The organism is Allobosea sp. P4_E12 (assembly GCF_056401655.1).
The window spans coordinates 1-112,764 of the sequence record NZ_JBFUIY010000007.1; the positions used below are offsets into that span (position 1 = coordinate 1).

Genomic DNA, 112,764 nt, shown 5'->3' on the forward strand with positions numbered 1-112,764 from the left:
GCGGCGACCGTGCCGGCATGGCCGACAATGACGCTCCCGACCGTGCCGGAACCGCCGAGCGCACCGCCGGCCAGGGTAATCGCGGAGCCCGTCAGCGAGCCGTTGACCGTGAGCAGACCCGACAGCACCGAGGTCGCCCCGGTATAGCTGCTGTTCCCCGTCAGAATGAGCCGGCCGGAACCCTGCTTGGTCAGCGTCCCCGTGCCCGAGATGTTTGCCGCAAGGATGGAGACATCGACAAAATTGGCGAGGATCTCGCCGTCATTGACGATCGCCGGTGTAACGATCGTGCCGGCAAGCCCGCCGGCGCCGATCGCGAGCGTGCCAAGGTGGCCGATCTGCAGGCCTGCGCCGGCATTGACGGTGCCGCCGTCAGCCGCAGTGAGAGCACCGGTGTAATCGCCGCAGCCACAGCCGGGATAGCCGACGAGCAGGCCGCCATTCGCGTTCAGCACGGAACCGGCGCCTGTTACGCTGACGCTGGCGCGGGCAAATCCGAGCGACGGATCCGGGTCCGAGCCGATCCAGAGCGGCCCGGAGGAGTTGACGGTGCCTCCGGCCGAGATGGTCAAGGCACCAGTGCCGCCGAAGGAAAAGCCGCCGACGAACAGAGTGCGGCCGACCGTCCAGCTCGAGCCGGGCCCTGTCACCGTGACGGTCGTCGACGCCCCGATGCCTTCGATAGCGGCCTCGGCCCTGCTCTCCATGGCGGCGCCGGCGCTGATCGAAAGGCCGACGTTGCTCGGGCCACCGATCCCCGTGAAACCTTCCACGGTCACCAGGGAATTCGGGCCGGAAACCTCCATGTTCGACTGCATGGCGAGAAGCCCGGACGGATCGACCATATGCAGCCTGCCGCCATTGACGACCCGCAAGGTGCCGCCGGCCACAGCGACGCTACCGAAGCCCCCCGCCGGATCGCCGACGCTCAGCGACCCGCCATTGATTTCGAGTGTCGGGTTCGAGCAGCCGCAAAGGAGAAGCAGTCCCTCGATGCTGTTGTTCGAGCCGGTCAACGACAGCGTGCCAGGCCCATCAAGGGAGAGAGAGCCCGGACCGGAGATCTGGCCGGAGAAGATAGTTGCGAGGGGCTTGGCGCCGATGCTCAGCATGGTGCCACTGCCGATGACGACATTGCCCGCTCCCGACAGCGCACCCACCGTGGCGCCGAACCCGGCAGCGCTTGCAATCTCCATCGTCGCCCCAGCCGCGACCCCGTAATGTGAGTTCGCCGAGAACGCGGTCGAAGAGTCGGCGACCAGGCGCCCACCCAGGATACTTGTTGCGCCCGTGTAGTCGTTGTTGCCGGAAAGGGTGACCGTGCCGGAGCCGGTCTTGGCGAGTGCGCCCGTGCCGGTCACCGCGTTGGCGATGGTGATGTCGACGCCGTTGCTCTGGTCGAGCGTCAACGTGCCGGCGCCGAGAGCGATGTTGCCGGTGAGATTGGCGGTGCCGGCCGTCGCGACCGTCAGGCTACTGTTGCCGGATAGCGCGAGAGCGTTTCCACGGGCGCCGCCCCCATCCAGACCGCCGGAGATCGAGCCGCTCGCGCCCAGCGTGATGCTCAGGCTTTGACCGGAGATGCCGGCTCCTGCCTGGCCGGTCGAGCCCGGGACGATGCCGGAGCCGCCGGCGCCGCCGTCTCCACCACGCACCGCGCCATTGACCACGAAGCTGGTACCAGTGGAACCGATCAGGCCGACGCCGCCAGAGCCGCCGCTTCCGCCAGTCGCGCCGGTGCTGTTCCCTCCAGCTCCGCCGTCGCCGCCCCTGACACCGGCACCGATCGTGAGCGACGTGCCGGCTGCGCCGGTCACTGCCAAGCCGATGCCGCCGCTGCCGGCATTGCCGGCCTCCGAGTGACCGCTGCCACCATTGCCGCCATTGCCGCCCGTCGTTGTCGACGTGAGCAAGCCGAGCGCACCGGTGCCGGATATCACCGCGCCATATCCGCCGGCGCCGCCACCGCCGCCGCTTCCCGCGAGGCCATCGCCGCCATTGCCGCCATTGCCGCCTGAGACGCTGCCGGTGGGAGCCGCCACATCCACGCTGCCATGGGCGCCACCGCCGCCACCGCCAGCGCCGTTGGAATCCTGCCCGTCCTGTCCCGCAGCTCCCGCGGTGGCTCCTCCGATTCCGCCGGTGCCGCCGATACCGGCGTTGCCTCTGCCGCCTGAGCCGCCGGTTATGCCGGAGCCGCCCCCGCCGCCGCCCCCGCCGCTACCGCCGACGTTCCCGCTGTCACCGGGAAGGGTGAGATTGTCGCCACCGCCTGCGCCGTCCCCTCCGCCGCCAGCTCCGCCATCGGCCAGAGCCGGCGCAGCCAGTGCGAAGGTGAGAAGGGCGAGCATGGCAGGACGTGACCGCGCAACACAAGGTCGCCGCAGCGCGACGCCTCGCGACACCTCATCCAGTCCCGCTGCTGATGACACGCAATTGCCCCCCGGCCGAGTCCGCACCATAGCCTCTGGTGTGAGGCAGGCAACGAACCACCGTTCATCGCCGATTAACTCTGCGGAACGTTGCATTCCAGGCACAGTTCAAAGGGGCGGATTTCCAGGCCGGATTCTCGCGAGCGGCGCATCAGCTTCGCGCAAGGAGGCACCCGGCAAGGACCGCTCCGCTAATCCAGCTCGAATACTCTCTGTGGTGGCCGCGGTGCTGCTCGGCGCCAGTGGGTGGGCTGCCAGCCGAGTGGGGTGCCATCATCGGCCAGCCAAGCGGCCTCCGCTTCGCGCGTCGGGCCGCGACCATCCCGGAAGCGGGCATGCTGCGTGCGGTTGCCGTCCGTCACTTCGACCTGTGCGCTGAGCCCCCTCCGTGTGGGGGGAGTCCCGAGTGTCCAACAATTCGCCATCGCAACCATGCTTCACGTCGCGGCGACGTCCTGCTCATGCTGTTTCGCGCCTCGCATCTCACCGTGGTTCAGCAGTAACACTCCAACCTGAATCGACGATTTCCTTGTTTTGGTTCGAGCCCAGTAAAGTAGAGCATTAAATATTCAATCAGAGCGTGGCGTGAGCATATTGTGTTCTTTGTCTCGCCCTGAATGGAGAAAATAATCAGATTGATCCCTCATATTCATGCCTCAGTCACGAAAGTTGGAATGTGATCGCATCCGGAAGAGAGCTGCTTGTCTCCTAAGTTCCGATATTCTTCTTCCGCCCTCTCGGTGAGAGCTCTATTCACAGCAGAACGTAGCAAGCCGCCGATAACGCCCGTCGACCATCGAAGCAGCCAGCGATGCCAACATCCAAGCGACTACTGAGTTCGCCCGACATGCGGCTCCGGGTGATCGAGGACAAGTTCAGCATTGGAACCTGGAGCTGGGATCTCGACACATCCGAGGTCACCTGGTCGACCGGACTGTTCAGGATCCTCGGCCTGGACGCCGCGGCGGTGGTGCCAACGATCGATCTCTATCAGTCCCTGGTGCATCCGGACGACCAGCTGGACTTCAGCAATGCCATCGGGCTCGCGGCAGACAAGCGGCTCCAGGACCGGACGTTTCGGATCATTCGCCCTGATGGCAGCCTGAGATGGTTGCGCAGCAAGGGGCAGGCTCATTTCGATCGAAACGGCCGCCCTGTCGCGATGTTCGGCGTCATTACGGACGTCACCGATGTTCAGGAACTCATGACGACGCTCGATCTCGAGACGATGTGGCGGCAGGCGCTCTCTCGCCTGCTGGCTGATCACGTCTGGCGCGCCTATCCGAATGGAAAGCTGGTCGAGACGACGGAGTGGTCGAAGCTCACGGGGCAGTCACCGGCGGAAGCCAGGAACTGGGATGAACTGGCGGCCATTCACCCGGATGATCGAAGGACCTTCCTCGAAGCCTGGAAGTCTGCGGTCGCGACGGAGAAGGAATATCAGGCCACGATCAGGGTCCGGACCGTGAAAGGGGATTATGTCACCCTCACCGGACGAGCGCTCCCGGTGCGCGGACCCAGCGGGGAGATCCGGGAGTGGATTGGCTGCACGACCTATGAACACGACGCCCGTCCGCAACCGCGGCAGACGGCACCGCTGCACGCCGCGCAGGTGCGGGCGGCGCGCGCGCTCCTGAACTGGTCGGCGCCTACGCTTGCCAGGGAAGCGCAGGTTTCCTTCTCCACCATTCGCCGCATGGAAACTTCAACGGCGGGCGTCCGGTCGGAAAATCTGCGGAAGGTCCGGGACGTGTTCGAGCGCAATGGCATTCGCCTCTTCCATGACGGCGAAGGGCGGGCCTGCCTCGGCCTGGCCGAAAGGGGCGCTTCGTAGCGGGCCGATGGGCTGTCCCGGAGAGCGGGCCGGCGAGCAGCTGATCGCCAGGGCAACGCAGGCCGGGGGAGCAGAGCGCAGGCGTGCTTTCCATTGATTTGCCCTTCCGTTAGGGCATTCAATTTGCCGCGATGCTCCTGTGGCGGCTCGTTGCCGGAGCAGAAGCGATCTGCTGGAAACTCTGCCTGGACCGTACAGGCAGCAACGCACCCCAATGACCGGGAGAACCTGCCGTGAATATCTGGGCCTCGATGATCCTCATGGACGGCAGCGACCCTGCCATCGATCGTATCGTGCGGGAAACGGCCTCGGAGCGCCTGACGATCGTCTTCGTGCCGACGCCCGAAGCGGCCCCTGACGTTGCTCTGTCCCTGATCGCCGAGGGCGTCGAACTGATCGAGCTCTGCGGAGGCTTCGGCGTCGAGCCGGGTGCCGCGGTCGTCAGGGCTGTCGCAGGCCGCGCCGCGGTCGGCCTGGTCAGCTTCGGCATCGATTCCCTGACCCAGGCGGCTGCCTACAAGGCCAAGTTCGAGGCCGGCGGCTGAACGCCGCGGGGCGCCCAGGGGCGCGGCCCGGCCCGTCGCGCCCGGTTTCAACATACCAGGATATCAGGCGGACAATTTCCTCGGACCTCGGCCGGGAGGGCGCTCCGTGACGGTCTCGTTGAGACGAGTTCCTGCCGCTGATCCGGCACGCTGGTTGCTTGTTCCCAATCATGGACATGCGGTGGCGGGGCCTTCGGCCTGTGTCATCCACAAATTCCTTCGTGCCCGCCATGCTTGTGCCCCACCTGCATGGAACGGACTGGCGAAGGGGAGGAGAGGCCTGTAAATTCTCTTGCGGCGCATTATCTGCGGTGAAGCGTCAGGACGATAGCTTTGAAGACAGCGGCGACCATGGGAAGCGGAACGGAAGCGGGGCCTCGGGGCGACGGCGAAGACCTGCGCGCGCCGCTCTCAATGGCCGATCGGCCGAAACGCCCAAGTTCTCCCGTCGATGGCGGTGGCCGCGAAGGGGCCGGCACCGCCGTGCTGACGCGGACCAGGACACGCAAGCCCAATCTCTATCGCGTGCTCCTGCTCAACGACGACTACACCCCGATGGAATTCGTGGTGCATGTGCTCGAGCGGTTCTTCAACAAGGACCGCGCCGAAGCGACCCAGATCATGATGCATGTGCATCAGAACGGCGTCGGCGAATGCGGGATCTTCACCTACGAGGTCGCCGAGACAAAGGTCACCTTGGTGATGGACCTGGCGCGCAAGCACATGCATCCTCTGCAATGCGTGATGGAGAAGAAGTAGTCTTGGATTCGATCATCCTCCTGAAAGCGGAATAGGAGCGCATCAGTGCCGAGTTTCTCGCGCAGTCTCGAACAGGCGCTTCACCGGGCTCTGGCGCTCGCCAATGAGCGTCATCACGAATACGCCACGCTGGAGCATCTGCTGCTCGCCCTGGTCGATGATCAGGACGCTGCCGCCGTCATGCGCGCCTGCAGCGTCGATCTCGACATGCTGAGGCGCAATCTCGTCGATTATATCGATGCCGAGCTGAGCAATCTCGTCACCGATGGCCGCGACGATTCCAAGCCGACAGCCGGGTTCCAGCGCGTGATCCAGCGCGCGGTCATCCATGTCCAGTCCTCCGGTCGCGAAGAGGTGACCGGCGCCAATGTGCTGGTCGCGATGTTCGCCGAGCGCGAGAGCCATGCCGCCTATTTCCTGCAGGAGCAGGACATGACCCGTTACGACGCGGTCAATTACATCAGCCATGGCATCGCCAAGCGCCCCGGCGCGAGCGAGAGCCGGCCGGTGCGCGGCAGCGAGGAAGAGCCCGAGCAGCAGCAGCGCGAGTCGCGGGCCGACCAGGGCAACGATGCCGACAAGGACAAGAAGAAGAAGGAAAGCGCGCTCGAGGCCTATTGCGTCAACCTCAACCGCAAGGCGCGTGACGGGCGCATCGACCCGCTGATCGGCCGCGAGGCCGAGGTGCAGCGCACCATCCAGATCCTTTGCCGCCGGCAGAAGAACAATCCGCTGCTGGTCGGTGACCCCGGCGTCGGCAAGACCGCGATCGCCGAAGGGCTCGCGTTGAAGATCATCCGCGGAGAGGTGCCGGAGGTTCTCGAGGACGCGACGGTGTTCTCGCTCGACATGGGCACGCTGCTGGCCGGCACGCGCTATCGCGGCGATTTCGAAGAGCGCCTCAAGCAGGTGATCAAGGAGATCGAGGCCCATCCCAAGGCGATCATGTTCATCGACGAGATCCATACGGTGATCGGCGCTGGCGCGACCTCGGGTGGGGCGATGGATGCCTCCAACCTGCTGAAGCCGGCGCTGGCTTCGGGTACGCTGCGCTGCATCGGCTCGACGACCTACAAGGAATACCGTCAGTATTTCGAGAAGGATCGGGCGCTGGTGCGTCGCTTCCAGAAGATCGACGTCAACGAGCCGTCGGTGCCGGACACGATCGAGATCCTGAAGGGGCTGAAGCCCTATTTCGAGGAGTTCCACAAGCTCCGCTACACCAATGACGCCATCAAGGCGGCGGTGGAGCTGTCGGCGCGCTACATCCATGACCGCAAGCTTCCGGACAAGGCGATCGACGTGATCGACGAGACCGGCGCCTCGCAGATGCTGCTGACCGAGAGCAAGCGCAAGAAGACCATTGGCGTGAAGGAGATCGAGGCTGCGGTCGCGGTCATGGCGCGTATCCCGGCCAAGACCGTCTCCAAGGACGACGCCGAGGTTCTGCGCAATCTCGAGAACACGTTGAAGCGCACGGTCTACGGCCAGGAGAAGGCGATCGAGGCGCTGTCGTCCTCGATCAAGCTGGCGCGTGCCGGCCTGCGTGATGGCGAAAAGCCTATCGGCTGCTACCTGTTTGCCGGCCCGACGGGCGTCGGCAAGACCGAAGTGGCGCGCCAGCTCGCCGCGTCGCTCGGCGTCGAGCTGATCCGCTTCGACATGTCGGAATATATGGAGCGCCACACGGTTTCGCGGTTGATCGGCGCACCTCCCGGCTATGTCGGCTTCGATCAGGGCGGGCTTCTGACCGATCAGGTCGACCAGCATCCGCATTCGGTGCTGCTGCTCGACGAGATCGAGAAGGCCCATCCCGACCTGTTCAACATCCTGTTGCAGGTGATGGATCACGGCAAGCTGACCGACAATAACGGCAAGCAGGTCGATTTCAGGAACGTCATCCTGATCATGACGACCAATGCCGGAGCCGCCGACATGGCACGCGCAGCCTATGGTTTCACGCGGGCCAAGCGCGAGGGGGACGATACCGAGGCGGTGAACCGCCTGTTCGCGCCGGAGTTCCGCAACCGGCTGGATTCGGTAATTTCCTTCAGCCATCTGCCGAAGACGGTGGTGGCGCGTGTCGTCGACAAGTTCGTGCTCCAGCTCGAAGCTCAGCTCGCCGATCGCAATGTCACGATCGAGCTCACCGACGAAGCGCGCGAGTGGCTGGTCGAGAACGGTTACGACGAGGCGATGGGGGCGAGGCCGATGGCTCGCCTGATCCAGCAGACGATCAAGACACCGCTCGCCGACGAGGTCCTGTTCGGGCGCCTGAAGGGTGGTGGGGCGGTCAAGGTCGTCGTCGTTCAGTCCGAGACCGGCATCAAGGTGCTGGGGCTCGAATTCCCCGACGGGCCGGTCAAGCCCAAGCCGGAGAAGGACGTGGCGGCGGCGGCCGAGAAGCGCACGCCGCGGGCAAAGGCGAAGGGCTCAGCGAAGCCGGGCACGCCCGGCACACGCCGGGCGCCGAAGGGCGGCGGAGACGGCAAGGGCGGTGGCCCGGCCGAGCCGCCCAAGGCGGCGCAACGCGCCATTCGTACCGTGCCGAAGGTCCCGCTGACGAAGGCCTGAGACCGTGTTCTTTCGACGCAAGACCCAAGCTGCCGCGCTCCAGACCAGCGGCGAAGCCCCGGTACAGCCTGCCAAGGAAAAACTTGGCTGGTTCGAGAAGCGTGCGCGCCGCCGCCGGCGGCGCGTGCTGTTCGAGGAAATCCTCGGCTGGATCCTCGTGCCGGCCTTCGGCTATCTGATCTATCTCGGTATCAAGTCGGTTGGCGGCGTGCCGAAGGAAATCATCGATTTCGGCAACGAGCTGATCGGCATCGTGATGAAGGGTGGCACCTGAGAGCCACCCCTTGCCTTTGCAGGCTGTGCAAGGGTGACCGCGCGATGCCGGATGTCGGCTTCCCGCGCGCGAGCGTTTAGAACGGGTCCCGCCCGGCCATCTCAGGCCGGTGCGGCTTTTCGAGTGACCGACCCGTCAGGCGTGCAGAATCTCTCATGAGCGTATCGGCCGACTGGAGCTGGCAGCGCACCGCGCTGGCCGGGATACGCGATGCGCTGTCGCTGCCGGCCTGGGTTGTCGGCTTTGGACTCGTCGGTGTCGGCTCGCTGGCGCGCGATGTCGGCTATCCCGTCGATGTCGCTGTGCTCTCGACCATGCTGGTCTGGGCCGGGCCGTCGCAGGTGATCTTCTTCGCATCGATCGCGGCGGGGGCTGCGTGGAGCGCGATCGCGCTTGCGATCGGCTTTGCCTCGCTGCGCTTCCTGCCGATGACGGTGGCGATCCTGCCGCTGCTGCGCCGGCCGGGGCAAGGCATCGCGATGCAGCTGCTGCTCGCGCATTACGTTGCCGTTACCGCCTGGACCGAGGGCCTGCGCCGCCTGCCGGGGATCGCGCCGCACCAGCGCGTGGCCTATTTCCTCGGCTTCGCCAATGCCTGCATGATGGTGAGCGCAGCGGGCACCTATGCAGGCTATTACCTCGTTGGAGCGCTTCCGCTTCCGCTTGCTGCCGGGCTGCTCTGCCTGACCCCGATCTTCTTCCTCGCATCGATCGCTGCCGGTATCCGCCACCGCGGGGACTTCATCGCGATGGGGCTTGGCCTTGCGCTGGCGCCGATCTTCGACCGTCTGATGGGCAGCGGCTTCGACCTGATCGTCTCCGGCCTGATCGGCGGCAGCATCGCCTTTGCCGTGCGGCGCATCGGGGCGCGGCGCGCATGACACAGCCGATCCCGCTGCTCGACGGCCCATTCTGGCCCTATCTCGCGCTGCTGCTCTTCGCTTTCCTGCCGACCGAGATCTGGCGCTGGCTCGCAGTCGCCTTCGCGCGGCGCATCAACGCCGATTCGCCCGCATTGGAATGGGTGAGGGCGGTGGCGACGGCGTTGCTCGCCGGGGTCGTCGCCAAGTTGATCATCGCGCCGCCAGGCGCGCTCGCGGCCTTGCCGCTCTCCTTGCGCGTCGGAGCGTTGGCGGCGACGCTGGCCATCGTCCTGTTCGACCGACGGCGCGTTTTTCTCGCCGTCATTGTCGGCGAGGCGGTGCTGATCGGCGGCGGCTGGATGCTGAGCCAGGCGGCCTGACAGGTCCCTCAGGGACCAGGCTGCTGAAGATGGCGCAGCTTGTCGGGATTGCGGACCACGTAGATGGCGTGGATCAGCCCGTCGCGGATGTCGAGCGCCGTTGCCTGCAGGGTCTGGCCGTTCTCCAGGCTGACATAGCCGGGCAGGCCATTGACCAGTACAGGTTCATAGCTGGTCGTCGAGACGTTGCGCTGGGTCAGTGCGTGGGAGAGGCGCGCAAAGAAACGAGCGACCTTGTCCGCGCCGAAGATCAGCTTGAACACGGCCTGGACCTTGCCGCCGCCATCGCTGTGCAGGACGACATCCTCGGCGAGCAGACGCTGCAACATCGTCGGGTCGGATTGATGTGACGCCTTGAAAAAGGCCTCGGCGAAGCGCGCGGCCTCCTCCCGGGAAACCTTGTTGCGCGGCGGCGTGTCGAGCCGGACATGGTCGCGTGCGCGCTTGGCGAGCTGACGGCAGGCGGCCTCGCTGCGCTCCAGCATTGCGGCGATCTCAGTGAAGTCCATGTCGAAGATGTCGTGCAGAAGGAAAGCCGCCCGCTCCAGTGGAGACAGGCGTTCGAGAGCCAGCATCAGGGCGATGGGGGCATCGAGCTCGTCATCGGCGACCTCGGCGCTGCCGAGTCTTTCGACGAGCGGTTCCGGTAGCCAGGTCCCGACATAGAATTCGCGGCGGCTGCGGGCCGATTTCATCTGATCGAGGCAGAGCCGCGTCACTACCTGGGCGAGATAGGCGCGAGGGTTCGAGATTTCGTCGCGACTGGCCTCGTGCCAGCGCAGCCAGGCATCCTGGACGATATCCTCGGCGTCGCTGACGGAGCCCAGCATTCGATACGCAAGTCGGGTCAGGAAGCGCCGATGCTGTTCGAACGCGGTCTGCAGGGTCATGAATGCCATCTCGCAGGTGAGCGAGAGCCCGCGACAGCGGACTCTCGGATTTCTTGCGCAGGATCCCTGCGCGAGGCGGCCTCAGGCAGCCGCGGACCGTTGGCGATCCTGCGGGTGCCGGGCTCGGAAGCCGGCATTGATGCGGTTCCAGGTGTTGATTGCTCCGATCGCGACCGAAAGATTGACCGCTTCGGCTTCGCTGAAATGCTCGCGCAATTCGGAGAAGGCCTCGTCGCTCGCACTGGCTTCGGACAAGCGCGTCAACGCCTCGGCCCAGCGCAGGGCAGCGCGCTCGCGCGGGGTGTAGAGTTCCGACTCGTGCCAGGCGCTCAGCAGATAGAGCCGCGCTTCGGTCTCGCCGGCCTTGCGCGCATCGGCCGAGTGCATGTGCAGGCAATAGGCACAGCCGTTGATCTGCGATGCGCGCATCTTCACCAGTTCGAGCAGGCTGTGCTCCAGCCCGCACTCTTCGACATAGTTCTGCATTCCCAGGACGGCGTTGACCGCGGCCGGAGCAACCTGGAAGACATTGAGGCGTTGGGGCATGAACTTCTCCATCTGTGTCTGATGGAAGCAAGACGAGGCAGGCCCGACGCCTGTGACATGCCTTCAGATATTTTTTAGCGCGGCCCGGATTTTTTCGGCGTTCGCAGCAAGCACGTCATTCGCCTCCATCGCACCCGTATGGGGGCGAAGCGCAACGCCGTCCCAGCGCGGCATGACATGGACATGCAGGTGGAACACGACCTGGCCGCCAGCCGGCTCGTTGAACTGCTGGATGGTGATGCCGTCGGCTGCGCAGGCGCTCTTCACGGCATGGGCGAGCTTCTGGGTCGTCAGCGCCACTGCCTTGAGCGCGTCCGGCGGCGCATCGAACACATTGCGGCAGGCGGCCTTGGGGAGGACAAGGACGTGCCCGTCGGCACGGGGCATGATGTCCATGATGGCGACGGTCTCGTCGTCCTCATAGACCTTGTGGCTGGGCAGCTCGCCGCGCAGGATCTTGGCGAAGACATTGGCAGAATCATAGGCGGTCATCGTTGGCCGGTCCGTTCTACGGGAAAGATACTGTCAGGGTGAGGTGCGCTGCCGCCCAGCGTCAAGAGACAGCGTCTCGATGATTGCGGCATCCAGCACGAGATCGTCGCGCGCGCCAAGYAGCCAGAGGTCGCGCGCCTCGAAACGCAGGAGCGGGCGATGCCACCAGCGCTCCACGATACCGGCGAGCGCGGCGGCCTCGGCGGGGGAAAGGTCGTCGGTCAGATTGTAGAGGCCGACGACATAGAGATCGGTCTGCTGCCGACCGAGCGCAGATTGAATGGCATGAAAGACGTTCTGGCCGTCGCGCTGCTCCGGATAGGCGCGCAGATAGAGCCGGCCACGATTGACGTTTCCGGAGAACAGGCCGCGCAGTTCGACGGTGAGGCGACCGAGATCGCCGAGCGCTGCTCGAGCAGCGGGATCGATGGACGGCGGAACGTCCGTGCCAAGCGAGCCGCAGAGGGTGGCGTGCAGGCGCTCGGCGCGCCTCGGCAGGATATCCCAGGCGATCTTTGCGGCGAATGGCGCGGTCTTCAGCTCGGATTCCATGGCGATGAACGCGGGCGAGGCACGCAGCGCGGCATCGTCGACCGGCAGCACGAGCGAGAAGACCGACGGGTGCCGTCCCATGTCGTAGAAGCGCCCCGGCAGATTTGCGATCACGCCCGGGTGATGCGGGGCAACCAGCGGCAAGTGGGCGAGGCGATAGGCGTCGTCGAGCAGCAGCGGCTCCCCGGACGCGAAGGCGGTGCGGCTACGATCATAGCTGAGCACTGCGTCGTCGCAGAATGTGACCTCTCGCGCAGGATGGGCGCCGCCGCTGTCACGCTTCATCTGTGCGTCCATCCCTGCGGAACGGGCTCTCAGCCGCGAGCGCCGCGCAGGCGGCTGCAATATGCTCGCGCTCGGTCCCGAGATAGGCCGAAACCGCGCGGCGCAGACCGGGATCGGCGAGGTGATGGGCCGAGCGCGTGATGACGGGGCGATAGCCGCGCGCGATCTTGTGTTCGCCCTGGGCGCCGGCTTCGACGCGGGCGAGCCCATGTGCGATCGCGTAGTCGATCGCCTGGTGGTAGCAGAGCTCGAAATGAAGGAAGGGGTGGTCCTCGATGCAGCCCCAGTTGCGGCCATAGAGCGTGTTCGCTCCGCGGAAATTGATGGCGCCTGCGATATAGCGCCCGGCGCGGCGGGCCATGACCAGCACGATGCGCTCGCCCAGTGCTTGCCCGACCAGTGAAAAGAAGCGCCGGTTCAGATAGGGCCGGCCCCATTTGCGCGAGCCGGTATCCTGATAGAAGGCGAAGAAATCATCCCAGACCGCCTCGGTCAGGCCGGAGCCGCTGAGAACCTCCACCGTGATGCCGACCGAAAGCGCCTCACGCCGCTCGCGTTTCAGCGCCTTGCGCTTGCGCGAGGCAAGGGTGGCGAGGAAATCGTCATAGGTCGCGAAACCGTCATTGCCCCAGTGGAACTGGAGATCGTGGCGCTCGAGATAGCCCGCCTCGATCAGTGCACCGAGATCGGGCTCCTGCGCAAAGGTGACGTGGATCGAGGAGGAGCGTGTCTGGTCGCGCAGTGCCTCCAGCCCGGCGATCAGGCCGGCGCGTGCTTCGCCGGTGCGCGGCCCGTCCGCCGCGAGCAGGCGGGGACCCGTTGCGGGGGTGAAAGGCGCGGCCACCTGGAGCTTGGGATAATAATGCCCGCCGGCCCGTTCATAGGCGTCGGCCCAGGCATGATCGAAGACATATTCGCCCTGGCTGTGACCCTTCACGAAACTCGGTGCCGCCGCGAGCAGCCGGTCGTCGCCGTCCTCGACGAGGAGATAGGCGGGAGACCAGCCGGAGCGGCCGCCGACGCAGCCGCTTTCTTCCAGGGCTCTCAAGAAGGCGTGAGAGACGAAGGGGTTATCTGTGTCGTGTTGAGAAAGTGAATCGGTTGCTTCGCAGCTTGATTCAAGTCGTGCAGGCGAAGGCACGCTGGCCGCATGCGGGTTGGCGCAGGCGTCCCAGGCTTCCGCCGGCACGGATTTCAACGAGGTCGCGACCCGGACCCGCAGGTCGTTGCGGTCGCGACCTGCACTCAAGGGCGGAACCCTTCGAAGACCATCTGGTCGGCGTGAGCGCGGGCTGTTTCCCGATCCTCGGGGGTGCGCACCGTCCAGCTCATCAGCGGCAGGCCAAGTGCCTTGTTGCAGAGGAACGGGGCGGCACTTGGCAGATCCGAGACCTTCCAGGACAGGAAATCGGGGCGGCTTTCCTCGAAATGCAGCAGGTTCGCGAGCGCGTGCTTCTGGCGCGCGTCGAGCCGGTCATAGTCGGAATAGGCATATTCGTTCATGGCCACGATGCCGCGCGGGATCGCCGGAGCGAGCTCGCGCAGGGCAGTGACGATCGTCGGATCGAAGGACTTGAAGACGATCGGCTGACCGGAGCGCCTGGCGACGATTTCGGCTGCGCGTCGCGTCAGCGCGAGATCGCCGTCGAAGCGGCTCTTGACCTCGATCACCAGCGGCACGCGGCCGGCGATCCGATCAAGAAACGCGTCGAGGGTCGGAATCCTGTCGCTGCTGCCCTTCAATGAAATCGCGGCAAGCGCATCCGCCGTCCTGGCATTGACATTGCCGGTCTCAGCCGTCAGCCGATCGAGCACGAAATCGTGAAACACCATGGCTTGGCCATCGGCGCTGAGCTGGATGTCGCATTCGATGCCGAAGGTGCCGGCAATGGCGGCGTCTGCCGCCGAGATGCTGTTCTCGATCAGGCCGGCGGCGAGGTCGTGCAGGCCGCGATGCGCGATCGGCCGCGCGACCAGCCAGTCGAGGGAAGGACGCGCGCTCATCAGGCGATCTCGAACATCGCCTCGACCTCGACAGCGGCATCTGCCGGCAGTTCGGCGACGCCGACGGTCGAGCGGGCATGGCGGCCGCGATCGCCGAGAACCTGGACCATCAGGTCGGACGCGCCGTTCATGATCGCGGGAAGCGCCGAGAAATGCGGGGTCGCGTTGATGAATCCGCCAAGCCGGACGCAGCGTTTGATGCGCTCGAGATCGCCGCCAAGCGCGGCTTTGGCCTGCGCCAGCACGTTGATCGCGCAGAGACGCGCGGCCTCGAGCCCGGCTTCGTTGAAGATCTCGGCGCCGAGCTTGCCCTTGTGCTTGTCGGAGAGCTTGCCGTCGAGGCCAAAGCAGATCTGCCCGGAGATCACCAGCAGGTTGCCGGTGATGACATAGGGCACATAGTTCGCCACGGGCGCAGCGGGAGCGGGCAGGGTGATGCCCAGTGCAGCGAGGTTGGCTTCGATTTCGCTCATCGGGTCAGGCTCCTGGCGCTCGGTCGAGTCGGATCATCTGCGCGGTGGCCCGCCTGGGCCTCGGCCCAGAGCTGCGGCGACGCAGGATTCCTACATGGCCGATGGCCGGGTAAGCCGCAAGCGCGGGGCCTGCCAAGCGGGGTTGTGCCATGGGCGTAGCTCGCCGCGATATGCGCCTTGTTTGCGCCATTGCCGCATTGCACTAGACTCAGCGATCAGGTGCAGCAAGGCGGCGGGCAAATGAACAGAATCGGTTTCGGTCTCCTGGGCTCGGCGGGCGCTGCGACGCTCCTGCTGATGGCATTGCCAACGGCCGCTCTGGCGCAGGCCAAACCAGGGGATCGCGTCGTCCTGGTGCCGCACCGCGCAGTCTACGATCTCGTGCTCGACGATGGGAAACCGGCCAAGAACATCGAGGCGGCTCGCGGGCGCATTGCATTCGACTTCACCGGCGATGCCTGCGAGGGTTATGCACTCTCCTTCCGGCAGGTGACCCAGCTCACCAGTGAGGGCGGGCCGCGCACGATCGATGCCCGGACGACGAGCTTCGAAGCAGGAGACGGCCAGAGCTACCGCTTTAAGACCGAGAGTTCCGCAAGTGGCGCGCCGACCGAAGTCGTCGACGGCACTGCGAAGAAGTCGGGAGCCGACGGCTATGAGGTCAAGCTGACCGCTCCCAAGGCGGAGACGCATCGTGAGGCCGGCGACGCGTTGTTCCCCAATGCGCAGATGAAAGCGCTGATCCTGGCGGCGCGAGCGGGCCAGAACACCTTTAGCGTGCGGCTCTATGACGGCGCCAATAGTGGCAAGGAGGTCTATGACACGCTCTCCGTCATCGGCAAGCACATCGAAACGCCGCCGAGCGAGGCGCCCTTGAGGCGCCCGGAATTCGAGAAACTGACACGCTGGCCGGTCACCGTATCCTATTACAAGGTCGGTTCAGGCGAGGTCACGCCGGCCTATTCGATCTCGTTCGAACTGTATGAGAATGGTGTCACCGGCGCGGTCCGGATGGACTATGGCAGTTTCGCGTTGCGCGGCACGCTCACGCGTCTGGATTTTCTGCCTCATCAGGATTGTGCGAAGTAGACTTGGTCCCCGATGGCGGTCGGTCCGGGCTGCGCAGGCTCAGGCCTTTTCCGATCGCATCATCGCCGAAGCGGGCGCGGAGCTTGTCGAGCGCGCCCTCCATGGCCTTGAGACGCGGCGTGGCAACGTCGGCGAGGTCGCCATGGTCGGCCTCCTCGGGGCCGGTGAGATCGCTCGCGCCGATGCCGATCAGCCGGTAGCGCTGCCCGGTGCATTCGCGCTTCAGCAGTTCGCGTCCGGCCGCAAAGAGGCGCCCGGCGAGCTGCGTTGGTTCGGGCAGGCGGCTCGCACGCGTGATCGAATGAAACTCTGCCGTCTTCAGCTTCAAGGTGACGGTTCGCCCGGCAAGCTCCTGGGCCTTGAGGCGCTTCGAGGTCTTCTCGCACAGCCGCCAGAGAATCGGCTCCAGCTCGTCGAACCGGGAGAGGTCGACATCAAGCGTGGTTTCGCTGGAGACGCTCTTGGTCTCGTGATCCGGCGTCACCTTGCGGGCGTCGATGCCATTGGCGAGGTTCTTCAGCCGCGGTCCGTCCTTGCCGGCGAGCCGGAACAGCGCCTGTGTCGGCGCGTCCCGCAAATCGCCGATCAGACGAAAGCCGGATTCGGCCAGCTTGGCTGCGCTTGCCTTGCCGATGCCCGGGATCAGGCTGACGGGTTTGTCCGCGAGAAAGGCGACGGCTTCACCGCGGCCGATGATGGAAAAGCCGCGCGGCTTGTCGAGGTCGGAGGCGACCTTGGCCAGGAACTTGGCGTAGGACAGGCCGACGGAAATGGTGATGCCGATCTCGTCTTCGATCCGCCTGGCGAAGCGCGCCAGCGTGATGGCCGGGCTGGCGTGATGCAGCCGCTCGGTGCCCGAGAGATCAAGGAAGGCCTCGTCGATCGATAACGGTTCGACCAGAGGGGTCAGTTCCCGCATCAGCTGCCTGACCTCGCGCCCGACAGCGACATATTTCGCCATGTTGGGCTTCACCACGACGGCTTCCGGGCAGGCCTTCAAGGCCTGGAACATCGGCATGGCGGAACGCACACCGTATGTGCGGGCAATATAGCAGGCCGTGGAGACGACGCCGCGCTTGCGGCCGCCGATGATCACCGGCTTGTCGAGCAGGGACGGATCGTCCCGCTTCTCGACCGCGGCGTAGAAGGCGTCACAGTCGATATGAGCGAGGCTCAGGCTGTCCCGTTCGGGGTGGCAGATCAGGCGCGGCGAGCCGCAGGCGCGACAGCGGCGTGAGGCTCCCGCCGCGCCGTCGTTGTCAGTGAGGCAATCGCGGCAGAACGCAGGCGCTTGGCGCGGACGGTCACGCTCTTCTGTCAAGCATCGTCACCGTGATGGGGGCCAGCGAGGGTTTCCCGCGCCTGCCCAATGATTTCCGGATTCAGGCTTAAATTTCCGACAAATTCGAGCAGGAGCGATTCGTTGCCGAGAAGGTGATCGAGCACTGCGACCAGGAAGCCGGGCTCGCCGGCTGCTGCACGCAATGTCTCCGGCCCAAGCCCTGTTGCGGCCAGAAATAGCGCGATTCGCGCGGAATCGGCAGCGAGGAAGCCCAATGCGCGCAGGGCAAGGGTTTCAGCATCGGGTGAAGCGATCGAGCGTGGCATGGTCGGTTGTCGGGTCCAGGATCAGGTTTGCGTTTCGTCAACGGCTGGCGTGCTAGGATGATCATCGAACGGAGCTGTCGGCTTGGAAAGCCTGGAATAGACCGACGCCTTCCGAGGCGAAACAGGGGAACGGCATGACGAAGACGGTCCTGATCGTCGAGGACAACGAGCTCAACATGAAGCTCTTCAACGATCTTCTCGAGGCGCATGGCTATGCGACGCTGAAGACGGCCGATGGCATCGAGGCTATCGAGCTGGCGCGCGCCCATCATCCCGATCTGATCCTGATGGATATCCAGCTTCCCGAAGTCTCGGGTCTGGAGGTCACGAAGTGGATCAAGGAAGACGACACGCTCAAATCCATTCCCGTGATCGCGGTGACCGCCTTCGCAATGAAGGGAGATGAGGAGCGGATCCGGGAGGGCGGCTGCGAGGCCTATCTCTCGAAGCCGATCTCGGTTGCCAAGTTCCTGGAAACGGTACGCGCCTATGCCGGCGCGGCCTGAGCGGCGGGAGCGGCTCCATGTCTGCGCGTGTCCTGGTCGTCGATGACATCCTCACAAATGTGAAGCTGCTCGAGGCCAAGCTGTCGGCGGAATATTTTGACGTGACGACGGCCCTCAACGGGGTCGACGCCCTGGCGATCTGCGAGCGCGGCGAGGCGGATATCGTGCTGCTCGACGTCATGATGCCGGGCTTGAACGGGTTCGAGGTCTGCCGGCGGCTGAAGAACAGCCCGACCACCGCCCATATCCCCGTCGTGATGGTGACCGCACTCGACCAGCCGAGCGACCGGCTGAAGGGGCTCGATGCCGGAGCCGATGATTTCCTGACCAAGCCGATCGACGATGCCGCGCTCTTCGCCCGGGTGCGCAGCCTGGTGCGTCTGAAGTCGGTCACCGACGAATTGCGCCACCGGGCAATTGCATCGCGGCGTCTCGGTATCGCCGACCCGCTGGCTGCAGCGGCGTCCGAGACCGGGCTGAACGGCCGCGTCCTGCTGATCGAAGATCGTCCCACGGCTTCCGAGCGGCTCTCCAGCGCGCTGTCGACGTTTCACAGCGTCGAGGTCGAGGCAGACCCGAACCTGGCTCTCGCCAAGGCGGCCGAGGGCGATTTCGAAGCCATCCTTGTCAGTCTCGACCTGCAGAACCATGACGGCCTCAGGCTGTGCAGCCAACTGCGCTCATTGGAGCGGACCCGCAACGTCTCGGTGCTGCTGCTCGGCGAGGCCGAGGACCGCGCTCGCATCCTGCGCGGGCTGGAGATCGGTGCACATGATTTCCTGATGCGTCCGGTCGACCGTAACGAGCTGTTGGCGCGGGTGCGCACGCAGATTCGCCGCAAGCGCTTCACCGAGCGCCTGCGCGACAGTGTCCAGTCCTCCATGGAAATGGCGGTGATGGATCAGCTCACCGGGCTGCATAATCGGCGCTATCTCGACAGCCGCCTCAGCACCCTTTTCGACGAATCGGCACTCAGAGCCCGGTCGCTTGCCATGCTCGTCCTCGATGTCGACCGCTTCAAGGTCGTCAACGACAGTTGGGGGCATGACGCCGGCGACGAGGTGCTGCGCGAGTTCGCGGACCGGGTGCGCGCCTGCACGCGCGGCATCGATCTCGTCGCCCGCCTGGGGGGCGAGGAGGTCGTCGTCGTACTGCCGGATACGACATTGGATGCGGCCTTCGCCGTGGCCGAGCGAATCCGGGAGAAGGTCGAGGTCGAGCCCTTCACCATCCAGCGCAACTCACGGACGATCGGCGTCACCGTTTCAATCGGCGTCGCCAGCCGGCGCGCCGGCGATTTCTCGCCGGCCGAGATGATGAAGCGGGCGGATGATGCGCTTTACCGCGCCAAGGAAAGCGGCCGGAACCGCGTGATCGTCGCCAGTGCGGCGTAAACCAACCCTGTAAACCTTTCCAGGTAGGGTTAACCATCGATGAAGATTCGAGAATCGATCTGATTCAATTGCAATCGAAAGGCGGGTGCGTAGGGTCATTTCCAACGCAGCCCGCCCTGGGCTGCCCGATATGCCCCTCGGGAGCTCAGGTCCGCCGCATCTCCTGGGAATCCGATGGGCTCGGTCGGTCGGCCGCGGGACATCTGGCCTCATCAGAACCGCAGCCGGCCGGCCACCACTCCCCCCAGTCGCGCGATCAGAGATAGTGCGACAGCCCGGCCGCGACGGCGTAGCCGAACAGGCCGAAAGCCGCGAGCAGGCCAAGCAGCATCAGCCCAGCCTTGATTCTGCTCGACGCGAAGCGCGAGGAATCGAGTTCGACGATCAGCTTCAGGAATTCACGCACCGCTCCGTGCGGCCTGGCGGGACGTGCCGCCTTCTTGTCACCGCTGCTCACACGAAACTCCGCATCGCGACTGGAGATTGTCCGCGTCGAAAATGGGGGGAGCGGAGCCATTCGGCAAGCCCCGAAGGTCGGCGGAAGACTTGGGCGCGGGGCGGCCCGAGCCGCAATTCCTGCCAGTGAAGCTCGCTGGAATGTGTTTATGCTGCGATGCAGCATGCGCATCCCCGTCCGCGCCAGTTCGTGATAGTCTCTTGCAGATTCGACTCCGGTGGGACCCGGGGCAGAAGAGGCTGGCCTGAGATCCTCAAACGGGGAGCGACCCATGCGTATTCTCGCATTGGCGCTCTGCCTCGCGGCGTTTCTGCCGGGCGGAGGGCTTGTCCATGCACATAGCTGGTATCCATACGATTGTTGCAGCGACCAAGACTGCTGGCCCATGGGCCAGGATGTCGACGCGCGCGAGCCGGATCCCCGGATCGTGCCCGGCGGCTACCTGACCTATGACGGCTATTTCATCCCTGAGGGGGCGACGCGTGCGTCCCAGGATGGCCGCTTTCATATTTGCCGGCGGGGTGGAACCCTGACCGGTAGCGTGATTGCTCCGTCGCAGAAGCCGTTCTGCCTGTTCGTGCCCAGACAGGTGTTCTGAACAGGACCGAATCGTAGGCAAAAAAGAACCGCCCGGATCACGGGCGGTTCCTTGAACTTTGGTTATGCCGAAAAGGCGACCAGGATCACTTGATCTTGGTTTCCTTGAACTCGACGTGCTTGCGCGCGACCGGGTCGTACTTCTTCTTCGACATCTTTTCGGTCATCGTGCGGGAGTTCTTCTTCGTCACGTAGAAGAAGCCGGTATCCGCCGTCGACAGCAGCTTGATCTTGATGGTCACGGCCTTGGCCATGGGTTCCGTCCTCGAGCCTGGCGGGCCGCGGTCTGGCCCTCATAAAACAAAATGGCCGGGGGAACCCGGCAAACCGTTCCCGGGGAGATGCCGCAAGCCAGTGGCGAAGTCAAGAAAGAATGCCCGGACGGAGCGAACAGTTTGCCTCAGGGGCAACCTGTCAGAGTTCCTCGCGCACGAAATTCAGGTTTTTCTCCCAGAAATAGGGCACCGGGAGATAAGGGCTGAAGCCGGCTGCTATCCTGGCCTCGACTTCCTTGATGATGACCTGGGTAATCGTCGGCAGGTCGAGCTGCCTCGCTTCATCAAAATTGACCCAGACCAGTTCGATCAGCTCGGAATCAGGGCCGGTGACGCCCTCGACGCTGCCGCCGAGCGCATCGTAGTCGACGACGAAGAAACGCGTGTCGAAGCGCTTCGGGCGCCGCGGCGGTGTGACGGCACGCGCGACGAAGGTTACGGCGCTGAGATCGGGATAGACGCCATGGCTGGCGAATTCGGTCCAGGTGCCTTCCGGGGGATTCTCGGGCACTCCGAACTCATCCGAGCCGAAGAGCAGGCCGGTCTCCTCAAAGGTCTCGCGGATGGCGGCCATGGCCAGCGCTCGGGCCTTGTTCGGGCTGGGGCGCACCGTGCGCTTGGCCAACCGGTCCTCGCAGATCTGCGGAATCGCGCCGGTTGCTGCCATGCGCCGATCGCCGGCGTCGACGCGTCCGCCCGGGAAGACGAATTTGCCAGGCATGAACTTGTGTCCGAGGTGGCGTTTGCCCATCAGCACCCGGGGGGCTGCGCCGCTCCGATCGAGGATCAACATCGTCGCAGCGTCATGCGGCCGGGTGTTGGTCGCGGTCCGGCTGCGCTCTGCCTGAGTCAGGATGACGGCGTTGTCGTTCATTGCCGGGATGCCATGGATGTGCCGGGCTGGCGCTCGGGCAGGGGAGGTGCGTTGTCGAAGCCATGCATGCGCATGGCCCATTGCAGGCCGATGACCCCGCCCTTGACCGGTTGCATCAGCACGAGCGACAGGAACAGTGTCAGCGGCAGCCAGACCGCCATATGCAACCACATCGGCCATTCCGCATATTTCTCGACCAGGACCAGGCCGCCGACGATGACGTGGCCGACAATGGTGATAACGATATAGGGCGGCAGATCATCGGCACGCTGGTGGTGCAGCGCCTCGCCACAGGCCTCGCAGCGGTCGACCGACTTCAGGAAGCCCCGGAACAGCCGGCCTTCGCCGCAATGGGGGCAGCGGCACATCAGGCCGCGGCGGATCGCCAAACGCCAGTCGCGCTCGACCGGCTGGTCGATGGAACTGTGAACCTGAACCGACATCATCGCCTCTTGCCCGGCTTCGCCTTGCCGAAGGGGGGCTTGCCCTTGGCTCGGCCGGACAATGGTCGCCTCGGGCCGCTTTTGCCAGAGTGGCCCGATGTCACACGCCGACCCTCGGAGAGCAATTCGAAGCGTAGCGCGCCGGCGACGGGGGCGGCTTCGACGAGGCGGACATGGACACGATCGCCGAGGCGCCAGCTCTCGCCTGTGCGCTCGCCTGTCAGAGCATGCGCCGCTTCGTCGTAGCGATAATAGTCTCCGCCCAGCGTCGAGGCCGGGATGAAACCGTCTGCTCCGGTGCCGTCGAGCTTCACGAACAGGCCGGCCCGGTTCACGCCGCCGATGCGTCCGTCGAAGCTCGAGCCGATCTGGTCCGCAAGGAAATGGGCGATCAACCTGTCGGTGGTCTCGCGTTCGGCCGCCATGGCGCGGCGCTCGGCGGCCGAGATCCGGGTCGCGATCTCGCGCAGTTCGGCGAGCGTGGTCGCTTTGGGCAGTCCGTCATCGCCGAGTTTCAAGGCTGAGATCAGGCCACGATGCACGATGAGGTCGGCATAGCGCCGGATCGGCGAGGTGAAATGGGCATATCGGCGCAGGTTGAGCCCGAAATGTCCGTAGTTCTCGGCGACATATTCGGCCTGTGCCTGGGTGCGCAGGATCACCTCGTTCAGGAAGAGCTCGTTCTCCGAGCCCTTGATCATGGCGAGGATGCGGTTGAACAGCACGGGGCGCAGTGCGCCATCCTTCGGCAGCTTGATGCCGACCGAGGCCAGCACTTCGCCGAGTGCCCGCATCTTCTCGAGCGACGGCTCGTCATGGCAGCGATAGATCAGCAGACTGCCAGCCTTCTCCAATGTCTCGGCGGCGGCGACATTGGCGAGGATCATGAACTCCTCGATCAGCCGGTGCGCGGCCAGCCGCTCGGGCGCGATGACACGGTCGACGGAGCCGTCGGGCTTGAGGATCAGCTTGCGCTCGGGCAGATCGAGGTCGAGCGGCTGGCGTTGATCGCGGGCGCGGGAGGCGACGCCATAGGCCGCCCAGAGCGGCATCAGGACGCTTTCGCGGATCGGGCCGGTCAGGTCGTCCGGCTTGCCGTCGATGGCGGCCTGAACCTGCTGATACGAGAGCTTCGCCGCCGAGCGCATCAGGATGCGGTGGAAGCTATGGCTCTTCTTCGAGCCGTCGGCCTTCAGGATGAGGCGGACGGCGAGTGCCGGCCTGTCCTCGCCGCCGCGCAGTGAGCAGAGATCGTTGGAGATGCGCTCGGGCAGCATCGGCACGACGCGGTCGGGGAAATAGACCGAGTTGCCCCGCTCCAGCGCCTCGCGGTCGAGCGCGGAACCCGGGCGGACGTAAGATGCGACATCGGCGATCGCGACCGTGACGACATACCCGCCTTCATTGGCCGGGTCGGTGTCGGGCGCAGCATGGACTGCGTCGTCATGGTCCTTGGCGTCGGCGGGATCGATGGTGATCAGCGGCAGCGCGCGCCAATCCTCGCGGCCAGCTGTGCTGGCGTGCGGGGCGGCTTCTGCCTCCACCAATGTCGCAGGGGAGAACTCGTTGGGAATACCGTGGGTATGGATTGCGATCAGGCTGACGGCGCGCTCGGATTTCAGCGAGCCCAGCCGTTCGCGCACCCGCGCTTCCGGCGGGCCGAAGCGGCCTTCGCGCCGCAGCGAAACCGAGACAAGGTCCCCGTCCTGAGCATCGCCGGTCTGCCCTTTGGGGATCAGCGCCTCGCGGCCCTGGGCCTTCTTGTCGACCGGGATCAGCCGGCCCGAGCCGTCGGGCAGGGCGCGGAAGATGCCGAGCACCTGCGCCTTGCCCTTGCCCATGATCTTGAGCACGCGGCCGGAATAGGCGAAGCCGTCCATGCCCCGGAGGCGGGTGAGCTTGAGCAGGACCTGATCGCCGACCCCGGCAGCGGCGGAGGCGAGCTTGCGCGAGCGGATTTCGCGCGGGCGTTCCACCAGGATCCTGGGCGGAGCGCCTTCATCGGCCTCGTTCCATTCGAGCGGGGCGGCAACAAGGTCGCCGTCACGATCCCGGGCCTTGATCTCGCATAGCAGCACGGGGGGCAGGGCGCCGCGCGGATGAACCGGCCTGTCCTTGCCGTCGCCGCCGAGTTCGCCTTCCTCGGCGAGATCCTTGAGCATGCGCTTCAGCCAGATCTTGCCTCCGCCCGAAAGGCCAAAAGCCTTGGCGATCTCGCGGCGGCCGACTTCGCGGCCGGCAAGGCGCTCGCTCTCGATGAAGTCGAGAATCGCCTCGCGGCTCGGTTCAGGCGCGAGCGATGACACGGGCTAAACTCGTCTGATGGGAATGAGAATGAAGAAACACGTGGCCTCTGTGCCACGTCCGGAGCTGCTGCGCCAGAACCGGGACTGCAGGGCTGCTCCCGGAAACGAGAAGGGCCGCCCTTTCGGGCAGCCCTTCCATTGTCGAACCGCGGCCCGGCGAACCGGACCTGAAGGTGCGAAAACTCACGCGGAACAAGACTCCCACAGGGAATGAGTCCAGGTCCGCCCGCCTTGCACCAGCGGTTGATGACAATGAGACACTGGATCACCTCCTTTCAGTTGTTACCGACAAGAGAAAGGCTAAGGCGATTCTCCTTACTTCGTAAATGCTAAAATTTACGCTGTCCCCTTCGTCGAAACCACTGCGTTTCCGGGCTCGACTGTGCGGGCGTGCGGGCTGCAAAAAGGGCAGGCACGGTTTCTGTCTAAAAAATGAGCAGTYCCTTCGCGATTGCAGCATCGTTGCGTGCGGCGCGAGATGATTGGCAGAAATTGTCTTCGATTTCGTCCTGATGACACGGATTTGCGTGCTTTCCCCGGTTGGCACGTCGCTTGCGAACCTTCCTGAACAGGCCGGCAAGGCCAGTCAGCGCTCGAGGGGAGCGCGCCAACAAAAGTGTTCGGGAGATCAGGCCGTGAATACTACTCGTCGCGTCGTATTGGGCGCCGCACTGGCGGGCGCAACATTCCTGGGGTCGTTCCTGCCGGTCGCTGCGCAGGAGACCATCAAGGTCGGCATCCTCCACTCTCTCTCGGGCACGATGGCGATCTCCGAGACGACGTTGAAGGACGTCATGCTCATGCTCATCGAGGAGCAGAACAAGAAGGGCGGCGTGCTCGGCAAGAAGCTCGAGGCCGTCGTGGTCGACCCGGCCTCGAACTGGCCGCTCTTCGCCGAGAAGGCGCGCGAACTGATCAACAAGGACAAGGTCGCCGCCGTTTTCGGCTGCTGGACCTCGGTGTCGCGCAAATCGGTTCTGCCCGTCTTCAAGGAGCTGAACTCGATTCTGTTCTATCCCGTGCAATACGAGGGCGAGGAGAGTGAGCGCAACGTGTTCTACACTGGCGCCGCGCCGAACCAGCAGGCGATCCCGGCCGTCGATTACCTTGCCAAGGAAGAGAAGGTCGAGCGCTGGGTGCTCGCCGGCACCGACTACGTCTATCCGCGCACGACCAACAAGATCCTCGAGGCCTATCTGAAGTCCAAGGGCGTCAAGGCCGAGGACATCATGATCAACTACACGCCGTTCGGCCACGCCGACTGGCAGACGATCGTCTCGGACATCAAGAAATTCGGCTCGGCCGGCAAGAAGACCGCGGTGGTCTCGACCATCAACGGCGACGCCAACGTGCCCTTCTACAAGGAACTCGGCAACCAGGGCATCAAGGCGACCGACATTCCGGTCGTAGCCTTCTCGGTCGGCGAGGAAGAGCTTGCAGGCATCGACACCAAGCCGCTGGTCGGCCATCTCGCCGCCTGGAATTACTTCCAGTCGGTGAAGACCCCGGAGAATGACGCCTTCATCAAGCAGTGGAAGGCCTTCAAAAAGAACGACAAGGCGGTCACCAACGATCCGATGGAAGCCCATGTCATCGGCTTCGCCATGTGGGTGAAGGCGGTCGAGAAGGCCAAGTCGACCGATCCGGACAAGGTCATCGATGCACTGCCCGGCATCGAGGCGCCGAACCTGACCGGCGGCGTCTCGACGATGCTTCCCAACCATCACATCACCAAGCCGGTCCTGATCGGCGAGATCAAGGCCGATGGCCAGTTCGACGTCGTCTCGAAGACAGGCCTCGTGCCCGGCGACGCCTGGTCGAAGGAACTCGATGGCTCCAAGGATCTGGTCGGCGACTGGGTTGAGAAGAAATGCGGCAATTTCAACGTCAAGACCAGCAAGTGCGGCGGCGCGTGAGGTCATGAGGGGGAGGGGCGGCACGGGCGAATAACGCCCGGCCGCCCCTCATTTTCCGCCGCGACCTGCGGCGGCTCTCGCAAGCAAGGCAGCGCGCATCCCCGAGGTTCCGTCTGCGCGGTTCCCGGGATGAGAGCTGAGGTCCCGATCTGAGCGCGTCATGAAGAGCGAGCCGATGCTTCTCCTGTCCAGATTGCTGCGCATGATCGTGGTCGCGACGGCTCTCCTGCTCGCGCCGGGCGTGGCCTTCGCCCAGAGCGCCGACGAGGCCTTTGCCCGGCTGGGGGCGGACAGCTTTTCCGACACGGCGCGGGCGGTCGAGATCCTGGTTCAGACCGCTCATCCGAACGCGGCCGTGATCATCGAGGCGCTCGCCGAGGGGCGGCTGCTCGCGGGCGGCGGGACGGTCGCGATCAGGACCGGGACAGGCGGTTTCAGCGATGCGCGGACCCGCCAGCCGCTCCCTGCCGAGCCGGCAGGTGTCAGCGCTGTCAGGCTCAACAACAATGTCAGGCGCGTGATCCAGGCGGCGCTGGGTGGGCTCGGCCTGCTCAATCCCGATCCGGCCCGGCGCGCCGCCGCCGCCGAGGCGGTCTTCAAATCGCGCGACGCCTCGGTGCTGCCGGTCCTGGAGGGCGCCATCGCCAAGGAGACCGACAATCGGGCGAGGATCGCGCTGCGCCAGGCGCAGGCGGCGATCCTGATCAGCAAGGCCGACGCACAGCCCTTCGACCGGCTCGGCGCGATCGATGTGCTGCGCGAGCGTGGCGACCAGGATGCATTGGCGACCTTGCGCTCCCTGCCGGGCGACGTTCCGCAGTCGCTGAAGGAGGCCCAGGTGCGGGCGATCTCCGAGATCGAGGGCAAGCTCGCCCTGTGGCGCGCGGCGCAGAATCTCTGGTACGGGCTTTCGCTCGGCTCTGTCCTGCTGCTCGCCGCGATCGGGCTTGCCATCACCTTCGGCGTGATGGGCGTGATCAACATGGCCCATGGCGAGATGGTGATGCTCGGCGCCTATACCACCTTCGTGGTCCAGGAGGTGATCCGCGCCCGCGTTCCAGGCCTGTTCGACTATTCGCTCGCCGTTGCGCTGCCGGCGGCCTTTCTCGTCGCAGGGCTGGTCGGTGTTGCGATCGAGCGCGGCGTCATCCGCTTCCTCTACGGACGGCCGCTGGAGACGCTGCTCGCGACCTGGGGCATCAGCCTGATCCTGCAGCAGGCGGTCCGCACCGCCTTCGGTCCGACCAATCGCGAGGTCGGGGCACCGGCCTTCATGGCGGGGGTCTTCGAGATCGGCGGGCTTGCGATCACCTGGAACCGGCTTTGGATCATCGTCTTCGCCGGGCTCGTCTTCGCCGCCCTGCTGGCCATCCTGAAGCTCACGCCGATGGGGTTGCAGATGCGCGCAGTGACGCAGAACAGGCGGATGGCGGCGGCCATGGGGATTCGCACCGGCCGGATCGATGCGCTGACCTTTGGGCTCGGCTCCGGCGTGGCGGGGTTGGCCGGCGTTGCGCTGTCGCAGATCGACAATGTCAGCCCCAATCTCGGCCAAGGCTACATCATCGACTCCTTCATGGTCGTCGTCTTCGGCGGCGTCGGCAATCTCTGGGGCACGCTCGTCGCCGCGATGACGCTCGGCGTCGCAAACAAACTGCTCGAACCCTATGCCGGCGCGGTGCTCGGCAAGATCGCACTGCTCGTCTTCATCATCCTGTTCATCCAGAAGCGCCCGCGCGGCCTGTTTGCGCTGAAGGGCCGGGCGGTGGAGGCATGATCACCCGCTTTCTCATCCAGGGGCTCGACAAGCGCGGCCTCATCTTCCTCGGACTTCTGGTCGCACTGGCGGTGCTGGTCCCGCTCGCCAATCTGCTGCTGCCGGAGAACTCGGTCCTTCATGTCCCGACCTCGACCATGTCGCTCTGGGGCAAATACCTCTGCTATGCGCTGCTCGCGATCTCGCTCGACCTCGTCTGGGGGTATTGCGGCATTCTCTCGCTTGGCCACGGCGCCTTCTTCGCGCTCGGCGGCTATGCGATGGGCATGTATCTGATGCGCCAGATCGGCTCGCGCGGCGTCTATGGCAATCCGATCCTGCCCGACTTCATGGTTTTCCTGAACTGGCACGAACTGCCCTGGTACTGGTACGGCTTCTCCTCCTTCCCCTTCGCCATGCTGATGGTGCTGGTGGTGCCGGGGCTGCTCGCCTTCGTCTTCGGCTGGTTCGCCTTCCGGTCCCGCGTCACCGGCGTCTATCTCTCGATCATCACCCAGGCGCTGACCTATGCGCTGCTGCTGGCCTTCTTTCGCAACGACATGGGCTTTGGCGGCAATAACGGGCTGACCGACTTCAAGGACATCCTGGGCTTCAACGTGCAGGCGCAGGCGACGCGCGCGGCGCTGTTTGCGATGACCTGCGTGATGCTGATCGCCGGCTTCCTGATCGCCCGCGGCATTGTCGATTCCAAGCTCGGAAAGGTCGTCATCGCGATCCGCGACGCCGAATCGCGCACGCGCTTCCTCGGCTACCGGGTCGACCGTTTCAAGCTCTTCGTCTTCACCGTCTCGGCCTGCATGGCTGGCGTCGCAGGCGCGCTCTACGTGCCGCAGGTCGGCATCATCAACCCCAGCGAATTTGCTCCGGCCAACTCGATCGAGACCGTGATCTGGGTCGCGGTTGGCGGGCGCGGCACATTGGTCGGCGCGGCGCTGGGCGCGGTCGTGGTGAACTACGCCAAGACGGTCTTCACCTCCGGCTTCATGGCGCCCTACTGGCTCTTCGCGCTCGGAGCCCTCTTCGTCTTCGTCACCCTGTTCATGCCCAAGGGCATTCTCGGCACGGCGCAGGACTGGTGGGGGAGGCGGCGCAAGCGCGAGCCAGCCGCCCCGCTGGCCGAACCGGCCCCGGCGGAGTGACGCGCATGATCCCGGCCCATGCAGCGCTCACCTCCTCACTGCTCTATCTCGATGGCGTCAGTGTCTCCTTCGACGGCTTCAAGGCGATCCGCGGGCTTTCGCTGGTGATCGCGCCGGGCGAGATGCGGGCCATCATCGGGCCCAACGGCGCCGGCAAGACGACGATGATGGATATTATCACCGGCAAGACCAGGCCGGACGAGGGGACGGTGATGTTTGGCGGCTCGGTCGACCTGACCAGGCTCGACGAGGCCGCAATCGCCAATCTCGGCATCGGCCGCAAGTTCCAGAAGCCGACCGTGTTCGACTTCCACAGCATCGAGGACAACATCCTGCTGGCGCTGAAGTCGCAACGCACGGTGGCCAGAACCCTGTTCTGGAAGACGGCGGCAACCGACCAGAAGCGCATCGACAATATTCTCGGCATCATCAAATTGGGGGATGCGCGCAGCCGTCTCGCCGGTTCACTCTCGCATGGGCAAAAGCAGTGGCTCGAGATCGGCATGCTCCTGGCTCAGGACCCGAAGCTGTTGCTCGTCGACGAGCCGGCCGCCGGCATGACCGATGGCGAGACGGCCGAAACGGCCGTGCTGCTCAAGGAGATCGCCAGGGACCATTCGGTGATCGTGGTCGAGCATGACATGGGGTTCATCCGCGAACTCGGCGTCAAGGTCACTGTGCTGCACGAAGGTGCGGTGCTGGCCGAAGGGCCGCTCGATCAGGTCAGCGCCAATGAGCGCGTCGTCGAAGTTTATCTGGGGCGGTGAGCATGATCGGGAAATATAGGAACCGGTTGATCGATCGGGCGAAGCGGCTGGACATCGGACGATGCTGAACGTCGAAGCCATCGACTTGCATTACGGGGCGGCGCAGGCCCTGCGCCGGGTTTCGATTGCCGCCGAACCCGGCAAGGTCACCTGCGTCATGGGCCGCAACGGCGTCGGCAAGACCTCGTTGATGCGCGCCATCGTCGGCCAGCAGCCGATCAGCGGCGGGCGCATCAGCTTTGCGGGCGAGGACATCTCGAGCTTGCGCAGCGAGGATCGGGCGCGGGCCGGCATCGGCTTCGTGCCCCAGGGGCGCGAGATCTTTCCGCTGCTGAGCGTCAAGGAAAACCTAGAAACCGGGTTCGCGCCGCTGCCACGCCGCAGCCGCTTCATCCCGGATGACCTGTTCGACCTATTCCCCGTGCTCAAGTCCATGCTGGGCCGACGCGGCGGAGACCTCTCGGGAGGCCAGCAACAGCAACTCGCCATCGCGCGGGCGCTGGTCACCCGACCCAAATTGCTGGTGCTCGACGAACCGACCGAGGGCATCCAGCCCTCGATCATCAAGGATATCGGCCGTGCCATCGACTATCTGCGCCAGTGCGGCGACATGGCGATCGTGCTGGTCGAGCAATATTTCGACTTCGCGCGCGAACTCGCCGACACGATGTTCGTGATGGATCGCGGCGAGATCGTGTTGTCGGGTGCGATGGGCGAGCTCGACGGAGCACAGGTTCAGAGATTGATTCAGGTGTGAAGGGTCAAGCCCTTGACGATCTTGTCGATTTCCTTGCGTTCGGCGTGGAGCGCCAGCCCGACGAGATCGAGCGCTTCGGTCGGCAGGGCGGCGACGGCGGCCCGGTTGTCGCTGTCGTTGCCGGTCGTGAACAGCTCGCTGGTATAGAGATGCGGGCGCACGCCACGGGCGCGGGCGCGCTCCAGAACCTGCTTCAACTGCTCGCCTGCCGCCGCAAAGATCAGGACGGGCTGGCGGATCAGAGGGCCGTAGAAACGGCCGGAGCCGTCGCGATAGGCTTCGCCCGCGAGTTCGGGCGAAGCGCCGACCAGCCCTCCGGCCAGGAAGCTCGCAACATTGAGTTTTTGCCAGGGGGCGAGATTCTCGCGTACCACGATGGCGATCTTGGTATCGTAACGCATGACCCAATCGCTAACCGAAGCCGGGAAGGCTCGTCTTGAACGATCGTGCGGGCCGGAGGGCACCGACTGGGTGCGCACGGGCTCGGGCATAGACGGCATCGAGCGGATGGAAGCGTTCTTCCGCGGCTTTGCCTATGATCCGCATCGCCATGACACCTATGCGTTCGGGCAGACGCTGTCCGGGGTGCAGAGCTTCGAGTATCGCGGCAGCCGGTGCGACAGCTTGAGCGGGCATGCGATCGTGCTGCATCCCGACGAGATCCATAACGGGCGCGCCGGGATTCCGGAGGGGTTCAGCTACCGCATGCTCTATGTCGAGCCGCGACTGATCCGGGAGGCATTGGGAGCGCAGGGCTGCGCCTTGCCCTTCGTCTCGACCGCAGTCTCGCAGGATGCGCGGCTCGTTCGCGCGGTAGCCCATGCCTTGCGCGATCTTGATGCGCCGCTCGACGAGATCGCCGCCGAGGATATCCTGCTGCCGCTCGCCGAAGCGTTGCTCGCGCTCGATCCATCGGCCGCGCGGCCGACGGGACAGGTGCTCGACCGGCCTGCCGCTGAGCGAGCCCGCCAATATCTCGACGCCCATCGCGACGAGGTGGTGGCCTCCCGCGAACTCGAAGCCATTGCCGGCCTCGATCGCTTCACTCTGGCCCGGCATTTTCGCGCCTGTTTCGGCACCAGCCCCTATAACTATCTCGTGATGCGCCGGCTTCAGCAGGTGCGCAGGCTCCTGCTCGGCGGCACCTCGCTCGTCGAGGTGGCGATGGCCTGCGGCTTTGCCGACCAGAGCCACCTGACCCGCCAGTTTCGCCGCGCCTATGGCGTGCCCCCCGGACGCTGGCGGGCGCTGCAGCGCGGCTGACCCCTGCCGGGTTCCGCTTGCTCCAACCCGCTGCACGAGGCATGAAGCGCTCCCAAAGCCGGTTCAGGATCCCCGGCAGGAGCCTTTGCTATGCAGCTTGGAATGATCGGCCTCGGCCGCATGGGAGCCAATATCGTCCGCCGGCTGATGAAGGCCGGGCACGAATGCGTGGTCTACGACCGTGATCCCAAGCCCGGTGCGGCGCTGGCAAGCGACGGCGCGGTGGTTGCCGCCGATCTCGCCGATCTCGTCTCGAAGCTTAAGGCACCGCGGGCGATCTGGGTGATGCTCCCGGCCGGCGAGATCACCGAGGCGACGCTCAGCGAACTCGCGGCCCTCGTCCAGCCCGGCGACACACTGATCGATGGCGGCAACGCCTTCTGGAAGGACGATGTCCGGCGCGGGCGGGAGCTCGCAGAGAAGGGGCTGCACTATCTCGATATCGGCACCAGCGGCGGCGTTCACGGGCTGGAGCGCGGCTATTGCCTGATGGTCGGTGGCGACAAGGCGGGCTTCGACCGTCTGGAGCCGATCTTCAAGGCGCTGGCCCCTGGCAAGGGCGACATTCCAGAGAGCCGGCACCGCGAGGGCCGCAACCCGGCATCCGAGCAGGGCTATCTGCATTGCGGCCCGGTCGGTGCCGGCCATTTCGTCAAGATGGTTCATAACGGCATCGAATACGGCATGATGCAGGCCTTCGCCGAAGGGTTCGACCTGTTGCGCAATGCCTCGGCCAAGGACGGTCTGCCACCCGAATACGGCTTCGATTTCGATGTCGCGGAGATTGCCGAAGTCTGGCGGCGCGGTTCGGTCGTGACCTCCTGGCTGCTCGATCTCACGGCCGAGGCATTGGCCGCCGACGAGGAGCTGTCTGCCTATACCGGGCATGTCTCGGATTCGGGCGAGGGGCGCTGGACGGTGCAGGCCGCGGTGGAGACCGCGACGCCGGCCGAGGTGCTGACCTCCTCGCTCTACACCCGCTTCCGGTCGCGCAAGGACCACACCTTCGCCGAGAAGGTGCTCTCGGCGATGCGCGCCGGGTTCGGCGGGCATGTCGAGCCGAAGAAGCCGTGAGCCTCATGAGCGCTTTCCCGCATGGGCAGATGCCGGCCGTCATCGTCGTCATGGGCGTCGCCAGCTCCGGCAAGACCTCGCTCGGCGAGCGTCTGGCCGAGCGGTTGGGCTGGCCGTTTCGTGATGCGGATTCCTTCCACCCGCCCGAGAACGTCGCCAAGATGTCGAGCGGTACGCCGTTGAACGATKAGGACCGCAAGCCCTGGCTGGCGGCGATCGCGGCCTGGATCGACGAGCTGCGCGCGACCGGCAAGAACGGAATCGTCACCTGTTCCGCACTGAAACGTGCCTATCGCCGCGTCATCATCGGTGACCGGCCGGATGTCGCGCTGGTCTATCTCAAGGGCTCGCGGGAGCTGATCGGCCAGCGCATGGCGGCGCGCCAGCACCATTTCATGCCGCCGGCGCTGCTCGACAGCCAGTTCGCGGCGCTGGAAGAGCCAGGGGCGGATGAGCACCCGCTGGTCGTGTCGGTGGCACTGGCCAAGGATGCAATCGTCGACGAGACGCTTGCCGGCCTGGCGGCGACGGGAACTCCGGGCGCTGGCACCCGCTAAGGCATCGGCCCGAAAAGTGGATTGCGGTTTTCGGGAAAGCCGATGCAAGACAAAGGGTTAGATCATTGGACTGGATACGATATCCGGTCCAATGATCTAGTCAGTCCTGCGCCCACATCCGGGTGAGGTTCGCGACCGATTTGGAGATCAGGTCGAACTCGGGCGTCTTGCCCTCGCGGCCGAACAGTGCGCGACGGGCCCGGTCGAGATCGAACAGGATCTCGCGCTGGCTTGCGTCGCGGATGAAGCTGCGAGCCCAGCCGACGGCAGCGATCCGTTCGCCCTTGGTCACGGGCGCGACATGGTGCAGCGTGGTCGAGGGATAGGCGATGAGCGAACCGGCCGGGAGCTTGATCGCCTCGTCGCCCGACGGGGTCTCGATCACCAGTTCGCCGCCTTCATAAGTCGCGGGGTCGGCCAGGAAGAGGGTGAACGAGACATCGGTGCGCATGCCGCCCATCAGGGCGTCGTCGACATGGCTGCCATAGGCATGGCCGGGCTCGTAGCGGCTGAAGAGCAGCGGCGTCAGGGCCTTGGGGCGGACGGCGGCCGCGAAGACCTCATTGGCGAGGATGCGCTCCCCGAGGAGCGCCTTGAGCGCATCAGCGCGCGCACCCGGAGCCGCCTGCCGGTTGTTCTTGACCAGTTTCGCATTCCAGCCCGCGGTCCTGCCACCATCCTCGAAGCGCAGCGAGGCCAACGCGGCACGGGCATCTTCGATCTCGGCTTGTGTCAGGATGTTGCCGATCGGCAGGATCATGGAGATTCTCGCTGGCTGAAGGCCGCATCTACAGTTTGCGCCGGGGCAGAAAATAGCTTGGCATCAAGGGATTACTAGGGTGATTACCTTGATGTCTAGTTTAGAATCAATGTAATCGTTCTTCTAGGCGATGCGGTTGCTTGACGATGTCAGCTTTCGGGTTCATTCGAGAGGTCGTGTTCTTACGTGGGATGCCTGCCAGGCCCTGCGTGGCAGCGCCGCCTGTCGGCCCACCCGGGATGACATGATGAAGACTTCGAGCAAGCTGTGGATCGGTCTCGGTACGGTGATCGCTGCGGGAGCAGGCGTGGCGGCGGCCGGTTTCGCAGAGACCTCCGCCGCTCCGGCCCTGCATGCGAGCGGCTCCTTCGACATCGCCCAGCATGCTCATGGCGCTGCAGTGAAGGCAACGCCGGCCAAGGGGCAGGGCGGCGAAGGTGGAGAGGGGGGCGAAGGCGGCAAAGCCGACGCGCTGGCGCCCAACCTCAAATTTGCGCGTTCGATCGCCCTGATCCGGGGCCATCTCCTGGTTGGCGACGAACTGGTCAAGGATGGGCGCTTCGGTGAGGCGCTGCCGCACTTCCTGCACCCGGCTGAAGAAATCTATGGTGGCATCAAGAACGATCTCGCAACCTACAAGGTCCGTCCCTTCGAGGCCGCGCTGAAGGCGCTGGCGCAAACCGTCAAGGCCAGGAAGAAGGATGCCTATGACGGCGCGCTGAAGCTGGTGCATGAGCGCCTCGCCGAGGCCGACGCCGGGCTCCGTGAGGCCGAGAAGAACTGGCCGCGCTTCTCGGTCGAGACAGCGCTCGAGACCTTGAAGGTCGCCGCCGACGAATATGGCAACGCCATCGAGAAGGGCCGTATCGCCAAGGCGGTCGAGTATCAGGACTCGCGCGGCTTCGTCTGGCATTCGGCTGCGATGATCGATGCGGTTGCCGGCGAGCTTGCCGCCAAGGACGCGACTGCCTTCAAGGAATTGCAGGCTGCGCTTGCCGAACTCAAGAAGGCGTGGCCGACGGCGGTCGCGCCGAAGAAGCCGGTCAAGGATACCAGCGCCGTGCTCGGCGATATCGCTCGGGTCGAGCTCCAGGCTGGGAATTTCCTGCGCTGAGGCGCGGCGATGGCCCGGTCGGCCTCCCTTTTGAATGCCTTTCTCGCCGGCGCGACCACCGCCGCGCTCGCGCTGATCGGTGGCTCGCAGGCGGTGGAGCCCGCCCAATCCGCAACGGGTGCAGGGCTGACCGTTGCGCGCGCGAGCTATCGACGTCCCAGCGCCGTGCCGTTCCCTGCCTCGAACCCGCTCAACCCCGCCAAGCTTGAGCTCGGGCGGCGCCTGTTCGGCGATCCGGCCTTGTCCTCGAACGGTACGGTCTCATGCGCGACATGCCATGATCCGGCGCTCGGCTTCACCGACGGCGTTGCGATCGGGAAGGGCGTGGCACTGGTGCCGCTGGCACGTCATACACCGCATCTATGGAACCTCGCCTGGGGCGCAGCCTTCTTCTGGGATGGGCGGGCGGGCACGATCGAGGAGCAGGTGCACGGCCCGATCGAGAACCCGCTCGAGATGGCCGAGACGTTGCCGCATATCGCCGTCAAGCTCTCGCGCAGGCCGGACTATCGCAAGGCCTTCGCGAGCCCGTTTCCCGGTAGCCGGAGCATCGGGCCTGACCAGATCAGCGCCTCGCTCGCGACCTATGTCCGAAGCCTGGTCTCGCCGCCGACCCGCTTCGATGCCTGGGTCGAAGGCGACGAGACCGCCCTCACCAGCGAAGAACAGGGGGGCTTTGCGCTCTTCACCGGCAGGGCCGGCTGCAGCAATTGCCACTCCGGCTGGGCTTTCACCGATCGTGCCTTTCACGATGTCGGTCTGCCGGGGAGCGATCTCGGGCGCGGCAAGATCATCGATCTGAGAGCAGCCGATCATGCGTTCCAGACGCCGTCGCTGCGGGAGCTGGCCTGGACCGCGCCCTATATGCATGACGGCTCGCTGCCGACGCTGGACGCCGTGCTCGATCACTATGAGCACGGTGTCGTGCAGCGGCCGAGCCTCTCGCCGGATATCAAGCCGATCGGGTTGACGTCGGAGGAGCGCGCCGCGCTGTTGGCCTTCCTGGCGACGCTGTCGAGCGAAAATCCGCCCGCACCGGTTTCTGCCCTCAGCGCTGCCCGGCCTGCTGCGCTGGCGGTTGCGGACCTGGGCACGACGATCTCGCAGAAGAACAGGATGTTCCAGCCCTCGTCCGTTAGGCTGCATGCCGGCCAGAGCCTGACGATCAACAATGACGATGTCCGTACCCATAATGTGCGGCTGGACACCGGTCCCAAGCCGTTCAACTCCGGAGCGCAGGAGCCCGGCCAGTCGGTGACGCTCTTGTTCACGCGGGCCGGCATATATGAGCTCTATTGCGGCATCCACCCGACCATGCAGCTCAGTGTTTCGGTCGAGCGATAGGCCGGCCTGACGATCCGGCGTCGCATGCAAGGCCGGGCTTACTTTCAACCGATTGAAAAAAGCGCAGGAGAGGCGCATGTCTTGGGCGAGCGCGGCCCTGGGTCGCCACCCCCAAGCAGACGGTTCCTCTCATGCTCGACAAGGTCTTGCCGCCGCGTACGCTGAAGCTCAATGCCGCCGACAATGTCGCGGTCGCGGTCGATCCGATCGATGCAGGCGTCACCGCAGCGGGTGTCGTCGCCCTGAAACGCATTCCGCGCGGCCACAAGGTCGCACTGGCCCCAATTGCCAAGGACGAGCCGATCCGCAAATTCGGCCAGATCATCGGCTTTGCCACGGTCGACATCCCGCCTGGCGAATGGGTGCATGAGCATAATACCGGCTTCCACGCCTTCGAGCGCGACTATGATTTCTGTGCCGAGGCGAAGCCTGAATTCGTGCTGCCGGTCGAGCAGCAGGCGACGTTCGAGGGGTTTCGCCGCAAGGGCGGTGGGGCCGGCACCCGCAACTATGTCGGCATCCTCACTTCGGTGAACTGCTCGGCCTCGGTCGCGCGCTTCATGGCCGAGGAGGTCAAGCGCTCGGGCATTCTGGCCGATTACCCCAATGTCGACGGCGTCATCGCGCTGACCCACGGCACCGGCTGTGGCATCGACTACAATGGCGAGAGCTTCGAGGTGCTGAAGCGCACGACCTGGGGCTATGCCTGCAACCCCAACATGGCGGCGGTGCTGGTCGTCGGCCTCGGCTGTGAAGGGTTTCAGATCAAGCGCATGAAGGAAGCCTATGGCGTCGAGGAGAGCGACATCTTCCGCACCATGACGATTCAGGAGACGGGCGGCACCAGGAAGAGCGTCGCCGCCGGCATCGAGGCGCTGAAGGTGATGCTGCCGATCGCCAACCGCGCCGTGCGCGAGACGGTACCCGCCTCGGAGCTGACGCTTGCCCTGCAATGCGGCGGTTCCGATGGCTATTCCGGCATCACGGCCAATCCGGCGCTGGGCGCTGCCGTCGACATCCTGGTCGAGCATGGCGGCACGGCGATCCTGTCCGAGACGCCCGAAATCTACGGAGCCGAGCACCTGCTCACCCGCCGCGCTGCAACGCGCGAGGTCGGCGAGAAGCTCGTCGGCGTGATCAAGTGGTGGGAGGAGTATACCGAGCGCGCCCGCATGAGCATGAACAACAACCCCTCGCCGGGTAACAAGGCGGGCGGGCTCACCACGATCCTGGAGAAGTCGCTGGGTGCGGCGGCGAAGGGCGGCACCAAGACGCTGGCGGCCGTCTATCACTATGCCGAGCCGGTGAAATCGAAGGGCTTTGTCTACATGGACACGCCTGGCTACGACCCGGTCGCGGCGACGGGGCAGGTCGCGGGAGGCGCCAATATTCTCGCCTTCACCACCGGGCGTGGCTCGGCCTATGGCTGCAAGCCGACACCTTCGGTCAAGCTCGCCACCAATACGCCGATCTACGAGAAGATGATCGACGACATGGATATCAATTGCGGGGACATCCTCGATGGCGTGACGCTGGAGGAGAAGGGCCGCGAGATTTTCGAGACGCTGCTGCGCGTTGCGTCCGGCGAGCGCTCCAAATCCGAGCAGCTCGGCTATGGCGATGCCGAGTTCGTGCCCTGGCAGATCGGCGCAACGATGTGATCGCAGTCGTTTGACGGTAGGGGAGCGCGGTTCCATCGGCCGCGCTGTCCAAAACGGAAGCGCTGGGGGGCGCTCTCATGAAGCACATTCTGCTTGTCACCGTGCCGCGGCTTTTGCTCGGCCTGATCTTCTTGGTCAGCGCAGTCGACGGTTTCTGGTTCCTGGCGACGGGGAGCCATCTGATCCATCCGCCGACTTCGCCGAAGGGCATGGAATTCGAGCTCGCTCTGCAGAATTCAGGCTTCTTCTGGCCCTTTCTGAAAAGCGTCAATCTTGTCGGGGCGCTCAGCCTGCTTCTCAATATCGTGCCGGCCCTGGGGCTCGCATTGATTGCGCCGGTGATGGCCGTGATCGTGCTGTTCCACCTCACCATCAATCCGCAGGGCCTGCCGGTCGCACTCATCCTGATCGTCAGTGGCGGTCTGCTGGTCTACGCCTATCGCGAGCGCTACGCCGCCCTGCTTCGGTAAGGTTCTGGCCAATGGTCGTCCCGGTCGCCCATCGGCCACCCGGGATGACCCGAGTTTCATTCAGAGCGTAAAGCCCGAGAGCCGTTCGCCGATGTCGCTGATCCGTTCCTTGCCGACATTGGCGATGGCGATGCGCAGATGCTGTTCCTGCCCGGGGCCGAAATAGGGGCCGGGCAGGGCGAGCACGCCACGCTCCCCGACCAGGGCCCGCACCACCTCTGCCGCGGGCACGTCTGCGAATGGATGCGCGACATAGGCGAAATAGGCCCCGGCTGCGAGCACCTGCCAGCCGTTCAGTGGCGCCATCGCGGCACGGAAGGCGCCGGCCCGTGCATTGATCTCGGCACGGTTGGTCTCGCGCCAGTCGCGAATGCCGTCGATGCCCCAGGCAACCGCCTGCTGGCCGGCCCGCACGGGGCTGATCTGGACGCAGTCCAGCACCTTGCCGATCTGCTCTACGACCGCCTCTCCGGCGGTGATGGCGCCAAGGCGCCAGCCTGGCACGGCATAGGCCTTTGAGAAGCTGTAGAGGCCGATCACGGAATCCCGCCAGCCGCTTGTGGCGAAGATCTCATGCGGCGCCTTCACTCCGTCCGGCAGGAAGTCGCGATAAGTCTCGTCAATGACGAGCCAGATTCCGCGCCTCGCGCAGAGCGCGGCAAAGGCCGCAATGGTCTCGGGCGGATAGACCGAGCCGGTCGGATTGTTGGGCGTCACCAGCACGATCGCGCGGGTCTTTGCATCGATCAGGCTTTCCGCCTGCTCGGCATCCGGAACGAAGCCGCAAGCCGGATCGCAGGGGAGCGGGCGCGCTTCGACGCCGAGCATTGTCAGCGTCATCTCGTGATTGAAGTACCAGGGCGTCGGCAGCAGCACATTGTCACCTGCCCGGGCGAGCGCCATCATGGTCACGACATAGGCCTGATTGCAGCCGGAGGTGATGGCGATCTCGGTCGACGCAAATGGAGTGCCATAGATCCTGCCGATCTCGGCGGCATAGGCTTCACGCAGCGAAAGATCGCCGGTGATCGCGCCGTAGCGTGTCAGATCGGGCAGGGCGGCGGCCTCGCCAAGGCGCTGCAGCAGGGACGCGGGTGGTGGCGAGCCTGGCACAGCCTGCGAAAGATCGATCAGCGGGCCGGAGTGGCCGTCATAGGAACGAGCCCAACCCTGCGCCTGCGGGATCGGCGGCGTGCCGGTGTCGAGAAGGTCGGGGTTCAGCGTGGGGCGGACAGTCTGGAGCATGACGGCAGCTTTGAGGCGCGTCCGGCTCCGCGTCAATCGGCTTGGCCGCAGCACGGGGCAGCGCTCATATAGGCAGCGGCGAAGGCGGACGAGTGGGCCCATGCAGAACGAGACCAACGACGCGATCGACGAACTCCACGCGCTGCTCGACCGCGCTGCCGTGATCGTCAGTTTCACCGGTGCCGGGATCTCGACCGAATCCGGCGTGCCGGATTTCCGGTCGCCCGGCTCGCCCTGGATGATCCACAGACCGATCCCGTTCGACGCTTTCGTCGCCAGCCGCGAGGCGCGCGTCGAAGCCTGGCGGCGCAAGTTCGCGATGGATGACCATTTTGCCGGTGCGATGCCCAATCGCGGCCATAAGGCACTTGCTAATCTGGTGGCCCAGGGTCGCTCTCCCGGAGTGATCACGCAGAATATCGACGGGCTGCATCAGGATTCCGGCATCCCCGAGGACAGGATCATCGAACTGCACGGCAACGGCACCTATGCCACCTGCCTGACCTGCGGCTGGCGGCATGAACTGGCCGCGATCCGCCCGGCCTTCGAGGCAAGCGGAGAGCCGCCGCGCTGCATCATCTGCAGCGGCATCGTGAAGTCCGCGACGATCTCGTTCGGCCAGGCCATGCCGGAAGCGGCGATGCGACGGGCGCATGCGCTGACCATGCGGGCGGATCTCTTCCTCGTTGCGGGCTCGTCGCTGGTGGTGTTTCCGGCTGCGACGTTTCCGGCGATCGCCAAGCGCAATGGAGCGAAGCTCGTGATCATCAATCGCGAACCGACGGAGCCCGACGCGATCGCCGATCTCGTGGTGCGGGCCGAGATCGGCCCCGCGCTTGGCCGGCTGGCAGGCTGAGCGCGCCAAAAGCGTTGCCAATCTGCCGCGGTGTCCATCGCGATGATGTGGATGACGCCAAGCCGGCTGTATCGCGCCTTCGAACCGATGGTATCGTATCGGCACGAATCAAACAGTTCGCGCGGAGATGAGCGGGACATGTCCGACGAGTTCGGTGAGAGCGGGCGGCCACCGGTCGGTCCGATTCAATCACTCAACCGCATCATGCGGCTGGACGGAGGCGAAGGCTTCGATCACGACGCAAGCGTCGAGGTCGTGGGCTACGTCAAGTGGTTCGATGTCAGCAAGGGCTACGGTTTCGTGGTTCCTGAGGATGGCGGTGCCGACGTGCTCGTCCATGTCACCATCCTGAAGCGCGATGGCTTCAACGCCATCGCCGAAGGGGCCCGCATCGTTCTGGAAGCGATCGCGAAGGCGCGCGGACGTCAGGCGGTGCGCGTGATGTCGATCGATACCTCGGCCGGGCGCCATCCGGCGGAGATGCCGCTGGCACGCACCAATGTCTCGGTTGCTCCGACGAGCGGGCTCGAGCGCATGGTGGTGAAGTGGTTCAATCGCCTGCGCGGCTTCGGTTTCGTCTCGAAGGGCGAGGGCGCTCCGGACATCTTCGTCCATATGGAAACCTTGCGCCGCTACGGCATCGTGGAGCTCATCCCCGGCCAGACGGTGCTGGTGCGCTACGGACCTGGACCGAAGGGCCTGATGGCGGCCGAGATCAGGCTGGAGCAGGGCGGCGCGATCAGCTCGCACTGAGCGCCGACAATCAGATCGCAGACCAAGGAAGAGGCGCCGTCAGGGCGCCTTTTCCTTTTTGTGGGCGCCGAGCGCCCGGCGTCGGACAGCGGCGGCCATGAACTCGCCTCTCGCGCGCGAGGTGATCTGCGCGTTTCGCCGAGAATCGTCAGCTGCTTCGGGAGAATGGCGTCAGGCACGGCCCGTCATCAGGCCCTGCTGCCCATTGCCGACCCGCTAGAGCGCAAACGACGTCCCACAGCCGCAGGAGCTGGTCGCGTTCGGATTGGTGATCTTGAAGGACTGGCCGACAAGATCATCGACGAAATCGATCGTGCAGCCTTCGAGCAGGTCCAGCGAGGACTCGTCGATCAGGACGGTTGCGCCGTCGCGCTCGATCACGAGGTCGCCCGGCGCCTTTTCGTGGTCGACATCGAAGATGTACTGGAAGCCCGAGCAGCCGCCACCGGCGACGCTGACGCGCAGCATCGAGCCGGGCGGCTCCTTCGCCATCACCGCGACAATGCGATTCGCGGCCTTGCCGGTGACGGCGATGCCACGCGGATTGACCTGAAGATCGGTCGTCATAGGCAGATGCTCCTTGCACCTTTGTTGTCTGCGAAGGTAATTGCGCCGCAGCGCCTGTACAAGCAGGGGGCGTCGATAGGTCCGCCATGCCGCAGCCACAGAGCCCTTCATCCGACCGCGAGCCCGGCGACCGCTGGCGCGCGGCCTATGCCTGTCGTTCGAGCCAGAGCCGCGGCCGCCTGATCGCGGAGCCGGCGTCACCGACGCGCAGCCATTTCCAGCGCGATCGCGACCGGATCATTCATTCCACAGCCTTCCGCCGTTTGAAGCACAAGACGCAAGTCTTTGTTTCGCATGAGGGAGATCATTACCGTACCCGCCTGACGCATACGATCGAGGTGGCGCAGATCGCGCGTGCACTCGCCCGGGCGCTCGGCCTCGACGAGGATCTGGCCGAGGCTCTGGCGCTGGCGCATGATCTTGGCCACACACCGTTCGGGCATACCGGTGAGGATGCCCTCGATGCCTGCATGCACAAGTTCGGTGGTTTCGATCACAACGCCCAGACGCTGCGAATCGTGACCCGGCTCGAACATCGCTATGCCGGTTTCGACGGGCTCAACCTCAGCTGGGAGACGCTGGAAGGGCTGGTCAAGCATAACGGCCCGCTGATCGACCCCGACGGCATGCCGACTGCCCGCTATGCGAAGACTGGTATCCCAGCGGCGATCGTCGAGTATCAGGAGCGGCAGGATCTCTGGCTCGACAGCCATGCCTCTGCGGAGGCGCAGGTCGCCGCGCTCGCCGACGACATCGCCTACAACGCTCATGACATCGATGATGGCTTGCGGGCTGGGCTGTTCGGGCATGCGGAGCTTCGCGTCGTGCCGTTCCTGGCGGATCTGCTCGACGAGATCGAGCGGTTGCATCCTGGCCTCGAGACCTCCCGCGCCACGAACGAGCTGGTGCGCCGGGTGATCACGCGCTTCGTCGAGGATGTGATCGGGCGCTCCCAGGAGCTCATTGCCGCGCTGGCGCCAACTGATGCCGATGCGATCCGCCGGGCGGGAGAGCCCGTTGTCGCCTTCTCGGAGATGATCACGACGGCCGATCGCCAGATCAAGGCCTTCCTTTATCCCAACATGTACCGGCACCCACGGGTCGGGGTCATTCGCCAGCAGGCAGCCGACGTGGTGCGCGACCTTTTCACGCGCTTTGCTGCGGCGCCGCAGGCGATGCCGCCCGACTGGGCGGCTGGGATGACGGAGCTCGACGAGCCCCGCAAGGCCCGCCGGATTGCCGACTATATTGCCGGTATGACCGACTGGTACGCGCTCGACGAGCATCGCCGCCTGTTTGACGCGACCCCGTCGCTGCGATAGGCCCGGGCACTTGTTCCTTCCAGTTTTCGTATTCTTGCGGTCGCAATGAACCTGTTCGAGACCTTTTCCGCGCGCATCAACAGCGCCCTGACCCTGCTTGCAGATCGCGGCGCCATCCCGACCGGGCTGTCCTTCGCCCGTGTCGTCGTCGAGCCGACGCGGGACCCGGCCCATGGCGATCTTGCGATCAATGCCGCGATGGTGCTCGCCAAGGAGGCCGGCACCAACCCACGCGCTCTGGCAGCCTTGCTGGTTGATGAGCTCGCGCGTGATCCGGACGTGGCGAAGGCCGAGATCGCGGGGCCGGGCTTCATCAACCTGACGCTGCAGCCGGCCGTCTTCACGGGGATTCTGAAATCCGCGATCGAGGCCGGACTGGATCACGGCCGCGGTGCGCTCCGGCCCGATCCGAAGATCAATGTGGAATATGTCTCGGCCAATCCGACCGGGCCTATGCATGTCGGCCACGGGCGCGGCGCTGTCTTCGGCGATGCCTTGTCGAGCCTGCTCGCCTTTGCCGGCCACGCGGTCAGCCGCGAGTACTATATCAACGATGCCGGCGCGCAGGTCGATGTACTCGCCCGCTCCGCTTTCCTGCGCTACCGCGAGGCGCTGGGCGAGGAGATCGGGGCGATCCCGGAGGGACTCTACCCCGGCGACTATCTCAAGTCGGTCGGCGAGAGCCTGGCCAAGACCTATGGCGAGAGCCTGCGGGGCAAGCACGAGTCCGAATGGCTGGTGGCGGTGCGCGCTGCCGCGATCGACGGCATGATGGCGATGATCCGGGACGATCTCGCTGCACTCGGGGTCGTTCACGACGTCTTCTTCTCGGAGCGCTCGCTTCAGGCGGTCGACGGCAATATCGATGCCGTGCGCGAGACGATCGAGGACCTGCGCTCGCGCGACCTGATCTATGAAGGCAGGCTTCCGCCACCCAAGGGGCAAAAGGACGAGGACTGGGAAGACCGCGAGCAGACCCTGTTCCGGGCCACGCTGTTCGGCGACGATGTCGACCGGCCGCTGCTCAAGTCGGACGGCAGCTACACCTATTTCGCCAATGACATCGCCTATCACCGCTCGAAATTCGTTCGCGGCTTCGCCGAGATGATCGATGTCTGGGGCGCTGATCATGGCGGCTATGTCAAGCGCATGTCGGCCGCGGTGAAGGCGGTGACGCATGGAGAGGGCTCGCTCGACGTCAAGCTCTGCCAGCTCGTGCGGCTGCTGCGCAATGGCGAGCAGGTGCGCATGTCGAAGCGCTCCGGGGATTTCGTGACGCTGCGCGAAGTCATCGACGAAGTCGGCCGCGATGCGGTGCGCTTCATGATGATCTTCCGCAAGAACGACGCGACGCTTGATTTCGATCTCGCCAAGGTCGTCGAGCAGTCGAAGGACAATCCCGTCTTCTACGTCCAATATGCCCATGCACGCTGCGCTTCGATCTTCCGGCAGGCGCGCGAGGCGTTCCCGGGCATCGATCTGTCGCCCGCGGTGCTGGCGCAGGCGGACCTGTCGCGCCTGACCGACGAGGCGGAGATCGGCATCATCAAGATGATCGCTGCCTATCCAAGAATGATCGATGCAGCGGCCAGCGCACATGAGCCGCATCGCGTCGCATTCTTCGTCCATGAGCTGGCGAGCGCGTTCCACTCGCTCTGGAACAAGGGCAAAGACTCGCCGCAATTACGGTTCGTTAATCAAACTGATCGAGAATCCACGGTAGCAAGACTGGCGTTCGTGCACGCGGTGCGCAGCGTCCTTGCCTCCGGTCTGGCTGTCGTCGGGGTTGCGGCGCCGGAAGAAATGCGTTGACGGCCAGGATCGCCGGCGGCGCGCAAAGTCGGTCAGATTGACCTTGCGTAGAGTTCGGCGTTCCATTCGGGCGCCGACAGCGCTGGAATGGATCATACCATGAGTGAGCCAGCTAGGAACCGTTTCGCCCTCGACCTCGATGACCTCGAGCGTCAGCTGCGCGGCGCGGCTCAGCCTCCAAAGGCAGGGGCGTCTGTCGACCCGCTTGTCGAGCTGACCCGAATCGTCGGTCAGGATGACCCCCTGAAGGAACTCTTCTCGCCGCGGGCCGCTGCCGCTCCCGTGCAGCAGCAAGCGGCCGCCGCTGGAGCCTGGCCGGGCGCCCGGCAGCGCCAGGAGCCTTCTTTTGCCCAGGCACCGGCTCAGCAGCCTGTTGCCGCCAACAATGCACAGCCGCCGGCCGATATGCTGGGGGCACTCGACGAGTTCGAGGCGCTGCTTCGCCGCGGGGATATCGCCCGCCCGRCACCTGCCGCCGAACCGGTCCGGCAGGCTGCGGTCTATGTTCCGACGCCGGTCGAACAGCCGGAGCCCTATCGCACTGCACGGTCGGAGCCCGCCCGGCCTGCCGCGCATGATGCGCGTGACCTCGACGAGGAGCGTGGCAACGCGCAATATCAGGATTACGGCCACGACACGCAGGCGGACTATCCCGAGCCGCCGCTGATGGCCGAAGACGATTATCAGGATCTGCCGCCGCGGCGCTCGCGCAAGGGCCTTTGGGCTGCCGCTGCCGCGATTGCCGTCGCAGTGATCGGCGTCGGCGGCTACATGGGCCTGCGCGGTCCGTCCGTGACAAGCGACGGCCAGCCGCCGGTCATCGCGGCCGATGGCGGCCCGAGCAAGGTTGCGCCGACCAATCCCGGCGGCGCCGAGATTCCGAATCAGAACAAGCAGATTTACGAGCGTGCTGGGGACAGCCCGTCGAACCCGACCAAGGTCGTCAGCCGGGAGGAGCAGCCGGTCGATATCCAGCAGGCGGCACGCACGATGCCGGGCCGGATGGTCATGCCGGGGCTCGGCTCGACGCCGCAGGCAGGCGCCAACGGCAATCCGTTGGCCCAGGCTCCGGCGGCTCCCGAGCGCGGCTCCGTCTCGCCGGCCGAAGCTGGTCTGATCGCAACGTCCAGCGTACCAGGCCTCGGCGAGCCGCGCCGGGTGCGTACCGTCTCGATCCGTCCCGATGGCACGCCGGCGCCTCCGCCCGGCGCGAACGCGGCCTATAGCAACGGCGCGTCAGGGCTCGCGACCGGCGCAGCGCCGACCAGGCTCGGCGGGAACCTGCCGCTCAATCCATCCTCGACCGCGAGCACCAATCCGCCGCGGCAGCGTACGGCTGCGACGCCGGCCGTGGCGCCTGAAGCTCCGAAGGCTCAGGAGCGCGTCGCGACCCCTGCGCCGGCGACCACTCCGGCCGCGCCGGTGCGTGTTGCAAGTGCTGCTCCGACACCGGCTCCCGCTGCGACGCCTGCTCCGGCGACCGCCGCGATCCGTAGCGGCACCGGCGACTTTGCCGTGCAGCTCGCTGCCCCCGGCAGCGAAGCGGAAGCACGCGCCGCATTCGCGGCCCTGCAGCGCAAATATCCCGGCCAGCTCGGCGGCCAGTCGCCGATCGTCAAGAAGACGGATCTCGCTGGCGGAAAGACCGTCTATCGCCTGCGCATCGGGCCGTATTCCCGCGAGGATGCGGCAACGATGTGCACGCAGCTTCAGGCTGCCGGCGGCCAGTGCTTCATCGCCAAGAACTGATTGCCAACTTCGAGATGATCAGACCGCCGGTGGCTTCTGCCACCGGCGGTTTTCCTTTGCCGTGTGTCGCGGACAGGGGGCGGTGTTATGTCGTGCTGTGTTGGCAGGGGCTGGGCGTCCGGGATCGCGGTCAAAGACGCACGCGTCGAATCCGGGTAGGGCATGCCCTGAAACGATGACACCGAACTCAGGAGGACATCCATGGATCGCCGTACTTTCGTCAAGGCCTCAGGCGCCGGAGTCGCAGCCGGTGGCGTGACCATCGCTGCGCCGGCCATCGCGCAGGCCCAGCCGAAGGTCAGCTGGCGCCTGACCTCGAGCTACCCGAAGAGCCTCGACACGCTGTTCGGCATCAGCACGCAGATCGCCAAGCGCGTCGCGGAAGCGACGGACAACCAGTTCCAGATCCAGGTCTTCGCGCCGGGTGAGATCGTGCCGGCATTGCAGGCGCTCGATGCCGTCCAGAACGGCACCGTCGAGTGCAGCAGCACGCTGTCGAGTTTCTACATTGGCAAGAACCCGGCCTTCGCCTTCGAGACCTCGCTGCCTTTCGGCTTGAACACCCGCCAGCACAATGCCTGGCTCTATCAGGGCGGTGGGCTCGAGCTCTGCCGCGCCTTCATGAAGACCTACAACCTCCACACCATCCCCTCGGGGAATACCGGCGCGCAGATGGGTGGCTGGTTCCGCAAGGAGATCAAGACGGTCGAGGATCTGAAGGGCCTGAAGTTCCGGATTGCCGGCCTCGGTGGCACGATCCTGGCGAAGCTGGGCGTCGTGCCGCAGCAGATCGGCGGTGGCGATATCTATCCTGCGCTGGAGCGCGGCACGATCGACGCAGCCGAATTCTCAGGTCCGCTCGACGACGAGAAGCTCGGTTTCCAGCGCGTCGCCAAGTACTATTACTATCCCGGCTTCTGGGAGGGCTGCGCCAATGTCAGCTTCATCGTGAACCTGGAGAAGTGGAACGCGCTGCCCGCTTCGTACAAGGCGATCGTGGAAGCGGCCTGCGCCGAGGCCAACGCGCTTTGCGTCGCGAAATATGACCACGGCAATCCCGACGCCCTGCTGCGCCTCGTCGCCAGCGGCGCTGAGCTCAGGCCGTTTCCGCAGGACGTGATGGTCGCCGCCTTCAAGGAAGCGCAGGCGCTCTATGGCGAGCTTGCGGCCAGCAATCCGGCCTTCAAGACCTTCTATGATTCGTGGTTGCCTTACTGGCGCAAGGAACAGCTCTGGTTCCGTGTCGCAGAACTGCCCTTCGACGCGTTCAACGCCGGCATGGCGCAGCAGATGCGCTGAGCCTCGATGTGCTGAGCCTCCTGGGCTCTGCCAAATAGGTCGAGAGCGAAGCCCGGGGCCAGTTGGTCCCGGGCTTCTTCCGTTAAGGCGCCAGAGCGGGAATCATGCGAGAAGACGGCTTCCGCTGCTTTGCAATCCGCCTCGGGCCTGCTTCATGAAATCCCGCGCCTTCATTGCCGGTTGCCTCGGCACCAGCCTCACCCCTGACGAACGCGCCTTCTTCCGCGATGCCAGGCCCTGGGGCTTTATCGTCTTCAAACGCAACACCCAGACCCCGGAACAGACCGCGGCGCTGACCGCGGAAATGCGGGAGGCCGTGGGCTGGCATGCGCCGATCCTGATCGACCAGGAGGGTGGCAGGGTGCAGCGGATGGGGCCGCCACACTGGCCGGCCTATCCGCCGGCGCAAGCCTTCCTTGGGATCAACGACCCCGTGCAACAGCGCGAGATCGTGCGGCTCTCGGCACGGCTGATGGCGCATGATCTCAAGGCCGTCGGCATCGATGTCGATTGCCTGCCGGTACTCGACGTGCCGGTCTCCGGCAGCCATGACGTGATCGGCAACCGCGCCTATGCCCATGACCCCGACATGGTCGCGCGCCTCGGCCGCGCGGCGGCGGAGGGACTCCTGGCGGGCGGGGTGATCCCCGTGGTCAAGCATATGCCCGGCCACGGCCGGGCGCGGGCCGATAGCCATCATGACCTGCCGGTCGTCGACGCCTCGCTCGAGGCGCTGCGCGGGCATGATTTCCGGCCGTTCCGACATCTCGCCGACATGCCGATGGCAATGACGGCACATGTCGTGTTCACGGCACTCGATCAAAGGCATCCGGCCACGGTTTCGCGTCGGGTCGTCAAGGAGATCATGCGCGGCGAACTCGGCTTCGACGGCCTGATCATGACCGACGACATCTCGATGAAGGCGCTCTCAGGCAGCTTCGCGGAGAAGTCGCGGGCGGCGATCCGCGCCGGGGTCGACGTCGTGTTGCATTGCCACGGCATCATGGAGGAGATGATCGCCGTTGCCGGCGCTGTGCCGGACATGACGGGGGCACGGGCCCGCCGCGCCGCGATGGCGCTCGCCCGGATCCGGCATGAGCCCGAGCCGCTCGATGTGGAGGCTGCGCGCGCCCGGCTGACCAGCGCCCTTGCGTTGGGCGGCCGATAGTCGGAACCTGCGTTCTCAGGGGTGACAGCTTGGGGATGCGGCGGGAATGGACGCCGAACTGCCGTTCGAGGACGAGGCCAGGCCGGCACGCACTGACGGCGAGCCGGCGCTGCTCGTCGATGTCGACGGCTATGAAGGCCCGCTCGACCTGCTGCTCGACCTGGCCCGGCGGCAAAAAGTCGATCTGCACCGCATCTCGATCCTGGCGCTTGCCGAGCAGTATCTAGCCTTCGTCGAGCAGGCGAGGGCGCTCAGGCTTGAGCTTGCCGCTGACTATCTCGTGATGGCGGCCTGGCTCGCCTATCTGAAGTCGCGGTTGCTTTTGCCCGAACCACCGAAGGGCGAGGGGCCGAGTGCCGCGGATCTGGCGACGGCGCTGGCTTTGCGGTTGCGCCGGCTGGAGGCGATCCGCGCGGCGGCGCGGCGGCTGGCGTCCCGGGAAAGGCTGGGACAGGACGTCTTCGCCCGTGGTGCGCCGGAGCCGATCGTTGCCGGCGCCCGCCCGGTCTGGGAGGCCGAACTCTACGATCTGCTCTCGGCCTATGGCCAGCAGCGCCAGAAGCGGGCGCAAAGCCATATCTCCGTCGGGCATCGCATGGTCTGGTCCCTGGTCGAGGCGCGGGAGGTCCTGCAGCGACTGGTCGGCGAGGCGGCGGACTGGACGGCGATCGACCCCTACCTGACCCGCTACATGGCGAGCCACGGGCTGCCGCAAAGCGAAATGCGCGCGACCGTTCGTGCCTCCGCGCTGTCTGCCATGCTGGAGATGGTGCGCGAGGGAATTCTCGATCTGCGCCAGGATGGTGCCTTCACGCCGCTCTATATCCGGCGGCGCTCGGCGCGGCCGCCGACCCTGCCGCTATGATGGCTCGGTGACGATGTCTGCGGCGCCTGAGCGGATCGACGATGACGTGGGGAGCGAGGCGCAGCTCTTCGCCCAGTCGCTGCGCATCGTCGAGGCGCTGCTCTTCGCATCGGCTGCACCGCTCTCGGAAGAGGAACTCCGCCATTCCGTGCCGTCCGGCGTCGCCGTACGGCAGCTCCTTGCCCGACTCACAGACATCTACGCGACGCGTGGCGTCAATTTGCGGCAGGTCGCCGGAAAATGGGCGTTTCGGACCGCACCGGACCTCGGCTACCTGCTGGCGGCCGAGGCGGAGCCGCCGCGCAAGTTGTCGCGGGCGGCGCTCGAGGTGTTGGCGATCATTGCCTATCATCAACCGGTGACACGGGCCGAGATCGAGGAGATCCGGGGCGTTGCCACCGCCAAAGGTACGCTCGACATCCTGCTCGAAGCCGGGTGGGTCAGGCTGCGCGGGCGGCGTCGGACGCCGGGCCGGCCTGTGACCTACGGCACGACGCCGGGCTTCCTTGATCATTTCGGGCTCGACCGCATCGACGACCTCCCTGGCCTGGACGAACTGAAGGGCTCGGGCTTCATCGAGGGGCGGCTCTCGAAGGACCTGACCGTGCCGATCCCCGATGATGGTCTCGACCTGCAGGAGGATGAGGATCCGCTTGGGGACCTCTTTACCCCGCTTGACGACGGCGACGGGCCGCCCCACACCCCGGACGAGTGAAATCGGGGGACAGTCCCTGATTGTCGTCCCGGGCGACCGCAGGGATCCATGGGTCCATGGCCGCGCGCTTGCGACCGAGGTTCGGCATGGACGCCGGTTCTCAGCCGCGCTTCGCCGGGCTGACGCGTGGTTTCGATGGAGCATTCTTTGGCGCGTAGCGAGGGCGTGGCGCGGTGGCTGAGTTGGGGCAGGCGCGGGACAGCGGGCGCGGCCATTCCAATGTCGCTCGCCTTCGAAGGCGTCACCCAGCGCTTCGGTGATGTGACGGCGCTCGAGGACGTGACGCTCGCGATCGCGCCGGGTGAAATCGTGGCTCTGCTCGGGCAATCGGGCTGCGGCAAGACGACGCTGCTCCGCCTCGCGGCGGGCGTCGAACGGCCCAGCTCGGGCAAAGTGCTGCTCGAAGGTCAGGACGTTTCGGCTCCCGACGCCTTCGTCGAGCCGGAGAAGCGCGGCGTTGGTCTGGTCTTCCAGGATTACGCGCTGTTCCCGCATCTCAACGTGCTCGAGAATGTCCGCTTCGGCCTGCGCGGCTATGACGATGCCTCGGCGAAGGCGACGGCGCTGCGTGCCATTGCCCGTGTCGGCCTGGCGGATCTGGCCGAGGCTTATCCACATATGCTTTCAGGCGGCGAGCAGCAGCGCGTGGCGCTGGCGCGAGCGGTGGCGCCGCGCCCCGGCGTGCTCCTGATGGACGAGCCCTTCTCCAATCTCGACCGGCGCTTGCGCGATGTGGTGCGGGACGAAACCGCCGCATTGCTGCAGGAAACCGGGGCGACCTCGATCATCGTCACGCACGATCCCGAGGATGCGATGCGGATCGCCGATCGGATCGTGCTGATGCGATCGGGGCGGATCGTCCAGATCGGGACTGGCGAGGAGCTCTACCGGAGGCCCGTCAGCCTCTTTGCGGCCCGATTTTTCTGCGATTTTACCGAGATCAGCGGCATAGCCGAGCGTGGCGCGGTGGAGACGCCGGTCGGGAGATTTGCGGCACCGGGCCTTGCCGATGGGCAGGAGGCCGTGGTCTGCGTCAGGCCGCATGCGATCAGGCTGGTGCCAAAGGGGTTCTGCCTGCCGGGGCGCGTGGTGATGCGGCGCTTTCTGGGTGAGGTCGACCATTTGCTGCTGGCCGTCGGCGGGCTTGAAAAGCCGCTGGTCGGACGGGTCTCGCTGCCGGGCTCGATCCGGGAAGGCGAGGACATCGGTATCGATATTCAGTCGGACGAAGTTCTTGTGTTCGCCTCGGGGGACACATAGGTTCCGGCACAAGCACTTGGCGCGGGTGGGGAGCCTGCGCCGCACTGGAATTCGGAGGAGTTTGCCATGGGTGGCGTCAGTATCTGGCACTGGATCGTCGTCGGCGTCATCGTGATGCTGTTGTTCGGGCGCGGCAAGGTTTCCGAACTGATGGGCGACGTCGCCAAGGGTATCAAGTCGTTCAAGAAGGGCATGGCCGAAGACGAGCCGACCACGCCGCCGCCTGCTGCGACCACGGCTGACCCGAAGATCATCGATCACGCGCAGCCTGCCAATTCCGCCACGGCGAAGGCCGAACACAAGGCCTGACGCCGCGCCGCCAGCGAGCGGCGAGGGGTTGAGAGGACGAGCCGTCGATGTTCGACATCGCCTGGAGCGAATTGATGCTGATCGGGGCGGTTGCGCTCGTCGTGATCGGCCCCAAGGATCTGCCGAAAGCCATGCGGACCGCCGGGCAGGCGATCGGCAAGATTCGCCGTATGGCCGGCGAGTTTCAGACCCAGTTCAACGACGCGATGCGCGAAGCTGAACTGGACGATCTGAAGAAGCAGGTCGAGGATGTCGGTGGTTCGGTGCAGAGCGCGCTCAATACCGATTTCAAACCGATCGATCCGATCAAGGACGATTTCAGCACACCCGCCTCCGGTGTCCGCGACGACGCGGCGCTGAAGGAAGCGGAGGCTACGCTCGCGGCCTTGCCGGGGCCCGAGCCCTTGCCCGAAATCGTCATAGAGCCCGCGCCGATCGCGGAACCGGAGCCTGAACCCGAGGTCAAGCCGAAGGCGCCGCGCAAGCGCGCTTCGACGAAAAAGGCCAAGGTCAGTGAGCCGGATGAAGGGAGCCCGGCATGAGCGTCGCCAACCCGAGGGAAGGCGAGGACGACATCGAGGCCTCGCGCGCACCGCTGATCGAGCACCTGATCGAGCTGAGGGCGCGGCTGATCAAGTCGCTGATCGCCTTCCTGATCATGTTCTTCATCTGCTTCGCGTTCTCGACGCAGATCTACAACGTGCTGGTGCAGCCCTATGTCTGGGCTGCCGGGCCGAACGGCAACGCGCAGCTGATCTATACCGGCCCGCTCGAGCTGCTCTTCACCCATATCAAGGTGGCGGCATTCGGCGCCGGTTTCTTCGCTTTTCCGGTGATCGCCACGCAGGTCTACAAATTCGTGGCGCCGGGCCTCTACAAGAACGAGAAACAGGCCTTCGCGCCCTATCTGGCCGCGACGCCGATCTTCTTCTGCCTCGGCGCCGCGCTGGTCTTCTTCTTCGCCATGCCCGTGCTGATGAAGTTCTCGATCGGCATGCAGCAGGCGGCGACGGACGGGCAGGCCGGTATCGCGCTCTTGCCGAAGGTCAGTGAGTATCTCTCGCTGATCATGACGCTGATCTTCGCTTTCGGCATCTCGTTCCAGCTGCCGGTGATCCTGACCCTGCTCGGGCAAGCCGGAATTATCGATTCGGCCTTCCTCAAGGACAAGCGGCGCTACGCCATCGTCTTCGTCTTCGTGGTCGCCGCCGTGCTGACGCCGCCGGATGTGATCTCCCAGCTCATGCTTGCCGTGCCGATGCTGCTCCTCTACGAGCTTTCGGTGTTCTCGGTGCGCTATGTCGAGAAGAAGCGGCAGGCTGCGAAAGCGGCCGAGGAAGCAGGCGACGCCTGATCCGATCGCGGCTCGCGCGCATCGATTGGGATGCGCGATAGGTTGAGCAGCGATGTACGACATCAAATGGATTCGCGAGAACGCCGAGGCGTTCGATACCGGGCTGAAACGGCGGGGCCTTGCGCCGCTCTCGTCCTCGCTGCTTGTGCTCGACGATTCCCGTCGTTCGGCCATCGCCAAGGCGCAGGCCACGCAGGAACGCCGCAATGCGCTCTCCAAGGAGATCGGCAAGGCGATGGGCGCGAAGGACGTCGCGCTTGCCGACAAGCTGAAGGCTGAGGTTGCGGCGCTGAAGAACGCTCAGCCGGCGCTCGAAGCGGAGGAGAAGGCGGCCGTCGAAGCGCTGAGCGAACAGCTCGCGGCGATCCCCAACATACCGAATGCCGATGTCCCCGAGGGCGCCGACGAGCACGGTAACGTCGTGCTGCATGTCCATGGCACCAAGCCGGAGGAGGGGAAGCGTCTCATTGGCGTCAACCAGCCGAAAGAGCATTTCGAGCTCGGCGAAGCGCTCGGCCAGATGGATTTCGAGACGGCGGCCAAGCTCTCGGGCTCGCGCTTCGTCGTGTTGAACGCGCGGCTGGCGCGGCTCAACCGCGCGATCGGCCAGTTCATGCTCGATACCCATACCGAGGAGCACGGCTATACCGAGGTCAACCCGCCGCTGATGGTGCGGGATGAGGCGATGTTCGGAACCGCGCAGCTACCCAAATTCCGCGACGATCAGTTCCGGGCGGGCGAGGATCACTGGCTGATCCCCACTGCCGAAGTTCCGCTTACCAATATCGTGCGCGAATCGATCCTCTCCGAGGAGGAGTTGCCGCGTCGCTATTCCGCGTTGACCCCCTGCTTCAGGGCCGAAGCCGGCTCGGCCGGGCGCGATACGCGCGGCATGCTGCGCCAGCACCAGTTCGAGAAGGTCGAGCTCGTCTCGATTACGCTGCCGGAAAAGTCGCGCGAGGAGCACGAGCGCATGCTCGCCGCGGCGGAGGCGATCCTGAAGAAGCTCGACCTGCATTATCGGGTGATGACGCTCTGCACCGGCGATATGGGCTTTGCCAGCCAGAAGACCTGGGACATCGAGGTCTGGCTGCCGGGGCAGAAGACCTATCGCGAGATCTCGTCCTGTTCGGTCTGCGGCGATTTCCAGGCCCGGCGCATGAACGCGCGCTACAAGACCCGGGACGGCAAGGGCCCGTTCTTCGTGCACACCCTCAACGGCTCGGGCACGGCGGTCGGCCGCGCGCTGATCGCGGTGATGGAAAACTACCAGAACGCCGACGGCTCGATCACGGTACCCGACGCACTGGTTCCCTACATGCGCGGGGTAACCCGCATCGAGAAGGCGGCCTGACTCCATGCGTATCCTAGTCACCAATGATGACGGCATCCATGCCGAAGGCCTTGCGGTGCTGGAGCGCATCGCGGCGCAGCTGTCGGACGATGTCTGGGTCGTGGCGCCCGAGACGGATCAGTCGGGCGTCGCGCATTCGCTCTCGCTCAGCAATCCGCTGCGCCAGCGCAAGATCTCGGACAAGCGTTACGCCGTTGCCGGCACGCCGACCGATTGCGTGATCATGGCGGCGCGCTCGATCATGCTCGATGCGCGACCCGACCTCGTTCTGTCCGGTGTCAACCGCGGTCAGAACGTCGCCGAGGACGTGACCTATTCCGGCACCATCGCAGCGGCGATGGAGGGTACGCTGCTCGGCATCCCGTCGATCGCGGTCAGCCAGGCCTACGGGCCGGACGGGCGGCACCAGATCCACTGGGACTGCGCCGAGCACCATGCTCCAGGCATCATCCGCCGGCTGCTGGAGGAGGGGATTCCCGAGGGCGTGCTGTTCAACCTCAACTTCCCGAATGTCGCGCCGAGCGAGGTTGCGGGCGTGGCGGTGACGGTCCAGGGCCGGCGCGACCAGGAGTTGGTGCGGCTCGAGCCCCGCCATGACGGACGCGGCAATCCCTATTTCTGGATCGCCTTCCAGCGCAGCCGGAAGGAACCCGCCAACGGCACCGATCTGAGGGCGCTGTCCGAGCAGAAGATCTCGATCACCCCGCTCGAACTCGACCTCACGCATGAGCCGACGCTGACCCGATTCGCACAGGTTTTTGCCTGATTCCGAACCGGGGGTAATTGGGGGCGGCGATGAGCGAGGCCGAGGAGGCGCCTGGCAGCGAGGGTGAGCGAACCGTCGCATTCCTGCTATCGCTGAGGGCACGGGGCGTGCGCGATCTCGCCGTGCTCCGGGCGATGGAAAAGGTCTCGCGCGAGCGATTCGCGCCGACCCGCTTTGCCGACCTCGCCCGCCAGGACGTTTCCGTGCCGCTCGCCTGCGGGCAGACGATGACCGCCCCGCATACGGTGGCGAATCTCGTCAGTGCCCTGGAGATGGAGCCCTCCGCCCGTGTGCTCGAGGTCGGCACCGGCTCCGGCTATGTCTCGGCTCTGCTTGCCGCCATGGGCGGAGAGGTGGTCTCGCTGGAGCGCTACCGCACGCTTGCGCTTGCTGCCCATGAGCGCATCGGCGGCAGCGGCTACGCAAAAATGGTCGATCTCCGGCACGCTGACGGTTTCCAGCCGGACCGAACGCTCGGCCGATTCGACCGAATCCTGGTGAATGGCGTCACCCATTCCGTTCCCGAGGCCCTGCTGGCGCGGCTTTCGGTCGGCGGGCGGCTGGTCGGGGCGCTCAGGGTTGAAGGCGTATCACGTCGGGTGGTGGTCACGCGGACGGATGACAGTGCCTATGATCATGCGCTCGGCCCGGTCCTGCGCCTGCCGCCGCTGATCCCGGGCTTGGCCCGGGCACTCTGAACCGCGGCTGAAGAAAGCCGGCCCCGGCTCAAAAATGTGAAGAGGCAAAGCACGCGCGAAACGTTTTCGTAACCTGAACGGGGCTTTAATCCCCTTCATCGAGTTGCGTTGTTCGCGAGTATCTTGTCCATGCGTAGCCAAGTCGGATTCAAGTCCAGCGTTGCCCTTCGCCTGTCGACGGTCTGCGCGCTCGCCTTGAGTGTCAGCGCGTGTTCGTCGGACACGATGCGCTTCACTGAGGCACCCTTCAGCAATCCCTTCAGGACCGCGCAGGCGCCTGCCATGCGTGATCCGGCAACGACCGGCTCGATCGGGCGCAGCGCCAGCGCGCCGATGTCTTCGCCGGCTCCGTCTGTCGGGGCGGTCCGCGCCCAGCCCCTGCCGCCGCCGCAATCGGCCGTTGCGCTGCGTAGCGCAGCTCCGGCGCCTGTCGTCGGTAGCGCCAATGGCTGGTCGGCCCAGGGTGGCACGCCGATCGTCGTCGCCCAGGGCGAAACGCTCGATGTCCTCTCCTCGCGCTACGGCGTGCCGCGTTCAGCGCTGATGTCGGCGAACGGGCTTTCGAGCGCGAACGTTGCTCCCGGCTCGCGGCTGACGATCCCGGTCTACAATGCCGGTGGTGGTGCTGCGCCGCAGCAGATGGCCCAGGTGGCGTCGCCGCAGAGCGATGCGCGCACCGAAGCGCCGCGTTTCGTGCCTGGCCCCGCTCCAGTGGCGGCGCCGCGTGCGCCTGTGGTGCCGGCACGCGTCGCTGCGGTGCCGGTCGACGCCAAGGCGAAGGCCCAGGCCGCTGCCGAAGCCAAGGCGCAAGCTGCGGCCGACGCCAAGGCAAAGGCTGTGGCCGATGCACAGGCCATGCGTGACGCCCGCGCCAAATTCGCCGCCGAGGCCAAGGTGAAGGCCGAAGCCAAGGCCAAGACGAAGCCGGTGGTCGAGGCGAAGGCGCCGACGCCTGCTCCTGTCGCGACGCCGACTCCGACGAAGACCAAGCCGGTCGTGGTTGCCAGCGCTCCGGCCGAAGAGAAGGTCAGCGCCGTGCCGAAGTCGGCTCCGGAGCCGACGCCCGATCCCAAGACCACCGCAAGCCTGCCGAAGGAGGAGGATGCCTCCGCCAAGGCCGATTTCCGCTGGCCGGCCCGCGGCCGTGTCATTGCCGGCTTTGGCGGCAAGGGGTCAAATGAGGGCATCAACATCGCCGTGCCTGAGGGAACGCCGATCAAGGCGGCTGAAGGCGGCGTCGTCGCCTATGCCGGCAGCGAACTCAAGGGCTACGGCAATCTCGTGCTCATCCGCCATCCGAACGGCTACGTCTCGGCCTACGCCCATAACGGCGAGCTGAACGTGAAGCGCGGCGAGACGGTGAAGCGCGGCCAGGTCGTCGCCAAATCGGGCCAGAGCGGCAACGTCTCTTCGCCGCAGCTGCATTTCGAGCTGCGCAAGGGATCGTCGCCGGTCGATCCGGTTCCCTACCTGAACAACTGATCCAGAATTGGTCTGACGCCGCCTCAGGGTTTGAGCTCTCACTTCCGTCCGGAGACACGCAGAAGCATTCACCTTCGATCAGTTCCCGCGAGACCCCGCTGATCGAAACAAGGCGGGACGGTCCCAGGAAAGGCCGTCCCGCCGTTTTCATTCTGTGGCTCGGCCTACGCCCCCATGGCGCCGAACATCCGGCCCGAGCCTGGCGACGCTGCCAGATTGAATCCGGAACGCCGTCTATCCACCGGAGAACACCGGCTTATTTCCATCAGGCCGCGGGCATGCCGCCCGCGGCGATGGTCTTGCGCGGCTCAGCCGTCGAGCCGTTGGCCGAGCCGGCCCGCCAGGTCCTGGATGTACTGCCAGGCGGTGCGCCCCGAACGCGATCCGCGTGTGGTCGCCCATTCCAGCGCTTCGCGACGAAGCTCATCGGGTGCGATCGTCAGGCTGAAATGGCTGACATAGCCGTTGATCATCTCCAGGTACTCGTCCTGGCTGCACTTGTGGAAGCCGAGCCAGAGGCCGAAGCGGTCCGAGAGCGAGACCTTCTCCTCGACGGCCTCGCCGGGGTTGATCGCCGTCGAGCGCTCGTTCTCCATCATGTCGCGCGGCAGCAGGTGGCGACGGTTCGAGGTGGCGTAGAATACGACATTGTCCGGGCGGCCCTCGACGCCACCGTCCAGCGCCGCTTTGAGCGACTTGTAGGAGGTGTCCTGGCCATCGAAGGAGAGGTCGTCGCAGAAGACGATGGCGCGGTGCTTGTCCTGCCGCAGCATGGCCATCAGAGCCGGCAGGCTCTCGATGTCCTCGCGGTGGATCTCGATCAGTTTCAGGGGCAGAGCCTTGCCGGCGAGGCGCTTGTTGGTGTCGGCATGGACGGACTTGACCAGCGACGACTTGCCCATGCCGCGCGCCCCCCAGAGCAATACGTTGTTGGCCGGCAGTCCATGGGCGAAGCGCTCGGTGTTCTCCGCCAGCGTGTCACGGACCCGGTCGACGCCACGCAGCAGCGAGAGTTCGACCCGGTTGACCCTGGCGACGGGAGCCAGGTCCGCCGCCGCTGGATGCCAGACGAAGGCGTCGGCGGCAGTGAGGTCCGCTGCCCTTCGCGCCGGCGGCGCGAGGCGCTCCAGCGCCGAGGCGATGCGGAGGAGAGTTTCGAGGTTCAGATCGGGAGAGCCGGTGGTCATCGGGACAAAGCCTATCGCGCGAGCGGTGTTCAAGCTGAGACGTCGAGCCAGGCGACCCAGGGGAGGCGCGGCTCAATGTTCGGGGTTTCCTGTCAGAGAGCCATGACAGCCATTCTTCGGAACGAACTCTATGGAATATGCCAAGCTGAATCGGACAAGGCCATTGCGCGCATGCCGGCAAGCTCATAGGTGAAGCGACGCGGTCGGTTCGTCGCCGCGCCAACAATTGATTTAACGGCGTCTCTGGCTATAGTCCGCGCGATTTTTGACCTGAAGAAGCCGCAACCGCATCGACGGCAGGCGCGCCCGCGCCGCCGCTGTGAAGGAGCCTTTTTGTGATTACCCCTGCATTTGCCCAAGGTATCGGCGGCGGAACGCCCGAAATGCTGATGAGCTTCGTTCCGTTCGTGCTGATCTTCGTGATCATGTGGTTCCTGATCATCCGCCCGCAGCAGAAGCGGGTGAAGACGCATCAGGAGATGATCAAGAACGTGCGGCGTGGTGACACGGTCGTGACCTCGGGCGGTATCGTGGCCAAGGTCTCGAAGGTGATCGACGACGGCGAGATCGAGGCCGAGATTGCCGATGGCGTTCGCGTCCGGCTGGTCAAGGGCATGATCCAGGACGTCCGCTCCAAGAGCGAGCCGGTCAAGAGCTGAATGGCGTCCCGGCCCTGACAGGGTCGGCGCGCGACAACAAGGCTGTTCACGCAGATGCTTCGTTTCCAGGCCCGCAAGGTCATCGCGGTTCTCCTCGTCCTGCTCTTCGGTTGCGGGCTGGCTTTGCCGAACCTGTTTTCGCCCGAGACCCGAAAGGCGATCGAGCAGGGCGCCCCGTCCTGGATTCCGCGGTTCCTGCTGCCGATCCATGCCGTGACGCTTGGCCTCGATCTGCAGGGCGGCTCGCATGTTCTGCTTGAAATCGACAGGGCGGACCTGATCAAGACGCAGGTGACGCAGCTTCGCGACGATATGCGGCGCATCCTGCGCGAGGAGCGCATCGCCTTTCAGGGCGGTATCGGCCTGACCGCGCGTGGCGTGCAGGTGCGTGTGCCGGAGGCAAGCGACCGTGCCAAGCTGATGCCGAAGCTTCGCGAGCTGGCGCAACCGGTCGGTACGCTCGGCGCCTTCGGTCCTTCGGGCACCCAGTCGATCGAGGTCTCCGAGCAGCCTGACGGCCTCGTTCAGCTCCAGCTGACAGAGGCAGGGGCCAATGAGCGCGTGCGTCGTGCCGTCGAGCAGGCCATGGAAGTGTTGCGCCGACGCGTCGACGCGCTCGGCACCACCGAACCAAATATCCAGCGCCAGGGACTTGATCGCATTCTTGTCCAGGTGCCGGGCCTGCAGGACCCGCAACGGCTGAAGCACATCCTTGGCGACACCGCCAAACTGCAGTTCCGCATGGTCGCCGACCAGAACAGCGGTGATGTCGACATGCTGCCCTCGCAGGACGCCGGCGGTCAGCTTGTGCCGGTGAGCCGTCAGGTCATCGTGGAGGGCGAAGACCTGATCGACGCGCAGCCTGCCTTCGACCAGCGCACCAGCCAGCCAATCGTCAATTTCCGCTTCAATATCCGTGGCGCCCAGCGCTTTGGCCAGGCGACGACCGAGAATCTCGGGCGGGCGCTGGCAATCGTGCTCGACAACAAGGTGATCTCGGCCCCGGTCATCCAGTCGCCGATTACCGGCGGCTCTGGCCAGATCTCTGGCAATTTCACGGTTGAGTCCGTGAACAACCTGGCGATCCTGCTGCGCGCCGGCGCCCTTCCGGCCAAGATGACGATCGTCGAGGAGCGCACCGTCGGCCCCGGCCTTGGTCAGGACTCGATCCAGGCGGGCAAGATGGCGACGCTGATCGCGACCGCGCTCGTGATCCTCTACATGGTCCTGACCTATGGGGTCTTCGGGGTCATCGCGAGCGTGGCGCTGCTCGTCCATGTCTGCCTGATCTTCGGACTGATGTCGTTGCTCGGGGCAACCATGACCTTGCCGGGCATCGCCGGCATCGTGCTCACCATTGGCACGGCGGTCGATTCCAACGTGCTGATCTATGAGCGCATGCGCGAGGAATCGCATATGGGCCGCTCATTGGTCTCGGCGCTCGAAGCTGGGTTCCAACGAGCCTTTGCGACGATCATCGACTCGAACGTCACCATGCTGATCGCAGCGGTTGCGCTGTTCTCACTGGGTTCGGGACCGGTGCGCGGTTTCGCCGTGGTCTTCATCCTGGGCATTCTGACGACCGTGATCACGGCCGTGACGCTGACCAGGATGCTGATCGCGCTGTGGTATCGCTGGGCTCGGCCCAAGGCCCTTCCGTTCTGACGCTGCCGACCCGACAGGAGATACGCGCATGCGTCTGCTTCGCATCGTTCCCGACAATACCCGTTTCAAGATCGTCCGCTTCCGGCGCTTCAGCTATCCGTTCTCGGCGGCCTATTCGATTCTCGTCCTGGTGCTCTTCCTCACGGTGGGGCTGAATTTCGGCATCGACTTCCGCGGCGGTACGCTGATCGAGATGCAGTCCAAGGCCGGCAAGGCCGAGATCGCCTCGGTCCGCCATACGGCCAATGGTTTCGGCTTCGGCGAAGTCGAGGTCCAGGAATTCGGCAGCGCCGGCGACATCTCGATGCGCTTTGCGCTGCAGCCCGGCGGCGAAACGGCCCAGCAGGCCGTGGTCGCGAAGGCACGCGAGGCTTTCGCGGGTACGCATGATTTCCGTCGGGTCGAGACCGTCGGTCCGCGCGTGTCGGGCGAGCTGGTCCAGGCCGGAACGCTCGGCGTCGTGCTCGCCATTGTCGGCGTGCTGATCTATCTCTGGTTCCGCTTCGAGATGCAGCTCGCGATCGGCGCGATCGTCGGCACCCTGCACGATATCGTGCTGACCGTCGGCTTCTTCCTGATCACGCAGCTCGAATTCAACCTGACCTCGATCGCGGCGATTCTGACGATCGTCGGGTACTCGCTGAACGAGACCGTGGTGGTGTTCGACCGCACGCGCGAATTGCTGCGCCGCTACAAGACCATGCCGGTCCAGGAACTGCTCGACCTCTCGGTCAACTCGACGCTGTCGCGCACCGCAATGACCGCCACGACGACCGTTCTCTCGCTCATCGCGCTGGTGCTCTTCGGCGGCACGGCGATTGAAGGCTTTGCGCTCGTCATGCTCTTCGGCGTGGTGGTCTGCACCTATTCGGCGATGTTCATCTCGACACCCGTGCTGCTCTATCTCGATGTGCGCGCCGGGCGCCTTGATGCGGATGTCGAAGAGAAGGTTCCGGCCGGAGCCAAGCCGAAGGCGAGCTGAGCGGGCGGAGCGCCCTGATCATGCCACGCTTTGAAGGTTTCGTTCCCGGGCGGCATCAGATCGATGCCTTCGGAGCGGGCGGGTTCCGGTTTGCCGATATGAGCCATCGCGGCTCGATCCTGGCCTTGCCGGCTGGAGTCCATATCTGGCCGGTCTCGTCTTTCGCGGAGGTGACGATCGAGAGCCTCCAGCCCGTTCTCGATGCTGCAGATGCGATCGACTTCCTGCTGATCGGCACCGGACACGACATCGCCTTCGTGCCCGCAGCCTTGCGCGAGCGCTTTCGCGAGGTCGGCATCACCATCGAGGGTATGGCGACGGGGGCTGCGGCGCGGACCTACAATGTTCTCGTCGGCGAAGACCGGCGTGTAGCGGCGGCGCTGATCGCGGTTGAGTAGCAGGGCGCGCGGCGATCATGCTCGTGGGGCGTAGCCAGCCCGGCCTTGCCTGGCCTAGACTGACACTTGATCCAAGGCCGCGCCTGTGAGGCGACTGCCTGGGCGGGACGATCCGCATGACGACCAGAACTGACGATCGCCGCGAGACGCTGCCCGAGGCCCTGCCGGAGGCTTATGCTCATTGTGCCGCGCTGGTGCGCGAGGCCGATCACGATCGCTATATCGCCAGTCTGTACGCGCCTGAGGCCGTGCGGCCCGGTCTTTTCGCGCTCTATGCCTTCAGCCACGAGATCGCGAGGGTTCGCGCCGCGGTGAGCGAGCCGCTGCCCGGCGAGGTCAGGCTGCAATGGTGGCGCGACCTGCTGGAGGGCGACGCCAAGGGCGAGGTGCATTCGCATCCTGTTGCCGCCGCGTTGCTCGACACCATTCTGCATTACCGCCTGCCGATCGCGCCGCTGACCGGGCTGATCGAGGCGCGCATCTTCGATCTCTATGACGATCCGATGCCCTCTCTCGGCGATCTCGAGGGGTATGCCGGCGAAACGGCAAGCGCGCTCTTCCGGCTTGCGTCGATCATCCTGGCCGAGGGGCGTGATCCGGGTGGCGCGGCGGCTTGCGGCCATGCCGGCGTCGCCTATGCGCTGACCGGATTGTTGCGCGCTTTCCCCTGGCATGCGGCGGCTGGCCAGGTCTACGTGCCGGCGGAGATTCTCGCCCGAAACGGCGTAATCCGCGACGACATCGTGCGAGGGCGCGGCGGGCCCGGCGTGCTCTACAGTCTGAAGGAACTCCGGGCGATCGCGCGCAAGCACCTCGCCAAGCTGCGGGAGCTGCGTGAGACGATTCCGCCTACGCTCGTACCGGCCTTCCTGCCGGTCGCACTGGTCGAGTCCTATCTGAGGAAGATGGAGCGCACCGGCTACGACCCGTTCCGGAGCATCATCACGCTGCCGGCCTGGCAGCGGCAATGGATTCTCTGGCGCGCGGCCAGGAAGGCCATGCGGGGTTAGTTCGCGCGCGTTTGCATCGGCGTTCCCGAAAATCGCAATCCACGTTTCGGGCCGAAGCAATAATTCGCAGGACGCCGCGCCGGCCGAGAAAAAACCCTCTCCCGGAAGGAGAGGGTTGGAATGGATTACCCCACGCCGAAGGCTCTCTACTCTGCCGCCTCAGCCGCAGCGGCGCCCGCCCACACATCGAGATGCTCCTTCGCGCGGGCCGTCAGCGCCTGCTTGCGGGCCACGCTCTTGGCAGGGCCCTTCAGGCGCTTGCCGTCCGGCCCCGTCTTGGGTGCGTCCTCGATATGCGGGAACAGGCCGAAATTGATGTTCATCGGCTGGAAGGAGCGCGGCCCCTCGTCGATGGTGACGATGTGCCCGCCGGTGATGTGGTTGACCAATGCGCCAAGCGCCGTCGTCGCAGGGGGCAGTTCGAGCGGGCGTCCGAGCCGCTCGGCCGCGGCCATGCGTCCGGTCAGCAGGCCAATGGCGGCGCTCTCGACATAGCCTTCGCAGCCGGTGATCTGTCCGGCGAAGCGAAGGCGCGTATCGGCCTTGAGCTGCAGGGACGGAGAGAGCAGCTTCGGCGAGTTGAGATACGTGTTGCGGTGGATGCCGCCCAGGCGAGCAAATTCGGCATTCTGGAGCCCGGGGATCATCCGGAAGATCGCAGCCTGCTCGCCGTATTTCAGCTTGGTCTGGAAGCCTGTCATGTTGAACAGCGTGCCGAGCGCATTGTCCTGGCGCAGCTGCACGACCGCATAGGCCTTCACTGTCGGGTTGTGCTTGTTGGTCAGGCCGACCGGTTTCATGGGCCCCCAGCGCAACGTCTCGCGCCCGCGCTCGGCCATGACCTCGATCGGCAGGCAGCCATCGAAATAGGGCGTGCCCTCCCATTCCTTGAACTCGGTCTTCTCGGCCGCCAGCAGCGCGTCGATGAAGGCCTCGTACTGGTCGCGGTCGAGCGGGCAGTTGATGTAGTCGGCGCCGGTGCCGCCGGGGCCGGCCTTGTCGTAGCGCGACTGGAACCAGGCCTGGTCCATGTCGATCGAGTCGAAATGGACGATCGGGGCGATGGCGTCGAAGAAGGCGAGTTCGGTCTCGCCGGTCAGGGACTTGATCCCGTCAGCGAGCGCCGGCGAGGTGAGGGGGCCGGTCGCGATGATGACATTGTCCCAGTCTGCCGGTGGCAGACCGGCGATCTCGCCACGTTCGATGGTGACGAGCGGGTGGGCTTCCAATGCGGCGGTGATCGCCTGCGAGAAGCCGTCGCGGTCGACCGCGAGGGCTCCGCCGGCCGGGACCTGATGGGCATCGCCCTTGGCCATGATCAGTGAGCTGAGCCGGCGCATCTCCCAATGCAGTTGGCCGACGGCGTTGGACGAGGAATCGTCCGAGCGGAAGGAGTTGGAGCAGACGAGCTCCGCCAACCCCTCGGTCTTGTGCGCGTCGGTGCCGCGAACAGGGCGCATCTCGTGCAGGACGACCGGGACTCCGGCTTCCGCGATCTGCCAGGTGGCTTCAGAACCGGCGAGGCCGCCGCCGATGACATGGACTGGTTTCGTGCTCATGCCTGCGATGTGTCCGCAGGCGGGCCGAAGGTCAAGAGAGAGGCGTCAGTGACGCAGCCCTGAAACGCAAAATGCCCGCCTGGGAGGAGGCGGGCATTCGCTCTTCGACCGGACCGCGGGGAGGACGCAGGTCCAGGAGAAACTATGATCTCGGTAGGCGCGGACAGTAATCAGGCAGCGTGCGAACGGGCGACGTACTGGATTTCCGAACGGGACAGGCCGAGATCGTCCAGCTCACGGTCGGTCAGACGCGAGAGCTCACGGACGGTTTCGCGATAGCGAAGATAGGCGCGGATTTTAGCAGCAATCATGGTGACGAACATTGGTTTGGCTCCTGGGTGCCGGGTCATTTCTGGCCCGACAACGATGAATTCGTTGTGCACTGCATATAAGGGAGGCTGGCTGCTAATTGGAGGGGCAGGATATCAGTTCCGTTATGCGATTTTCGCATGGCGATTTAACCAGCCCTTTACATTTTTGCCACGCCCCGCGTCTGTTGCGTAGGAAACTAATAACCAAGCACCATCGAGTGCCTAAATTGTAGGCCGTTTCGGTTCGCTACCGAGGAGCCGATTCCGGTGTGGCGCGCAATTGGGCGATATACAGTGGTTTGCCATGCGCGCCTGACTCGAATCGGAAAAGCCCGGAACGGGCCGGTTTTCCGCGGTCGTCACGCTTTTGCGTCAAGGTTTATGTTGCGCCGCAATGTCGCGCTTGCGTCGCCGTCGCCGGGGCGCTGTGGCAAGCTGGGCTGACGCTGGAGAAGCTGCTGTTGCCGTCACAAGCGATCATGTCCTTTGGCTACTGCGAACGCGCCAGCCAGGCCTTCTGGGCAGAGCCGATGAACGCGCTCAGCAATGGCGGCTTCATCCTGGCCGCGATCGCGGGCCTTCTGCTCTATCGGCGCTCGGGTCGGCGCGACTGGCCAGCTGCCGCGCTGATTGCTCTCGTCGTCATGATCGGTATCGGCTCGTTCCTGTTCCACACCATGCCGCAACGCTGGACGCTGCTGGCCGATGTGCTTCCGATCCAGTTCTTCGCGTTCTCCTATTTCGGGTTGGCTCTCGTCCGTTTCATGGGGGCGCGGCCAGCGGTCGCGGCCGGCGGTACACTGTTCTTCCTGCTTGCGTCCTTCCTGCTCGTGTCGGGGCTCGGCGCGCTGCTGCCGCCCGGCATGCGCGGCTCCGGCGGATATGCCTCCTTCGTGCTGGCGCTGTTTGGGGTCGCGTTCGCGGTGCGGATGCGCGGTGAGGGCGATACGGCGGCACGTCTGCTCGGCCTCGCCGGTTTGGTCTTTGCGCTGTCGCTCAGCTTGCGCACGCTGGACCAGGTTCTGTGCCAGAGCGTCCCCTTCGGCACGCATTGGCTCTGGCACCTGCTGAACGCAATGGTGCTCTATCTGTTGCTGCGTGCGGCGATCGATCGGCCCTCGGCGAATTGATCCGATCCGGGCATTGCGGGATCACAGCCGGCCCGCGACGGCGAAGGCCTCCTTCTCAGCCCGGTCAAGCACCGCGTATTCGGCGGCCAGGACATCAAGCAAGGCACGGACGGATGGCAGGAGACCACGTCGCGACGGAAAAACGGCGTGGATGATGCCGGCCCGCGGCGTCCAGTGCGGCAGGACCTCGACCAACGTTCCCGCTTGCAGGTCGTCCTGGACCACCATGGTCGGGAGTTGGACGACGCCAACGCCCTCGAGCGCGGCAAGCCGCAGCGCGACCATGTCCTCCGTGACCAGCCGAGGGGTGTGGCGGATGATCGCCGTGGCGCCGCCGGGCCCGCTGAGGCGCCATTCATGCTCCTGATGCGGATCTCCCCAGGACAGGCTGGGCAATGCGCTGAGGTCGGCGGGAACAAGAGGCCGTGCGAGGTCTTTCAGCACGCGGGGCGCGGCGACCAGCCGCTGGGTGCTCTCAGCCAGAACCTTCATCACCAGCTCGCTTTCCTCCAGTGGCGGGAAACGAACCCGGATGGCGATGTCGAAGCCTTCGCGAATGACGTCGACGCGCCGATTGGTGCTTTCCAGTTGCACCTCGACCTTGGGCCAGGCGGCGAGGAAGCGGGCGACCATGCCGCCGATCTGAAAATAGAGCACGGCTGACGGGCAGGCGACGCGCACGATGCCCTGAGGTGCGGCCCGGGCCCGCTCGATCGCTTCCTGGCCTGCGTCGACCTCGACCAGCATCGCGACGCAATGGCGATAATACTCGCGGCCGATCTCGGTGACGGCGAAGCGCCGCGTCGAGCGCTGCACGAGACGCACGCCCAGTCGCTCCTCAAGCAGCGCCAGCCGGCGGCTCAGCCGCGAACGCGGCATTCCCAGCGCCCGGGCTGCCGCGGCGAAACCCTGATGGTCGACGACCTGAGCGAAGAAATAGAGATCGTTCAGGTCCTGCATCGGATGCTCCATTGTCCTGCTGATAGGACACATTGGCGAGATAATGCCGTCTACCGGCTATTTTGTCTCATTCTTATTCTCCTGGCCAACGCAACGCCTTTGCAACGCTCCCAAGGAGAAACGCAATGAGAAAGGTTCTCGGGGTCTTCAGCAGCCCGCATCCCCATTGGATCGGGGATGGCTTTCCCGTCCGCTCGATGTTCTCGCATGCCGGTCAGGGCGAGCATGTCAGCCCGTTCCTGCTGCTCGACTATGCCGGGCCGGCACAGTTCGCGCCGGCCGCTCAGCCCCGTGGTGTCGGCACGCACCCGCATCGCGGCTTCGAGACGGTGACCATCGTCTATCAGGGGGAGGTCGAGCATCGCGATTCAACCGGCAAGGGCGGTCTGATTGGCCCTGGCGACGTGCAGTGGATGACGGCCGCGTCAGGTATCCTGCATGAGGAGTTCCACTCGGAAGCCTTCACCCGCAAGGGCGGCACGCTCGAGATGGTTCAGCTCTGGGTCAACCTCCCGGCCAAGGACAAGAGCGCAGCTCCCGGCTACCAGACGCTGCTCGACAAGGAGATCCCTGCGGTCAAGCTGCCCGATGGGGCGGGTACGCTCAGGGTGATCGCGGGCAATTACCAGGGACATGTCGGGCCGGCCCATACGTTCACGCCCATGAATATCTGGGACCTGCAGCTGCTGCGTGACGGGGCAACTTCGCTCGTCCTTCCGGAAGGCCACACCCTCGGCGTCGTCGTCCTGCGCGGCAACATCCTGATCAATGGCGCGGACAAGGCGCGGGAAGCACAGTTCATCCTGTTCGACCGTCTGGGCGGCGAGGTGACCCTGGAGGCCGACAGCGATGCCGCGGTGCTGATCGTCAGCGGCGCGCCGTTCGACGAGCCGGTCGTCATGCATGGCCCCTTCGTCATGAACACGGCCGAGGAGATCCGTCAGGCGATGATCGATTTCCAGAGCGGCCGGTTCGGCGCCATCCCGCAGGCGGCGTACGGGCGCTGAGGACAGGAGGCTCCGGATGTCCGCGCCGGGGCCGTTCCTGGAGGGGCGGCGCCATCGCCGCCCCGATAGCGGAACCACAAGACCAGCAAGGATCATGACAATGACCAAGCCCTATACGCGCCTGGACAAGGACAATGCTGCGGTGTTGCTTGTCGACCATCAGGCCGGCCTGCTGTCGCTCGTTCGCGATATCGGCCCCGATCAGTTCAAGAACAATGTCCTGGCGCTCGCCGACCTCGCCAAATACTTCAAGCTGCCCACCATCCTGACGACGAGCTTCGAGGATGGGCCGAACGGACCTCTGGTTCCGGAGCTGAAGGAGATCTTCCCCTCGGCTCCCTATATCCCGCGCCCGGGCCAGATCAACGCCTGGGACAACGAGGATTTCGTCAAGGCGGTCAAGGCGACCGGACGCAAGCAACTGATCATTGCGGGCGTGGTGACCGAGGTCTGTGTGGCATTTCCGGCGCTTTCCGCGTTGGCCGAGGGCTACGAGGTCTTCGTTGTGACTGACGCCTCAGGCACCTTCAACGAGATCACCCGGCACTCGGCCTGGGATCGGATGTCGGAAGCCGGGGCGCAGCTGACGACCTGGTTCGGTGTCGCCTGCGAGCTGCATCGCGACTGGCGCAACGATGTCGAAGGCCTGGGGGCGCTCTTCTCCAACCACATCCCCGACTATCGCAATCTGATTTCCAGCTACAGCGCGGTGAAGGCGTCGAAGTGACCGGCCTCGCAACCGCATCAATCCAGATCACATGAGGATAGCCATGAGCACCTTTGCGAATATCGCGAACTTCAACGGCCAACGGCCGGTCATCGATCCCGACGATGCCGTGATGCTGCTGATCGACCATCAGAGCGGGCTGTTCCAGACCGTCGCAGACATGCCGATGACGACGCTGCGCGCCCATGCAGCCGCGTTGGCCAAGATGGCAACTCTGAGCAAGATGCCGGTGATCACGACGGCGTCGGTGCCGCAGGGGCCAAACGGTCCGCTGATACCGGAGATCCACCAGAATGCCCCGCATGCGACCTATGTTGCGCGTCGTGGCGAGATCAATGCCTGGGACAATCCGGACTTCGTCGCTGCGGTGAAAGCGACCGGGCGCAAGACGCTGATCATCGCCGGCACGATCACCAGCGTGTGCATGGCTTTCCCGAGCATCAGCGCGGTTGCCGACGGGTACAAGGTCTTCGCGGTCATCGACGCGTCCGGCACCTATTCGAAGATGGCGCAGGAGATCACGCTTGCTCGTGTCGTCCAGGCCGGCGTCGTGCCGATGGACACCGCGGCGGTAGCCTCGGAGCTCCAAAAGACCTGGAATCGCGACGACGCCCAGCAATGGGCGGAGGTCTACACGAGGATCTTCCCGCCCTATCAGCTCCTGATCGAGAGCTACACGAAGGCGCAGGAGGTTGAGAAGAACCAGGAGCAGCTCGACTCGCAGCGCAGCTGACGTCGGCTACGCCGGGTGGTGTGCCCCTTGGCGCCCGCCCGGCAGCTTCGGCCGCTTCATTCAAGGCGGTGGCCGAGCGGTCCCTATCATCGGGCCGGATCTCGTATCCGGTCCGATGATCTAACTTTCTGTGTTTGCAGCGGCTTTCCCGAAAACCGCAAGCCCCGGCCGTTGCCTTAACCGCCGCCTCGCGCAGAAATTTCCCCCGGACCCAACCCGTGCGGCCGTTGTACCGGACTTTGCACCATCGCCCCGCCCGAGCCACCCGTTGCTGCTTCGGGCTCATTCGCTGGCATTCCGCCAGAGATGGCACGCCGGTGCAGCCAAGATTCTGCAGCCGCCGGCCGTCGGACGGAACCACCCCCGTTCTGGCGGCTGACGGCTTCGGCGCCGCGCGCAGGGCGAGGACATCATGTCCGGCAATGCCGGTGACGGCCCAGAAATCTGGGCCAGCGACTTCGGACCTCGCCGGAATGACAGGCGAGCAGATCCCGACCAGGCAGGCGAACAGGGCCGAGCGAACTTTGACGATCAAGCGGCGCCTGTCCCTAAGCATCCTGCAGCTTGAACTCTAATAAAGTCGCGATTTGTAACCCTCCGCGAGATTCGCTTCGGCTTCCGCCACTCCGATCGCCTTGGTCTGTTCAGCCACGATGCGGCCGAGCGAAGGGAAGCTGTGCCGCGGAACCTGCGTCGCGGGGTCCCAGAGCTTCGAGCGGATCAACGCCTTGCCGCAATGGAAATAGGCTTCGTCGATCTCGACCAGCATGCCGGTGACCGGGGTGCGTTCCTGGACGGTCGAGGGTTCCAGCAGGCCCTGCTCGCGTGTGACTCTGGCACGGCCGTTCACCCGCAGGGTCTCGTTGATGCCGGGCACCATGAAGATCAGGCCGATGCCGGGCGACGCGAGGATGTTGCCAAAGGTGTCGACCCGGTTGTTGCCACGCCGGTCCGGGATCAGCAATGTCCTGTCGTCTAGGACCCTGACGAAGCCGGGTGCATCGCCGCGCGGGCTGGCATCGGCACCACCTGCACCGTCACCGCTGGCGATGACAAGGAAGGGCGAGAGCGCGATAAAGTCGCGGCAGAACTGATCAAGATGCTTCAGCACCTTGCTGTCGGCGATCGGGTTGACCGGGCCGATATGCGTCCGCAGTTCAACCGCATCCTCGATCAACGCTGCCGGCTCGGTGGCTGTCGCAGTCATGAAGTCCTCTCGCCCCTTGCATGGTGCCAACCGCGTGACGGGCTAAGCGATCGATTGTTGTGCAAGCTAGCGTCAGATCTCGGATGATGCCACCGCAGGCGGCGCGCCCGGATGCATGGCGGGGGTGCTTACCCAGCGGTACAGGCGATTCTTGCTGATGATGGTTGCTCAGTCCAGGGGGCGGGGCGTCACGGGCGAGCCCCCGGAGCCGTTCTTCAAACGGGGCTCTTCACGCCCTGCCTCTGGGCGGCGTGCTCTATCCGGCCAGCCGTCACCACGCCCGGGGAGGGGGAACGCTCGGGGCGAGCCGCCTGTCCGAGGCTGAGCGCGGCCTTGATCGGCAGATGATCGGAGGCGATCTGGGCGAGAGGGCTGTCGTGAACCTCGATGAGCGAAACCAGATCATGCGGGTTGGCGATGATGCGATCGAGCGACCAGACCGGAAAGCGCGTCGGGAAACTCGCCACGGCACCGTCGAGCGGTCCAAAATCCGGATGAAGCTCCTGCAGGGACGAGTGCCTGCCGATCCGCCACTCGTTGAAATCGCCCATCACCACGACCGGGCGGCCGTCGGGAGGCTCCGAGGCTGCGAGGATGCTCCGGACCTGGCGCGTCCGCGAGCGGTGCAGCAGGCCAAGATGCACGGCAATGATCCGTACCGGACCGGCGCGCAATGTCAGGTCGACGACCAGGCCGCCGCGAGGCTCGGCACCCGGCAGCACGAGTTGCTCGACCCTGTCGACCACGCCGTCTCGGAACAGCACCAGATTGCCATGCCAGCCATGCCCGTTGCGGGTGGCCCGGAGCGGCACGGCCGTGAGCCCGCATTCACGCTCCAGCGCGTGAAGGTCGAGCAGTCCCAGGCGCTCTCCGAAGCGTTGATCGACTTCCTGCAGCGCGATCACATCCGCATCGATCTCCTTGATGACGTTCATCGTGCGCCAAGGATTGAAACGCCGGTCGCGGCCCACACATTTGTGGATGTTATAGGAGGCGACCAGCGTGTTGCCGCGGCTCGCGCGGTGATCGCCGTTGGAATAGGATTTGCGCTGTTGCCGCAAAGCCGTGGCCATCAGCGGTCCGAGGGATTTGAGCCCCCGCGGGAGCCGACGTTTCCGGAACATGAACAACGGTTTCCTGAGGCGTTAGGCGGAAGGGTGATGGGCAGAGGTTTGTTTGTAACAGAACGATTCGTAATGCAGTCTGTTCAACCTGTCCCGGGCTGTTCTCGATACTGTGTCCGGCAAGCGGTCGTTCATCTGTCGTCCAGATCTAGCAGAGGAGAGATGGATCCAACCTTCGCCGCGAGTGCCCTAGTGGCTCCTCGCTGCGACGACCCGGCCTCTCCTCGACCATGATGCACTTGCTCCTGATCATCGTTGCATTCGCTGGCCTGCTCGCCCTGGCATCGGCCATCGCAACCTATTCCTATGGCCATTTCGCCCGGCGTGCGAAGGGGCCGCCGTCCAGCGCCCTGGCCGTCGCCGATGACGAGACGCTGCTGGACAGGATCCTCTCGCAGCTCGTCGCCGGGCGCGAGAACGAAACCGGCCTCCTGCTGCTCTCTGAAAATCTCGACGCTTTTGCGGCGAGGGCGGTTGCGGCCCGCAGTGCCGGGCGCAGCCTCGACCTTATGTACTATGTCTGGAAGAACGATCTGACCGGACTGCTTCTCGCCCACGAATTGTTGGCTGCCGCCGATCGTGGCGTGCGGGTGAGGCTGCTGATCGACGACATCAACACCCGCGGGCTGGACGGTGCCTATCTCTCGCTCGATGGGCATCCCAACATCTCGGTCAGACTGTTCAATCCGAGCCGGGCTCGGCGCGGTGGCTTGCGGCGCGGCATCGAGATGGTGCTGCGCGCGGTCTCCGTGACGCGGCGGATGCACAACAAGGCCTGGATCAGCGATGGTCGGCTGGCAATCGTCGGTGGCCGCAACATCGGCAATGAATATTTCGCCGCTGCCAAATCCTCCAACTTCCAAGACCTCGACGTTCTGCTCGTCGGAGCCGCGGTGAAGCAGACGGAAGCTGTCTTCGACGCCTTCTGGAACAGCGACGTGGTGATCCCGATCGATGCCCTGGTGACCTGGCGGCAACCGAAGCTGGCGCGCTTGCGCAACGCACTCGCGAAGCTGCTCAAGAGCGCTCGCGCGCGTCCCTATATCGAGCGTGTCCGCGAGCGCATGTCGCTGACGGACACGCTCAATCTCTCCGAGAAGATCCACTGGGCACGCGAGGCCAAGATCATTTCGGATCCACCCGAGAAGGCTTTCGGCGGCAAGCGGGAGAACTGGTTGCTGGGCGCGCTCATGCCCAGCATCGCCGCCAGCCGGGATGTGCTCGAGATCACGTCTCCCTATTTCATTCCCGGCAGCGACGGGACGGCGCAGTTGAGCGGTCTGGTCGCAAGGGGGGTCGATGTCGCGATCCTGACCAACTCGCTGGCGGCGACGGATGTCGCTGCAGTCCACGGGGCCTATGCCCAGTACCGCGAGCGTCTGTTGAAAGGAGGCGTGCGTCTCTACGAGCTGCAGCGCTATGCGAGCCGGCAGCAGATCTCCGTATTCGGCTCGAGCGGCGCCAGCCTCCACACAAAGGCATTCACGGTCGATCGGAAGACCGGCTTCATCGGCTCGTTCAATTTTGACCCGCGCTCGGCCTCGCTGAACACCGAGATGGGGGTGCTGTTCGAACAACCCGCACTGGTGGCCGAGATGCGGCAGCTCTTCAGGGCTGATACGGCGCCTGAAGTCAGTTACGAGCTCTCGCTCGAGGATGGCGGCCTGCACTGGAACGGCAAGCGCGACGGCAAGCCGCGGCGTCTCGGACATGAGCCGGATGCAAGCCCGTCCCGCCGCGCGCTGGCGTTCATCGTCGGCCTCTTGCCGATCCAGTCGCAGCTATAGATCCGCCAGAGCGATTTTCTGTCGAATGGAACCCGCCCTGTTCCACGAGCAGAACTCCGAGCGGCTTGACGCACCGGAATGGCGGACGGAAGCTGGCACCGCATGAGGAGATCGCGATGTCAGCCTTGACCGCCCTGCCTGATCTGGAAACCTTGAAGGGCAGGCTCTACTCCGCTGTCCTTTCCGATGTGCTCGATCAGCTCGGCTTTCCCAACCAGGCGGTGAAGCCGTTCGTGCGGCCGCTCGACGACGCGACGATGCTCTGCGGCTTCGCCCGGACGGGGCTCTACATGAAGCGCTATCACCTTGCCGAGGGCCATAATCCCTACGCGCTCGAGATGGATCTGATCGACAGCCTGAAACCCGGCGAGATTGCCGTGCTGGCCTGCGACGGGCCGACCGACCGGATCGCGCCCTGGGGCGAGCTCCTGACCACGGCCTCGATGGTGCGCGGCGCCGCCGGCTGCCTGACCGACGGGCTGGTTCGCGACGTGCGCCGCATCCGCGAGCTCGGCTTCCCGCTCTTCCATGGCGGCATCGGCCCGCTCGACACCAGGGGGCGGGCTGAGATGATGGCGGTCGACGAGGCCGTCGAAGTCGGCGGAGCAAGGGTCGAGCCGGGCGACTTTATCTTCGGTGATGCCGATGGCGTGGTGGTCGTGCCGCAGCGCATTGCCGAGGAGGTGGTGAAGCTCGCCCTTGCCAAGATCGAGGCGGAGGACACGACGCGCGAGGAGCTTCTCGCCGGCGCGAGCTTGCGCTCGGTTTTCGAACGGCACGGTGTGCTCTAGCGGGCACCTCCGTTTCGGGTCACGCCGAGCCCGGCGCCACCCCGACATAGCGCGCTCGCGGCCGGATGAGGCGGCCAGTCTGAAATTGCTCCAGGGCATGGGCGATCCAGCCGGTGCACCGTGCCGCAGCGAAAATCTGAAAGGGGGCGTCCTGCGGCAGGCCCAGTGTGGAAGCCAGGGCCGTCAAGGCAAAGTCTATGTTCGGAACGTCGCCGGTGATCGCTTCCGTGACGCGACGAATCTCCTGGTATTCGGCGGGAAGAGCGAAGGCCGACAGCAGCCCCCGCGCCCGGGGATCCCCTTCGGGATAGAGCGGGTGCCCGAACCCCGGTACCGGCGTCCCGAGCGCCAGCCGCGATTGGACCGCGGCCTCGACACCCTCCCGCCGCGCTTCGCCGAAGAAGGCGCGAACCCGGGCCGACATGCCGCCGTGCAAGGGGCCTGACAGCGCGGACAGCCCTGCCAGGACGCAGGCAGCCAGCGAGGCCCGTGTCGAGGCGGTGACGCGGACCGCGAAGGTCGATGCGTTCAGCTCATGGTCCGCCAGCAGGACGAGGCAGGTACGAATGAAATCGGCACCCGTCGGGTCGCAACCCCAGGCGCGCGCGATGCGGTCATGAATGGGGCCTTCGCCGGGACGGCCGGCAACCGCATCGACGAGTGCGTCCAGCACCGAGGCTGCTTCGAAATACAAGGCCTTCGGGGTCCGGCTGCCGATTACCGGGTCTGCTGCGGCGCGTGCCGCGATCATCGCGAACATCCGCTGATTGCCGGTTCCCGGGCCGACGATATTGAACTGGGGCGGAAAGCGCGCGTCGCCGCAGGCCCAGAGCAGGCGGGCGATATCCTCGAGACGGGCGGCCCGGGCCAGCGCTTCGGCATCCTGGCCGCGATACCACAGCCGCCCATGCGCGATCGTCGTGATGCTCGATGCCAGCACCGGCTCGCCCCAGGCGATGGCGTCCTCGGCAATCGCCGCGTTTCGTCGCCCTCGTGACTTCCGGTATTCCAGCCGCGCGACATCGGCAGCGCGGTAGAGGCTGCGCCGCGGGTCGCCGGTATCCGCCCGTGCTTCGATCCGCCCCCGGCTCACATAGGCATAGAGCGTCTGCGGCTTCAGCTGCAGACGCGTCATCACCTCCTGCGCGGTCAACCAGTCGCTCATTGCCATATATTGATTTTATTGTTCAAGATTGATTCTAGTTCGGTCCGAACCGATCCTCAAGGCAGTTCTTCAAGGGAGTGCCTGATGTCGGATGGGTTGGAAAATGTCGTTGCAGCACAGACGGTCCTGTCGGATGTGGACGGGGCAGCTGGCCAGCTGGTCATCCGGGGGCATCGTCTCGACGACCTTGCCGGCCGCGTGACCTTCGCCGAGGCGGCGCAGTTGATGCTGACTGGCTTCTTCGACGCATTGCCGCCCGGTGATGCCTTCGAAGCTGCGCTCGGCCAGGGCAGGGTGGATGTGTTCGGCGAGGTGGCCAGTCTCGATGAGACGCTTGTCCGGCGAGCTCCGGTCGAAGCGCTTCGCGCGCTGATGGCGCGGTTGGCCGATGGCGATGATGCTGCGACCGCCTTGCGCCTCCTGGCGGCACCGGCCGTCTTCACGCCGGCGATCATACGGCTGCAGCGCGGGCTCGCACCGATCATGCCCGATGGGCGGTTGGGCCACTCGGCCGATATCCTGCGGATGATGCGCGGCGAGGCAGCCAGCCCGGCGCAGGCCGCGGCATTGGATACTTATCTCGTCACGGTTTGCGATCATGGGCTGAATGCCTCGACCTTCGCCGCCCGTGTCGTCGCGTCGACGCAGGCAGGACTGGGGTCGGCCGTGCTGGCCGGGCTGAGTGCGCTGAAGGGCCCGCTGCATGGGGGAGCGCCCGGGCCGGTGATCGACATGCTCGACCAGATCGGCGAGGTGGGCAACGCACGAGCCTGGCTGGAAGCCGCGTTGCAGCGCGGTGATCGCCTGATGGGGTTCGGTCACCGCGTCTATCGCGTGCGTGACCCACGTGCCGACGCATTGAAGCGCGCGATACGCCAGCTCGATACGGATTCCGGCCGCCTCGCTTACGCGGAGGCGGTCGAGCAGGCCGCCTTGGCTATTCTTCGTGAGCGGAAGCCGAACCGCGCATTGCAGACGAATGTCGAATTCTACACCGCCCTCCTGCTCGAAGCGCTCGCATTCCCGCCCGACAGTTTCACCTGCGTCTTCGCAATGGGACGGACGATCGGCTGGATCGCCCATGCCCAGGAGCAGGTTGCCGGCGGTCGGCTCATTCGCCCGCAGTCAACCTATGTCGGTCCGGCGCCGAGACGCGCTGCCTGATGGGCTCGCTGCCGTGAGCGTCGGCTGCCGCCATCAGCTGCATTGCTGCAGTTGCCGCGAGGCGGCGGTCACGCCGTCCAGCGAGAAGGTGTAGCTGGTCTCATTGCCGCGGGCCGAGCGCGCTGCGAGCACCATCTCGTCGCCAGCCTTCATCGCCGCGAACAGCTCGCCCTCGCGTTCGACGCGCTGGAGCCAGGCATTGCGGCCGGCGGTCAGCATGCGGAAGCGCTCCTCGCCGATCGTGACCTCGACGGTCGAATCCTTGGCGAAGTCGTACCCGGTCTGGAAACTCGACTCCGTGCGGCCAGCGCTCTCGCCGCTCTGGACGAAGAAATACACGTCGCCATGGCGAAGCTCGGCAGGTTTCTCAGCGATTGGGTTGCTGGAGATATAGCAACGTTGGCTATTACCGCTCGCATAGGACGAGGCATTCCAGTTCTTGAACTGACCGAGCGGCTTGGCCGGATTCGCCATTGCTCCGGTCGAAACCGCGAGGAATACGAAGGTCGCCGGGATCGCCAGTCTCATCATTGCTTCATCTCCTTTTGTGTTCTCAAGGGATGGAACCTGAAGCCTAACGAGGCGTAAACAAGGCGGCGGAAAGCGCGTGCGACCTTGCGGCGCAGCGGCACGCGCCCGCGGCTGCTTTCGGCATCGCCCGGCGGGGCGAAAGTCGGCGGAATGTCGCGAGATGCGTAACGTTGAGGAAGAAGCGGCGCTCCGCGAAGTTGCCGTCGCAGGCTACGGACACACTGGCGCCGGTCTACCCTGACTGTGAGACCTGACTGCGAGACGTGGCTGTGCGCCTCGGTGCGTCAGCTTCGGGCCTTACGTCCCGCGGGCCGTACGCAGAGCGGAGGGGCCGCATCCGCGCTCGATGATTGGAACGACCGGAATTCACCGGCAGGCACATGGCCGGTCGTGCAATTTCACGCGAATCAAGGCGCCAGCCGGCGTTTCCTCGACACCTATTCCGCCGCTTGTGCGGGGGCCTTGGCGGGCTTCTTCAGCGGTCGGCGCTCCAGCACCTCCTTGAGGAACCGGGCGGTATGGCTGCGGCTGACCTTGACGACATCCTCCGGCGTGCCCTGAGCCACGACCTCGCCGCCGCCATCGCCACCTTCCGGACCCATGTCGATGATCCAGTCGGAGGTCTTGATGACCTCGAGATTGTGCTCGATCACCACCACCGTATTGCCCTGCTCGACCAGCTCATGCAGCACTTCCATGAGCTTGGCGACATCGTGGAAATGCAGGCCGGTCGTCGGCTCGTCCAGGATGTAGAGCGTGCGGCCGGTGGCACGCTTCGAGAGTTCCTTCGACAGTTTCACGCGCTGGGCTTCGCCGCCGGACAGCGTGGTCGCCTGCTGGCCGACATGGACATAGCCGAGGCCGACGCGGGAGAGCGTTTCCATCTTGTCGCGGATCGAGGGCACGGCCTTGAACAGGTCCTTCGCCTCCTCGACGGTCATGTCGAGCACATCCGCGATCGAGCGCTCGCGGTATTTCACCTCGAGCGTTTCACGGTCGTAACGCTTGCCCTTGCAGACATCGCAGGTGACGTAGACGTCGGGCAGGAAATGCATCTCGATTTTGATGACGCCGTCGCCCTGGCAGGCTTCGCAGCGCCCGCCCTTGACGTTGAAGGAGAAGCGCCCCGGCTGATAGCCGCGCGCCTTCGCCTCGGGCAGGCCGGCGAACCATTCGCGCATCGGCGTGAAGGCGCCGGTATAGGTCGCGGGATTGGAGCGCGGGGTGCGGCCGATCGGCGACTGGTCGATGTCGATGACCTTGTCGAGATGCTCCATGCCCTCGATGCGATCATGCTGGGCGGGATGCTCGATCGAGCCGTTGAGCTTGCGGGCGACGGCCTTGTAGAGCGTGTCGATGACCAGCGTCGACTTGCCGCCGCCGGAGACGCCGGTGATGCAGGTGAAGAGCCCGAGGGGGATCTCGACGGAGACGTCCTTGAGGTTGTTGCCCCTGGCGCCGACGATCTTGAGCGAACGCCCCTTCTGCGGTTTGCGGCGCTTGGCCGGCACCGGCACCGAGAGCTCGCCCGTGAGGTAGCGGCCGGTCAGCGAGTTCGGGTCGGCCAGGATCTGCTCCGGCGTGCCCTTCGAGACGATCTCGCCGCCATGGATGCCGGCTCCGGGGCCGACATCGACGACGTAGTCGGCGGTCAGGATCGCGTCCTCGTCATGCTCGACGACGATCACGGTATTGCCGAGGTCGCGCAGGCGCCGCAGCGTCCCGAGCAGGCGCTCATTGTCGCGTTGGTGCAGGCCGATCGAGGGCTCGTCCAGCACATAGAGGACGCCGGTGAGGCCCGAGCCGATCTGCGAGGCGAGGCGGATACGCTGGCTCTCGCCGCCCGAGAGCGTGCCGGAGCCGCGCGCCAGCGTCAGATATTCCAGCCCGACGTCGAGCAGGAAGGTCAGGCGGTCGCGGATCTCCTTGAGGATGCGCGTCGCGATCTCGGTCTGCTTCGGCGTGAGATGGCGCGGCAGATCGGAGACCCAGGCCAGCGCATCGCGAACCGAGAGGCGGGAAATCTCGCCGATATGACTACCGGCGATCTTCACCGCCAGCGCCTCGGGCTTCAGGCGAAAACCGTTGCAGGCGGCGCAGGGCGTCTCGGACATGAAGCGGCCGATTTCCTCACGCGCCCAGTCGGACTCCGTCTCCTTCCAGCGCCGCTCCATGTTTGTGATGACGCCCTCGAAGGGCTTCTTCACCTCATAGGCGCGCAGGCCGTCATTATAGGCGAACCGCACCGGCTCGGTGCCGGTGCCGAACAGGATGGCATCGTGCGCCTGCTTCGGCAGCTCGGACCAGGGCTTGGTCATCGAGAAGCCGAAATGCTTGGCGAGCGCGTCCAGTGTCTGGCCGTAATAGGGCGAGGTCGACTTGGCCCAGGGCGCGATCGCCCCCTTCTTCAGTGAGATGGAATTGTCGGGCACGATCAGATTGGCATCGATGCGCATCTCGTGGCCGAGACCATCGCAGGTCGGGCAGGCGCCGAACGGGTTGTTGAATGAAAAGAGCCTGGGCTCGATCTCGGGGATGGTGAAGCCGGAGACGGGGCAGGCGAATTTCGAGGAGAAGGTGATGCGCCTGGCCTCGCCGCTCTCCTCCTTCTCGTCGGCATATTCGAAGACCGCGATACCCTCGGCGAGCTCCAGAGCCTGTTCCAGCGAGTCGGACAGGCGTGCGGCGAGGTCGGGGCGTATGACGATGCGGTCGACCACCACGTCGATGTCGTGCTTGAACTTCTTGTCGAGGGCGGGAGCGTCCGGGATCTCGTAGAACTGGCCGTCGATCTTGACGCGCTGGAAGCCGCGCTTCAGCCAGTCGGCCACTTCCTTGCGGTATTCGCCCTTGCGACCGCGCACCACGGGCGCCAGCAGATAGCCGCGCGTCTTCTCCGGCAACTCCAGCAGCCGGTCGACCATCTGGCTGACCGTCTGGCTCTCGATCGGCAGGCCCGTCGCCGGCGAGTAGGGGATGCCGGCACGTGCCCAGAGCAGGCGCATGTAGTCGTGGATCTCGGTGACGGTGCCGACTGTCGAGCGCGGGTTCTTCGAGGTCGTCTTCTGCTCGATCGAGATGGCCGGCGAGAGSCCSTCGATCWGGTCSACRTCSGGCTTSYKCATCAKCTCGAGGAACTGGCGSGCATAGGCCGAGAGGGACTCGACATAGCGGCGCTGGCCCTCGGCGTAGATCGTGTCGAAGGCGAGCGAGGATTTGCCCGAGCCTGAAAGGCCGGTGAAGACCACGAGCTTGTCGCGCGGAATCGCCAGGTCGACATTCTTGAGATTGTGCTCGCGCGCGCCGCGCACGGAAATCACGCGTGCATTCGGATCGGCCGCGCGGTTGCGGTCGAACATGTCCTCAAGCGTGGCGGCTTGTTCAGCCAAAGAGGTCTTGCGGGCCATCGGGGCGTCCGTTCGGGTAAGGCGTAGAGATAGGGCAAATGCCCGGCCATGCCAGCCTCACGGCGGTCTGGCAGGCATGAATATCATGCAGCGGGATAGGCTGCTGTCTTTCTCCTGACAATTCGCGTCAGGAGTAGGGCGTCCGGTTTGGCGATCGGTGCCGCCGTCCGCCGAGGCTCGTCCGACCTCCGGCGGCTGCCTCGCGAATCCTGATGAAGACAGGGGACAACTCTGCAAAACGAGCTTGAACAAAGCAAGAACATTGTTGATAGTGACGTCTGCGGGCGCTAGGGTCCGGCTCCGGTCGTCGATCGGATTTGCAGATGTGCGCAGGAAATGGAGCCTCTCATGGCTGGTAGCGTCAACAAGGTCATTCTGGTCGGTAATCTCGGGCGCGACCCCGAGGTGCGCCGGCTCGGCAGCGGCGAGCCGGTCGTCAATCTGCGCATCGCCACGTCCGAGACCTGGCGCGACAAGCAGTCCGGTGAGCGCAAGGAAAAGACCGAGTGGCACTCGGTGGTGATCTTCAACGAGAATCTCGCCAAGGTCGCGGAGCAGTATCTGAAGAAGGGCTCGAAGGTTTACATCGAGGGCCAGCTCCAGACGCGCAAGTGGCAGGATCAGTCCGGCGTCGAGAAGTACACGACCGAAATCGTGCTGCAGCGCTTCCGCGGCGAACTCACCATTCTCGACAGCCGCGGGCAGGGCGGATCGGACGAGTATGGCGAGGGCGGCGGTTCGGTCGAGGACCGTTCGGGCGGCGGCGGTTCCTTCGGGCGTTCGAGCCCGATGGGCAGCGGTGGCGGCTCGCGCCAGCCGGCTATGTCCAGCGGCGGCGGCGGGCGTTCGTCGAGCACCCACCTGGACGACGATATCCCGTTCTAGGGCAAGCGAGGGCGAACCGCTTTGCGGATCGCAATCTCCTCAGGATCAGAAGGTCGCTCCCGACCGTTCGGAGCGGCCTTTTTGTTGGTATCCGAAGGACGGGGCGGCTCTCCCTCCATCATTGCCAAGAGCGGCAAGCGGCATTCGATGACTTAGATCGCGAATCTCGGTGCGAGATTGCATTTATTCGCGCTCGAGCAGTCAGACCCGACCGCCGTCCAGGCGCGAAGGACCGTCTATCGGGCACCCGCAATAACGAGTGGGCTGAAGCTGCGCTGTCGCGCAAGCTGAGGAACGGACTTGAGCGCGGAGCTTCCCGACCTTCTAGAACGTCAGGCGCGTCTGACGCGCGCGCCGGGCCTAGCCGTGACTGCGCGCCGCTTAGAACATCGGACCGGATATCATATCCGGTCCGATGTTCTAAGCTTCTGTGTTTGCATCGGCTTTCCCGAAAACCGCAATCTACTTTTCGGGCCGATGCTTTAGCCGTCATAGGCCCTCTGAAGCGCGGCGATGTCGATCTTCTGCATCTGCATCATCGCCTGCATGGCCCGGCCGGCCTTCTCCTGTTCGGGACTGCTCAACAGCTTGGGCAGCACTGACGGGATGACCTGCCAGGAGATGCCGAACCTGTCCTTCAGCCAGCCGCATTGCTGGATCTGTCCACCGTCTCCGAGCCTGTCCCAGTAGTAATCGACCTCGTCCTGGGTTTCGCAGTTCACATAGAGCGAGATCGCTTCCGTGAACTTGAAGCGTGGGCCGCCATTGAGTGCCGTGAATTGCAGGCCTTCGAGCTCGAAGGATGCGGCCATAGGCGAGACGCCGCCGAGCTTCGAATTCTTGAAGATGGAGGTGTAGAATTTTGCCGCCTCCTCAGCCTGGCCATCGAACCACAGGAACGGGGTGATCTTCTGCATGGTCGTCTCCTCCTCTTGCTTGCTGAGCGCGGGGCGGTCGCCCGAATGCTGCGAGTGCAGGGCTTCCGGAACTGATCGGTGAAACGGCTCAGGTGGAATGGCTCAGGCGGCCTGCCGCCTTTCAGCGAACAGGGTGTCGAGCTTCCCGTAGCTTGCGGCGACGCCTTCCTTCATGCCGCTCCTGAGCGCGCCGTCGCGGGCCTCGCGCGAGGAATAGAGTACGGTCAGCGCGAGTTCGGTCTTGCCCGCCTGCTCCGTCAGAACCAGCGTCGCGATGGCCTCGCCCCCGGTCCAGTCCTGGTCGAACAGTTCGGTTCGGACGATACGCTCAGGGCGCGCGATCTCGCGGTAGATCCCGCCCATTCCCATCACGGTGCCGTCCGGTCCGTGCCAGACGTGGCGGAAGCTGCCGCCGACCCGAAAATCGACCTCGCAATGCTGCAGTGACCAGCCTGGAGGGCCGCTCAACCACCTCTTCAGCAGCTCAGGCCGGTTCATGGCCTCGAAGACCAGCTCGCGCGGTGCGTTGAAGAGGCGGGTCATCAGGACCTCGCGGTCGCTGGGCGTCGAGACGGACAGATCGGCGGTCGTCATCATCGTCACTCTCCTTTGGGTTTCATGCCTTTCTCGGCCTTCATCTCGTCGAGAAGGAGGTCGAGGCGCTGGAAGGTCGTCTCCCAGAACTGGCGATAGCCTTCGAGCCAGCCATTTGCGTCGGCGAGAGCTTGGGGCTCGAGCCGGCAGGGGCGACGTTGTGCGTCCCGTCCGCGCGAAATCAGTCCAGCGCGCTCCAGCATCTTGAGATGCTTGGAGATGGCCGGCTGGCTCATAGCGAAGGGCTGGGCCAGCTCGGTCACCGAAGCCTCGCCAAGGGCGAGGCGTGCCAGGATCGCCCGCCGTGTCGGATCGGCCAGGGCGGCGAAGGTGGTGTCGAGCCGGCTGGATGGCGTCATTTAATTACCAATTGGTTATATAACGTAGTTGTTATTTAACGTGGCGCAGCCGTTGTCAAGGCTGAGGGCGGGCAGCCCGGCCCTTCCGATCGATCTGTCATGCGGGGCAGGCATCTCCGCCCCGGCGTGTGAAATCCTTGTGCGCAATGGGGGAACGGGCGTATGTGCAGCGCTCATGAGCAACACTGATCCCGCCGCCTCAGCCCTGTCCGTCTGGATCGCGCTGGAAAGCCCCACCCATCACGCTCCTGGCGTGAACGGCATGATGGACCTCGTCGCCAAGGAGGTCGAAGGCCTGCCGATCGCGGTCGAGCGCCTGCCGGGGCGCGACGGCCTCGGAGACAGCGTGATCCTGAGGGCCGGGCTCGATAATGGCGAGAAGGCCATTTCGGTCATGTCACATCTCGACACGGTCCACCCGGTCGGGACGAGTGCCAAGGATTTGCCTGTCCGGATCGAGGGCGACAGGCTCTATGGTCCTGGCGTCTATGATATGAAGGGCGGTGCCTGGCTCGCCCTGCAAGCCTTCAAGGATGTGGCCAAGGCGGGCTCGGCCAAGCGGCCGATGATCTTCCTGTTCACGCCCGACGAGGAGATCGGCTCGCCGACCACCCGTTCGGTGATCGAGGATATCGGGCGGCAGTCGGCGGCGGTGCTGGTCACCGAGCCGGCGCGCGAAGGTGGCCGCATCGTCACGGCCCGCAAGGGTGTCGGCCGCTTCGACGTCAGGCTCGAGGGGCGCCCGGCCCATTCAGGCTCACGCCATGCTGACGGACGCAGCGCCATCCGCGAGGCGGCGCATCAGATCCTCGCCATCGAGGGCATGACGGACTATGCGCGCGGCATCACCACGTCGGTCGCCTTGATCGGCGGCGGCACGGCGGCGAACGTGATTCCGCAGCATGCCTGGTTCAGCGTCGATGTGCGCGTCACCACGCTTGCCGACGGTCAGATGATGGAGAACCGCATTCTTGGGCTCACGCCCCGCGATCCCGATGTGAAGATCACGGTGACGGGCGGCATGAATCGGCCGCCCTATGAGAAGTCGAGCACGGTCGCGCAGTTGTTCGAGACAGCGCGTGGCGTTGCAGCGAAGGTCGGCTTCGATCTTCAGGACTGCCCGATGACCGGTGGTGGTTCCGACGGCAATTTCACGGCGGCGCTCGGCGTGCCGACGCTGGATGGTCTCGGCATCGACGGCAATGGCGCCCATACGCTCGAGGAATACGCCCTGATCTCCTCGATCGCACCGCGTCGAGCCCTGATCAAGGGGCTGCTCGAAACGGTCTGAGCGCTCGGCTTCCCGCTTCCGCTTCTGCCCGAAATCCGCTCTGATGCTTCCCAAGGCCGCGTGACGGCTGTCCTTGGGAAGGGAAGCGGCATGAAGAACTGGATCGCAGGCGCCCTTGGCGCTGCTTGCATGGTGGTGGCGGGAATGGCAGCGGCACAGGACCTGATGGTCGAGAAGAAGGTGTTCGAGCTGCCGAGCTTCACGACGCAAGGCGGGCGCACACTCAAGAACGTCAAGGTCGGCTGGGAGAGCTACGGCACGCTCAATGCCGACAAGTCGAATGCGATCCTGATCTGCCATTTCTTCTCGGGCAATTCGCATGCCGCCGGCAAGTACGACGCAAGGGATGCCGCGCCAGGCTACTGGGATGCGATTGTCGGTCCCGGCAAGGCGATCGACACCAATAAGTACTTCGTCCTGTCCTCCGATACGCTGGTGAACCTCAACACCGGCGATCCGAAGACGACGACCACCGGCCCGGCTTCGCTCAATCCCGATACCGGGAAGCCCTACGCGCTCGATTTCCCGATCGTCACGGTCGGCGACTTCGTCAATGTCCAGAAGGCACTGGTCGAGAGCCTGGGTATCAGGAAGCTGGCGCTGGTCGCCGGCCCATCCATGGGCGCGCTCCAGACCTGGGAATGGGCAGCAAGCCATCCGGAGATGGTCGCCAAGGCGATGCCGGTCATCGGCGCGGCCGAAGCCGATGCGCAGCTCATCGCCTGGCTCGATGTCTGGGCGGCGCCGATCCTGGTCGATCCCAACTGGAACAAGGGCGACTATTACGGTGGCACCCCGCCCAATGCCGGCCTCGCCAAGGCGCTGGCAGTGGTGACGCTGCAGGCGAACCACCGTGACTGGACCAATGGCACCTTCGGGCGCAGGCCCGCCAAGGAAGGTGAGGACCCCGCCAAAGCGCTCGGAAACAGGTTCCAGGTCCAGAGCATTCTCGACAATGCCGGTGAGGCGCGCGCCAAGCTGTCAGACGCGAACCATTTCCTCTATCTCGTGAAGGCCAACCAGCTTTTTGCCGCTGGCGGAACCTCGCTCGCCAATGGCGCGTCGAAGATCAAGGCGCCGGTGCTGCTGATCACGCAGCCGAAGGATCTGGTCTTCACTGCGGATACCATCGCCAGCACGGTCGATGGCATGAAGCAGGGCGGCGTCGACATCTCCCACATCACCATCCAGGGCTCGCGTGGGCATCTCGACGGCGTCATCTCGATGAAGCAGGCCGAAGGGGCGATCCGGGCCTTCCTGGAGAAGTGAGGCGCGTCGGCGTCTCATGCTCGGTCCTGCACAGGGCATGGGCCTTTGAACGATGATGAGCGGCACATGCGCCGATGAACGGGCAAGCCTGGCCATGACTGTGATGCCCCTTTCAAGGGGGGCGGCCACGTCCTAGCCGCCTCCGACCACGGCCCGCACGCCATCGATGACGAATTGCACGGCGAGCGCGGCAAGGATCACGCCGAGCAGACGGGTCAGAACGACATTGCCGGTGACACCAAGGAGGCGCGCAATCGGCGTCGCCATGAGGAAGGTCACGAGGCATGAGGCGATCACCAGCCCGCAGATGACCGCCAGCGAGCCGAGCATGGCGAGATCGCCATTGGCGCGTCCGGCGAGCAGCATCATCGCGGTCAGCGAGCCGGGGCCTGCCATCAGGGGGATGGCGAGCGGGAAGGCGGCAACGTTGCGGATGTGGTCGAGAGTGATTGCGGTCTCGGCCGTCGCCTGCTTGCGCTCGTTGCGGCGCTCGAACACCATCTCGAACGAGATCCAGAACAGCAGCAGCCCGCCTGCGATGCGGAAGGCCGGCAGCGAGACGCCGAGCGCCTTCAGCACGATATCGCCCGCAAGTCCGAAGAAGGCCATGATGCCGAAGGCGATGATGCAGGCGCGCACCGCGACCTGCCTGCGCTCGTCGGCCGACATGCCGCGCGTCAGGGACAGGAAGATCGGTGCGAGACCCGGCGGATCGAGGGTGACCAGCAGTGTGACGAGGGCGGAGGTGAGATATTCCAGGAACATCGTGGAGCTTAGGCATGCTGCCGAGCCCGCGTCACTAGGCGTAGGAGCGAAATTTGCCGAGCGGTTTTCCGGCTCCGTCACGCGCTCGCGCCGGTCAAACATGGCGGCAATGTGGGAGGGCTCGGAAAGTGAGTCAAAAACGACTCGTAACGCGTTGACAAGGAACGGTTTTAATTTCTCTGGAGAGATTCGTCTTTTGCTGGCTTCGCGGGGCGGAATCGGATAGCCAGAAGCTTGAAAAATCGTAGAAAACGGGACCTCATCCCTTGAGCGAAGACGACAACGGCACGCGCGGCGGCCAGCCGGAAGACGCGCATTTCGGCGGCGACATCAAGCCGATCGCCATCACTGACGAGATGAAGAAGAGCTATCTCGATTACGCCATGAGCGTGATCGTCAGCCGCGCTCTTCCCGACGTCCGCGACGGCCTGAAGCCGGTGCACCGGCGCATCCTGTTCTCGATGCACGAGAACAAGAACCTGCCGGACCGGCCCTATACCAAATGCGCCCGCATCGTCGGCGATACGATGGGTAAGTACCATCCGCACGGCAACATGGCGGTCTATGACGCGCTGGTCCGCATGGCGCAGGATTTCTCGCTGCGCCTGCCCTTGATCGACGGTCAGGGCAATTTCGGCTCGATGGATGGCGATTCCGCGGCGGCCGATCGTTATACCGAGGCCAGGCTCGACAAGGCGGCGATGCCGCTGCTCGAGGATCTCGACCTCGACACCGTCGATTTCCAGCCGAACTATGACGGCAAGGAGCATGAGCCGCGGGTTCTGCCGGCGCGTTATCCGAACCTGCTCGTCAACGGCGCGGGCGGCATCGCGGTCGGCATGGCGACCAATATTCCGCCGCATAATCTCGGCGAGGTGATCGATGCCTGTATCGCGCTTATCGACGATCCCGAGCTCTCGATCGACGACCTGATCGAGATCGTACCTGGTCCGGACTTCCCGACCGGCGCCTCGATCATGGGCAAGAGCGGTATCCACTCCGCCTATCACACCGGTCGTGGCTCGATCGTGATGCGGTCCAAGACGCATATCGAGGAGCTGCGCAAGGAGCGCGAGGCGATCATCGTCACCGAGGTTCCCTACCAGGTGAACAAGGCTTCGATGGTCGAGAAGATCGCCGATCTGGTTCGCGAGAAGCGGATCGAAGGCATTTCCGATCTGCGTGACGAATCCAGCCGCGAGGGCGTGCGTGTCGTCATCGAGGTCAAGCGCGACGCCATGGCCGATGTCGTGCTGAACCAGCTCTACCGTTATACGCCGTTGCAGACTTCGTTCGGCGCCAACATGGTCGCGCTCAATGGCGGTCGGCCGGAGGTGTTGAACCTCAAGGACTTCATCTCGGCCTTTATCGAGTTCCGCGAGGAGGTCGTCTCCCGGCGCACACGCTACCTGCTCAACAAGGCGCGCGAACGCGCCCATGTGCTCTGCGGCCTTGCCACCGCCGTCGCCAATATCGACGAGGTCATCCGCCTGATCCGCACCGCGCCGACCCCGGCGGCTGCGCACGCCTCGCTGATGGATCGCAACTGGCCGGCCGAGGATATCGCGCCGCTGATCGCACTGGTCGACGATCCGCGTCATCCGCTCAACCCGGACGGCACCTATCGCCTGTCCGATGCGCAGGCCAAGGCGATCCTCGAATTGCGCCTTGCTCGCCTGACCGCCCTCGGCCGCGACGAGATCGGCGAAGAACTCGCCAAGCTCGCAACCGAGATCGCGGATTATCTCGAGATCCTGCGCTCACGCGCCCGTATCCAGTCGATCATCAAGACCGAGCTCACCGAGGTGAAGGCTGCCTTCGCCACGCCGCGTCGCACGGTGATCCAGGACTGGGGTTCGGATCTCGACGACGAGGACCTGATCGCGCGCGAGGACATGGTGGTGACCGTGTCCCATGCCGGTTACATCAAGCGCGTGCCGCTCTCGACCTATCGGGCGCAGAAGCGTGGCGGCAAGGGCCGTTCGGGCATGTCGACCAGGGACGAGGATTTCGTCACCCGGCTCTTCGTTGCCGACACCCATACGCCGATCATCTTCTTCTCCTCGCGCGGCCAGGCCTACAAGGAGAAGGTCTGGCGGTTGCCGCTGGCGGCGCCGAATGCACGCGGCAAGTTCCTCAACAACATGCTGCCGCTGGAGAAGGATGAGCGCATCACCACGGTGATGCCGTTGCCGGAGGATGAGGAGAGCTGGGAGCGGCTCGACGTGATGTTCGCGACCCGGACGGGCAATGTCCGCCGCAACAAGCTCTCGGACTTCGTGCAGGTCAATCGCAACGGCAAGATCGCGATGAAGCTCGACGAGGGAGACTCCATCGTCGACGTCCAGATCTGCTCGGAGCATGACGACGTGCTGCTGACCACGGCGGCCGGCCAGTGCATCCGCTTCGCCGTGCCCGAAGTGCGCGTTTTCAAGGGGCGCGACTCGACCGGCGTGCGCGGCATCAACCTCGCCGATGGCGACGAGGTGATCTCGCTTGCCATCCTGCATCATCTCGATGCGACGCCGGATGAGCGCGCCGCCTATCTCAAGCGCGCTGCTGCTGCCCGCAAGGCCCTGAATGGCGAAGGCGACGACACCTCCGAGCCGGTCCAGGCGAGCGAGGGCGAGGAGGCCGCCAGCGATATCGAACTCGGCCAGGAGAAATATGCCGAGATGGGTGCTGCGGAGCAGTTCATCCTGACGGTGTCCGAGAAGGGCTACGGCAAGCGCACCTCGTCCTTCGAGTACCGGGTCACCGGACGCGGGGGCAAGGGCATCGTCGCCATGGTGGTGAACGAGCGCAACGGCAAGCTGATCGCCTCCTTCCCGGCGGTCGATACGGACCAGATCATGCTCGTGACCGATGGCGGGCAGGTGATCCGCGTGCCGGTCGACAAGGGACCGGACAACCGCATCCGCATTGCCGGCCGCTCGACCCAGGGTGTCACGGTGTTCAACACCGCAGCCGGTGAGAAGGTCGTCTCGGTCGAATGCATCGGTGATGCAGGGGACGACGAGGCCGAGGACGAAGGCCCTGCGCCTGCGGACGAGCCTGCTCAGGAAGGCTGAAGCCGGCTTGTTTCAGGTTTGAAATGACCTGAAGCTTGGGCTGTGGAACAACCGAGGCATGATGTCGAACATTCTCGACGTCATGCCGCCAGGACCGCGACAAGAACAGACAGCCAGATCGCAAACACGCCCAGGGCGAAGGCCCGCCGGGCGGGTACGACCTTCTCGTCACTATCTGCTGATACGGGTGTGGTTGCGATCCAGGTGACCGAGCCCAGTGAGGCAAAGCCGGCAAAGGCCAGGGTGACGATGACGATGTCGAGCCGCCGCCATGGCACCGGCTCATGCACACCCCAGTAGCCGAGGAACGCCATCCCCATTGCAAACATGGTGGCTGAGGCGGAACAGAGCCCGACGATCGATCCCGTTGGTGCACGCATGGCGTGGTTTCCGCGCTGACTGCGATGAGGAAACACCCGGTCCGTGGACAGGTCAATTGCGAGGCTGCGGGGGCAGGCCGCGGCTCAAATCTGCGCGGGTGGTGGCTGACTAAGCCGGGCGACCGTCAGCGCGTCAGGAGATTTGGCAGGGTGCTGCCGGCAGGACGCAAGGTGGCTTCCGAGTTGAGCGCCAGCGATGGACCTTCGAGCGGGCCCTGCAGGACGAGGGGCACCGTCAGGGAGCCGCTCTGCTGGGCCAGCTGGCCGGCCATCTCGATCCAGCCTTGCTGCAGGAATGCCTGGCCTGCGAGCGTGAGACGATAGGTCGGGCCCGTCATCTGGGCATCAGTGATTGTCGCGATGCCATCGGCGACATTCGCCGTAGCGCTCGCGCTGTCGAATGGCGTCTTGCCCTGCCGCCATTCCCGCAGGGCCGCCACAGGATTGCGCTCGGCACGACGCAGCAGGTCGATGAAAGCAAAGCCGCCAAGCTCGCCTTGACGCAGACTGAGGCTCGCCTTTCCGTTCAAGGAGGCGAGAACGGCCTCGGCCGTGGTGCCCGTGCCATCCAGCGCGAACTGCAGATTGCCTTGCCCGCTCAGTCTCGGCAGTTCGGGCAGGTCGGTTGCGCTTTGCCCGAGATTGATCCGGTCGAGATTGCCTTGCAGCTTCACGTCGATGGTGTTCGGGGTCGCACTCGCAAGCAGGCGGCCCTTGACGCTGCCGCCATAGGCAGTCGCGCGAAGCAGCCCGGCCTCGAAGCGGCCCTTCTTGACGAGCAACTGGGTCGCGACATCACTGAGACGGGCGCCGCCGAGGCGGGCGGCATCCACCGAGACGCGCAGGTCGATGTCATGCGCCGTCCAGGCCTCGAATTCGAGCGGCGTCGGGTTGGCGAGCCCGGTGCCGGGTTTGGGCAGGCCGAGCCGATTGGTCATGCGGCCAAGATCGAGCGTCGCGCCGGCGAGTGTTCCGGAGAGGGACCAGCGTTGGCCGGCTTCGCCGAGCATGATCGCGCCGTCGAGGCGGTCCCCGTCGAAGATGGCGCTTGCGTTGCTGAGCGAGATCTCGTTGGCCTTGATCTGGGCTTCAGCGGCGATGCTGAGCTGTCCGATGGCAGGCGCGAGGCGGGGCGTTTCACCGAACCAGTCGAACAGTTCCGGGAGCGACGGCGTCGAGAGGCTCAATTGCCCATTGAAGACCGGCTCGCGCAGGCCGGATCGTATGCCGTCAAGGCGCAGGTTCATCCGTTCGGAGGTCGCGGACAAGGAGAGCCTGGCGCTTTCCCCGGCGACCGGCCAGACAACACTGAGATTGGTCGCGACGCCGCGCCAGGTCACGGAGCCCGAGGCGATGATCGGCTCCTCGGGGTCGCGGTCCTCGATGATCAGATTGACATCGCGCAGGATGGTGCGGATCGCGCCTTCGGCCCGCGCAAAGACCGAACCCGAAATGATCACGATCCGGCTCTGGTTCGTGAGGCTGGTGAGATAGGCAAGGGGCGGCGCGAGCCATTCCGAGAGCTCATCGTCCCTGCCTGAAACTGTGGCATCGATTTGGGGAGAGATCAGATCGATCCGGTCGAAGGAGAGGCGCCCTGCCAGAAGCGGCAGCAGGCGGGCGCGGGCCTTGAGCTGCGACGCCTTGCCGGAGAGCAGGCCGTCATGTTGCTTGAAGCTGACTTGCGAGAGCTCGACCCGCGGCAAAGGCAGAAGGACGATGCTCGCATGCTCGAGGCTGGTCACCTTGAGGCCGGTGCGATCCTCGATGCGGGCAACGACATGTCGCTCGACCAGCCCAACGGCAACGCCCCAGGATTGCAGGCCAAGCAGCACCAGGCCGATGGCGAGCGAATAGGCGAGAATGGAAACGCGTCGTGTCATGGGCCTTCGGCCGGGCTGCAACCGGAATCGAACCGGAGGTCAAGCTAAAATTGTTTATGACGATGCCGGGCGGCTTGTCGAGTTGAGGAGCCTATTTCCGGCATACAAGCTGTGGATCGGCAAAGAGAGCCGCAACGCCTTACGGTGTCACCCCTTCGTGCCACCGGCTCGTGCCAGAATGATGGCGGGATAGAGGCCGGCGATCACGATCAGCAACGCGGCCAGCGCTCCGTCTTCGAACATGCCGCGTGAGGCATGTCCGTAGACGATGGTTGCGAGCGTGTCGACGTTCAGCGGTCGCAGCAGCAGCGTCGCGGGCAGCTCCTTCAGACAGTCGACGAATACGAGCAAGGCGGCCGCAGCGATGGCAGGGCGAGCGAGCGGCCAATGCACCTGCCGCAACACCTCGCCCGAGCTTGAGCCGAGGGCGCGCGCGGCATCGTCGATCCTCGGCGAGATCCGGGCGAGACCGCTCTGGATGCCGGAGATCGCGATCGACAGGAAGCGTACGACATAGGCAATCACGAGAGCGGCACCCGAGCCGATCAGGATGAGACCAGGACTGACGCCGAACAATGCGGAGACGGTGTCGGCGACGAGATTGTCGAAGGCGGCAAGCGGGACGAGCAGTCCAAGCGCGAGCACCGTGCCGGGCAGCGCATAGCCAAGCGAGGCGATGCGCGCGAGCGCCGGCAGCCAGGTTTCGCGGCCGAGCCGGCCTGCAGCCACGATGCAAAGGCCAAGCGTCACCACGATCAGCGCGGCGCCAGCCGACAGCAGCAGGGCATTCAGGAGATTGCGCAGCAGGGCCATGTCGAACTGATGCAGCAGGCCGCGCGTCAGGACCTCCTGGAGGAGAAAGCCCATCGGCAGAAGCGCGCCAAGCAGCAGGGGCAGGGCGCAGGCGGCGCTGGCTGCGAGCGCAATGCGCCCGGACAGGAGCCGGCGGCCGACGGCGCGGGGCTGGCGCACCGAGAGCGTGAAGCGGCGCGCGCCGCGCAGTCTCGCCTCGGTTGCGATCAGGGCGACCACGAGGAGAAGCATCACGCAGGAGATCTGGGCTGCGCCCGCCAGAGAGCCGCGATTGAGCCAGGTCGTGTAGATCGACAGGGTCAGGGAGCGGACCCCGAGATATTCGGTCGCGCCGATATCGTTGAGTGTTTCGAGCAGTGCCAGGGTCAACCCTGCGACGAGCGCCGGGCGCGCCATGGGCAAGCCAATCCGCCAGAACAAGGTGCCGTGCGCGGCTCCGAGCGTCCGCGCCGACTCGACGATCGTCGCGCTCTGCAGGCCGAACAGCGCCCGGACGCTGAGATAGACGTAAGGGTAGAGCACGATCCCCATGACGAAGATCGCGCCCGCCAGATTGCGCGGGTCGGGAAACCAGTAGTCGCGCAGGCTGCGATAGCCCGTCACCGCACGCAAGGCCGTCTGCAGCGGTCCCTGGAAGCCCAGGAACTCAACATAGATATAGGCCGTCAGATAAGTCGGGATCGCCAATGGCAGCACGAGCAGCCATTCGAAGGCGCGACGGCCGGGAAACTCATATTGGGTGACGAGCCAGGCCGTGCCGACGCCGATGAGACTGCAGAGCAGGCCGACGCCGGCAAGAAGCATGGCGGTGTTCGCCAGCGCATCGGGAATGACATTGGCGACAAGATGCGGCCAGATCGACGATGCTGCCGGCGAAAGCGCGGTCAGGCCGAGCGCGAGAACTGGCAGCGCGACAAGCCCGGCACCCGCAACCGAAGCCCAGACAAAACGGCTCGACGGCCGCCACAGGCGTGGCGACCGTCGCATTTCTCCAGCCGTGGGAGACAGGCTCAATTGTCGAAGCCGACCTTGTCGACGAGGTCAGCGGCCGCCTTGCGGTTCTTGCCGATCTCGGTCAGCGGGGTGGTATCGACATTGACCTTGCCCAGCAGCTTCACAGCGGCGCTTTCCTTGACGTCCGGGTTGACCGGGAACTCGAAATTGCCGTCGGCATAGATGGTCTGCGCCTTGTCGCCAAGCATGTACTCGATCAGCTTGACCGCGTTTTCACGATTGGGGGCGTGTTTGGCGATGGCGGCGCCCGAGATGTTCACATGGGTGCCGCCATTGGCGAAGGTGGTCTTCAGCGGCTTGATCGCCTCGAACCAGCCCTTCTGCTCGTTCGCGGCAATGCTCATCAGGCCGATATAGTAGGTATTGATCACTGCGATATCGCAGAGCCCGGACTGGATGTCGCGCGCGACTTCACGGTCGCCGCCGCCCGGCTTGCGCGCGGTGTTGGCCTTGAGTGCCTTGAGCCACGTCTCGGTCTTGTCGGCGCCGTTGCGCGCGAGATAGGCGGCAAAGAGAGCGTTGTTGTAGGGGTGCTGACCGCCGCGGATGCAGAACTTGCCCTTCCACTTCGGGTCGGCGAGGTCCTCATAGGTGATCGCATCCTGCGGCACGCGATCCTTCGAGACGACGACGATGCGGGCGCGCTTGGTCAGGGTGACCCAGTTATCCTGCGGATCGCGCAGCTGCGCCGGGACGATCTTGTCGACGGCCGCAGACTTGATCGGCTGGGTGACGCCGGCATTGGCGGCCGAGATCATCTGCGCGGCGTCGACCATGATCATGACATCGGCCGGGCTGTTTGCGCCCTCGGCCTTGATGCGCTCCTCGAGCCCGTCCTTCAGGAACACCGTGTTGACCTTGATGCCGGTGTCCTTGGTGAAGGCCTCGACGACGGGATTGAGCAGGGCCGGCTCGCGCGTCGTGTAGAGATTGACGCTCTGGGCCAGGACCGGGGTAGCGAGCAGGCAGGACGCCAGGGCGATGAGGGACAGGCGAGTTTTGTCGATCATGGTTCGCTCCTTCGGGCGTAGATGCCCTCTGCACGTTCGTGGTGCTGGAGCGGTATTGCCTGACGCTAGGGCGGTCAATTGAAAAGCGTTATAGATCAATTGCTTATAGGTTTTCTAAATTGCATCCTCTTTAGATTAATTCAAAGAAGATGCGCCTTCGAACCAGCGCCCAAGACTGACATCGGGCCGCCGAAAGTCGGCCGGCAGGCCTGTTGGAACTAAGGCAAAAGCCGGAACGCCGGCCCGGCGATCACGCGGACCGGCCCGCGCGTTGGCGGATCGATCGAGCCGCGCAATTCGATTGCATCGCTCATCACGGTCTCGTCACGAAGCGAGGCTTCGCGCGTGCGCAGCTTGCGGCGCAGCGCCTGCATCTGCGCTTCGACGCGTGAAATGCCGACCCGCTCGTCGATGCCGCGCCGATCGCCGGCACTGAGTTCCCGCGCCGATCTGAAATCGACGAAATCGCGCCGGCTATAGGGCCACTGCGACGAGCCCGTGAAGGTCGTGACCTTGCCGTCCAGAACGACGCTGTCGCCGGGACGAAGCGTGATATCGCGCAACAGCGAGACGCGGCGCTCGCCGCTGGCGACAATCGCCGGCCGGCAGGCTGGATCAGAGGATTTCTCATGGCCATAGGCAACGGGGAGCGAGCCATAGGTCTTGCCATCTGCCGAAACGGCGCCGTCGATCGTGCTGGCACCGGCGGGAACGCGGAAGACCTTGACCGGGACGCCGGGGTTCATCGCCCGGCAGAGGGCGTCGTGTGCCGTTAGGTCAGACTGGGCATTCAGATTGCCGATCGGCGCATGAAAGCCGTCGCAGAGCCGCACGCAGATGGTGCGCGCGCCATGTCCACTGCCGGAGACGGTATCGAGGCGTGCAACGCTGTGCTGCGTCGTGGGGCGCCGGGCCGCCTGACGCGGAGGTTCGACCGTCCTGAAAGGGTTCAAGACCACGGGCGGGTGCGCGATGCGCCCGTTCGGTACGCTGCGCGTCAGGGGCAGGTTCCAGATGCCACGCGCGGGCGCATAGGCGATGGGGGCATGATAGGCGCCGGCTTGCGGGGCGCGCATAGCACGGCGGTTCGCCGCTTCCTGGAGCTGAAAGTCGCGGACGCCGGCATCGTCGCCAGCCTGGACGAGCGAGATCGTGCCGATCGCGCCACCCGCTCCGAGCACAAGGCCAAGCGCAGTCATCGCCGCGAAGCGGCCCGTTCGTTTCTTGCCGTGAGCATTACGCTCCAGCGCAACGACGGGGACAGGGCTGCCTAATGGTGGGTCTTCCCGGTCGGGGATCTCACGGACACGAAACATCGCGTCTACTCCACTCGCGCTTGTTCTTCGTCCGCCGCCCTTGGGGTGTAGTTTACTTTTCGTTAATCATCAACGGCCCGTCGGCGTTCGCGCATGCAAAACGGGCGCGATGCTTAACGCAGCGTGCCCGGCCAAAATGCCTGGAGAGGGGTTCAGCTTTCCGGCGAAATGACGATGCGCTGCATGTTCGAGGCGGTTGCGGTTTCACCTGAGCCGCTCTCGAAACGGCCGCGCAGCTCGATCGTGGTGGCATCACCGATCTTCGCCTCCCGCACCGTCATGTCGCGACGCAGGGCCAGCATCTGGCCTTCACGGCTGGAAACGCCGACCGTGTCGTCGATCATCCGGCGTTGATTGGCGTTGAGTTCGTTCGACGACCGAAAATCGCGGAAATTCCTCGGGTTGTAAGGCCAGGTGGAAGAGCCCTCAAAGGTTGTCACCTTGCCATCAAGCACCACCGAGTCGCCTGGGCGCAGGGTGAAATCCCGCAGAAGAGAGACACGGCGATCACCGGCAGACGGGACGGTGGGCCTGCAGCCCGGGTCGGACGATGTCTCGTGACCATAGGCAACGGGCAGGGAGCCATAGGTCCTGCCGTCGGAGGCCACGGCGCCGTCGATATCCGCGGCGCCGGCAGGAACGCGGAAGACCTTGACCGGGATGCCGGGATTCATCGCCGTGCAAAGGGCCTCATGCGCCGGCCAGTCAGCTTGCGATCGCAAATGGCCAAGCGGCATGTGATAGCCGTCGCACATCCGTACGCAAATGGTGCGGGAGGCGCCTGATCCGGTATCGTAACGGGCCGTTGCACGGAGAGTGCTTACGGTCGCTCCATCGCGCGGCTTGCCGCGTTCGCGCAGGACGGGGGGATGTTCGATCCGGCCATCCGGGTATGAGCCGAAGAGCGGCAGCCTCCAGCCTGAACTGACCGGAGCATAGGTCAAGGCCGCGGCACTGGGCGCACGTCTCGCTGCTTCCTGAAGATGGAAGGCACGAACGCCGGCGTCATCACCAGCCCGAACGAGGGTGACGGTCAGCGCCGTGCCGCTCGCTCCGAGAACCAATCCGAGCAGCACCATGGCTGCATACCGCGTCAGAGCGGCCCTTCGGGAAGGAGACGGATGGATTCCGGGCGGAGTATGGCCCGACAGCGGCACGGCATTTCTTATGCGGAACATCGACGACTTTGCTTATGGCAGGGATCACTCACCCAGCGTTATGCAAGCCGCCGTTCTCTCCGCTTTAAGGCACAAGGTTGCCTTTGATGCATTCTGCAGAAATACGCCACGAACTGCAGGAGATGCGAAGTTCGTGGCGCAGGAACGATTGAGAGGGAGGCTTTGACCGCCCTCAGAGGTCCGGGCCGCGCACCGCCTGCGGGATGGCTACGGGCACAGCGGAGCTGGGCACGCTCTCGCGCTCGCCGCGACTGCGGCCGGAGAGCCAGGTGTCGACCTTGTCGAGGTAGAAATAGATCACCGGCGTGATGTAGAGCGTCAGCAGCTGCGAGACGATCAATCCGCCGACCACGGCGATGCCGAGCGGCTGCCGGAGCTCGGCGCCGGCGCCCGCGCCGAGTGCGATGGGAAGCACGCCGAAGATCGCGGCAAAGCTCGTCATCATGATCGGACGGAAGCGGACAAGCGCCGCCTCGCGGATGGCGGTCAACGCGTCGTCCCCCTGTTTACGACGCTCGATCGCGAAATCGACCATCATGATCGCGTTCTTCTTGACGATGCCGACCAGCATCAGGATGCCGATGATCGCGATCACCGACAGGTCCATGTTGAAATACTGCAGGGCGAGCAGCGCTCCGAGGCCGGCAGAGGGGAGGCCGGAGAGGATGGTGATCGGGTGGATGAAGCTCTCGTAGAGAATGCCGAGGATGATGTAGATCACCAGGATTGCGGCGAAGATCAGCAGGCCTTGCCCCTTCAGCGCATCCTGGAACAGCTGGGCGGAACCGGCGAAGCTCGTCACGATCGAGGCCGGCAGATTGACGTCGCGCTCGGCCGCGCGGATGGCGTTGACGGCGTCGCCAAGCGAGATGCCCGGCGCCGTGTTGAACGAGATTGTCACCGCCGGCTGCTGCGAAATGCGGTTCACCGCGAGCGGGCCGACGCTGGGCTTGATCGTCGCCACCGTTTCCAACGGCACGTTCAGGCCGTTCGCAGCCTTGAGCAGCAACCGCGAGAGCACAGCGGGATCCTGCTGATAGGCGCGATTGGCCTCCATGATGACCTGATAATCGGTCGAGGGGGTGAATATCGTCGCGATCTGGCGCGAGCCGAAAGCGTTGCCCAGTGCCTGCCGGATCTGGTCACTGGAAATGCCCAGGCTCGCGGCGCGTTCGCGGTCGATGTCGATCGAGAGCTGCGGGTTGCGCAACTGCAGATCGATATTGGCATCGCGCAGCTGCGGAAGCCGCGCGAGCCGCTGCTGCATCAGCGGAGCATAGGCGAAGAGCGCATTCAGGTCCGGTCCTTGCAGCGAATAGAGGTACTGCGCGCGTGACGACCGGCCGGCGTTGAGGTTGATGTTCTGCACCTGCTGGAACACCGCAGTGATACCCGGCACGTCGCCGGTCGCGCGCCTCAACCGCGAGATCACCACCTCGGCCTTCTCGCGCTGATCCTTGGGCTTGAGCGCGATGAACATGAAGCCGTTATTGGTGGCGTTGAAGCCGCCGATATTCGACGTCAGATAATCGACTGCCGGATCGGCCTTGACGATTTCGGCGATGCGGATCTGGCGCGCCGCCATCGCCTCGAATGACGTGTCGGGCGGGCCTTCGGTCGATGCGCGCAGGAGGCCGGTATCCTCGGTCGGGAAGAAGCCCTTCGGGATGTCGATATACATCTGCGCCGAGATATAGACCGTCGCCAGCGTGAAGATCAGCATCAGGATGCGCGCCTTCAGCACGCAATCCAGGGTCCAGCGGTAGGCGCCCAGCATCCCCTGGAAGCCGGCCTCGAAGACGCGCTCGATCAGGTTCGGCTTCTTGTGGTGATCATGCGCCTTGAGGAAACGGGCGCAGAGCATCGGGGTGAGGGTCAGGGAGACGAAGCCCGAGACGATGATCGCGGCCGCGATCGTGCCGGCAAACTCCGTGAAAACCTTGCCGACGACCCCGCCCATGAAGAAGACGGGAATGAAGACGGCAACGAGCGAAATGGTGATCGAGAGAATGGTGAAGCCGATCTCGCGCGAGCCGTCGAGGGCCGCCTGGAACGGTTTCTTGCCCATCTCGATATGCCGGATGATGTTTTCCAGCATGACGATGGCGTCATCGACGACGAAGCCGACCGCGAGCGTCAGTGCGAGCAGCGAGATGTTGTCGAGCGAATAGCCGAGCGCGTGCATGATCGCGAAGGTACCGACCAGCGAAATCGGCAGGGCGAGCGTCGGAATCAGCGTCGCGGCCAGGCTCTTCAGGAACAGGAAGATCACCATGATCACGAGCGCGATCGCGATCATCAGCGAGACCTCGACATCCTCCACCGCCTCCCGGATCGGGATCGAGCGGTCGTTCAGGACATTGAGTTCCATCGCGGCTGGAAGTTGCTCGCGATAGGCCTCGAGCCTGGACTTGATGCTGTCGACGACCTCGACGGTGTTGGCGTCGGACTGACGATAGACCGCCAGCATGATCGAGCGCTGCCCGTTGAACCAGCTGCCGGTCTGGTTGTTCTCGACGGAGTCGTAGACCTGTGCCACGTCCTCGAGGCGGATCGGCACGCCGTTCTTCTGCGAGATGATGAGGTTGCCGTACTCGGCGGCGCGCTCCATCTGGCCCGTGGCGCCGAGCGTCAGGCGCTGGTTCTCGCCATTGAGCGTGCCGACCGGGGAATTGGAGTTGGCGGCGGCGATCGCATTGCGGACATCGCTCAGTGCCAGGCCGCGAGCCGAGACGGCGTCGGGATTGACCTGTACGCGCACGGCGTATTTCTGCGCGCCGAAGATGTTGACCTGCGCGACGCCAGGCAATTGCGAGATCTGCTGCTGCAGGATGTTCTCGCCGAATTCATGGACTTCGTAGAGCGGTTTCGTCGCCGAGGTCAGCACCATGAACAGCACCGGCTGGTCGGCCGGATTGACCTTCCTGAAGCTGGGTGGCGAGGGCAGCTCCGGCGGCAGCCGACGAGCGGTGGCACTCAGCGCGGCCTGCACGTCGAGCGCTGCGCCGTCGATATTGCGGTTGAGGTCGAATTGCAGCGTGATCGAGGTCGCGCCGAGCTGCGAGACCGAGGACATCGAGGTGATGCCCGAGATCGAGGCGAATTCGCGCTCCAGCGGTGCGGCGACCGAGGAGGCCATCGATTCGGGGCTCGCGCCCGGCAGGCGGGCGCTGACATTGATCGTCGGGAAATCGACCCGCGGCAATGCCGCGACCGGAAGCTGTTTGAAGGCGAACAACCCGAAGATCAGAAAGGTTGCCATCAGGAGTGTCGTCATCACCGGACGACGGATGCAGGCCTCCGGGAGGTTCATCAGCCAGCACTCCCGCGCTGCGAGGTCTGGTTGGGCGGCGGCCTCTGGCCGCCCCGGTTGCGCTCGACCGCGCGGGCGCCATCGGTCAGCAGGAGCTGGCCGTCGATGACGACCGTCTCGTCGCCCTTCAGGCCCGACGCAAGTACGACGCGGTCATCGATGGTGCGGTCGACGGTGACCGGGCGGGCGCGGGCGACGCCGTCCTCGATCACGAAGACGAAGGTGCCGTTCTGGCCGTTCTGGACGGCTTCGCGGGGCACGGTCAGCGCATCGGGCTCGACACGCAGGGTCAGGCGGACCTGGCAGAGGGCGCCGGGCCACAGGGTCTCGTCAGGATTGTTGAAGATCGCGCGCATCTGGATCGTGCCGGTCGTCGCATCGACGAGATTGTCGATGACCGCGATCTTGCCCTCGACGCCGCGGCTCGCACCCTGCTGCGTGGCAACCGCCACGGCCGTGCCGGCATTCATCGCTTCGCGGATGCTGGACAGCTGGCGCTGCGGCAGGGCGAAGCTGACATAGATCGGATCGATCTGGTTGATCGTCACCAGCGTGGTCGAATTGTCGCCGGTCTTGGCGATATTGCCTTCCTTGAGGCCGGCTACGCCAATCCGGCCCGAAACCGGGGCGGTGATGGTGTAATAGGTCAGCTGGACCTTGAGGGCGTCGACCGCTGCCTCACCGCCACGGACGCTGGCCTTGAGCGTCGCGACCTGGGTGCGGGCGGTGTCGAGACGCTGGTCGGTGGCGAAATCGCGCTTGGCGAGTTCTTCCGCCCGGCGCAGATCGGCTTCGGCGGAGGCGAGCGAGGCCTTGTCGCGGGCAACACCCGCTTCGGCCTGTTTCAGCAGCGCTTCCGCGAGGCGGGAGTCGAGGCGGAAGAGCATGTCGCCCTTCTTCACATAGCCGCCATCGGGGAAGCCGACCTCTATGATCTGCGTATCGACGCGCGAGCGCACCGCAACGCTCGAGAGTGCCTGCACGGTGCCGATCGCGTCGAGCCTGACCGGCATCGGCCGGCGTTCAGCCTTGGCCGTGACGATCGTCACGGGTGGGCGTTGTTGTCCCGAAGCGCGTGATGATGGGGCCGCGGCCTGCTGGGCCGGCTGGGCATAGGGCGGGATGATCTTTCCGTAGGGAATGCGATCGAGCGGAGGAGGGACTGATCGGCCGGAATAATGGAGACCCGCGCCAGCTGCGACCGCGCCGACGGCGGCCACGACAACAACGCGCCCGAAAGACAAGACAGCCATGCGAAACCTTGCGCCAGAGCGGGACAGACTCTGTACCATTTGGAACGGTCGTCCCTAAACCGTCCTAGCCGCAAGCATTTAGCATGCCGGCAGGTGGTTTTGGGCGCAAGCGCGAAACAGCGTTTGTCTCACGATGTAGCGAGGATGTGACAGAGTATATCTTGCGGACGTGCGTCTGCGAACATTGCACGCCGCACGAGCATGTCAAAGTACCGTAACGACAATGCCGACCGTCATGCAGAACAGGCAGGCGACACCCAGAGCAAACACAGCCGCGCGCACTGGGACCCGGTTGGACCCGGTATGGATCAAGGTGTGCACGATGCGCGTCAGCACGAAGKCCCAGGCAAGGGCAACAATCACCGTGCCGGTCGCGCCGACCTCCATGGCGAGCATGATCAGCGCGAAGAAAATGACCGGCGTCTCGAACTGATTGGCATAGTTCGCAGCGGCGAGGCGGGCACGCTCCGGATAGCGCTCGGTCGAGACCGCGATATCGGCCATCCCGACCTCCTTGTTCCGGAAGGCGACACGACGGCGCTGGAACAGGATGCCGAGCACGACGAAGGTCCACAGGATCTGAGCCAGGGCGGGGTAGACCAATTGGATCGTCATGGGCGGCTCGCCTCTCGCTGTTCATGCAAAGGAAAACCCTCACCCCGGGAGGTTGCCGGCAGATCACGCTGCGTTTGGACGAAATCGTCCAAACGCAGAAAACGTGATCGATTCTCATAGTTTAGAGCATGCTCAGTGCGAAAACCGTTGCCACTTTTTCGCAGCATGCTCTTGGGGCAATTTCGCGGTATGAGGGCCAATCGGCGTCACGATGGTATCGGCGAGGCCTGGGCCTCAGGATCGCGTCGGGTAGTTCGGGCTTTCGCGCACGATGGTGACATCGTGGACATGGCTCTCGCGCAGGCCGGCACTGGTGATGCGGATAAACCGGGCCTTGGACTGGTAGTCGGCAAGATCGCGCCCGCCGACATAGCCCATCGCAGCCCGCAAGCCGCCCGCGAGCTGGTGCAGCACGCCGGAGACCGGCCCCTTATAGGCGACCTGACCCTCGATGCCTTCCGGCACCAGCTTCAGGGCATCCTTGATGTCCTGCTGGAAGTAGCGGTCGGCCGAGCCGCGCGCCATCGCGCCGACCGAGCCCATGCCGCGATAGGATTTGTAGGAGCGCCCCTGGTAGAGGAAGGTTTCGCCCGGCGTTTCGTCTGTGCCGGCAAGCAGCGAGCCGACCATGGCGCAGGAGGCGCCGGCGGCCAGCGCCTTGGCGAGGTCGCCGGAATATTTGATGCCGCCATCGGCGATGACCGGAATGCCCGCCTTGCTCGCCGCCGAGGCTGCGTCCATCACCGCGGTGAGCTGCGGCACGCCGACGCCCGCGACGATGCGGGTGGTGCAGATCGAGCCCGGCCCGATGCCGACCTTGATCGCGTCGGCGCCGGCATCGATGAGAGCCTGCGCACCGGACGCGGTGGCAACGTTGCCGGCAATGATCTGAACGGTATTGGAGAGTTTCTTCACCCGGGTGACCGCTTCCAGCACCTTGGCGGAATGGCCATGGGCGGTGTCGACGACGATGATGTCGACACCGGCGTCGATCAGCAGCTCGGAGCGCTCGAAGCCGAGATCGCCGGTCGTAGTCGCCGCTGCAACCAGGAGACGACCCTGCGCGTCCTTGGCGGCATGCGGGTGGGCGACCTGCTTCTCCATGTCCTTGACGGTGATCAGGCCGATGCAGCGGAAATGATCATCGACGACCAGCAGCTTCTCGATGCGGAACTGGTGGAGCAGGCGGCGTGCCTCCTCCTGGGTCACGCCTTCGCGCACCGTGATCAGGCGATCCTTGGTCATGATCTCGGCGACGGGCTGCTCGGGGCGGTCGGCGAAGCGGACATCGCGGTTGGTCAGGATGCCGACGAGCTTGCCCTTGTGTCCCTGCGGGCCGCGCTCGACCACGGGGATGCCCGAGATCGAATGGTGCCGCATCAGAGCAAGCGCGTCGCCCAGTGTCTCGTCCGGGAAGATCGTGATCGGGTTGGCGACCATGCCCGATTCGAATTTCTTGACGAGCCGCACCTGCGCGGCCTGCTGGTCGGCCTCCAGATTGCGGTGGACGACGCCGAGGCCGCCGGCCTGCGCCATGGCAATCGCCATCCTGGCCTCGGTCACCGTGTCCATCGCCGAGGCGATGATCGGCAGGTTGAGCGAGATCGTCTTGGTGAGCTTGGTCGAGATATTGACGTCGGCCGGCATCACTTCGGACGGCCCCGGCTCGAGCAGGACGTCGTCGAAGGTCAGGCCGTCGCGGATGAGGGTGTCACTGATGCTTGCCATCGCCAACTCCAAGCCCATGCGGGGCATTTCAGGGTGGGCGACAACATGCGCCCGCTACCGAGTTGACGAGGCCCGATATCATGCGTGCGGCATCGCCGCTAGTGGCCTCAGCCGAAATTGAGGCGGATTATGCTGCGCTGCGATAACGCGACTCATGCGACAGGCGCAGAGCGTCTCTTCGCGATCCAGGCAAAATGGCCGTGTTCATGCCACATCCGGCGTGGCAAAGAACAAAACTCTCCGATCCCGGCTCCGGGCCGCAAGGTTCCTTATCCGTGCAACGCGCCAAACTCCTGCCCCTGATCGTCGCCTGCGCGCTGTTCATGGAGAACACCGACTCCACCGTGATTGCGACCTCGCTGCCGGTGATCGCGCAATCGCTGGGCGAGGACCCGATCGCGCTCAAGCTGGCGCTGACCTCCTATCTCGTCAGCCTCGCGGTTTTCATCCCGATCTCGGGCTGGATGGCCGATCGCTACGGCGCCCGCACGATTTTCCGCACGGCGCTCGGCGTCTTCATGCTTGGCTCGATCCTGTGTGCGATCTCGAATTCGCTCGGGGCTTTCGTCGGCGCGCGCTTCGTTCAGGGCATGGGCGGTGCCATGATGGTGCCCGTCGGTCGGCTGGTGATCCTGCGCAGCGTCGAGAAATCGCAGCTCGTCAGTGCGCTGGCCTATCTGACCGTGCCGGCCCTGGTCGGGCCGGTGGTCGGGCCGCCGCTGGGTGGCTTCATCACCACCTATTTCGACTGGCGCTGGATCTTCTTCATCAATATCCCGATCGGGCTGATCGGCATCGTTCTGGCGAGCCGCTTCTTCGAGGATGTCCGCGAGGAGGACGTTGCGCCGCTCGATCTCCGGGGCTTCATGCTGTCGGCCTTCGGCTTCGCGGCGCTGATGCTGGGGCTTGCGACCGGCGGCCGGCATCTGGTGCCGATCGAAGCCTCGATCGGCTTCGTGATCGCGGGCCTGGCCTCGCTGATGACCTATCTCTGGCATGCGCGCCGAACGGCCTATCCGGTCCTGAATCTCTCGCTCTTCAAGATCCCGACCTACCGGATCGGCGTGCTCGGCGGCTCGATCTTCCGGGTCGGCATCGGGGCGATCCCCTTCCTGCTGCCGCTGATGCTTCAGCTCGGCTTTGGCTATGACGCGCTGCATTCCGGCCTGATCACGTTTGCGTCCGCCGCCGGCGCCATGATCATGAAGACGCTGGCCAAGACGATCCTGGCGCGGTTCGGCTTCCGCCATGTCCTGATCTTCAATGCGCTGATCGGATCGGCCTTCCTGTCAGCATCCGGGCTGTTCACGCCGACGACACCGCAATGGCTGATGCTCAGCGTGCTGCTGATCGGTGGGTGCTTCCGCTCGCTGCAATTCACCGGCATCAATGCGCTGAGCTATGCCGATGTCTCGAACCGGGACATGTCGAGCGCGACCAGCCTCTCCAGCGTGGCGCAGCAATTGTCGCTCAGCCTCGGGATCACGATCGGCGCATTCGCACTGGAGGCGGCGAACATGCTGAACGGCGGCAAGGCGCTGGGTGCGCATGATTTCTGGCCGGCCTTCGTGCTGGTCGGGCTGATTTCGGCCTCGTCGGCCCTCTGGATGACGCGGCTTGCCCCCGATGCCGGCGCCGAGGTTTCCGGTCACGCACCGCTCAGCGCGCGCAAGGCAACGGCCCAGGCAATCGAGGATCAGAAGCCGCTGGACTGAAGGGCTGGCCGGCAACTCCAGCGCTCAGGCGAGGGGGTAAGCAGGGGGCGCCGTCTAGACCTCCCCCTGGTGCGTTCGGAAGGCAGATCAGCCCTCTGTGTCCGCTGCCGGCTGTTCCTTGCGACGATAGCCGGTCGCCAGCACGTAGAGTTCCGAGGAATCCGCCCGGCTCGCTGCCGGCTTGACGTTGCGCACGGTGGTGAAGTCGCGCTTGAGCATGGCGAGCAGCTCGGCGCTTTCGCCGCCCTGGAACAGCTTTGCCAGGAAGAAGCCGCCGGGAGCCAGAATCGAATAGGCGAATTCCAGCGCGGCCTCGGCCAGCGCGATGATCTTGAGATGGTCGGTCTTCTTGTGGCCGGTGGTGTTGGCCGCCATGTCCGACATCACGCCATCGGCCCGGCCGCCTAGCCGCTCGGTCAGCAGGGCAGGGGCCTCGTCGGCCATGAAATCCATCTCGATGAGATCGACGCCGGGGATCGGATCGACGTGCAGCAGGTCGATGCCGACGATCGCGCCCTTGCCCCGCTCGAGCCCGATGCGCTGCGCCGCGACCTGGCACCAGCCGCCTGGCGCGCAGCCGAGGTCGATCAGCTTCTGGCCGGTCTTCAGGAACTTGTAGCGGTCGTCCATCTCCTCGAGCTTGAACGCCGCGCGCGAACGAAAACCGCGCTCCTTCGCCCGCTTGACATAGGGGTCGTTGAGCTGGCGTTCGAGCCAGAGCTGCGAGGAATGCTTGAGCTTGCCGGCCTTCTTCACCTTGACCCGCATATCGCGGGCGCCGGTGCCGCCTTTGGTGGTGCTCATTGCTGGGTGGTGCTCATCTCTTGGTGGTGCTCATGGCTACGGGGCTTCCTTCCCGTGGACTTACGTCATGCCTGCCTGCGGCGCCACCAGGCGCGATCTTCATGCATCATCCGGAGCAGGATGCCCTCGCGCAGGCCGCGGTCGGCGATGCGCACTTTCCGGCTCGGGAAGGCGCGCCTGATCGCCTCGAAGATCGCACAGCCGGCAAGCACGAGATCGGCCCGCTCGCGGCCGATGCAGGCATTGGCCGAGCGGGCGGCATAGTCCATATCGACCAGCCGGTCGATGACGGCGAGGATATCCGTCTCGTCCATCCACAGCCCGTCGACCAGACGCCGGTCATAGCGCGGCAGGCCGAGATGGATGCCGGCGACGGTGGTGACGGTGCCCGACGTGCCAAGCAGATGGAAACCGGCGGCGTCCTTTGCCGCCGCAGCGCGCGTCGCGAATGGCTTCAAGGCAGCGCTGCAATCATCGACCATGCGCTCGAATTTTTCACGCCCGACATCGACGCCGCCATAGCGCTCGGCGACAGAGACGACGCCCATCGGCAGCGAGGCCCATTCGCGGATGCGACCCGCCGGGTCGCGCGCCTGCGAGCGCCCGCCCATCCAGACGATCTCGGTCGAGCCGCCGCCGATATCGAAGACGATCACGCCTTCCGCCGTGGGATGGGCCAGCGCAGCGCAACCGGTGACGGCCAGGGACGCCTCGGTCCGCTGGTCGACGATCTCAAGCTCGAGATCGGCTTCCGCAGCGACCCGGCGGACGAAGTCGAGCCCGTTGGTGGCGGCCCGGCAGGCCTCGGTCGTGACCAGGCGCGCGCGGCTGACGCCGCGATGGGTCATTTTGCTCTTGCAGATCTTCAGGGCTTCGACCGCCCGGTCCATCGCCGCATCGGCAAGCCGCCCGCTCGCTGTAAGCCCTTCGCCCAGGCGAACGATGCGGGAAAAGGCATCGACGACGCGAAAGCCATGTTGGGCCGGGCGGGCGATCAGCAGCCGGCAATTATTGGTGCCGAGATCGAGCGCGGCATAGGTCGCGACCGGATGGCGCGAGGGCGCGTAATAGGTTTGCGTGACGGGGGCAGGGCCGAGGGGAGACGAGCCGATCGGGCGCGGATCGGCGCCATCAACCCCTGGGGATACCGCGAGCGCGATATCCCGATCCTGGCGGTCCTCGACCGTCACCGTGTTTTGACCCCTCGTCGGCCGCGGTTTGCACGCTCCGGCCGCTTGCTTCGGGTGAAGCGTAACAAGAGCCTGATGAAGATGCCAAGCGGAACCTGTGCGCTGTTCATTTGTCGGTGGAGTGCTTGCCTGCGGCGACACGCTTCGGCCAAGTTCGGGGCAAGCCCGGATCGGACGGGCCGCCACTGGGAAGGACCACTGCTGCCATGGCCGGAGCACGCTATATTCTCGCGATCGATCAGGGGACGACCTCGTCGCGCGCGATTTTGTTCGATGGTGCGCTCAGGGCTGTGGCATCGGCGCAGCGCGAGTTCCCACAGCATTTTCCGGCCTCGGGCTGGGTCGAGCATGAGCCCGAGGATCTGTGGGAAAGCGTTCTGGCGACCTGCCGCGAGGCCGTCAGCAAGGGCGGGCTCTCAGCCGCGGACATTGCCGCGATCGGCATCACCAACCAGCGCGAGACGACGCTGATCTGGGACCGCAGGACCGGGCAGGCGATCCACCGCGCCATCGTCTGGCAGGACCGGCGGACGGCGCCGCGTTGCGCCGAGCTCAGCGAGCGAGGCCATGATTCGCTGGTTTCGAGCCGGACGGGCCTGCGAATCGATCCCTATTTCTCGGCGACCAAGATCGCCTGGCTGCTCGACAATGTGCCGGGCACGCGCCGGCGGGCGGAAGCCGGCGAACTCGCCTTCGGCACGGTCGATTGCTTCCTGCTGTGGCGCCTGACAGGCGGAGCCGTCCACGCAACCGACGCGACCAATGCGGCGCGCACCATGCTGTTCGATATCGGGCGCGGAATCTGGGACGAGGACCTGCTCGCGCTGTTCGACATTCCCCGCTCGTTGCTGCCGGAGGTTCGCGATTGCGCCTGCCTGTTCGGCGAGACGCTGCCCGACCATTTCGGCGCGGCGATCCCCGTACGTGGCATGGCCGGCGACCAGCAGGCGGCGACGATCGGCCAGGCCTGTTTCACGCCCGGTATGGTGAAGTCGACCTATGGCACCGGCTGTTTTGCCCTGCTGAACACCGGTTCGACGCCGGTGGCATCCCAGAACCGGCTGCTCAGCACCATCGCCTATCAGCTCGGCGGCGAGCGCACCTATGCGCTGGAGGGTTCGATCTTCGTCGCGGGGGCGGCTGTGCAATGGCTCCGCGACGGGCTCGGAATCATCGAGACGGCAAGCGAGACCGGGCCGCTTGCCGAAGCGGCCGATCCGACCCAGGCGGTCTACCTGGTGCCGGCTTTCGTCGGGCTCGGTGCGCCGCATTGGGACGCCGAGGCGCGTGGCGCTATTTTCGGGCTCACCCGCAACAGCGGCCCGCGCGAGCTGGCGCGGGCGACGCTGGAAAGCGTCTGTTACCAGACGCTCGATCTGCTCGACGCGATGCGTGCCGACTGGCCGGACGCCGGGCAGGGCGCCGCGGTGCTGCGCGTCGATGGCGGCATGGTCGCGTCCGACTGGACCATGCAGCGGCTCGCCGACATTCTCGCATTACCTGTCGACAGGCCGGAGGTGCTGGAGACGACGGCTTTGGGAGCCGCCTATCTCGCCGGCCTCGATGCAGGGCTGTTGCCGGAGCCGGATCGGTTTGCGGATCTCTGGCGGCTTGAACGGCGCTTTGTCCCCGGAATGGCGAAAAGCCAGCGCGAAAAGCTGGTCATGGGCTGGCGCGACAGCGTGCGGAGGACGCTGAGTACAGGCTGACAGGTGGCCCCGTCGCCTTCATGCACAAGATTGCTCACAATGGGCTTGCCATGCGGGCGCGGGTTGTTTAGACCGCGCCTCACCAACGAAGGCGTTCGCGCCGTTGGGGGATCGTCTAACGGTAGGACCCCAGACTCTGACTCTGGTTGTCTAGGTTCGAATCCTAGTCCCCCAGCCACTTTTCAGTGGCTTTCTTTGAAGATCCAAGAACTCAGCTGTTCAGGTCTGGTTGCCATCCAAACGGATGTCCGCCCGCTGACCTCCGATGCCTTCATTGAAGGGTACGGCAACACCGCTTTTCGCGCGCCGCTCCCGACAGGAGACTAGCGTCGGGGCGTCACACAGCGCTATCAACGGCCATGGGGTTTGGCGTCTTCATCCACCGATACGATTCGATCTACGATGACAGCCCGGCTGAGAGATATCAGTTCCCGCGGCAATATCTTGGTCGCGTTCAAGCCTGCGTCAGTGACTGGATCGTCTACTACGAGCCGCGCAAAGTGGCGAATACGCGCGGATACTTTGCCATCGCCAAAGTTCAGCAGGTCATTCCCGACCCAGCCGCACACGACATGTTCATCGCGGTGATCGAGCCTAACAGCTATCTCGACTTCGCCAATCCGGTCCCCTTCGCTGACGAGAGCGGTGTCATCGAGCGCGGCGTCCTAAACGACGAGGGCCGGATATCGGGGCGAGCACAAGCCGCAGTGCGGCCGATCTCATCGGCCGACTTCAACCGTGTTCTCGCCCTCGGCCTCGACGATGCGGAGCCACTCCTGCCGCGAAGCGATGACCCGAACGTCGCCGGCGGGCTTGCGGAAGAGCAGGCTCCCTTTGTCTTCGATCAAGCCCGAGAGCGGTTGACGATCGCGCTCTCGCGGATCGTGCGCGATCGAGCATTTCGCCGAACGGTGTTGCGGGCCTATGGTGAGCGCTGTGCGATCACTGGACTCAGGCTGATCAATGGTGGCGGTCGTGCCGAGGTCGCTGCCGCTCATATTCGCCCCGTGGAGGCGAACGGGCCGGACATCGTCAGCAATGGGCTTGCGCTTTCGGGAACGGCGCATTGGATGTTCGATCGCGGGCTGATCAGTCTGTCCGATGACCTGGACATTCTGGTCTCGCGACATGCGAACGACGTCGAAGGCATCCGCGCCTTCGTGAACCGAAGCGGCCGCGCATTTGCGCCCGCGCGGCCCGTTGAGCGTCCGCATCCTCACTTCCTCAATTGGCACCGCGAGACCTGCTTCAAGCAGTAACGAGATTGCCAAGTCGCCCTTCGCCTGCGCGATCGATCAACGCGGCGGCAGCAAAGCGGCCGAGGTCCTTTGATCTCGCGCGCAGAGGCGTTTGAAAACGACCATCGACGATCCTGGGTCCTCCTCCGGCGAGGCGCCGCCAATCGCGCCCAGGCCTCAAAGATAGGGCGGCGTGCAGGCGCTCACGACCTCGCATCGCGTCGCGCCGATATTGCGAAAGCGATGGGGGGTGCGGCTGTCGAAGAGATACGCATCGCCGGGGCCAAGGATCTTGATCTGTTCGCCGACGGTGATCTCGAGCTCT

105 protein-coding genes, 1 tRNA gene and 1 pseudogene (1 of these 107 only partly in view) are annotated in these 112,764 nt (G+C 65.1%); 60 read left to right on the forward strand and 47 right to left on the reverse strand.

Annotation, left to right across the window (positions count from 1 at the left end):
• The coding region (locus AC1DW9_RS10475) for an autotransporter outer membrane beta-barrel domain-containing protein (protein WP_476855082.1) at positions 1-2,351 on the reverse strand (2,351 nt) is incomplete at its 3' end.
• 892 nt (positions 2,352-3,243) lie between these two features.
• On the opposite strand from AC1DW9_RS10475, the gene AC1DW9_RS10480 reads away from it, so the two are divergent.
• The 7 genes from AC1DW9_RS10480 (at position 3,244) to AC1DW9_RS10510 (ending at position 9,661) form a co-directional block, all read left to right on the forward strand.
• Positions 3,244-4,266 (forward strand): PAS domain-containing protein, encoded by a 1,023-nt coding sequence (locus AC1DW9_RS10480; protein WP_476776249.1) that lies wholly within the window; start codon positions 3,244-3,246, stop codon positions 4,264-4,266.
• Positions 4,267-4,499: 233 nt separating this feature from the next.
• Entirely contained in the window at positions 4,500-4,811 is a 312-nt protein-coding gene (locus tag AC1DW9_RS10485) for a DUF6506 family protein (RefSeq protein ID WP_441489661.1), read from the forward strand.
• A 414-nt stretch (positions 4,812-5,225) separates the two neighbouring features.
• On the forward strand, positions 5,226-5,570 hold the full coding sequence (gene clpS, locus AC1DW9_RS10490) for an ATP-dependent Clp protease adapter ClpS (RefSeq protein ID WP_043233033.1): 345 nt from the start codon (positions 5,226-5,228) through the stop codon (positions 5,568-5,570).
• A gap of 45 nt (positions 5,571-5,615) precedes the next feature.
• Positions 5,616-8,144, forward strand: coding sequence for an ATP-dependent Clp protease ATP-binding subunit ClpA (clpA, locus tag AC1DW9_RS10495; RefSeq protein WP_441489662.1), 2,529 nt, complete (start codon positions 5,616-5,618; stop codon positions 8,142-8,144).
• Positions 8,145-8,148: 4 nt separating this feature from the next.
• Positions 8,149-8,418: a hypothetical protein gene (locus AC1DW9_RS10500; protein WP_441489663.1), complete on the forward strand. Its 270-nt coding sequence runs from the start codon at positions 8,149-8,151 to the stop codon at positions 8,416-8,418.
• Positions 8,419-8,573: 155 nt separating this feature from the next.
• Positions 8,574-9,299: an AzlC family ABC transporter permease gene (locus tag AC1DW9_RS10505; RefSeq protein ID WP_441489664.1), complete on the forward strand. Its 726-nt coding sequence runs from the start codon at positions 8,574-8,576 to the stop codon at positions 9,297-9,299.
• Positions 9,296-9,661 carry an AzlD domain-containing protein gene (locus tag AC1DW9_RS10510; RefSeq protein WP_441489665.1) on the forward strand — a complete coding sequence of 122 codons (366 nt, stop codon included), beginning with the start codon at positions 9,296-9,298 and terminating at the stop codon, positions 9,659-9,661. The genes AC1DW9_RS10505 and AC1DW9_RS10510 overlap by 4 nt, the downstream gene beginning before the upstream one ends.
• A gap of 8 nt (positions 9,662-9,669) precedes the next feature.
• On the opposite strand, the gene AC1DW9_RS10515 is transcribed toward AC1DW9_RS10510, so the two are convergent.
• The 7 genes from AC1DW9_RS10515 to AC1DW9_RS10545 form a co-directional block, all read right to left on the reverse strand.
• Positions 9,670-10,551, reverse strand: a complete 882-nt coding sequence (locus AC1DW9_RS10515) for a sigma-70 family RNA polymerase sigma factor (RefSeq protein WP_441506005.1) — start codon at positions 10,549-10,551, stop codon at positions 9,670-9,672.
• A gap of 81 nt (positions 10,552-10,632) precedes the next feature.
• Positions 10,633-11,097 (reverse strand): carboxymuconolactone decarboxylase family protein, encoded by a 465-nt coding sequence (locus tag AC1DW9_RS10520; RefSeq protein WP_441489667.1) that lies wholly within the window; start codon positions 11,095-11,097, stop codon positions 10,633-10,635.
• Between the two features lie 63 nt (positions 11,098-11,160).
• Positions 11,161-11,589, reverse strand: a complete 429-nt coding sequence (locus tag AC1DW9_RS10525; protein WP_441489668.1) for an HIT family protein — start codon at positions 11,587-11,589, stop codon at positions 11,161-11,163.
• Positions 11,590-11,622: 33 nt separating this feature from the next.
• Complete coding sequence (locus tag AC1DW9_RS10530) at positions 11,623-12,426, reverse strand: hypothetical protein (protein WP_441489669.1); 804 nt, start codon at positions 12,424-12,426, stop codon at positions 11,623-11,625.
• Positions 12,416-13,675: a GNAT family N-acetyltransferase gene (locus AC1DW9_RS10535; protein ID WP_441506004.1), complete on the reverse strand. Its 1,260-nt coding sequence runs from the start codon at positions 13,673-13,675 to the stop codon at positions 12,416-12,418. The genes AC1DW9_RS10530 and AC1DW9_RS10535 overlap by 11 nt, the downstream gene beginning before the upstream one ends.
• A complete protein-coding gene (locus AC1DW9_RS10540; RefSeq protein ID WP_441489671.1) occupies positions 13,672-14,430 on the reverse strand; it encodes a glycerophosphodiester phosphodiesterase family protein in 759 nt (252 codons plus the stop codon). The genes AC1DW9_RS10535 and AC1DW9_RS10540 overlap by 4 nt, the downstream gene beginning before the upstream one ends.
• Positions 14,430-14,903 (reverse strand): RidA family protein, encoded by a 474-nt coding sequence (locus AC1DW9_RS10545; protein ID WP_441489672.1) that lies wholly within the window; start codon positions 14,901-14,903, stop codon positions 14,430-14,432. The genes AC1DW9_RS10540 and AC1DW9_RS10545 overlap by 1 nt, the downstream gene beginning before the upstream one ends.
• Positions 14,904-15,143: 240 nt before the next feature.
• On the opposite strand from AC1DW9_RS10545, the gene AC1DW9_RS10550 reads away from it, so the two are divergent.
• The gene (locus AC1DW9_RS10550) at positions 15,144-15,992 is read left to right on the forward strand and encodes a cell envelope integrity EipB family protein (protein ID WP_441506003.1); all 849 of its coding nucleotides are present in this window, start codon (positions 15,144-15,146) and stop codon (positions 15,990-15,992) included.
• On the opposite strand, the gene AC1DW9_RS10555 is transcribed toward AC1DW9_RS10550, so the two are convergent.
• Both AC1DW9_RS10555 and AC1DW9_RS10560 read right to left on the reverse strand, forming a co-directional pair.
• The gene (locus tag AC1DW9_RS10555; protein ID WP_441506002.1) at positions 15,949-17,313 is read right to left on the reverse strand and encodes a DNA polymerase IV; all 1,365 of its coding nucleotides are present in this window, start codon (positions 17,311-17,313) and stop codon (positions 15,949-15,951) included. The two genes, AC1DW9_RS10550 and AC1DW9_RS10555, sit on opposite strands and share 44 nt — an antisense overlap.
• Positions 17,310-17,600, reverse strand: a complete 291-nt coding sequence (locus tag AC1DW9_RS10560; protein WP_441489675.1) for a DUF3572 domain-containing protein — start codon at positions 17,598-17,600, stop codon at positions 17,310-17,312. Before AC1DW9_RS10560 ends, AC1DW9_RS10555 begins: the two co-directional genes overlap by 4 nt.
• Positions 17,601-17,734: 134 nt before the next feature.
• Between AC1DW9_RS10560 and AC1DW9_RS10565 the strand changes: the two genes are divergently transcribed.
• Together AC1DW9_RS10565 and AC1DW9_RS10570 are read left to right on the forward strand one after the other, a co-directional pair.
• A complete protein-coding gene (locus tag AC1DW9_RS10565) occupies positions 17,735-18,106 on the forward strand; it encodes a response regulator (protein WP_043232944.1) in 372 nt (123 codons plus the stop codon).
• A 17-nt stretch (positions 18,107-18,123) separates the two neighbouring features.
• The gene (locus tag AC1DW9_RS10570) at positions 18,124-19,500 is read left to right on the forward strand and encodes a PleD family two-component system response regulator (protein WP_441506001.1); all 1,377 of its coding nucleotides are present in this window, start codon (positions 18,124-18,126) and stop codon (positions 19,498-19,500) included.
• Between the two features lie 256 nt (positions 19,501-19,756).
• Here the strand turns inward: AC1DW9_RS10570 and AC1DW9_RS10575 are convergent, their stop codons facing one another.
• Entirely contained in the window at positions 19,757-19,957 is a 201-nt protein-coding gene (locus AC1DW9_RS10575; protein WP_441489677.1) for a hypothetical protein, read from the reverse strand.
• A gap of 271 nt (positions 19,958-20,228) precedes the next feature.
• Between AC1DW9_RS10575 and AC1DW9_RS10580 the strand changes: the two genes are divergently transcribed.
• Positions 20,229-20,555 (forward strand): hypothetical protein, encoded by a 327-nt coding sequence (locus AC1DW9_RS10580; protein ID WP_441506000.1) that lies wholly within the window; start codon positions 20,229-20,231, stop codon positions 20,553-20,555.
• A gap of 85 nt (positions 20,556-20,640) precedes the next feature.
• On the opposite strand, the gene rpmG is transcribed toward AC1DW9_RS10580, so the two are convergent.
• The 4 genes from rpmG to rnr all read right to left on the reverse strand — a co-directional run bounded on the left by rpmG (position 20,641) and on the right by rnr (position 24,452).
• Entirely contained in the window at positions 20,641-20,808 is a 168-nt protein-coding gene (gene rpmG, locus AC1DW9_RS10585) for a 50S ribosomal protein L33 (RefSeq protein ID WP_038367996.1), read from the reverse strand.
• A 160-nt stretch (positions 20,809-20,968) separates the two neighbouring features.
• Positions 20,969-21,703 (reverse strand): NUDIX hydrolase, encoded by a 735-nt coding sequence (locus AC1DW9_RS10590; protein ID WP_441489678.1) that lies wholly within the window; start codon positions 21,701-21,703, stop codon positions 20,969-20,971.
• Positions 21,700-22,149: a DUF983 domain-containing protein gene (locus AC1DW9_RS10595; protein WP_441505998.1), complete on the reverse strand. Its 450-nt coding sequence runs from the start codon at positions 22,147-22,149 to the stop codon at positions 21,700-21,702. The genes AC1DW9_RS10590 and AC1DW9_RS10595 overlap by 4 nt, the downstream gene beginning before the upstream one ends.
• Positions 22,146-24,452: a ribonuclease R gene (rnr, locus tag AC1DW9_RS10600; RefSeq protein ID WP_476776248.1), complete on the reverse strand. Its 2,307-nt coding sequence runs from the start codon at positions 24,450-24,452 to the stop codon at positions 22,146-22,148. The genes AC1DW9_RS10595 and rnr overlap by 4 nt, the downstream gene beginning before the upstream one ends.
• Before the next feature lie 635 nt (positions 24,453-25,087).
• Here rnr and urtA point away from each other — a divergent pair.
• The 5 genes from urtA (at position 25,088) to urtE (ending at position 30,808) form a co-directional block, all read left to right on the forward strand.
• Entirely contained in the window at positions 25,088-26,368 is a 1,281-nt protein-coding gene (gene urtA, locus AC1DW9_RS10605; protein ID WP_441505996.1) for an urea ABC transporter substrate-binding protein, read from the forward strand.
• A 160-nt stretch (positions 26,369-26,528) separates the two neighbouring features.
• The gene (urtB, locus tag AC1DW9_RS10610; protein ID WP_441505995.1) at positions 26,529-28,145 is read left to right on the forward strand and encodes an urea ABC transporter permease subunit UrtB; all 1,617 of its coding nucleotides are present in this window, start codon (positions 26,529-26,531) and stop codon (positions 28,143-28,145) included.
• Complete coding sequence (urtC, locus tag AC1DW9_RS10615) at positions 28,142-29,284, forward strand: urea ABC transporter permease subunit UrtC (protein WP_441489683.1); 1,143 nt, start codon at positions 28,142-28,144, stop codon at positions 29,282-29,284. Before urtB ends, urtC begins: the two co-directional genes overlap by 4 nt.
• 5 nt (positions 29,285-29,289) lie before the next feature.
• The gene (gene urtD / locus AC1DW9_RS10620; RefSeq protein ID WP_441505994.1) at positions 29,290-30,051 is read left to right on the forward strand and encodes an urea ABC transporter ATP-binding protein UrtD; all 762 of its coding nucleotides are present in this window, start codon (positions 29,290-29,292) and stop codon (positions 30,049-30,051) included.
• A 61-nt stretch (positions 30,052-30,112) separates the two neighbouring features.
• Positions 30,113-30,808, forward strand: a complete 696-nt coding sequence (urtE, locus tag AC1DW9_RS10625; RefSeq protein ID WP_441505993.1) for an urea ABC transporter ATP-binding subunit UrtE — start codon at positions 30,113-30,115, stop codon at positions 30,806-30,808.
• Here urtE and AC1DW9_RS10630 read toward each other — a convergent pair.
• Positions 30,799-31,209 (reverse strand): DUF2000 family protein, encoded by a 411-nt coding sequence (locus AC1DW9_RS10630; protein WP_441489686.1) that lies wholly within the window; start codon positions 31,207-31,209, stop codon positions 30,799-30,801. The two genes, urtE and AC1DW9_RS10630, sit on opposite strands and share 10 nt — an antisense overlap.
• On the opposite strand from AC1DW9_RS10630, the gene AC1DW9_RS10635 reads away from it, so the two are divergent.
• From AC1DW9_RS10635 to AC1DW9_RS10645, 3 genes are all read left to right on the forward strand, one after another.
• Positions 31,208-32,071, forward strand: coding sequence for an AraC family transcriptional regulator (locus AC1DW9_RS10635; protein ID WP_441505992.1), 864 nt, complete (start codon positions 31,208-31,210; stop codon positions 32,069-32,071). The genes AC1DW9_RS10630 and AC1DW9_RS10635 overlap by 2 nt on opposite strands.
• 90 nt (positions 32,072-32,161) lie before the next feature.
• On the forward strand, positions 32,162-33,145 hold the full coding sequence (gene gnd / locus AC1DW9_RS10640) for a phosphogluconate dehydrogenase (NAD(+)-dependent, decarboxylating) (protein WP_476776247.1): 984 nt from the start codon (positions 32,162-32,164) through the stop codon (positions 33,143-33,145).
• A 5-nt stretch (positions 33,146-33,150) separates the two neighbouring features.
• Positions 33,151-33,702: a gluconokinase gene (locus AC1DW9_RS10645; protein ID WP_476855083.1), complete on the forward strand. Its 552-nt coding sequence runs from the start codon at positions 33,151-33,153 to the stop codon at positions 33,700-33,702.
• Between the two features lie 100 nt (positions 33,703-33,802).
• Here AC1DW9_RS10645 and AC1DW9_RS10650 read toward each other — a convergent pair whose 3' ends face one another.
• Positions 33,803-34,462, reverse strand: a complete 660-nt coding sequence (locus AC1DW9_RS10650) for a Fe2+-dependent dioxygenase (RefSeq protein ID WP_441505990.1) — start codon at positions 34,460-34,462, stop codon at positions 33,803-33,805.
• Positions 34,463-34,709: 247 nt separating this feature from the next.
• Between AC1DW9_RS10650 and AC1DW9_RS10655 the strand changes: the two genes are divergently transcribed.
• The 4 genes from AC1DW9_RS10655 (at position 34,710) to AC1DW9_RS10670 (ending at position 39,051) form a co-directional block, all read left to right on the forward strand.
• Entirely contained in the window at positions 34,710-35,576 is an 867-nt protein-coding gene (locus tag AC1DW9_RS10655; RefSeq protein ID WP_441505989.1) for a hypothetical protein, read from the forward strand.
• A gap of 9 nt (positions 35,577-35,585) precedes the next feature.
• Positions 35,586-36,920, forward strand: a complete 1,335-nt coding sequence (locus AC1DW9_RS10660) for a cytochrome c peroxidase (protein ID WP_476776246.1) — start codon at positions 35,586-35,588, stop codon at positions 36,918-36,920.
• 131 nt (positions 36,921-37,051) lie between these two features.
• Positions 37,052-38,581 carry a UxaA family hydrolase gene (locus AC1DW9_RS10665; RefSeq protein ID WP_069880244.1) on the forward strand — a complete coding sequence of 510 codons (1,530 nt, stop codon included), beginning with the start codon at positions 37,052-37,054 and terminating at the stop codon, positions 38,579-38,581.
• Positions 38,582-38,658: 77 nt separating this feature from the next.
• Positions 38,659-39,051 carry a hypothetical protein gene (locus tag AC1DW9_RS10670; RefSeq protein ID WP_441505987.1) on the forward strand — a complete coding sequence of 131 codons (393 nt, stop codon included), beginning with the start codon at positions 38,659-38,661 and terminating at the stop codon, positions 39,049-39,051.
• Positions 39,052-39,111: 60 nt separating this feature from the next.
• Here the strand turns inward: AC1DW9_RS10670 and AC1DW9_RS10675 are convergent, their stop codons facing one another.
• Entirely contained in the window at positions 39,112-40,296 is a 1,185-nt protein-coding gene (locus AC1DW9_RS10675) for an aminotransferase (RefSeq protein ID WP_441505986.1), read from the reverse strand.
• Between the two features lie 100 nt (positions 40,297-40,396).
• Between AC1DW9_RS10675 and AC1DW9_RS10680 the strand changes: the two genes are divergently transcribed.
• Together AC1DW9_RS10680 and AC1DW9_RS10685 are read left to right on the forward strand one after the other, a co-directional pair.
• Positions 40,397-41,152: an SIR2 family NAD-dependent protein deacylase gene (locus AC1DW9_RS10680; RefSeq protein ID WP_441505985.1), complete on the forward strand. Its 756-nt coding sequence runs from the start codon at positions 40,397-40,399 to the stop codon at positions 41,150-41,152.
• 138 nt (positions 41,153-41,290) lie between these two features.
• On the forward strand, positions 41,291-41,905 hold the full coding sequence (locus AC1DW9_RS10685) for a cold-shock protein (protein WP_441489695.1): 615 nt from the start codon (positions 41,291-41,293) through the stop codon (positions 41,903-41,905).
• A gap of 216 nt (positions 41,906-42,121) precedes the next feature.
• Here the strand turns inward: AC1DW9_RS10685 and AC1DW9_RS10690 are convergent, their stop codons facing one another.
• Positions 42,122-42,472: a HesB/IscA family protein gene (locus tag AC1DW9_RS10690; RefSeq protein ID WP_441505984.1), complete on the reverse strand. Its 351-nt coding sequence runs from the start codon at positions 42,470-42,472 to the stop codon at positions 42,122-42,124.
• A gap of 86 nt (positions 42,473-42,558) precedes the next feature.
• On the opposite strand from AC1DW9_RS10690, the gene AC1DW9_RS10695 reads away from it, so the two are divergent.
• The 14 genes from AC1DW9_RS10695 (at position 42,559) to AC1DW9_RS10760 (ending at position 57,143) form a co-directional block, all read left to right on the forward strand.
• Positions 42,559-43,794 carry a deoxyguanosinetriphosphate triphosphohydrolase gene (locus AC1DW9_RS10695; RefSeq protein ID WP_441505983.1) on the forward strand — a complete coding sequence of 412 codons (1,236 nt, stop codon included), beginning with the start codon at positions 42,559-42,561 and terminating at the stop codon, positions 43,792-43,794.
• Positions 43,795-43,839: 45 nt separating this feature from the next.
• Positions 43,840-45,606: an arginine--tRNA ligase gene (gene argS, locus AC1DW9_RS10700; RefSeq protein ID WP_441489698.1), complete on the forward strand. Its 1,767-nt coding sequence runs from the start codon at positions 43,840-43,842 to the stop codon at positions 45,604-45,606.
• A gap of 99 nt (positions 45,607-45,705) precedes the next feature.
• Positions 45,706-47,355: an SPOR domain-containing protein gene (locus AC1DW9_RS10705; RefSeq protein ID WP_476855084.1), complete on the forward strand. Its 1,650-nt coding sequence runs from the start codon at positions 45,706-45,708 to the stop codon at positions 47,353-47,355.
• 201 nt (positions 47,356-47,556) lie between these two features.
• Positions 47,557-48,654, forward strand: coding sequence for a TRAP transporter substrate-binding protein (locus AC1DW9_RS10710; protein ID WP_441505981.1), 1,098 nt, complete (start codon positions 47,557-47,559; stop codon positions 48,652-48,654).
• A 154-nt stretch (positions 48,655-48,808) separates the two neighbouring features.
• Positions 48,809-49,822 (forward strand): beta-N-acetylhexosaminidase, encoded by a 1,014-nt coding sequence (nagZ, locus tag AC1DW9_RS10715; protein ID WP_441505980.1) that lies wholly within the window; start codon positions 48,809-48,811, stop codon positions 49,820-49,822.
• A gap of 46 nt (positions 49,823-49,868) precedes the next feature.
• A complete protein-coding gene (locus tag AC1DW9_RS10720; protein WP_441505979.1) occupies positions 49,869-50,687 on the forward strand; it encodes a segregation and condensation protein A in 819 nt (272 codons plus the stop codon).
• 13 nt (positions 50,688-50,700) lie between these two features.
• Positions 50,701-51,402, forward strand: coding sequence for an SMC-Scp complex subunit ScpB (gene scpB / locus AC1DW9_RS10725; RefSeq protein ID WP_441506015.1), 702 nt, complete (start codon positions 50,701-50,703; stop codon positions 51,400-51,402).
• A gap of 219 nt (positions 51,403-51,621) precedes the next feature.
• Complete coding sequence (locus tag AC1DW9_RS10730; protein ID WP_476776245.1) at positions 51,622-52,662, forward strand: ABC transporter ATP-binding protein; 1,041 nt, start codon at positions 51,622-51,624, stop codon at positions 52,660-52,662.
• 66 nt (positions 52,663-52,728) lie between these two features.
• Positions 52,729-52,971, forward strand: coding sequence for a twin-arginine translocase TatA/TatE family subunit (locus AC1DW9_RS10735; protein ID WP_043232977.1), 243 nt, complete (start codon positions 52,729-52,731; stop codon positions 52,969-52,971).
• A 47-nt stretch (positions 52,972-53,018) separates the two neighbouring features.
• Entirely contained in the window at positions 53,019-53,513 is a 495-nt protein-coding gene (gene tatB, locus AC1DW9_RS10740) for a Sec-independent protein translocase protein TatB (RefSeq protein ID WP_441505977.1), read from the forward strand.
• Positions 53,510-54,325 (forward strand): twin-arginine translocase subunit TatC, encoded by an 816-nt coding sequence (gene tatC / locus AC1DW9_RS10745; RefSeq protein WP_441505976.1) that lies wholly within the window; start codon positions 53,510-53,512, stop codon positions 54,323-54,325. Before tatB ends, tatC begins: the two co-directional genes overlap by 4 nt.
• A 52-nt stretch (positions 54,326-54,377) precedes the next feature.
• Complete coding sequence (gene serS, locus AC1DW9_RS10750) at positions 54,378-55,679, forward strand: serine--tRNA ligase (protein WP_441505975.1); 1,302 nt, start codon at positions 54,378-54,380, stop codon at positions 55,677-55,679.
• 4 nt (positions 55,680-55,683) lie between these two features.
• Positions 55,684-56,445, forward strand: a complete 762-nt coding sequence (gene surE / locus AC1DW9_RS10755; RefSeq protein WP_069880263.1) for a 5'/3'-nucleotidase SurE — start codon at positions 55,684-55,686, stop codon at positions 56,443-56,445.
• A 29-nt stretch (positions 56,446-56,474) separates the two neighbouring features.
• Positions 56,475-57,143 carry a protein-L-isoaspartate O-methyltransferase family protein gene (locus AC1DW9_RS10760; RefSeq protein ID WP_441489705.1) on the forward strand — a complete coding sequence of 223 codons (669 nt, stop codon included), beginning with the start codon at positions 56,475-56,477 and terminating at the stop codon, positions 57,141-57,143.
• A gap of 95 nt (positions 57,144-57,238) precedes the next feature.
• On the opposite strand, the gene AC1DW9_RS10765 is transcribed toward AC1DW9_RS10760, so the two are convergent.
• Positions 57,239-57,427 carry a hypothetical protein gene (locus tag AC1DW9_RS10765; protein WP_162768161.1) on the reverse strand — a complete coding sequence of 63 codons (189 nt, stop codon included), beginning with the start codon at positions 57,425-57,427 and terminating at the stop codon, positions 57,239-57,241.
• On the opposite strand from AC1DW9_RS10765, the gene AC1DW9_RS10770 reads away from it, so the two are divergent.
• Positions 57,426-58,625, forward strand: coding sequence for a peptidoglycan DD-metalloendopeptidase family protein (locus AC1DW9_RS10770; protein WP_476855085.1), 1,200 nt, complete (start codon positions 57,426-57,428; stop codon positions 58,623-58,625). The genes AC1DW9_RS10765 and AC1DW9_RS10770 overlap by 2 nt on opposite strands.
• Positions 58,626-58,933: 308 nt before the next feature.
• Here the strand turns inward: AC1DW9_RS10770 and AC1DW9_RS10775 are convergent, their stop codons facing one another.
• Positions 58,934-59,812: an ATP-binding protein gene (locus AC1DW9_RS10775; RefSeq protein WP_441489707.1), complete on the reverse strand. Its 879-nt coding sequence runs from the start codon at positions 59,810-59,812 to the stop codon at positions 58,934-58,936.
• A gap of 383 nt (positions 59,813-60,195) precedes the next feature.
• Between AC1DW9_RS10775 and yajC the strand changes: the two genes are divergently transcribed.
• From yajC to AC1DW9_RS10800, 5 genes are all read left to right on the forward strand, one after another.
• Positions 60,196-60,471: a preprotein translocase subunit YajC gene (gene yajC / locus AC1DW9_RS10780; protein ID WP_441490031.1), complete on the forward strand. Its 276-nt coding sequence runs from the start codon at positions 60,196-60,198 to the stop codon at positions 60,469-60,471.
• Positions 60,472-60,525: 54 nt separating this feature from the next.
• Entirely contained in the window at positions 60,526-62,136 is a 1,611-nt protein-coding gene (gene secD / locus AC1DW9_RS10785; protein ID WP_441505973.1) for a protein translocase subunit SecD, read from the forward strand.
• 28 nt (positions 62,137-62,164) lie between these two features.
• Positions 62,165-63,118, forward strand: coding sequence for a protein translocase subunit SecF (secF, locus tag AC1DW9_RS10790; RefSeq protein ID WP_441489709.1), 954 nt, complete (start codon positions 62,165-62,167; stop codon positions 63,116-63,118).
• A 20-nt stretch (positions 63,119-63,138) separates the two neighbouring features.
• A complete protein-coding gene (locus AC1DW9_RS10795) occupies positions 63,139-63,516 on the forward strand; it encodes an Mth938-like domain-containing protein (protein ID WP_441505972.1) in 378 nt (125 codons plus the stop codon).
• Between the two features lie 116 nt (positions 63,517-63,632).
• A complete protein-coding gene (locus AC1DW9_RS10800) occupies positions 63,633-64,526 on the forward strand; it encodes a phytoene/squalene synthase family protein (protein WP_441505971.1) in 894 nt (297 codons plus the stop codon).
• 146 nt (positions 64,527-64,672) lie between these two features.
• Here the strand turns inward: AC1DW9_RS10800 and trmFO are convergent, their stop codons facing one another.
• Entirely contained in the window at positions 64,673-66,085 is a 1,413-nt protein-coding gene (gene trmFO / locus AC1DW9_RS10805; RefSeq protein ID WP_476776244.1) for a methylenetetrahydrofolate--tRNA-(uracil(54)-C(5))-methyltransferase (FADH(2)-oxidizing) TrmFO, read from the reverse strand.
• A gap of 170 nt (positions 66,086-66,255) precedes the next feature.
• Positions 66,256-66,408 carry a DUF1127 domain-containing protein gene (locus AC1DW9_RS10810; RefSeq protein ID WP_113515780.1) on the reverse strand — a complete coding sequence of 51 codons (153 nt, stop codon included), beginning with the start codon at positions 66,406-66,408 and terminating at the stop codon, positions 66,256-66,258.
• 449 nt (positions 66,409-66,857) lie between these two features.
• Between AC1DW9_RS10810 and AC1DW9_RS10815 the strand changes: the two genes are divergently transcribed.
• The gene (locus AC1DW9_RS10815) at positions 66,858-67,526 is read left to right on the forward strand and encodes a ceramidase domain-containing protein (protein WP_441505969.1); all 669 of its coding nucleotides are present in this window, start codon (positions 66,858-66,860) and stop codon (positions 67,524-67,526) included.
• Between the two features lie 21 nt (positions 67,527-67,547).
• Here AC1DW9_RS10815 and AC1DW9_RS10820 read toward each other — a convergent pair whose 3' ends face one another.
• A complete protein-coding gene (locus tag AC1DW9_RS10820) occupies positions 67,548-68,486 on the reverse strand; it encodes a LysR family transcriptional regulator (protein WP_441505968.1) in 939 nt (312 codons plus the stop codon).
• A gap of 125 nt (positions 68,487-68,611) precedes the next feature.
• Here AC1DW9_RS10820 and AC1DW9_RS10825 point away from each other — a divergent pair, with 125 nt between their 5' ends.
• From AC1DW9_RS10825 to AC1DW9_RS10835, 3 genes are all read left to right on the forward strand, one after another.
• A complete protein-coding gene (locus tag AC1DW9_RS10825; RefSeq protein WP_441505967.1) occupies positions 68,612-69,493 on the forward strand; it encodes a pirin family protein in 882 nt (293 codons plus the stop codon).
• Positions 69,494-69,593: 100 nt separating this feature from the next.
• Positions 69,594-70,220, forward strand: a complete 627-nt coding sequence (gene ycaC / locus AC1DW9_RS10830) for an isochorismate family cysteine hydrolase YcaC (protein ID WP_441505966.1) — start codon at positions 69,594-69,596, stop codon at positions 70,218-70,220.
• A 43-nt stretch (positions 70,221-70,263) separates the two neighbouring features.
• Complete coding sequence (locus tag AC1DW9_RS10835) at positions 70,264-70,953, forward strand: isochorismatase family protein (protein ID WP_476776243.1); 690 nt, start codon at positions 70,264-70,266, stop codon at positions 70,951-70,953.
• 205 nt (positions 70,954-71,158) lie between these two features.
• On the opposite strand, the pseudogene AC1DW9_RS10840 reads toward AC1DW9_RS10835, so the two are convergent.
• The 3 genes and pseudogenes from AC1DW9_RS10840 to AC1DW9_RS10850 all read right to left on the reverse strand — a co-directional run.
• Positions 71,159-71,509: pseudogene (locus tag AC1DW9_RS10840) on the reverse strand (SH3 domain-containing protein); the annotation flags it as partial.
• Between the two features lie 15 nt (positions 71,510-71,524).
• Positions 71,525-72,160 carry a pyridoxamine 5'-phosphate oxidase family protein gene (locus tag AC1DW9_RS10845; RefSeq protein WP_441505964.1) on the reverse strand — a complete coding sequence of 212 codons (636 nt, stop codon included), beginning with the start codon at positions 72,158-72,160 and terminating at the stop codon, positions 71,525-71,527.
• Between the two features lie 215 nt (positions 72,161-72,375).
• Positions 72,376-73,233 (reverse strand): endonuclease/exonuclease/phosphatase family protein, encoded by an 858-nt coding sequence (locus AC1DW9_RS10850; protein WP_441505963.1) that lies wholly within the window; start codon positions 73,231-73,233, stop codon positions 72,376-72,378.
• Between the two features lie 284 nt (positions 73,234-73,517).
• Here AC1DW9_RS10850 and AC1DW9_RS10855 point away from each other — a divergent pair, with 284 nt between their 5' ends.
• A complete protein-coding gene (locus AC1DW9_RS10855) occupies positions 73,518-75,071 on the forward strand; it encodes a phospholipase D family protein (RefSeq protein WP_441506014.1) in 1,554 nt (517 codons plus the stop codon).
• A 116-nt stretch (positions 75,072-75,187) separates the two neighbouring features.
• Positions 75,188-75,862, forward strand: a complete 675-nt coding sequence (locus AC1DW9_RS10860) for an RraA family protein (RefSeq protein WP_441505962.1) — start codon at positions 75,188-75,190, stop codon at positions 75,860-75,862.
• A gap of 19 nt (positions 75,863-75,881) precedes the next feature.
• Here the strand turns inward: AC1DW9_RS10860 and AC1DW9_RS10865 are convergent, their stop codons facing one another.
• Entirely contained in the window at positions 75,882-77,027 is a 1,146-nt protein-coding gene (locus AC1DW9_RS10865; protein WP_476769771.1) for a citrate synthase family protein, read from the reverse strand.
• Between the two features lie 84 nt (positions 77,028-77,111).
• Between AC1DW9_RS10865 and AC1DW9_RS10870 the strand changes: the two genes are divergently transcribed.
• Complete coding sequence (locus tag AC1DW9_RS10870) at positions 77,112-78,191, forward strand: citrate synthase/methylcitrate synthase (RefSeq protein ID WP_476769770.1); 1,080 nt, start codon at positions 77,112-77,114, stop codon at positions 78,189-78,191.
• Positions 78,192-78,224: 33 nt separating this feature from the next.
• Here the strand turns inward: AC1DW9_RS10870 and AC1DW9_RS10875 are convergent, their stop codons facing one another.
• The gene (locus AC1DW9_RS10875; RefSeq protein ID WP_441489723.1) at positions 78,225-78,722 is read right to left on the reverse strand and encodes an invasion associated locus B family protein; all 498 of its coding nucleotides are present in this window, start codon (positions 78,720-78,722) and stop codon (positions 78,225-78,227) included.
• Between the two features lie 437 nt (positions 78,723-79,159).
• Positions 79,160-82,081 (reverse strand): excinuclease ABC subunit UvrA, encoded by a 2,922-nt coding sequence (gene uvrA / locus AC1DW9_RS10880; RefSeq protein WP_476855096.1) that lies wholly within the window; start codon positions 82,079-82,081, stop codon positions 79,160-79,162.
• Positions 82,082-82,477: 396 nt separating this feature from the next.
• On the opposite strand from uvrA, the gene AC1DW9_RS10885 reads away from it, so the two are divergent.
• Positions 82,478-83,014, forward strand: coding sequence for a single-stranded DNA-binding protein (locus tag AC1DW9_RS10885; RefSeq protein WP_441505960.1), 537 nt, complete (start codon positions 82,478-82,480; stop codon positions 83,012-83,014).
• Between the two features lie 482 nt (positions 83,015-83,496).
• Here the strand turns inward: AC1DW9_RS10885 and AC1DW9_RS10890 are convergent, their stop codons facing one another.
• The 3 genes from AC1DW9_RS10890 to AC1DW9_RS10900 form a co-directional block, all read right to left on the reverse strand.
• Positions 83,497-83,931 carry a VOC family protein gene (locus AC1DW9_RS10890; protein ID WP_441505959.1) on the reverse strand — a complete coding sequence of 145 codons (435 nt, stop codon included), beginning with the start codon at positions 83,929-83,931 and terminating at the stop codon, positions 83,497-83,499.
• A gap of 102 nt (positions 83,932-84,033) precedes the next feature.
• Complete coding sequence (locus tag AC1DW9_RS10895; protein ID WP_441505958.1) at positions 84,034-84,528, reverse strand: SRPBCC family protein; 495 nt, start codon at positions 84,526-84,528, stop codon at positions 84,034-84,036.
• A 2-nt stretch (positions 84,529-84,530) separates the two neighbouring features.
• Positions 84,531-84,884 carry an ArsR/SmtB family transcription factor gene (locus AC1DW9_RS10900; protein ID WP_441505957.1) on the reverse strand — a complete coding sequence of 118 codons (354 nt, stop codon included), beginning with the start codon at positions 84,882-84,884 and terminating at the stop codon, positions 84,531-84,533.
• A 175-nt stretch (positions 84,885-85,059) separates the two neighbouring features.
• Here AC1DW9_RS10900 and AC1DW9_RS10905 point away from each other — a divergent pair, with 175 nt between their 5' ends.
• The gene (locus tag AC1DW9_RS10905) at positions 85,060-86,175 is read left to right on the forward strand and encodes a M20 family metallopeptidase (protein WP_441505956.1); all 1,116 of its coding nucleotides are present in this window, start codon (positions 85,060-85,062) and stop codon (positions 86,173-86,175) included.
• 90 nt (positions 86,176-86,265) lie between these two features.
• Positions 86,266-87,444 (forward strand): E22 family MetX-like putative esterase, encoded by a 1,179-nt coding sequence (locus AC1DW9_RS10910; RefSeq protein WP_441505955.1) that lies wholly within the window; start codon positions 86,266-86,268, stop codon positions 87,442-87,444.
• Between the two features lie 132 nt (positions 87,445-87,576).
• Here AC1DW9_RS10910 and AC1DW9_RS10915 read toward each other — a convergent pair whose 3' ends face one another.
• Positions 87,577-88,209, reverse strand: coding sequence for a MarC family protein (locus tag AC1DW9_RS10915; RefSeq protein ID WP_441505954.1), 633 nt, complete (start codon positions 88,207-88,209; stop codon positions 87,577-87,579).
• 356 nt (positions 88,210-88,565) lie between these two features.
• Here AC1DW9_RS10915 and gyrA point away from each other — a divergent pair, with 356 nt between their 5' ends.
• A complete protein-coding gene (gene gyrA / locus AC1DW9_RS10920; RefSeq protein WP_441506012.1) occupies positions 88,566-91,280 on the forward strand; it encodes a DNA gyrase subunit A in 2,715 nt (904 codons plus the stop codon).
• Positions 91,281-91,360: 80 nt separating this feature from the next.
• Here gyrA and AC1DW9_RS10925 read toward each other — a convergent pair whose 3' ends face one another.
• The 10 genes from AC1DW9_RS10925 to guaB form a co-directional block, all read right to left on the reverse strand.
• Positions 91,361-91,660 (reverse strand): hypothetical protein, encoded by a 300-nt coding sequence (locus tag AC1DW9_RS10925; protein WP_441505953.1) that lies wholly within the window; start codon positions 91,658-91,660, stop codon positions 91,361-91,363.
• 125 nt (positions 91,661-91,785) lie between these two features.
• Positions 91,786-93,543: an AsmA family protein gene (locus AC1DW9_RS10930; RefSeq protein WP_441505952.1), complete on the reverse strand. Its 1,758-nt coding sequence runs from the start codon at positions 93,541-93,543 to the stop codon at positions 91,786-91,788.
• Positions 93,544-93,690: 147 nt separating this feature from the next.
• Positions 93,691-95,343: an ABC transporter permease gene (locus AC1DW9_RS10935; protein WP_441505951.1), complete on the reverse strand. Its 1,653-nt coding sequence runs from the start codon at positions 95,341-95,343 to the stop codon at positions 93,691-93,693.
• Between the two features lie 23 nt (positions 95,344-95,366).
• Positions 95,367-96,380, reverse strand: coding sequence for an extracellular solute-binding protein (locus AC1DW9_RS10940; RefSeq protein ID WP_441505950.1), 1,014 nt, complete (start codon positions 96,378-96,380; stop codon positions 95,367-95,369).
• 218 nt (positions 96,381-96,598) lie between these two features.
• Positions 96,599-97,696, reverse strand: coding sequence for a DUF2865 domain-containing protein (locus tag AC1DW9_RS10945; RefSeq protein WP_441505949.1), 1,098 nt, complete (start codon positions 97,694-97,696; stop codon positions 96,599-96,601).
• Between the two features lie 152 nt (positions 97,697-97,848).
• On the reverse strand, positions 97,849-98,775 hold the full coding sequence (locus tag AC1DW9_RS10950; RefSeq protein ID WP_476768347.1) for a DUF2865 domain-containing protein: 927 nt from the start codon (positions 98,773-98,775) through the stop codon (positions 97,849-97,851).
• A gap of 271 nt (positions 98,776-99,046) precedes the next feature.
• Positions 99,047-102,187, reverse strand: a complete 3,141-nt coding sequence (locus tag AC1DW9_RS10955) for an efflux RND transporter permease subunit (RefSeq protein ID WP_441505947.1) — start codon at positions 102,185-102,187, stop codon at positions 99,047-99,049.
• The gene (locus AC1DW9_RS10960; protein ID WP_441489737.1) at positions 102,187-103,440 is read right to left on the reverse strand and encodes an efflux RND transporter periplasmic adaptor subunit; all 1,254 of its coding nucleotides are present in this window, start codon (positions 103,438-103,440) and stop codon (positions 102,187-102,189) included. Before AC1DW9_RS10960 ends, AC1DW9_RS10955 begins: the two co-directional genes overlap by 1 nt.
• 204 nt (positions 103,441-103,644) lie before the next feature.
• Positions 103,645-104,055: an MAPEG family protein gene (locus AC1DW9_RS10965; RefSeq protein WP_476855086.1), complete on the reverse strand. Its 411-nt coding sequence runs from the start codon at positions 104,053-104,055 to the stop codon at positions 103,645-103,647.
• Between the two features lie 234 nt (positions 104,056-104,289).
• A complete protein-coding gene (guaB, locus tag AC1DW9_RS10970) occupies positions 104,290-105,783 on the reverse strand; it encodes an IMP dehydrogenase (RefSeq protein ID WP_441489739.1) in 1,494 nt (497 codons plus the stop codon).
• A gap of 275 nt (positions 105,784-106,058) precedes the next feature.
• On the opposite strand from guaB, the gene AC1DW9_RS10975 reads away from it, so the two are divergent.
• On the forward strand, positions 106,059-107,498 hold the full coding sequence (locus AC1DW9_RS10975) for an MFS transporter (protein WP_441505945.1): 1,440 nt from the start codon (positions 106,059-106,061) through the stop codon (positions 107,496-107,498).
• A gap of 87 nt (positions 107,499-107,585) precedes the next feature.
• Here the strand turns inward: AC1DW9_RS10975 and AC1DW9_RS10980 are convergent, their stop codons facing one another.
• Together AC1DW9_RS10980 and AC1DW9_RS10985 are read right to left on the reverse strand one after the other, a co-directional pair.
• Positions 107,586-108,302, reverse strand: coding sequence for an RlmE family RNA methyltransferase (locus tag AC1DW9_RS10980; protein WP_113515802.1), 717 nt, complete (start codon positions 108,300-108,302; stop codon positions 107,586-107,588).
• A 65-nt stretch (positions 108,303-108,367) separates the two neighbouring features.
• On the reverse strand, positions 108,368-109,492 hold the full coding sequence (locus tag AC1DW9_RS10985) for a Ppx/GppA phosphatase family protein (protein WP_441505944.1): 1,125 nt from the start codon (positions 109,490-109,492) through the stop codon (positions 108,368-108,370).
• A gap of 206 nt (positions 109,493-109,698) precedes the next feature.
• On the opposite strand from AC1DW9_RS10985, the gene glpK reads away from it, so the two are divergent.
• From glpK to AC1DW9_RS11000, 3 genes are all read left to right on the forward strand, one after another.
• Positions 109,699-111,201, forward strand: coding sequence for a glycerol kinase GlpK (gene glpK, locus AC1DW9_RS10990; RefSeq protein WP_476776241.1), 1,503 nt, complete (start codon positions 109,699-109,701; stop codon positions 111,199-111,201).
• 104 nt (positions 111,202-111,305) lie between these two features.
• Positions 111,306-111,379 (forward strand) — tRNA-Gln (locus AC1DW9_RS10995).
• Positions 111,380-111,560: 181 nt separating this feature from the next.
• Entirely contained in the window at positions 111,561-112,460 is a 900-nt protein-coding gene (locus AC1DW9_RS11000) for an HNH endonuclease (RefSeq protein WP_441505942.1), read from the forward strand.
• A 156-nt stretch (positions 112,461-112,616) separates the two neighbouring features.
• Here the strand turns inward: AC1DW9_RS11000 and AC1DW9_RS11005 are convergent, their stop codons facing one another.
• Positions 112,617-112,764, reverse strand: partial view of a cupin domain-containing protein gene (locus AC1DW9_RS11005; protein WP_441505941.1) — the 3' portion only. 431 nt of this gene lie beyond the right edge of the window; only the last 148 of its 579 coding nucleotides appear in the window; its start codon lies beyond the right edge, outside the window; it ends in the stop codon at positions 112,617-112,619.

Coding starts and splice junctions, on each gene's coding strand:
- AC1DW9_RS10735 (WP_043232977.1), top strand. CDS start 52,729: ATGGGTGGCGTCAGTATCTGGCACTGGATCGTCGTCGGCGTCATCGTG.
- AC1DW9_RS10925 (WP_441505953.1), bottom strand. CDS start 91,660: ATGCGTGCACCAACGGGATCGATCGTCGGGCTCTGTTCCGCCTCAGCC.
- AC1DW9_RS10935 (WP_441505951.1), bottom strand. CDS start 95,343: ATGCGACGGTCGCCACGCCTGTGGCGGCCGTCGAGCCGTTTTGTCTGG.
- AC1DW9_RS10800 (WP_441505971.1), top strand. CDS start 63,633: ATGACGACCAGAACTGACGATCGCCGCGAGACGCTGCCCGAGGCCCTG.
- AC1DW9_RS11000 (WP_441505942.1), top strand. CDS start 111,561: ATGGGGTTTGGCGTCTTCATCCACCGATACGATTCGATCTACGATGAC.
- nagZ (WP_441505980.1), top strand. CDS start 48,809: ATGAAATCCCGCGCCTTCATTGCCGGTTGCCTCGGCACCAGCCTCACC.
- AC1DW9_RS10660 (WP_476776246.1), top strand. CDS start 35,586: ATGGCCCGGTCGGCCTCCCTTTTGAATGCCTTTCTCGCCGGCGCGACC.
- AC1DW9_RS10720 (WP_441505979.1), top strand. CDS start 49,869: ATGGACGCCGAACTGCCGTTCGAGGACGAGGCCAGGCCGGCACGCACT.
- AC1DW9_RS10515 (WP_441506005.1), bottom strand. CDS start 10,551: ATGACCCTGCAGACCGCGTTCGAACAGCATCGGCGCTTCCTGACCCGA.
- urtB (WP_441505995.1), top strand. CDS start 26,529: ATGAAGAGCGAGCCGATGCTTCTCCTGTCCAGATTGCTGCGCATGATC.
- AC1DW9_RS10940 (WP_441505950.1), bottom strand. CDS start 96,380: ATGATCGACAAAACTCGCCTGTCCCTCATCGCCCTGGCGTCCTGCCTG.
- AC1DW9_RS10560 (WP_441489675.1), bottom strand. CDS start 17,600: ATGCCACGCTCGATCGCTTCACCCGATGCTGAAACCCTTGCCCTGCGC.
- AC1DW9_RS10980 (WP_113515802.1), bottom strand. CDS start 108,302: ATGAGCACCACCAAAGGCGGCACCGGCGCCCGCGATATGCGGGTCAAG.
- AC1DW9_RS10860 (WP_441505962.1), top strand. CDS start 75,188: ATGTCAGCCTTGACCGCCCTGCCTGATCTGGAAACCTTGAAGGGCAGG.
- AC1DW9_RS10545 (WP_441489672.1), bottom strand. CDS start 14,903: ATGAGCGAAATCGAAGCCAACCTCGCTGCACTGGGCATCACCCTGCCC.
- AC1DW9_RS10905 (WP_441505956.1), top strand. CDS start 85,060: ATGAGCAACACTGATCCCGCCGCCTCAGCCCTGTCCGTCTGGATCGCG.
- AC1DW9_RS10675 (WP_441505986.1), bottom strand. CDS start 40,296: ATGCTCCAGACTGTCCGCCCCACGCTGAACCCCGACCTTCTCGACACC.
- AC1DW9_RS10695 (WP_441505983.1), top strand. CDS start 42,559: ATGCCGCAGCCACAGAGCCCTTCATCCGACCGCGAGCCCGGCGACCGC.
- AC1DW9_RS10550 (WP_441506003.1), top strand. CDS start 15,144: ATGAACAGAATCGGTTTCGGTCTCCTGGGCTCGGCGGGCGCTGCGACG.
- AC1DW9_RS10670 (WP_441505987.1), top strand. CDS start 38,659: ATGAAGCACATTCTGCTTGTCACCGTGCCGCGGCTTTTGCTCGGCCTG.
- AC1DW9_RS10685 (WP_441489695.1), top strand. CDS start 41,291: ATGTCCGACGAGTTCGGTGAGAGCGGGCGGCCACCGGTCGGTCCGATT.
- AC1DW9_RS10835 (WP_476776243.1), top strand. CDS start 70,264: ATGAGCACCTTTGCGAATATCGCGAACTTCAACGGCCAACGGCCGGTC.
- AC1DW9_RS10540 (WP_441489671.1), bottom strand. CDS start 14,430: ATGAGCGCGCGTCCTTCCCTCGACTGGCTGGTCGCGCGGCCGATCGCG.
- AC1DW9_RS10845 (WP_441505964.1), bottom strand. CDS start 72,160: ATGACTGCGACAGCCACCGAGCCGGCAGCGTTGATCGAGGATGCGGTT.
- clpS (WP_043233033.1), top strand. CDS start 5,226: ATGGCCGATCGGCCGAAACGCCCAAGTTCTCCCGTCGATGGCGGTGGC.
- AC1DW9_RS10590 (WP_441489678.1), bottom strand. CDS start 21,703: ATGAACGACAACGCCGTCATCCTGACTCAGGCAGAGCGCAGCCGGACC.
- AC1DW9_RS10855 (WP_441506014.1), top strand. CDS start 73,518: ATGCACTTGCTCCTGATCATCGTTGCATTCGCTGGCCTGCTCGCCCTG.
- tatB (WP_441505977.1), top strand. CDS start 53,019: ATGTTCGACATCGCCTGGAGCGAATTGATGCTGATCGGGGCGGTTGCG.
- AC1DW9_RS10820 (WP_441505968.1), bottom strand. CDS start 68,486: ATGCAGGACCTGAACGATCTCTATTTCTTCGCTCAGGTCGTCGACCAT.
- AC1DW9_RS10565 (WP_043232944.1), top strand. CDS start 17,735: ATGACGAAGACGGTCCTGATCGTCGAGGACAACGAGCTCAACATGAAG.
- AC1DW9_RS10795 (WP_441505972.1), top strand. CDS start 63,139: ATGCCACGCTTTGAAGGTTTCGTTCCCGGGCGGCATCAGATCGATGCC.
- AC1DW9_RS10960 (WP_441489737.1), bottom strand. CDS start 103,440: ATGGCTGTCTTGTCTTTCGGGCGCGTTGTTGTCGTGGCCGCCGTCGGC.
- AC1DW9_RS10895 (WP_441505958.1), bottom strand. CDS start 84,528: ATGATGACGACCGCCGATCTGTCCGTCTCGACGCCCAGCGACCGCGAG.
- AC1DW9_RS10875 (WP_441489723.1), bottom strand. CDS start 78,722: ATGATGAGACTGGCGATCCCGGCGACCTTCGTATTCCTCGCGGTTTCG.
- AC1DW9_RS10775 (WP_441489707.1), bottom strand. CDS start 59,812: ATGACCACCGGCTCTCCCGATCTGAACCTCGAAACTCTCCTCCGCATC.
- scpB (WP_441506015.1), top strand. CDS start 50,701: ATGTCTGCGGCGCCTGAGCGGATCGACGATGACGTGGGGAGCGAGGCG.
- AC1DW9_RS10525 (WP_441489668.1), bottom strand. CDS start 11,589: ATGACCGCCTATGATTCTGCCAATGTCTTCGCCAAGATCCTGCGCGGC.
- AC1DW9_RS10950 (WP_476768347.1), bottom strand. CDS start 98,775: ATGGTGCTGCTCGGATTGGTTCTCGGAGCGAGCGGCACGGCGCTGACC.
- argS (WP_441489698.1), top strand. CDS start 43,840: ATGAACCTGTTCGAGACCTTTTCCGCGCGCATCAACAGCGCCCTGACC.
- rpmG (WP_038367996.1), bottom strand. CDS start 20,808: ATGGCCAAGGCCGTGACCATCAAGATCAAGCTGCTGTCGACGGCGGAT.
- AC1DW9_RS10885 (WP_441505960.1), top strand. CDS start 82,478: ATGGCTGGTAGCGTCAACAAGGTCATTCTGGTCGGTAATCTCGGGCGC.
- AC1DW9_RS10915 (WP_441505954.1), bottom strand. CDS start 88,209: ATGTTCCTGGAATATCTCACCTCCGCCCTCGTCACACTGCTGGTCACC.
- tatC (WP_441505976.1), top strand. CDS start 53,510: ATGAGCGTCGCCAACCCGAGGGAAGGCGAGGACGACATCGAGGCCTCG.
- AC1DW9_RS10665 (WP_069880244.1), top strand. CDS start 37,052: ATGCTCGACAAGGTCTTGCCGCCGCGTACGCTGAAGCTCAATGCCGCC.
- AC1DW9_RS10760 (WP_441489705.1), top strand. CDS start 56,475: ATGAGCGAGGCCGAGGAGGCGCCTGGCAGCGAGGGTGAGCGAACCGTC.
- trmFO (WP_476776244.1), bottom strand. CDS start 66,085: ATGAGCACGAAACCAGTCCATGTCATCGGCGGCGGCCTCGCCGGTTCT.
- secF (WP_441489709.1), top strand. CDS start 62,165: ATGCGTCTGCTTCGCATCGTTCCCGACAATACCCGTTTCAAGATCGTC.
- surE (WP_069880263.1), top strand. CDS start 55,684: ATGCGTATCCTAGTCACCAATGATGACGGCATCCATGCCGAAGGCCTT.
- AC1DW9_RS10690 (WP_441505984.1), bottom strand. CDS start 42,472: ATGACGACCGATCTTCAGGTCAATCCGCGTGGCATCGCCGTCACCGGC.
- AC1DW9_RS10510 (WP_441489665.1), top strand. CDS start 9,296: ATGACACAGCCGATCCCGCTGCTCGACGGCCCATTCTGGCCCTATCTC.
- AC1DW9_RS10850 (WP_441505963.1), bottom strand. CDS start 73,233: ATGGCCACGGCTTTGCGGCAACAGCGCAAATCCTATTCCAACGGCGAT.
- AC1DW9_RS10520 (WP_441489667.1), bottom strand. CDS start 11,097: ATGCCCCAACGCCTCAATGTCTTCCAGGTTGCTCCGGCCGCGGTCAAC.
- AC1DW9_RS10570 (WP_441506001.1), top strand. CDS start 18,124: ATGTCTGCGCGTGTCCTGGTCGTCGATGACATCCTCACAAATGTGAAG.
- urtC (WP_441489683.1), top strand. CDS start 28,142: ATGATCACCCGCTTTCTCATCCAGGGGCTCGACAAGCGCGGCCTCATC.
- AC1DW9_RS10730 (WP_476776245.1), top strand. CDS start 51,622: ATGTCGCTCGCCTTCGAAGGCGTCACCCAGCGCTTCGGTGATGTGACG.
- urtE (WP_441505993.1), top strand. CDS start 30,113: ATGCTGAACGTCGAAGCCATCGACTTGCATTACGGGGCGGCGCAGGCC.
- AC1DW9_RS10810 (WP_113515780.1), bottom strand. CDS start 66,408: ATGTTCGTCACCATGATTGCTGCTAAAATCCGCGCCTATCTTCGCTAT.
- AC1DW9_RS10680 (WP_441505985.1), top strand. CDS start 40,397: ATGCAGAACGAGACCAACGACGCGATCGACGAACTCCACGCGCTGCTC.
- glpK (WP_476776241.1), top strand. CDS start 109,699: ATGGCCGGAGCACGCTATATTCTCGCGATCGATCAGGGGACGACCTCG.
- AC1DW9_RS10865 (WP_476769771.1), bottom strand. CDS start 77,027: ATGAGCGACTGGTTGACCGCGCAGGAGGTGATGACGCGTCTGCAGCTG.
- AC1DW9_RS10825 (WP_441505967.1), top strand. CDS start 68,612: ATGAGAAAGGTTCTCGGGGTCTTCAGCAGCCCGCATCCCCATTGGATC.
- ycaC (WP_441505966.1), top strand. CDS start 69,594: ATGACCAAGCCCTATACGCGCCTGGACAAGGACAATGCTGCGGTGTTG.
- AC1DW9_RS10870 (WP_476769770.1), top strand. CDS start 77,112: ATGTCGGATGGGTTGGAAAATGTCGTTGCAGCACAGACGGTCCTGTCG.
- AC1DW9_RS10635 (WP_441505992.1), top strand. CDS start 31,208: ATGACCCAATCGCTAACCGAAGCCGGGAAGGCTCGTCTTGAACGATCG.
- AC1DW9_RS10480 (WP_476776249.1), top strand. CDS start 3,244: ATGCCAACATCCAAGCGACTACTGAGTTCGCCCGACATGCGGCTCCGG.
- AC1DW9_RS10890 (WP_441505959.1), bottom strand. CDS start 83,931: ATGCAGAAGATCACCCCGTTCCTGTGGTTCGATGGCCAGGCTGAGGAG.
- AC1DW9_RS10580 (WP_441506000.1), top strand. CDS start 20,229: ATGCGTATTCTCGCATTGGCGCTCTGCCTCGCGGCGTTTCTGCCGGGC.
- AC1DW9_RS10505 (WP_441489664.1), top strand. CDS start 8,574: ATGAGCGTATCGGCCGACTGGAGCTGGCAGCGCACCGCGCTGGCCGGG.
- AC1DW9_RS10945 (WP_441505949.1), bottom strand. CDS start 97,696: ATGTTTCGTGTCCGTGAGATCCCCGACCGGGAAGACCCACCATTAGGC.
- AC1DW9_RS10900 (WP_441505957.1), bottom strand. CDS start 84,884: ATGACGCCATCCAGCCGGCTCGACACCACCTTCGCCGCCCTGGCCGAT.
- AC1DW9_RS10955 (WP_441505947.1), bottom strand. CDS start 102,187: ATGAACCTCCCGGAGGCCTGCATCCGTCGTCCGGTGATGACGACACTC.
- gnd (WP_476776247.1), top strand. CDS start 32,162: ATGCAGCTTGGAATGATCGGCCTCGGCCGCATGGGAGCCAATATCGTC.
- AC1DW9_RS10770 (WP_476855085.1), top strand. CDS start 57,426: ATGCGTGATCCGGCAACGACCGGCTCGATCGGGCGCAGCGCCAGCGCG.
- serS (WP_441505975.1), top strand. CDS start 54,378: ATGTACGACATCAAATGGATTCGCGAGAACGCCGAGGCGTTCGATACC.
- secD (WP_441505973.1), top strand. CDS start 60,526: ATGCTTCGTTTCCAGGCCCGCAAGGTCATCGCGGTTCTCCTCGTCCTG.
- AC1DW9_RS10930 (WP_441505952.1), bottom strand. CDS start 93,543: ATGACACGACGCGTTTCCATTCTCGCCTATTCGCTCGCCATCGGCCTG.
- AC1DW9_RS10595 (WP_441505998.1), bottom strand. CDS start 22,149: ATGATGTCGGTTCAGGTTCACAGTTCCATCGACCAGCCGGTCGAGCGC.
- AC1DW9_RS10710 (WP_441505981.1), top strand. CDS start 47,557: ATGGATCGCCGTACTTTCGTCAAGGCCTCAGGCGCCGGAGTCGCAGCC.
- AC1DW9_RS10910 (WP_441505955.1), top strand. CDS start 86,266: ATGAAGAACTGGATCGCAGGCGCCCTTGGCGCTGCTTGCATGGTGGTG.
- guaB (WP_441489739.1), bottom strand. CDS start 105,783: ATGGCAAGCATCAGTGACACCCTCATCCGCGACGGCCTGACCTTCGAC.
- AC1DW9_RS10765 (WP_162768161.1), bottom strand. CDS start 57,427: ATGGCAGGCGCCTGCGCGGTCCTGAAGGGATTGCTGAAGGGTGCCTCA.
- AC1DW9_RS10630 (WP_441489686.1), bottom strand. CDS start 31,209: ATGCGTTACGATACCAAGATCGCCATCGTGGTACGCGAGAATCTCGCC.
- gyrA (WP_441506012.1), top strand. CDS start 88,566: ATGAAGAAGAGCTATCTCGATTACGCCATGAGCGTGATCGTCAGCCGC.
- AC1DW9_RS10655 (WP_441505989.1), top strand. CDS start 34,710: ATGAAGACTTCGAGCAAGCTGTGGATCGGTCTCGGTACGGTGATCGCT.
- urtD (WP_441505994.1), top strand. CDS start 29,290: ATGATCCCGGCCCATGCAGCGCTCACCTCCTCACTGCTCTATCTCGAT.
- yajC (WP_441490031.1), top strand. CDS start 60,196: ATGCTGATGAGCTTCGTTCCGTTCGTGCTGATCTTCGTGATCATGTGG.
- AC1DW9_RS10650 (WP_441505990.1), bottom strand. CDS start 34,462: ATGATCCTGCCGATCGGCAACATCCTGACACAAGCCGAGATCGAAGAT.